The sequence below is a fragment of the Streptomyces sp. NPDC002520 genome (genome assembly GCF_053595235.1).
Window position 1 is genome coordinate 1 of sequence record NZ_JBSFXG010000018.1, and the last position, 111,960, is coordinate 111,960.

Below are 111,960 nucleotides of genomic sequence, written 5' to 3' on the forward strand. Positions count from 1 at the left end.
GGCCTGCGCCGCTCCTTCGGCGCCACGCCGGCGCTGGACGGCCTGGACCTGGTACTCGACGAGCCGCCCTTCGGCATGTCAGGCGCCGCGGCGCGGGGCCGGGGGCAGCGCCGCCGGGACGGGCTGCGCCCCGGTCTCGTGCTGCGGCCGCCCGATCGTGCCGATCCGCTGCCACTGCGACTGCTGCCGCGCGCTGTAGGCCCCCGCGCTGTAGGCGCTGTACGAGCTGCTGAACGACCCAGGACGGTAGCCCCCGTACGCGCCCGTGCTCTGCGGAAGGCTCCCGAACGCGACGAAGTCCAGCTCCTCCTCACCACTGCGGTCCCCCGGCAGCGTCCGGAAGGACCTCATCCACTCCGCGGAGAGCGAGTCGTAGATCGGCGTGGCCGAAGCCCTGCCGGAACTCTCCTGCCCCCTTCGCGCGGAGGGAATGGGGGAGAAGCCGGACCGGCGGGGAGGAGAGGTGTCGTATGCGTGCACGTATGTCCAAACGACGGCAGTCGTGAAGGGATGCGGCCGGTGCCGGGCTTTTGGGGCGCGAGTCTGTCTCCCTCGGGCTATCTCAGGTACCGGCGAGAGGCAGCGCCGCCGCCACCAACAGCCCGTTCGCCGCGGCCCTGTCGAGCGCGTTCCGCAGCAGGTCCTCGCGCGGCTGCCGCCCGATGGACCCCACCGGCGCCGCGAACATCAGCACCTGCTGGTGCTTGTTCGCGGCGGACCGCCACCCCTCCGTGACCTGCAGCGGCTGGTGCGCCTGCCACCAGGCCACCGGCTGCCCCCCGTTCACCCCTGGCTGGAGCACCGCGTGCAGCTGGCCCACGGCGAGCAGCACGGACCACCCGTGCAGCACCGGCGGCACGGTCGCCAGCTCGGTCACCGGCAGGTAGCCCTGCTCGATGAGCAGCGGCAGGAAGTCGTCGCCGGGCCCGGTGGAGCCCGGACGTGCGATGGGCCCGGTCGGCTCGACCACGAGCGCCGGGTGCAACTCGCCCTCGATCAGGACGAGTCCGCTGGTCACGCCCAGCACGGCCGGCTCGGGCACGGCCCTGCCGGGGCCGGCGTCCGTGGCGATGTCGCCGCCGATGGAGCGGACGGCGCCCTGCAGTTGCTCCTCGGTCACCTGGACGACCTGCGAGGGCAGGCAGCTGGCATGGGCGAAGGCGAGCACGGCGGTCTCGTCGCCGACGAACAGAACGGTGCTGGTGCGCTCCTGCTCGGAGTCGCCCGGGGTGCGGCAGGACGTGCAGTCGTAACTGCCCGGGGCGTTCTCTCCGGCGAGCAGCCGGTCGGCTTCTTCGTCGCCGATCTCGGCGCGTACGGCGTCACTGACGTCGAGCATGCGCGGCACGGTGGCTCCCTCGGAATGCGGTGCTGGGGGCGGCCGGGTGGCTCCCGTCCGCTGAGCCCCGGGGTTCCGGGCTCATGAAGAAGACAACGGACGTGCTGTGGTGGTGGTCACGCTCGGAGGGGAACCGAGTCGAACCGCCCACCGCGCAGCGTCACCGTCGGTTCGGAATCGACCACTCACCGTCAACTTTGTTTCCTGTCAAGGAACTTGATTGGGTGAAGTGAGTCACATGTCGTCTTGGCGACTGGTCGGAAAATCACGAAATCAGCGAACAAAGTGGTTGGCCGGAAAACGCCGATACTCGCGGTAACAGTGAACTGGCCTGGAATGACGGTGAGTTGGTTGATATCGACCGCCCTATCTCCCTACATTCCTCCGCCGTGTGCAACGAGCACCGCTCGGGTACGTTCGCCGGCCGGCACCAGGCAGAGCACGATCGACGCACGGTCACGGCGGACGGGGCAGGCGCGAGGAACCGCGGTCCTACGCGGGAAGTCGCGCCACGCCTTGGGGGATCCCGGGTTCGTGGAGAGGGAATTACATGTCCGAGTGTGCCGATACCACCCGCAACACCGAACGTCGCGACAGCGCCCGCAAGGGCCGTACGACGGCCGCCCTCGCCGGGGCGGCGCTGCTGGCCCCGCTGGGTCTGCTGGCCGCGACCGGCAACGCCGCCGCGGCGGACAACGGAGTGTGGGACCGCATCGCCCAGTGCGAGAGCGGTGGCAACTGGCACATCAACACCGGCAACGGCTACTACGGCGGGCTCCAGTTCTCCGCCGGCACCTGGCGCGCGTACGGCGGCACCGCCTACGCCCCGACGGCCGACCAGGCCTCCAGGAGCGCCCAGACAGCCGTCGCCACCAAGGTCCAGCACGCCCAGGGCTGGGGCGCCTGGCCGGTCTGCTCGGCCCGTGCCGGAGCCACCGGCGCGGCACCGGCGGCCGCCTCCTCGGGCACGACCGCCTCGAAGGGCAGCGTGACGACGAAGTCCGCCCCGGTGAAGTCCGCCCCCGTGAAGTCCGTCCCCGCGACGGCGCCGGAACGTCCGGCCGGCCACACCGGCCGCAGTGCCTCCCGCGGCGACTACACCGTCCGCGAGGGCGACACCCTCAGCCTCATCGCCGCCCGGCACGGCACCACCTGGCAGCGGATCTACGCCGACAACAAGTCGGTCATCGGCGGCGACCCCGACCTGATCGTGCCCGGCCAGCGCCTCGCGCTCTGAGCGGGCGACCGGTGCCGGTCACCTGACGCGCGAACGGCCGCCGTCCTCCTTCCTGCGAGGACGGCGGCTGTCCGCGTACTCCGCGAACTCCGGATGGTGCAGGTCGAACGCCGGCGACTCGGAGCGGATCCGGGGCAGGGCGACGAAGTTGTGCCGGGGCGGCGGGCAGGACGTCGCCCACTCCAGCGAGCGGCCGTAGCCCCAGGGGTCGTCCACCTCGACCTTCTCTCCGTACCGCGCGGTCTTCCAGACGTTGTGCAGGAACGGCAGCGTGGACAGGCCGAGCAGGAAGGAGCCGATGGTCGAGACTGTGTTGAGCGCGGTGAAGCCGTCGGTGGCGAGGTAGTCGGCGTACCGGCGGGGCATGCCCTGCGCGCCCAGCCAGTGCTGCACCAGGAACGTGGTGTGGAAGCCGGTGAACAGCGTCCAGAAATGGATCTTGCCGAGTCGCTCGTCCAGCATCTTCCCGGTGAACTTGGGCCACCAGAAGTAGAAGCCGGCGAAGATCGCGAAGACGACGGTGCCGAAGACGACGTAGTGGAAGTGGGCCACGACGAAGTACGAGTCCGTGACGTGGAAGTCCAGCGGCGGGGACGCCAGGATCACCCCGGTCAGACCGCCCAGCAGGAACGTCGCCAGGAAGCCCGTCGCCCACAGCATCGGTGTCTCGAAGGACAGCGAGCCCTGGAGCATCGTGCCGGTCCAGTTGAAGAACTTCACGCCCGTCGGGACCGCGATCAGGAACGACACGAAGGAGAAGAACGGCAGCAGCACCGCACCCGTGGCGAACATGTGGTGCGCCCACACCACCATCGACAGACCCGTGATCGCCATGGTCGCGCCGACGAGCGTCAGATAGCCGAAGACCGGCTTGCGGCTGAAGACCGGGATGATCTCCGTGATGATCCCGAAGAACGGCAGCGCGATGATGTAGACCTCGGGGTGCCCGAAGAACCAGAACAGGTGCTGCCACAGCAGCGCCCCGCCGTTGGCCGCGTCGAACACGTGCGCGCCGAACCGCCGGTCCGCCTCCAGGCACAGCAGCGTGGCCGCCAGCACCGGGAACGCCATCAGGATCATGATCGACGTGAACAGCGTGTTCCAGGTGAAGATCGGCAGACGGAACATCGTCATGCCCGGCGCGCGCATCACGACGATCGTGGTGATGAAGTTGACCGCGCCGAGGATCGTCCCGAAGCCGGCCAGCGCGAGCCCCGTGATCCACAGGTCCGGGCCGATGCCGCGGGAGTGCGTGGCGTCGTTGAGCGGGGCGTAGGCGAACCAGCCGAAGGCGGCCGGCCCCTCGTGCGTCAGCAGCGAACCCAGCACGATCAGACCGCCGAACAGGAAGAACCAGTACGACAGCATGTTCAGGCGCGGGAACGCCACGTCCGGCGAGCCGATCTGCAGCGGCATCAGCTCGTTGGCGAAGCCCGCGAAACTCGGGGTCGCGAACAGCAGCAGCATGATCGTGCCGTGCAGCGTGAACAGCTGGTTGTACCGCTCGTTGTCGACGAGCTGAAGCCCCGGCCGGGCCAGTTCGGCCCGCATCAGCAGTGCCATGACACCGCCGGCCAGGAAGAACAGGAAGGACGTGATCAGGTACAGATGGCCGACCTTCTTGTGGTCGGTGGTGGTGAGCCAGTCCACCACCAGCCGCCCTGCCCGCCCGCGCCGCTCCGGCTGCGCCGTCGCCCGTACGGTGTCGGTCCCCATCGCTCGCTCGCCCCTTCGCTCGTCGCGCCCGGGACCGCTGCGGCCCGGGGCACGCCCGCCCGCGAGCTGCCCTCGGATGCCCGCGCGGCCGTGCGCTCCGACCGGGGTGTACAGCGGGCATGTGCGGAATCCGTGAAATTCCTATGCGGCGTCAGCTCCCGCTTCGGCGCGCCGGATTCCGCCGGGAATCACTTTCCGGACCCCGCCCCGATCATCACGTGGGCACTTTCCGCCGGGTAATTCGGCGGGGCATCACGACACGCGGGAATTCTGTTCGATTGCACCGGGAAGCCGAACGGAAACCCCCGTACGTGTGACGGAGTTCGAAGGAATCGCGCGTCGGCAAGCTGTGACAGAAGTGTGACCGGGCGCGGGAACTCCTGATACCTGCCGGGCCCGGCTTCCGTCGTCGCCCGATGCGGCCTAGCGTGGCCGTATGGCACCGATTCCCACTCCGCCCGCGGAGCCCAAGGACAGTCCCGACGGGTACGTCGGCCTCGACGCCGAGCACGCCGAGCGGCTCGCCCGGGAGCGAGGGTGGTCGACGGTACGGTCGCTGCCGCCCGGCGCGATCATCACCATGGAGTACCGCGTGGGCCGGCTCAACTTCGAGGTGACCGACGGCCGGGTGACCCGTTCCTGGAAGGGCTGACCCAGGCTGCCGCCGGGCCCGACACCGCGGGCCCGGACGACGAAGGCCCCGCTTCCCGGTGAGGGGAGGCGGGGCCTTCTGTCCGTGCGGGGGCGGGTGTGCGTACCGGAACCCCGTCGTCCTGGTGGGGTGTCAGCCGCCGGTCACGGGACGGGCCTGCTGGGAGGTGCCGCGCGGGAGCCGGTCGGCGTGCGGCGGCCGGCGGCTGCCGGCCGGGGTGACCGGGCTGCGCTCCGAACGGGCCGCGTGGGGGCCGGGGGCCAGATGGATCGGGGCCCGGGAGCCGCGCCCCGACGACACCGGTTCGAGCGCCGGAGCGTGCCGGGTGGACGGCTCGACGGGCGTGGCCGTCGGTCGGAGCACCACCGGGGCGACGGGGGCGGCGGGTGCCGGCATGGGTGCCGGGCGCCCGCCACGGGCGCGCCAGCGGTCGCGCAGGTCGAACAGCGCGTCCTCGGTCCGGGCGATCAGCGGCTCGAACCAGGGCAGGGCGAGCAGGATCAGCAGACCGGCGGCCCAGCCCAGCAGCACGTCGCTCAGCCAGTGCGTACCGAGGTAGACGGTGGTGAGGCCGACGCCGAGCGAGGTGATGGCGGAGGCCGCCGACAGCCAGCGGCGCGCTCGTGGGGTAGAGGCCAGATACGCCAAAATGCCCCAGGTCACCACCGCGTTGGCGGTGTGGCCGCTGGGAAATATATCGCCGCCCAGACCCATCTCGTTCGAGCCGATCACGGTCGCGTAGTGCGGACCGAGGCGCCCCATCCCGAGCTTGGCGGCGCCGACCGTGATGTTCAGCAGCAGAAGCGAGGCGGCCAGGGTCAGCAGGGGGCGCAGCGTGTGCTGCCGCCAGGAGCGCCAGCCCAGCCAGGCCGCGACCATCACCGCGGTGGGGCCGCGCTGGCCGAGCACCACGTAGTAGTCGAGGAAGGCGTGGATCTGCGGCCACTGCTGGTACGGCCGGAAGAACATGACCTGCCAGTCGAGGCGGACCAGCCACGAGGTGGTGATCACGGCCCACACGATCGCCAGGTAGAAAGCCAGGGTCGCGGAGAACAGCACGACCCGGTGCCGGCTCATCCGCGGCATGTCGATGAAAGCCGGTCGTTCCGGCTCACGATCCAGCCTGGCGAAGAACCGGTCCAGACGCCGGGTCAGGTTTCGTTCGGTACGCACCCAATCGACGTTACAGCGAGTGAGCTGTGTTCCCTGTCGAAACGGCACCTTTGTGATGACGATGTGATGTGGGAAACCTCTCAGGAGTGCTCAGAATTCTTCGACGCGGCAATCCTGTGCGCGCCGCTTCCGGCAATTCCTTTGATCATGCCGGGGGTTGGATATATGGCTCACATAAATGCGTTCACCGCAGCATCGGATGGAATTCAGGGTGCGGTCATCGGGCCGCCGGCGTTGATCACGGAGGGCCGGAGCCGTTCAGCCAGAAGGCGCCATAGACCGCCGTCGCCGCCGCCACACCGCCCGTGACCAGGGCCGACCTGGACGTGCGCAGCCGGGCCAGGGCGCGCGCGAGCGGGAACAGCACCGGGAAGGCGGGCATCAGCAGCCGCGGCTTCGACCCGAAGTAGCTCGACGCGCACAGCGCGAGGGCCAGCACGACGCCCGTGTACACCAGCAGCGCGACGGGCTGACGCTGACGAACGCCGGTGACGTAGAGCCAGATCAGCAGGGCGACACCGATCATGAGGCCCGCACCGACGAGGGCCGACGGAAATGACGTGAACTTGTCGGCCACGAACCGGGCGAAGGCGTATCCGCCGTCGAACCCGTTGCGCCACCCGGCCTGCACGTCCAGATATCCGAGCGGCCCCTTTCCGGTGCGGTGCCCGACCCACAGGACGTAGCCGGCGGCACCCAGCGGAGCGAGGAGCATGCCGAGAACCCGGCGGGAGACGGGGGCGCTGGTGGTGAGAGACGGGGCGCGTGTCGTCTCGCGCGCGCCGTCTGTATTCAATACGCGCTCGGCGTGGGCGTCGCTCGCCGGGGTGGGGGCGTGTTCGCCGCTCCGAGCGCCGCTCGTGCCTCGCGCGCTTCGGTCTCGCACGAAGGAGGTCACACCGACCACCCAGACCGCCGCGACCACCGCGAGTCCCACCGGCCGGGTCAGCCCGGCCAGCGCCGCCAGCACGCCCGCGCTCACCCATCGGCCGCTCAGCACCGCGTACAGCGACCAGGCCGCCAGCGCCGTGAACAAGGACTCGCTGTACGCCATCGACTGCGCGATCCCGACCGGCAGCACCGCCCACAGCAGCACCGCGCAGACCCCCACCCGGCGGCCGTACACCCACTCCGCCACCGCGAAGATCCCGCAGGCCGCCGCGAGCGAGGCGAGCAGGCTGACCACGAACCCGGCGTCCGCGTACGACAGGGGAGTCACCGTGTGCAGCAGCCGCTCCAGCCAGGGCAGCAGCGGGAAGAAGGCGAGGTTGGAGTGGACGTCGCCGTTCGGCAGCCGCACCTGGTAGCCGTAGCCCAGCTCGGCGACCCGCGAGTACCACAGCGAGTCCCAGCGAGCGGTCAGCAAGGTGTACGCGCTCTTCCCGTGCGCGGCGCTCCACGCGGCCAGCACGACCAGGCCCAGGGCACGGACGGCCGCGTACCCGAGGAGGGCCGGCGCCGCCCGGCGCGGAAGAGGGGCCCGGAACGGGGTCGCACGCGTCGCAAGATCGGTCACGGGCTCGATTATCGACCGGCCATTGAACCGGACCGCTCGCCGGGGCGTGGTCAAGAGCGGAGGAAGTGGCGTACGCCACACGGGTTCGGTCGTGCGTGTGAGAGGTCCGCCACGTGTCCGCGCGGAGGACTCGCGTACGCTGACGAGTCACCCGCGTGGGTTGCGCGGGCCGGAGACCCCCGCTCCTCTCCGGCCGTACGACGGGAAGTCCCCACCCCGCCGATCCGCCGCACGCGAGGGACCATCTGGGAGGTACGTACATGTCCGGGACGACCACGGCCGCCCTGCGGCCGCGCCGTCGGCCGGCCGGGGCCGGTGCCAACCGCTGGGTCGTCCTCTTCGTCCTCTGCGCCAGCCTGCTGCTGGTCGCCCTGGACGCGACCGTGCTGCACGTGGCGGTGCCCGCCGTCACCGAGGACCTCAGGCCCGGCGCCGTCGAACTGCTCTGGATCGTCGACATCTACCCGCTGGTCTGCGCCTCGCTGCTGATCCTCTTCGGCACGCTGGGCGACCGGGTCGGCCGCAGACGCGTCCTGCTGCTCGGCTACGCCCTCTTCGGTGTCGCCTCCGCCGTCGCCGCCCTCGCACACAGCCCCGAGACCCTGATCCTCGCCCGTGCGCTGCTCGGCGTCGGCGGCGCGATGATCATGCCCGCGACCCTGTCGATCCTCCGCCAGGTCTTCCCCGAGCGGCGCGAGCGCGCGCTGGCCATCGGCGTCTGGAGCGCCGTCGCCGCCGTCGGCGCGGCGGTCGGACCGCTGCTCGGCGGGTTCCTGCTGGAGCACTTCTGGTGGGGCTCGGTCTTCCTGGTCAACATCCCGCTGATGCTGGTGAGCCTTCCGGTCGGCCGGATGCTGCTGCCCGAGTCGCGCGGTGAACGCGATGGCCCCTGGGACGTGACCGGCGCGCTGATGGCGGCGGCCGGCCTCTTCGGTGTCGTCCTCGGGGTGAAGCGGCTCGGCGGCGGCGAGCAGGTGGCCGGCCCCCTCACCCTGGTGCCGCTCGTGGCGGGCGCCGCACTCCTCTTCTCCTTCGTACGACGCCAGGGACGGCGCCCGCATCCGCTGGTGGACCTGCGCATGTTCCGGCGACCCGCGTTCAGCACCTCGGTGGGCTGCATCGTGCTGGCGATGCTCGCACTGGTGGGTCTGGAGCTGATCGCGGCCCAGTACCTCCAGCTGGTGCTCGGTCTGTCACCGCTGGAGACGGGCCTGCGGCTGCTGCCGCTGACCATCGCGGCGATGGCGGCAGGCCTCGCGGGCGCGCGCATGCTGCGCCGCTTCGGCCCCCGCCGGATGGTCTGCTTCGGCTTCTGCCTCACCGCCGCCGCCGTCCTCACCCTGACCGCGATGGGCGCCGCCGACAACGCGAGCCTGCTGCTCCTCGGCTTCGTGCTGCTCGGCTTCGGCCTGGAGACGACCCTGTTCGGGGCTTATGAGTCGATGCTGAGCGAGGCACCGGCCGAACGGGCGGGCGGGGCCGCGGCGATCGGCGAGACCTCCTACCAACTGGGCGCCGGCATCGGGATCGCCCTGCTCGGCAGCGTGATGAACGCGGCCTACGCGCCCGGCCTCAGGTCGGTGCCGGGCGTGCCCGCGCACGCGTCGCGCGCCGCCGGTCACTCGCTCGGCGAGGCCTACGACATCGCCGGACGCCTGGGCGGGGCCGGCGGGGACGCGCTGCGCCGGGCCGCTCGGGAGTCCTTCGTGCACGGGCTGCACGTGACCCTGCTGGTCAGTGCCGGCCTGCTGCTGCTCGGCGCGGTGATCGCGCTGCGGCTGCCCCGGATCATGCAGTGCGCGGACCCCCGCGAGGACGCCGTGGAGGTCGGCGCAGGCGCCGCCGACGTGGGGCTGCCCTCCCCGCGGGAGGCCGAGAAGCCGAGGGTGCCGGCGCTGACTCCCGCCCTGGACATACAGGACACCGCGCCGTAATCTCGACGTCAGCGTCTTAACTAGCATTGCTAGTTTCCGGGTGCGTCGCCGCGTTCCTCAGTGTTCCGGAGGGTGTCCCATGTCCGCGTCCGCGAAATTGCCCCCGTTCGACCCCGCCGACCCGCTCGGGATCGACGACCTGCTGGACCCGGAGGACCTCGCGGTCCGGGACACCGTACGCAGCTGGGCGGCCGACCGCGTCCTGCCCTCCGTCGCCGACTGGTACGAGAAGGGTGAGCTGCCCGGCATCAGGGAGCTCGCCCGCGAACTCGGTGGCATCGGCGCCCTCGGCATGTCCCTGACCGGGTACGGCTGCGCGGGCGCGTCGGCGGTGCAGTACGGCCTGGCCTGCCTGGAACTGGAGGCCGCCGACTCGGGCATCCGCTCCCTCGTCTCCGTGCAGGGCTCGCTCGCCATGTACGCCATCCACCGCTTCGGCAGCGAGGAGCAGAAGCAGGAGTGGCTGCCCCGCATGGCCGCCGGCGAGGTGATCGGCTGCTTCGGGCTCACCGAGCCCGACCACGGCTCCGACCCCTCCGCCATGCGCACGCACGCCAAGCGCGACGCTGGGGGTACCTCCCGCTCGAGCGGAGCCGAGAGTGGGGGAGACTGGGTCCTCAGCGGCCGCAAGATGTGGATCACCAACGGGTCGGTCGCCGGGGTGGCCGTCGTCTGGGCGCAGACCGAGGACGGCATCCGCGGCTTCGTCGTCCCCACCGACCGCCCCGGCTTCTCAGCGCCCGAGATCAAGCACAAGTGGTCCCTGCGCGCCTCCGTCACCAGCGAACTGGTCCTGGACGACGTACGGCTGCCCGCCGGTGCCGTCCTGCCCGAGGTCACCGGACTGCGCGGACCGCTCAGCTGTCTCTCGCACGCCCGCTACGGCATCGTCTGGGGCGCCATGGGCGCGGCGCGCAGCTGCTTCGAGGCGGCCCTCGGCTACGCGAAGACGCGGGAGCAGTTCGGGCGGCCCATCGGCGGCTTCCAGCTCACCCAGGCCAAGCTCGCCGACATGGCGGTCGAACTGCACAAGGGGATCCTGCTCGCCCACCATCTGGGGCGGCGGATGGACGCCGGCCGCCTGCGTCCCGAACAGGTCAGCTTCGGCAAGCTCAACAACGTCCGCGAGGCCATCGAGATCTGCCGTACCGCGCGGACGATCCTCGGTGCCAACGGGATCTCCCTCGAGTACCCCGTCATGCGGCACGCGACCAACCTCGAGTCGGTGCTCACCTACGAGGGCACCGTCGAGATGCACCAGCTCGTGCTGGGCAAGGCACTCACCGGGCTCGACGCCTTCCGGTGAGCCCCCGAGGAGGCAGGGCCGGTGGGCGGCCCTGCCTCAGCTCTGGTTGAAGAACCCGTCCCCGCGGCGCGAGGACGTCTCACCGCTGACGATCTCCGTGTTCGCCGGCGTCAGCAGGAACACGCGGGTCGCGACCCGCTCGATCGAGCCTCGCAGGCCGAAGATCAGCCCGGCGGCGAAGTCCACGACGCGCTTGGCGTCGGCCGGCTCCATCGCCGTGAGGTTGATGATGACCGGGACACCGTCCCGGAACAGCTCGCCGATGGCGCGGGCGTCCCGGAAGCTGTCCGGGGTGACCGTGCCGATCTGGCGGCCCTTCTCCTCGGCCGTGTCATCGGCCACCTTCACCCGAGGGTCAGTGACCCAGGCGTCTGCGGACTCCGAGCCCTCGGAGTAGTCGTCGTCGTAGTAACGCTCGTCATCGTTGTCGTCGACGAGGCCGAGCCACGCACTCGCCTTGCGTACCGATCCCATGGACGCCTCCTCTCACAGCGGTCTTCTTGCGTTTCTCGTCCCTATGGTCATCCATGATGCTGACAGTGCGCCAAGGAGATAGACGGCGCGCGGGGGGTTTGTGACGGTACTGGTGCACAGTCCATCCGTCGAGAGCCCTTGTCTCCCAAGGGTCGTGCCTCACAGGGCTGCTGACTGGGAGTGAAATATGATTGTTTTCGGCGGATGGGTGAGTCGCGGTGCGCACGAGTGAACGGATCGGCTGATACAAGCCGACAGTCGGTCGATACGATGCGGCGGCGTCATGCCACGTCGCACCACGGGGGATCGTCATGTTCGGGATCGTCAGGCCCTGCTCGCACCGGCTCGGTGAACGCCTCAGGACCGAGTGGATGGCGCATCTGTGCGGCCTCTGCCTCGCGTTGCGCAAGGACCACGGACAGTTCGCACGCATCGTGACGAACTACGACGGGCTGCTCATATCGGTTCTGACGGAGGCTCAGGCGGGTGCGGTGAGCGGGTCCCGCCGTACCGCGGGCCCCTGCGCGCTGCGCGGCATGCGGACGGCCTCCGTCGCCCAGGGGGAGGGGGCGCGGCTCGCCGCGGCCGTCTCGCTCGTGCTCGCCTCCGCCAAGGTCCGCGACCATGTCGCCGACCGCGACGGGCTGCTGGCCCGCAGGCCCGTGGCAGCCGCGGCGCGCCGGGTCGCGGCCGGCTGGGGGCGGGCCGGGGAACGCGGCGGGTCGGCGGTCGGGTTCGACACCGGCATCCTCGTCGAGGCCGTGGACCGGCAGATCGGCCTGGAGACCCTGGCGGGTCCGGGCACCCCGATCCTGACGGTGACCGAGCCGACCGAGACCGCGACCGCGGCCGCCTTCGCGCACACCGCGGTGCTGGCCGGGCGGCCGGACAACGCCGCACCGCTCGCCGAGGCCGGCCGGCTCTTCGGGCGGCTCGCGCATCTGCTGGACGCTGTGGAGGACCAGGACGCCGACGCGGCGTCGGGCGCGTGGAACCCGCTGACGGCCACGGGTACGTCCCGGGCCGAGGCCCGCCGGCTCGCCGACGACGCCGTGCACGGCATCCGGCTCGCCCTGCGGGAGGCCGAGTTGGCCGACGGAAAGCTGGTGCACCTGTTGCTGGTGCACGAGCTGCGGCGCTCGGTGGACCGGGCGTTCGGCACGTCGTCGTGCGGACACGCGCCCGAGGCGTCGTTCGGACCGCCGCCGGGGCAGCACGCGCCCGGCGCTCCGGGGTACCCGCACGGCGATCCCTCGCATGGCGGCCCCTCGCACGGCAATGTCTTCGGGGGGCTGCCGCAGCGTCCGGACAAGCGGGGTTTCTGGGCAGGTTGCGCGGCTGCCCTCGGTCTGTGCTGCACCTGCAAGGTGTGCTGCGCGGACGAGTTCGAGGGGCCCTGGTCGCGGAAGCGGCGCGAGGGGTGCTGTGCCAGCTGTGACTGCGACTGTGACTGGTCGTGCTGTCAGGCGTGCGAGGTCTGTGAGTGCTGTGAGTGCTGTTCCTGTTGTGACTGCGGGTTGTGAGTGCGGGTTGTGAGTGTTGTTTGGGGTGCGGGTCGGGGTGCGGGTCGGGGGTCGGGGTGCGGGCTCGGTTGTGGGTTGGGCGGGTGGCGCAACGGCGGGGTGGTTCAAAGGTTGACGGCCGAAAGGCGCTCTTGTGCCGACCGGTCGTCCGGTCGAATACTGCCTCCAGCGCTTGTCAGGGACATGTGGATTCAGCGGCATGTGGATTTAGCGACATGTGGGCTCCGGATCCGGTACGACTCCTCTGGCTGCGCCTCACGGGCCCCGACCCCACGCGGGCCCCCGAATTCCCCTGGGAGGGAACGAAACGTGAGGATCAAGCGCACCACTCCCCGCAGTGGCATCGCGAGACGGACCCGACTGACCGCCGTTGCCACCGGCTTCCTGGCCGCCGCCGCGCTCGCCGCCCCTACGGCGAATGCCAGCGACGCTCACACGTTCAGCGCCAACCAGCTCACCAAGGCGAGCGACTCCGTCCTCAAGGCCGACGTCCCCGGTACGGCCTGGGCGGTGGACAGCAAGACCCACCGTGTCGTCGTCACCGTCGACAGCACGGTCTCCCAGGCCGAGATCGCCAAGATCAAGCGGCAGGCCGGAGGCGACGCGGGCGCCCTCGTCGTCAAGCGCACGGCCGGCAAGTTCAACAAGCTGATCTCGGGCGGCGACGCCATCTACGCGAGCAGCTGGCGTTGCTCGCTGGGCTTCAACGTGCAGGACGCCAGCGGCAACTACTACTTTCTGACCGCCGGGCACTGCACCGACGGCGCGGGCACCTGGTGGTCGAACTCCTCGCACACCACGACGCTCGGCACCACGGCCGGCTCCAGCTTCCCCGGCAACGACTACGGCATCGTGCGCTACACGAACTCGTCGGTCACCAAGTCGGGCACCGTGGGCAGCCAGGACATCACGAGCGCGGCCACGCCGTCCGTCGGGACGACCGTGTTCCGCCGTGGTTCCACCACCGGTACCCACAGCGGCCGGGTCACCGCGCTCAACGCGACGGTCAACTACGGTGGCGGAGACGTCGTCTCCGGGCTGATCCAGACCACGGTCTGCGCCGAGCCCGGTGACTCCGGCGGTCCGCTGTACGGCGGCACCACCGCGTACGGTCTGACCTCCGGGGGCAGTGGTAACTGCACCTCCGGCGGTACGACGTTCTTCCAGCCGGTCACCGAGGCGTTGAGTGCCTATGGGGTTCACGTCTACTGACGGGATCCGCTGAAGAGGTGTGCTGTGCCCCCGTGCGCTGTCTTGCGTGCGGGGGCTTTTGGTTGTTCCGGGTGGGGACTCGGGTCTGGGGGTGAGGGGTGGGATGGGGTTGGGGGTCTGGGGGTGAGGGGTGGGATGGGGTTGGGGGTCCGGGGGTGAAGGTTTTGTTTCGGACACTCGTAACCGTCACTGTCCGCCTACGCGTTACTCGCGCGTAGTGTTTGCAGTGCGAATTCCCTGGGATGACTGACCACGGTCAAGTTGGGTGGAGTGTGCGGGCGTTTTCTGTGCGCGTCCTGAAGTCGACCTTGTGTGCCCCCTGTGCGGTTCGGAAGAGTAGGCGCCCGTCAACCAGCCTTCCGGTTCGTGAGGTCCCCACAATCTCTCGGGCCGACCCCCCACAGGAGGACATGAGTTGAAGCACCGACGCATATCCGGGCGGCGGGCCGCCGTGGCCGGTGCGGGAATCGCCGCACTGGTCGCCGCGGGAGTCACCTTCCAGACTGCGAACGCCAGCGAGCCGGCGAAGTCCGCTCCGAAGGCGCGGGTTCTGTCGGCACCCGCGGCCGGAGAACTCGCCCTGCGGCTGACGCCGGACCTCGGGTCCGACGCGGCCGGCAGCTACTACGACGCGCGGACGAAGAGCCTCGTCGTCAACGTGCTCGACGCGGCCACCGCGAAGACCGTCGAGGCGGCCGGCGCGAAGGCGAGGATCGTCACCAACTCCCTCGCCGAGCTGGCCGGGGCGCGGGCGACGCTGAAGAAGGACGCGACCATTCCCGGTACCTCGTGGGCGACCGACCCGGTCACCAACAAGGTCGTCGTCACCGCGGACAGGACGGTGTCCGGGGCTGAGCTTGCCAAGCTCGGGAAGGTGACCGACGGGCTCGGGTCCAAGGTCGAACTCAGGCGGTCGAAGGGGGAGTTCAAGCCCTTCGTCGCCGGTGGTGACGCCATCACCGGGTCCGGTGGGCGTTGCTCGCTCGGGTTCAACGTGGTCAAGGACGGGCAGCCGTACTTCCTGACCGCGGGACACTGCACCGCGGCGATCTCCAGCTGGTCGGACTCCAGCGGGAAGGAGATCGGGCAGAACGCGGAGTCGCACTTCCCGGGGACCGACTTCGGGCTGGTCAAGTACTCGGCGGATGTCGAGCACCCGAGCGCGGTCGATCTGTACAACGGGTCTTCGCAGCAGATCACGCAGGCCGCGGAGGCGACCGTCGGGGAGAAGGTGACCCGGAGCGGGTCGACGACGCAGGTGCACGACGGTACGGTCACGGGCCTCAACGCGACGGTGAACTACCAGGAGGGCACTGTCAGCGGGCTGATCCAGACCGATGTGTGTGCGGAGCCCGGGGACAGTGGTGGTTCGCTGTTCGACGGGAACAGCGCGATCGGGCTGACGTCGGGTGGCAGTGGTGACTGCACCGCCGGTGGGGAGACGTTCTTCCAGCCGGTGACCGCGGCGCTGTCGGCCACCGGTGCGCAGATCGGCTGACGTTCGGAAGACGCTTTGTGGAGTCCCGCCCCGGGTGTGAGGGGCGGGGCTTCGTCGTTTTTGTGCCTGCGGCGGCCTGTCGCGGTGGGGCGGGGGTCGGGGTCGCGCCTGCGGTTGTGGGGTGGGTCATGCAAAGAATCGCTGATGTGTTCGAATCTAGGTCCTTGACCGGGGATGATGGGGCTAGAGTAATCGAACGAGCGTACGATGAACGTATCGGGCATATGGCGGAAAAGGGGTGGAGTGGTGGAGGTGTGGCATGGCGGGCTTCGCTCATCTGCATGTCGCCTCCGGTTATTCCGCCCGGTACGGCGCCGCTCATCCGGAGCACCTTGTCCGAAGGGCGGCGGAGCGGGGTGTGGCGGCGCTCGCGTTGACCGATCGGGACACGGTCACCGGTGTTGTTCGATTCGCTCGGGCGTGTGAGAAGGAGGGGGTCCGGCCGGTCTTCGGTGTCGACCTGGCGGTGGAGGCTGTCGCGCCTCCACCGCCAAGGCAGCGGCGTCGCACTCCGGTGAGTGGGGGTGCGCATGTGGTCGAGCCGCCGCTGCGGTTCGTGCTGCTTGCGCGGGACCGGGAGGGGTGGGCGCGGCTGTGTCGTATCACCTCGGCCGCTCATGCCGTCGAGGGCGGGACGCCGGTGGTGTCCTGGGAGGCGTTGCGCGAGTACGGCGGTCCCGGGCTGGTCGTGCTGCTCGGGCCGCTCTCGGAGCCGGTGCGGGCGTTGTCGGTGGGGCGGGAGGACGTCGCGGTGAAGTTGCTGGCGCCCTGGAAGGCGGTGTTCGGGAGGGGGGTCCGGCTGGAGGTTGTTGCGCAGAAACGTTTCGGCGTGGGGGCGGGGTCCCTTCGGCTGGCTGCTCGGACGTTGGCGCTGGCCGATCGGACGGGTGTGACCGCTGTGCTCTCCAACGCCGTCCGCTATGCCGATCCCGAGCAGCATCGGCTCGCCGACGTCCTGGACGCCGCGCGGCTGCTGCGGCCGATCGACCGGCGTCGCCTGGACAGCGGGCAGCGCTGGCTCAAGGACGAGGGAAGCATGGCGGTCGTGGCGCGGATGGTCGCGGAGTGTGCCGGGGCGGACGAGCGACGGGCGCGTCGGCTGATGGCGGACACCGCCGCCACGGCGGCTGAGTGCGTCGTCGACCCGCGGGCGGACCTCGGGCTCGGTTCCCGGCACTTCCCAGAGCCGGCGCTCTTCGGTGCCGGGCCCGGAGGAGCCGCGGAGTTGTTGCGCCGGCGGTGTGAGGACGGTCTGGTCCGGCGTGGTCTGGATCGTGACCGTGCCGCGGTGGAGCGGCTGGAGGGGGAGCTCGAGGTGATCTCCGGGCTGGGGTACGACTCGTACTTCCTCGCCGTTGGGCAGGTCGTCGCCGATATCCGGGCGAAGGGGATCAGGGTCGCGGCCCGTGGCTCGGGTGCCGGGTCGATGGTCTGCCATGCGCTGGACATCGCCACCGCCAATCCGCTCGACCATCGCCTGTTGTTCGAACGCTTCCTGAGTGTGCGCCGGGGCTCGCTGCCCGACATCGACATCGACGTGGAGTCGGCCCGGCGGCTGGAGTGCTACGACGCGATCTTCGAGCGGTTCGGGAAGGAGCGGGTGGCGGTCACCGCCATGCCCGAGACCTATCGGGCACGCCGGGCCCTGCGCGACACCGGCCTGGCACTCGGCATCGCGCCCGCCGACATCGACCGGATCGCCAAGAGCTTCCCGCACCTGCGGGCCTCCGACATCACCGGTGCGCTCGCCGAGCTGCCCGAGCTGCGGCAACTGGCCGGCGAGGCGCACCGGTACGGGCCCCTGTGGGAGCTCGCCGAAGGCCTCGACTCCCTGGTCCACGGCATGGCCATGCACCCCTGCGGCGTGGTCATCAGCGACGCGACTCTTCTGGACCGGCTGCCGGTGCAGCCGACCCCGCAGGGCGACTATCCGATGGCCATGGCGGCGAAGGAGGAGATCGAGGCGCTGGGCAACATCAAGCTGGATGTCCTGGGTGTGCGGATGCAGTCCGCGATGGCTCATGCCGTCGCGGAGATCGAACGGACCACCGGCAACCGCATCGACCTGGACGATCCGAAGCAGGTGCCGCTCGACGACGTCTTCGCGTTCAAGCTCATCCAGGAGAGCCAGACCCTGGGCCTGTTCCAACTCGAGTCACCTGGCCAGCAGGACCTGTTGTCCCGGTTGCGGCCGCGCGACGTGCAGGATGTGATCGCCGACATCAGCCTCTTCCGCCCCGGCCCGGTCGCGGGTGGTATGCCCGAGCGGTACATCGCGGCCAGGCACGGGGGCAGACCGTCGTATGCCCATCCGGATCTGGAGCCGGTGCTCGCCGACACCTACGGCGTCACCATCTGGCACGAGCAGATCATCGAGACGCTGTCGGTGATGACCGGCTGCGACCGGGCCTTCGCGGAGATCACCCGGCGGGCGCTCGGCGACAAGAGCGCGCTGCCGAGGATCAAGGACTGGTTCCACCGGCTGGCACGCGCGCGTGGGTACGACGCGAAGGTGCGGGACGAGGTGTGGAGGACCGTCGAGGCCTTCGGGGCGTACGGCTTCTGCCGGGCCCACGCGGTCGCCTTCGCCGTACCTGCTTTGCAGAGTGCCTGGCTCAAGGCGCACTATCCGGCTTTCCTGCTGGCCGGTCTGCTCGAACACGATCCCGGTATGTGGCCCAAGCGGGTTCTCGTTTCCGACGCCCGTCGGCGGGGGGTGCCGGTGCTGCCCATGGACGTCAACCGGTCCCGGGTGAAGCACACCGTGGAGATGACCGAGGGGGAGCGATGGGGCGTACGGCTCGCGCTGTCCGCGGTGCACGGCATCAGCGAGGAGGAGTGTGCGCGGATCGAGGAGGGGCAGCCGTACGGATCGCTGTCGGACTTCTGGCAGCGGGCCCGCCCCAGCCGCCCGGTCGCCGAACGCCTCGCCGAGATCGGCGCGTTGGCCGCCCTCCACGACGGCCGACTCACCCGGCGTGATCTGCTGCTCCAGATCACCGAACTCCACCGGCAGTCCCGCAACCGGACCGCCGGTGCGGGCCAACTGCCCATCGTGGCAGGGGCCGTCGGCGGCGCGGAGCCCAGCGGGCTGCCGGAGATGACCGGCCGCGAGGCCCTGAGCGCCGAGTTGAGCACCCTCGGCATCGACGTCTCCAGGCATTTGATGGAGCACCACCACCGGCTGCTGCGCGAGATCGGCGCGACCGACGCGGCGCATCTGGCGGGGATGCGGGCCGGGCAGCAGGTGCTCGTCGCGGGCGTACGGGCCTCGACCCAGACCCCGCCGATCGCGAGCGGCAAGCGGATCATCTTCGTCACCCTGGAGGACGGCTCCGGGCTGGTCGACCTCGCCTTCTTCGAGGACTCCCACCCGGCCTGCGCGCACACCGTGTTCCACAGCGGGCTGCTGCTGGTGCGCGGCACGGTCCAGGTGCGCGGCACCCGTCGTACCGTCGTCGGCGCGATGGCCTGGGACCTGGACGAGATCGCCGCGGCCCGGCGTGACAGCGGCCCCGAGGCAGCTCTCGCCCTCCTCGGCAGGAGCCGCCCGCACCCGACTCCCGCCCAGCCGCGGCGCACCCTGGTCGACGGCACGGCGGGCGCCCGTCTGCATCCGTACGCCGACCTCCAGCCCGCCGGTACCCGCTCGGCCGACCTGAAGAAGTTCGGCCACCGCAGTCCGGGGAGCGCGGGATGAACCCACGTCAGCGGCACATCGCGCACCTTCATCTGCACGGTGTGCCGAACGAGGCCCAGTACGGCCACATAATCGAACTGATGTCCGGTATCACGCCTCACGTGCAGGCCGTTCCGCCCGACGCCGTGCAGCTCGATCTGACGTCGGCGCTCCGGTACTTCGACCTGTCTCCCTACGACCTGGTCCAGGCGGTGAAGATGAGGCTGATGCTCCACTACGACATCGACTGCAGCGCCGGGCTCGCGGGCAACCGCATGCTCGCGGCCATGGCGGCCGACGCGTCCGCGTTCGGCGAGACCACCTGGGTCCCTGCCGAGCAGGCCGCCGATTGGCTGTGTCCCCGCCCGGTCACCGCACTGCCCGGGATCGGCCGTAGCACCGCGGAGACACTTCACAAATACGGCCTGCACACCATCGGGCAGGTCGTCGACCTGCCCGCGGAGACCCTGCAGCGACTGCTCGGGGTGGGCCTGGCCCGTCTGTTGGCCGAGCGTGCCCGCGGCCACGATCCCCGCCCGGTCACCCCCTCGGAACCGGAAGCGCGTCTGGTGGCCGACCTGGCGCTGGAGCGGGACTGCCTCGACCCGGCACAGCATCATCGAGCGGTCCTGGGACTCTCCGACCAGATCGGCCAACGCCTGCGCGGTGAACGGCAGATCACCACTCGGCTCACCCTCACGGTGCGGTACGCCGACCGCAGGTCCACCACGCGTACGCGCACGCTGCCGGAACCCACCGACCACTCACCCGCGCTCGCGGCAACCGCTCTGGGACTGCTGACCGGCCTTGGGCTGCAACGAGCACGCGTACGCGCTTATGTACTGCGCGCCGACAACCTGGTGCCGGCCGACAGGTCCTACGGCCAACTCTCCATGGATCCCGCCGACGCCCTCGCCCGCGCGGCCGAAGCCGCAGCCGACCGGGCCCGCAGACGTTTCGGACCGGAGGCCGTACGGCCCGCCGTGCTCGCCGGCCCGGGCGGCGCGTCCGGGGGGCAGCGAGTGGCAGCCGTGCCGGGGTCGGCAGAGGATGAGACGGCTGCTCCTGTGCCGTGCCGCCGAGGAGGCCCCACATGCGCTGGTGGTCGTCGCTGATCACGATCGGCCGGGACGGGCTGCGCATCCAACGGGCGTTCGCCGCGCCGTCGACGATCGTACGGGCCGTCCTCGCCGTGGTGCTCGCCACGGTTCTCGGCCTGCTGCTGGACGACCCGGTGGCCGGGGCCATGGCCAGCGTCGGTGCGTTCATCTGCGGCATCGGCACACTGCTGAGCCCGCTGCGGCACCGCGTGGTCAACGCGCTCGGGATGGCCGTGGCCTTCAGCGCCATGGCGGTGCTGGGGGCCCTGGTGCACGGCATCACCTGGCTGTTCCTGCTGCTGCTCGCGCTCGCGGCGTTCGCCGCCGGGCTGTGGCGGACACTGGGCGTCGCGCCCGGCATCCGGGGGTGCCTCTCGGTCATCGGGCTGATGATCACGGCGGATCTCGCTCCCGGCGTACACGGCGGCCTGGTGATCGCCGGGTGGATCGCGGTCGGGTCCGGGCTCGTCGTGCTGGTGCAGCTGCTCCCGCCGTACGGCCCGCGGTTCGCCGCCCAGCGCCGCGCCCTGGCCACTGTGTACCAGTCGCTCGCCGCGGGATCCGTGGCGAGCGACTCCGCCGCCCTGAGCGGGGTCGCTCCGTTCACGGCGGCCCGGCAGGCCCTGGACCTGCTGCCGCAGTTCAGCCGGCCGGCGGCCGCGGCCATGTTCGGTCTGCTGGGTGAGGCCGAGCGCGTCCGCCGCGCACTGCACACCGTGCGGCTGACGGTTCCCGTGGCGGCAGGGGACGGGAACCAGGAGGCGCTGGCCGCCGTCGCGCAGGTGCTGGGCGACATCTCCCGCACGGTGGGCTCCGGCCGCGAGCACCGCACGTCCGAGGAGGCCGACGGGTTCCTGCAGTCGTGGGCGGCCGACTCGCCCGTGCGCGGCCCGCGTGACCTGACCGTGCGGCTGCGGTCGGCAGAGCAGATGGCCCGGCGCGCGACCGACGACCGCCTCGGCGACGCGCTGGAACCCCACACCGAGGTGCCGGGTCTGTACACGGGCACCCCGTCCGTGGCGCGCACCGCCCGGCGGATCCGGGCGCAGCTGCAACCCCGTTCGCCGATCTTCCGTCATGCGGTGCGGCTCGCCGTGGGCGTGGTGATCGCGGAGATCATCGGCCGGTCGATCGGCGGGTGGGGCGGGCTGGGCATCTCCGCGCACGGCTTCTGGGTGGCCCTGACCACCATGCTGGTCCTCTTCCCCGATTACGGACACACCCTCACCCGCGCCTGGGGACGGGCGGCCGGGGCCGTGCTCGGCGGTCTCCTCGCCTGGGTGCTGTCCCTGCCGAACTGGTCGCCCCTCGGCCTCGCCGTCCTGTCGGTGGTGCTGGCCACGGCGTCGTTCCTCACCCTGCGGACCGGGCAGCTGATGCTCAACCTGTGGCTGACCACCTGGATCGTCTTCCTGATCCACCACGTCGGCGGGCTGCCCGGCCCGACGGCGTGGGCGCGCGCGGCCGACACGGTGGTCGGCGCCGCACTCGCCGTGCTCATCTTCATGCTCTGGCCGACCTGGTCCAACCGGCGGGTGCCGGGCCTGCTGGCGGAGTGGCTGCGGGTGCAGGACCGGCTGCTGCCCGAGCTGCTGACCGGCTACGCCGACGTCGGGGCGACCGACAAGGCAGCCGTCGACGCGCTGCGGGCGCGGTCACGGCAGGCCAGGGAGGACCTGGAGGCCGCGATGGAGCAGGCGCACGCCGAGCCGGCCGGACACCGGGGCTCCTGGTCGATCGCACAGCTGGAGCGGATCAGCACCCAGGTGACCACACTCGCCGGATGCGCCACCCTGCTCATCGAACACCTGCCGCGCACCCCGCAGGACACCGTGCCGGAGCTGACCGAGCTGGCCGATCCGCTGCACGAACACCTCGCCGCCCTGGCCCGCGCCGCGGCCGGCGCCGAGACCGTGGCCCCGGGGGCGCTGCGGTCGGTGTTCGACACCTTCACCGTGCGCTCCGGCCTGCTGGCCGCGGCGTCCGACGACTCCGGCGGCGTCACGGTCAGCCGCGCCGTCGGCCTGAGCACGGCGACCGTCGACGCCGTCGAGGCCCTGACCGTCGTCATCGCCTCCCGCCACCGCCCCCGTCGGCACGCGGCAGCCTGAAACTCCGCACGGTCGCCGTCCGCCCCAGGTCGCTTCTCCGACCAGCGCGGACACGCCGAGCGCCGATCGCATGCCCGGACGCGCGGTCCCGGGCAACATGCTGACGGACCGTCAGAGTGGCGTCGCGCCCTTGTTGTTACCGGAAGTTTTTACTGACGCGTAACTTCACACCTCGGCTACTCGCTCGTAACTTGACGAGTGAACAGCATCCTCGTGATCCGGATCACAGGGTTAGGCCGTCGCACCTCCCTTGAGCCGCAAGGAGATCACACGATGCTGCCCTGGAAGCGAGTGCTCAGACCCCTCGCCGCGCTGCTCCTGGCCGCCGCCGTGGGCGCCGTTCCCGCCGCCACCGCACAGGCGTCGACCTCCGCGCCCGGCGTGCAGTCGGCCGCCGCGACCGCATCCGGAAGCGGCGGAGGGTGGAACGACTACACCTGCCGGCCGTCCGCCGCCCATCCCCGTCCCGTCGTCCTGGTCCACGGCACCTTCGGGAACTCCGTCGACAACTGGCTGGGCCTCGCGCCCTACCTGAAGGACCGCGGATACTGCGTCTTCTCCCTCGACTACGGCCAGTTGCCCGGTGTCCCGGTCTTCTACGGCCTCGGCCCCATCGACAAGTCCGCCGAACAGCTGTCGTCCTTCGTCGACAAGGTGCTCGCCGCGACCGACGCCGCCAAGGCCGACCTGGTCGGCCACTCCCAGGGCGGCATGATGCCCCGCTACTACCTGAAGTTCCTCGGCGGCGCCGCCAAGGTGAACGCCCTCGTCGGCATCGCCCCCGACAACCACGGCACCGACCTGGACGGCCTCACCAACCTGCTGCCGTACTTCCCCGGCGCCGAGGACCTGCTCAAGTCCGGCACCCCCGGCCTCGCCGACCAGATCGTCGGTTCCGCCTTCCTCACCAGGCTCAACGCGGGCGGCGACACCGTCCCCGGAGTGCACTACACGGTCATCTCCACCAAGTACGACGAGGTGGCGACCCCGTGGCACGACCAGTACCTGAGCGGTTCGGACGTCCACAACGTCCTGCTCCAGGACCTGTGCTCGCTCGACCTGTCCGAGCACGTGGCGATCGGCCTGTTCGACCGCATCGCCTTCCACGAGGTGGCCAACGCCCTCGACCCGGCCCACGCCACCGCCACCACCTGTGCGTCGGCCTTCAGCTGACCGGCACCGGCACCGGCACCGGCACCGGCACCTGTCCGGCCTGAGCCGCCGGACAGGCGCCGGGAGCGAGGGGAAGCGAGCCCGGGAGACATGACCAGGAAACCGCGAAAACGCCTGCTGGGGGCGGGCGGCGGAGATCCTTATGGCGGCGTTAAGGCCGGACTAACCGGGGGCTCAGGAAGAGGGGGAGGAACCCCGTAGCCCACCTGCGCTCGACCAGCGTGACTGTCCGCGTCGGTTCGGGTTCGTTCGCCGGCGGACGCCCCGGTTGGCTCCCCGATTGGCTCCCGGCAGCGCGTAGGCGCTGCCTCGCTGAACCTGCGCACATGGCTCCGGGAGGGCGCCTCCTCTAGTGAGTGACGTGCTGGTCAGTCAACTTGCCAGGGAACCGACCAGTCGATGTCTCAAGCGTGCTGTTGCCGATGACATGCGCCAGACGCGCCCACTATGCGCCCTTGCGCTGAGCCTCACTGCGGATCACCGTCAGTACTCGTAGTTGTCTCTGACGGTGCTACGAGTACGAGGGGGACGGGGATGGTGGAGCGCAGCGCGTCATGGTCGAAGAGCGTCTTCGGTGAGCTGGCTGAGCCGCTGTCAAAGCTGATCCCGGAATACATCGTCAGGGCCCATGAACGGGCACGCGACGGCCACCGGGAAGTAGGAACGCAGACCCTGGAAGCGTACGGACATGGTCTCCACGCTTCTCAGTATGAGGAGCTAGCAGCTGGGCTCGCCGACCTTCCGGGCGCTACGGCAGTGCGCCTGCAAGCGCGCATGGTAATGGTTGTTGCCGGCCAGGTGCTCTACCCGATCCGCTACGCCAAGCGAGACGTACCGGTCACAGTCGCTCGTCTTCGCCGCGCAGTCGGCTTGCGGGCAGATCTGATTCGTCGCCATGGCCCCGAGCCTCTGCAAGGGGAGTTGGACCTCGGGCTCGTGGAACTGCAAGAACAGGAATTCCACAAGGACCTGAGCCAGTTGGACCCTGACGTCGGCCTGGTGCTCGTGGCTTACGCCTGCGCCATGAGCACCGGAGTCATGCGCCTTGAGTGGGGAGACGCAGAGCTGCGCCGGGGTGATCGACACTTACTGTGGCATCACCACGAGCCGCTTGAGCTCCCCGACGCGCGGCGATCCGCCTAGCGCTCGAAGGAGGGGGCAGGCGCTTAGAAGAGAGTGCCATCTTCTTCTCCTGGCCCTGTCTGAACTGCGCTGGAGCAGGCGACGTGGGGTAGTGGTGTGGTCCTTCCTCGCGTATCCACGGGAGGAAGCGAATCCGCTTCCTCGTTAGCCCTTGGCCGGTACCGGGGTCTAGAGCCTCCTGCCGACGGTGGGCCCCGTCCAAGGCCCGCTGCGGTACACCGAGCCGGAGGCCAGCTACGGGCAGGACGAGGCGAAGGATGTGCCCGGTGCCCAGTGGGAGCCTCCCTTGCGCCTCGGTTGGTCCGGCCAAGATTGTCTTTTCTAGGTACAAACTGACGCCGCATCGGTATCCTCAGCCGTGCCCGTGTCCAGACATCTGACGGCTGAGGTTCATGATGCCCCCTGAGATTGTCACCGCTGCTGCAGGTCTCCTCAGTAAGATGGCTGCGGAGCCAGTAAAGGCAGCGGCCATGCATCGAGCGTCTGTTGTCAATGCGCTTAAGCGACTTCGCCTGGACCCAAGCCGACCGCCAAAGGACTTCGAGAGCCTCTACGCGTACGCTCTAGTTGAGGAACTCTATGGCCGTCCGCGCCCCGTCCTGTTGCTTTTTCAGGACCAGTACGTGCAACGAGCTTTTCAGAGATCTTTTGAAAGTGGAGACTGGTCGCAAATCAGCAGCGAGGTCAATCTCGCAATTGAGCGCAACCGTGAGAGTCATGAGTTTGGACATCTCGGTGTAGACGTGGATGAGACGCTTGCTTGCTTCGTTGCTAAGTTCCAAGACTTGGTGAGCCGCAGTCGTGACGCCCACGATGTCCGACTCGAACAAAAGGTAGATGCGTTGCTCGAGCAGGTAACGAGAACGCGGAACGCGGAGGAAGCTCATCGTCTTGTTGAAGAGCCAGGTCGTGCAGACGCTCGCCCTGATATGCGTCTTCGAGACGATGTACGGGGCTGGTTTACCGCAGTTGGCTATCAAGTAGAACATACGTGGGCAGCCAGCGAGAACACTTCGGCACTCTTGGTAAACGTACCGACTCGGCGACCTGGTCGCTTTGATCGAGTGATCGTTCTCTGCGTTGATGGCGAGTTGGGCCTGTACCACCTTGACGTATTGGAGAACTTGATTCAGGAGCAAGGAGCAGCTGAGGGGTGGGGGGTGGCTCAGCTACGAATCAGCGAAGCGGCGCGACGGAAGGCCGCGGATTCTCAGGATAAGTATTCCTGCTTCTCTTTCGACGAGCTAATCGATATGGAGGTTGACTTCGAACCGTATATTGACTGGCTGCAGCATGAAGTCAGTACCCGAAAGATCGACACTCGGTACATTCCGCTGTCTTGTAAGAAGGAAGAAGTCGACCCGGTTAGCGGGAAACCGCTTGATGTCAGCAACTATCACTGGAGTGAGGGCGGCCTCGACCGATACGTCGAAACATGGCTCACGGATCCCGCTAAGAAGCACCTGTCTTTGCTGGGCGAGTTCGGCATGGGGAAGTCGTGGTTCTCGCTGCACTTCGCTAGCGAGCTTGCGGAGGCGTGGAAGGACGCCAAGAAGCGGGGCGTTCCTCGCCCGCGGGTGCCATTGGTCATTCCGTTGCGCGACTATGCCAAACAAACGTCCGTGTCTGCCCTGCTGTCAGAGTTCTTCTTCAACAAGCACAAAATCGGTATGCGGAGTTACGACGTCTTCAGCGTGTTGAACCGCATGGGTCGTCTCTTGCTGATTTTTGATGGCTTTGACGAGATGGCTTCGCGTATTGACCGTAACACGATGGTGGCGAACTTTTGGGAACTGGCGAAGGCGGTCGAGCCGGGGGCCAAAGTTCTCTTGAGTAGCAGGACTGAGCATTTCCCAGAAGCCAAGCATGCTCGCGACCTCTTCGAGGCTCGTATTTCTACCTCCGCGTCAGCGATTCCGACGGATGGCCCCACATTTGAGATCGTTGAGCTGGTCCCCTTTGATGACGATCAGATCGAAAAGATGCTGGGCAATTTGCTCAGTTCAGACCAGGTCCAATCGGTAATGAGGAATGAGGACGTGCGGGATCTTATGCAGCGTCCCGTGATGTCTGAGTTGGTTATGGATGCCTTGCCGGCGATCGAGGGCGGAGCTCCCGTAAACCTGACTCGCATCTACCTTTATGCCGTTCAGCGGAAGATGGATAAGGACGTATCTTCGCAGAGGACCTTCACATCGCGTGCCGACAAGATACTGTTTCTCAGTGAAGTGTCTTGGGAGATGTTGCGCACTAATCAACTCACGCTCAACTACCGAGACTTCCCGGATAAGCTACGGGCATGCTTTGGATCCGTAGTAGAGAGCAGTAAAGACCTGGATTATTGGGAACAGGACATGCGCAATCAGGGCATGTTTGTGCGAAATGCGGAGGGGGATTACGGACCGTCTCATAAATCTCTTCTCGAGTTCCTAACGGCCTACAAATATGCTGCTGAACTTGGTCTACTCGCCGGCGACTTCTTGGCCTTGATGCCGAAATCTGGCCAAGCTGGCGAGGAAAGTTATTCCTGGTGGGAGTACTTTGATAGTCGGGGCAAGGATGGAGCGCTGCCCCCCTTTGCATCGATCCGCGCGGAGTCACCCGAGAAGCTCGTCGGGACGTTCGGGATGGATGAATTCAACCCAGTGGTTTACGACTTTCTCGCTACCATGGCTCGAGAGCATTCGGACTTTGAGAAAGTACTGATCGATCACATCCAGTCAACAAAAGAACTCGACGTCCCGGGTGCACTCGGAGGAAACTGTGCCAACCTGATTGGGTATGCACAAGGATCTCTGGAAGGCGCAAAACTTGATGGGGTCGACCTGACCGGTTTTCGTCGAGTCGAGAACCCACGTCGGCGCACACGATTTAGCCGACAGCGAGTCGCTCCGGGTCAGCCGAAAATGTCCCTCCGAGGGGCAAGTCTGCGTCACAGTGTGTTGAGTTCTGTAAACCTGGCTGGACTAGATATGAGGGACGCTGACTTCAGGGGTGCCAATCTGAAAAATAGCGCTTTCCTGGTTAGCTCTCGTCGTGTCTCTACTGGTGTCATCCACCCTCAGGGGATGATTGGTGCGATCGTGGGCGATCATTTTGGCTCGCCTGGGTCTCGATCCATTCTGCAGTGGCGGAATGGTGACCTTCGGGAGGATCCGGTAGAGATTCCGCTGCGAAACCCCACGGAGCGCGAAGCTCTGTTTTCGGGAGCCAGGTACTTCTTGGGCACGACGACCGATTGGTGGGGCTACAGCGACGGCGTGGCCACCTACATCGTTTCGAATGGCGGCCAGCTGCTCGACCGCCTTGAAGGATGCGGTTCGCGGGTCATTAGATGGGGGGATCGTGACGCCCTCATAGTTAGTTCTAACTCCGGGAGTTGGGGGTGGCGAGTACTGGACCTCCGGACGCATGCCCTGGTGGCGGATGTAGAAGACGTTGATGTCGAGGGTGCAACGCATTTCACTTACTTTGAGCACGATGAAGGGCTGCGCATCTGGGCAAGGAGCAATGAGGAGACCAAGATTTTCCACTTCGGCCCAGATTCGCCTCGCTGGCAAGAAATCGGCGAGTTCCCTGCTGGCGGCGACCACAGGTTGGGCAGGGAAATTACTCACGACCACCTCTTGATTAATGAGGGTAGGGCGTATTTCGCAACCAGCGGAGGCGAAGTTATTTCTTTCGCTGAACGCGACATAGAGCCAGCCTCCATGCAACTGTCCGAGTGTGAAGGCTATGAGTTCACTCGTGAAGCTGATCACATCTTGATGCATTCTGGGAAAGTTTTGTCATTCTGGGAAACGAAGCCAGGGGCGTGGGAGAAGGTTTGGGCCGCGAAATTTGGTGCCGATATCGGCCGGGTTTCGCTATCGACAGATGAATCTCGTGTTCTGGTGGCATGCCAGAGTGGTGAATTCTTCCTCTACTCACTCCCTCAAGGTGCACCACTTTCTTACATGTCGCTTAACCCGCACCTGGTGGGAGCCTTGTTCTCTGGCAGCTCCGAGCTGAGTGAGGAAGAGATCAGCTCGATACGTCGAGCTGGAGCAACAGTCGAAGAATAGAACCCCGTCGTGTGATGGTTGTCCCGTAACCGGTGGGACGGTTGGTGCGTTGGCTGGGCATGGGGTGGGGTTATCTCAGCGGATGATCCGAAGCGTGTCGAGCCGTTCTCCGGGCTGACCGAGGTGCAGTTCGCCAGGCTGGTGCCGTTGGTGCGGCGTCGCGGTGGTGACGTTCAGCGTGGCCGCCACAGGCGGCTGCCGGTGGAGGACCGACGGTTGCTGGTCACGACGTACTAGTGCACGAACCTGACATTGCGGCAGGTGGCGCCGTTGTTCGGGGTCTCGAAGTCTGCGGCCGACCGCATCCTCGATCACCTGGCGCCCTTGCTGGCCATCTCGCCGGCCCGCCGACCGCGCAAGGACACTGTCTACATCGTCGACGGCACTGGTGCCCACCCGTGATAGCAGTGTGGCTGCCTCCAGCAAGAACTCAGGAAGCGACCCGGACATTCCGTCCGGGTCGCTTCCTGTTCGCTCGCTCATGTTCATACGACCGCGCTACGGCCGTGAGGCCGACTACCCGCCCCGTGACCCTAAATGTGCGCCGCAACTTCCGCAGTCTTCTCAGCGAAGCCGGTTTCGAGAACCCGAAGGAGTGGACTCCGCGTGAGCTGCGGACGAGCTTTGTGTCCGTGCTGTCGGATCACGGGATCCCGATCGAAGTCATCTCGCGCCTCGTAGGACATAACGGCAGCGGAACGACCGAGAGGGTCTATCGGAAGCAACTGCGCCCGGTCATCTCCGAGGGCGCGGAAGCCATGGATGACATCTTCGGGGACGATGACGACCCGGTCGAGGATGATCCTCCAGACGGCCCCTGATTTTGCGGCCGTGGCTCCCCGTTTGGCTCCCCTTGCCTAGACGAGGGCCCAAAGGCCTGCCTCTGAACTGCAGGAATGCTGTTCTGAGGGGCCTTTGGGCTCTTACGGCGGCGTTAAGGCCGGACTGACCGAGGGCTCAGGAAGAGGGGAGGAACCCCGTAGCCCACCTGCGCCCGAGCGGCGCGAGTGTCCGCGTCGGTTCGGGTTCGTTCGCCGGCGGACGAAGGCCGGCCGCCTCCCCGGCCGAGCCGTGCCCGGCGGTGTGCGGGGGACAGAGCGGGCGGGACGCTGGGCCGTCCGATCCACCTGATCGGCCGGCCGGACCGGCTACCGCGCTTCGCGCAATCGCGGTTACTCAGCGCGGCCGTCCCTCGGGTGCCCAGGACGGGCGGGGGAGAGGATGCGACGCTGGAGTGAGGGGCCCGCGAGTGGAGGTCCGAGTGCGTCTCATCCGGTCCGGGGCCCTCTCCTTCGGCCTGGCGACCACGTCCCGGTGCGGCCCGATGGACGCGACGCGGAATCGTGCGGTCAGTCCGTGAGTCCGTCGGCCGGGGCACCACTCACCGAGCGCGGCCAGGCGGCCTTACCGCGTGGATCCGGCCCGCGGGACCAGGACCACGCGACCAACCCGGAAGGCAGGTGCGTCCCATGCGCACGTCGACCCGTATCGCCGGTGCCCTCACCGGCCTGACCCTCACCCTCGGCGGTGCGGTCCTCGCCGCTCCCGCGGCCCGGGCGGACATCCCCGCCTGCACACGGATGGCCGAACTCGCCGGTGCCACCGCTTCCGACTCCGTCACAGCGGCCTGCGGCCGTGGCGTGGTCGGAGACCTGCAGAGTTGTGTGACCGGGCTGACCGGGGCCGGAGTGGCGGGCGGCGCCGCGACCGGTGCCTGCCGGGCGGCGGCCCACGAACCGCGTTAGAGCACCGCGCGCGGCAGCCGCCCACCGGCACCGCTCGGAGGCAGGTACGGCCCGTCTCCTCCTCAACCCCCGGCCTGCCCGGACACGACGCGGCCCCGGTGGGCAGTCTCGACGCCAAGGACATCGACGTCGCCCCGCTCCTGCCGACGCGAACGCGGCGTACCGATGCGGCCGGTCGAGGTCGGTGACGTCATGTCTCTCCGGGGCCGGCCAGTCACCGCCCGGACGCGATGCCCAAGCCCGGCAACACACCACCCTGCCCACCGCCTACCAACTGGCCACGCTGCGGCACGGAAACCCGAAGCTCCGGACCGAACGACGGATCTCGCGGGTCTTCGACTGGCTGCAGGCGCCGTTCTCCGGGGGCTATTTCCTCGGCGACTACCAAGGCCTGGTGGCGGACGGCAAGGGAGTACGGGCGGTGAATCCCGGCCCGGTCGGCCGTGGGGTCAGCCGTCGGGCCACCAGGTGCGGGCGATGTCCTTGCGCACCTCGGGGCGTCCGGACGGGCGCTCGTCCGCCTCGTCGCGGATCCGGCGGCTCTCGGTCCTCTTCAGGGGCTTCTGCACGGTCGTTCGGCGCATGGCTGCCTCCTTCAGCGCCTACCGGAATCCGTGGTGTCACGGAGGTAGACCCTTTGCGCGAGCGTTCCTCATCGGGGCCGCTCTGTCAGTGGCGGGTGTCACTCTGGGGGGATGACCTACGAGAGTGAGCACACGGTCGCGGTGGGTGCCGGCGTGGACTGGGATGCGGAGGCCGAGGGCTTCGACGACGAGCCGGACCACGGTCTGCGCGCCCCCGAGGTGCGTGCCGCCTGGGCGCGGAGGCTGCGCTCCTGGCTGCCCGGACACCCCGCCGACGTCCTCGACCTCGGCTGCGGCACCGGCAGCCTGTCGCTCCTCGCCGCCGAACAGGGACACCGGGTGACGGGTGTCGACCGCTCCCCGGCCATGGTCGAGCGGGCCCGCGCCAAGCTCGCCGGGCGGGACGCCGTGATGCTGTACGGCGACGCCGCCGCACCGCCCGTGGAGGAGGGGCGCTACGACGTCGTCCTCGTGCGGCACGTGCTGTGGACGCTGCCCGATCCGGCGCGCGTGCTGCGGCACTGGCGGACCCTGTTGCGCCCCGAGGGCCGGTTCCTGCTGGTCGAGGGCGTCTGGGGGACCCTCGCCCCGGTCGGCATACCCGCCGACCGGCTCACCGCCCTGCTCCGGCCGCTGGCCCGGGACATCCGCGTGGAGCGGCTGTCCGACGACCCGCTGTTGTGGGGGAGGGACGTGGACGACGAGCGGTACGCGGTGCTGGCGACGGTGTGAGACGGCTCCGCGGCGCTCAGGACAGGAGGCGCGCGAAGCCTCCCTCGCGGGCCAGCTTCTCCAGTTCGTCCAGGGCGGCCACGGCGGCGGACGCGGCCTCGGGGTCCGTCTCCGCCAGGCCGCTCGCGGCGAACTCGTCCTCGTCCAGGCGGCGTACGTCCGTCCCGTCGGCGGAGCGCCACAGGTCCAGGTCGAGGTCCTCGACCAGCAGCTCGCTGCCCGAGACGACCGCGGGGCGGGTGACGTCGCAGTACCAGCCCTTGACCGTGCCGTTGCTGTCGCGGACCTCCTTCACCGCGTACCAGCAGTCCCGCCAGTAGTGCTCGGTGAAGACGTCGCCCGGCTCGAAGCGCACGAAGCCGAAGTCGCGGACGCCCTCGCCCGCCCACGCGGCCCGGACGGAGACGCGCGTGCCGTCGTCGCCGAGCAGCTCCGCCGGATAACGGATCTTCGTACGGCCCGCTTTGACGAGGACGACGTCCACCAGGGCGCCGGACTCAGCCGAGTTCGCGGACATAGCGCACCTCCGTCGCGCAGATCTCGTACCCGAGCCACTTGTTGATCGCGATCATGGGGTCGTTCCCGGCGTCGTTGCCCGTGAACGCCTCCGTGATGCCGGCGGCGCGGGCCCGGTACAGGGAGTGGATCTTGGCGAGCTTGGCCAGGCCTTGGCCCCGGTGGGCGCGGGCAGTGCCTGTCATCGCGGTGGAGTAGCGGGTGGCGCCGTCGGTGTAGGCCACGCTGAAGGCGACCGCGCGGCCGTCGACGACCGCGACCATGGTCAGCTCGCGGTCCAGCAGAGGATGCCGCCAGGACTGCTCGAGCCAGGCGTCGTAGTCCGTGAACTCGACGGTGATCTCACCGGGTTCGTCCGACACCGTCTCCGCGTCCAGCTCGAACAGCGGTCGCGGGTCGTCCGCGAAGTCGGCGGCCGGGCGCAGCTCGACGCCCTGCGGGACCTCCGGGAGCGGCGGGAGGGTGCCGTTCGCCAGATCGAGGCGGAGGAAGTGGGCGGGGCGGCCGCGGGTGTAGCCGTGCCGTTCGGCGAAGGCGCGGTTGCCGGGTTCGTCGAGCACCCAGGAGTACAGCCTGGTCGCGCCGACGGCGGCGAGGTGCTCCTCGGCGGCCCGCACGAGGAGCCGGCCGGCACCGCGGTGGGTCCGGTCCGGGCGTACGTAGATGTTCAGATACCCCTGGCCCGGCTCCGTGCTGTCGTGCGCGAGTGCGACACCGGCCGCGCCGATCACCTCGTCGTCCTCGACCGCGAGCAGCTGGCGGAAGTGGGCGTCGGGGTGGCTGTGCACGGCGAGGTGGCGCACCGCCTCGGGCGTGAACAGGATGAACGGCAGGGCGAGTTGGCGGACGCGGGTAAAGCCCTCGGCGTCGGCGGGTGAGTCGAGACGCAGGTCGCGGACGATCACTGTCATGGGCAGGCACCGTACGGGGAGAAGCGCCGGGGTGCCTCTCATTTTCCTGCCGGTACGGGACAATCGGCCTGTGAGCCTGAAGATCCACATCGATGACAGTGCGCCGCCGTACGAGCAGGTGCGGGCGCAGATCTCCGAGCAGGCGAGGTCGGGGGCGCTGCCGGTCGGGTACCGGCTGCCCACGGTGCGGGGCCTCGCAGAGTCGCTGGGGCTCGCGGTGAACACGGTGGCCAAGGCGTACCGGGCGCTGGAGACGGACGGGGTGATCGAGACGCGGGGGCGGAACGGGACGTTCGTGGCCGCTGCCGGCTCGGCCGCGGTACGGGAAGCGGCGTCGGCTGCTCAGGCGTATGCCGAGCGGGTGCGGAGGCTGGGGCTGGCCGAGGACGAGGCACTGTCCGCCGTGCGGGATGCCCTGCGGGCGGCTTACGAGAAGTAGCTATCGGTGTGCCGTCGGCTCCGGTGTCCGGGTCACCGCCAGGCCCGCCCGGTGCGCCGCCCTGCCGAACGTCACCGCGTCCGCCACGGCCGCGCCGCCCGGGTCGTTGTTGAAGTACGCGTAGGCGTCCTGCGTGTCGGACCAGGTCGTGGCGATGCGGTCGACCCAGGTTTCCAGGGAGCGGTGGCCGTAGCGCGGCCAGGGGTGGGCCCGGCCCTCGTGGAAGCGGACGTAGCCCCAGCCGGTGGTGCGCCACAGCGGGGTCACGGGGTGGGCCTGCACGTCCGCCCAGCACAGGGCGGCGCCGCGGGATTCGAGGACCTGGCGGACCTCGGGTGTCCACCAGGAGTCGTGGCGTGGTTCGACGGCGATCCGCGTGCCCGCGGGGAAGCAGGCCAGGCAGGCGTCGAGGAGGGGCGGGTCCGCGCGCAGGGTCGGCGGGAGCTGGAGGAGGACGGGTCCGAGGCGGTCGCCGAGGCCCGCCGCGTGGGTCATCAGGCGGTGGACCGGTTCCTCCGGGTCCTTCAGGCGCTTGATGTGGGTGAGGTAGCGGCTGGCCTTGACCGCGATCACGAAGTCCGGCGGTACGCGCTCCCGCCAGGCCGCGAAGTTCTCCCTCGTCGGCAGCCGGTAGAACGCGTTGTTGAGCTCCACCGTCGCGAACAGCCGCGTGTACTCCTCCAGCCACAGCCGTGCCGGAACCCCCGCCGGGTACACCACGTCCCGCCAGTCCTTGTACTGCCACCCCGACGTGCCGACGAACAGGGTCATACGTCCATCAAAGCACCGGACGGTGACCTCTACAGGTACAGCCCCGCGTCCGCCCCGTCCCGCGCCCCCGGCACCGAGGTCGGTGTCGTGCCCCGGCGCAGGGCGTACAGCTCGGCCAGGGTGGCGCCGTCCCGGCCGAGGCCCTCCTCGGAGCCGAGCCAGCTCACGGCCTCGCGGCGGGTCAGCGGGCCCACCTCGATACGGGCCAGACAACGGCCGGGGCGGACCACGGCGGGGTGCAGGCGTTCCAGGTCCTCATTGGTGGTGACACCCACCAGGACGTTCCTGCCCTGTCCGAGCAGGCCGTCCGTCAGGTTCAGCAGGCGCGACAGCGCCTGGCCCGCCGTGTGCTTGGCCTCGCCCCTGATCAGCTCGTCGCAGTCCTCCAGCAGGAGAAGCCGCCAGCGGCCCTTGCCCGTGCCGTCCTCCTCGCCGATCGCGATGTCCATCAGGTAGCCGACGTCGGAGAAGAGGCGCTCGGGGTCCAGCACGCAGTCCACCTGGCACCAGTCGCGCCAGGAGCGGGCCAGGGTGCGCAGCGCGGACGTCTTGCCGGTGCCGGGCGGGCCGTGCAGCAGGAGCAGACGGCCGGCGATGTCCTCCGGGGTCGTCTTCATGAGGCGGTCCATCGCGTCCGCCACCGGAGCCGTGTAGTTGGGCCGCACCTCGTCCCAGGTGCCGGCCGAGATCTGGCGGGTGGTGCGGTGCGGGCCTCGCCGCGGGGAGACGTACCAGAAACCCATGGTCACGTTCTCGGGCTGCGGCTCCGGCTCGTCGGCCGCGCCGTCCGTGGCCCGGTCGAGGACCTGCTTGGCCAGCTCGGCGCTGGTGGCGGTCACGGTGACGTCCGCGCCCCGGTTCCAGCGGGAGACCAGCAGGGTCCAGCCGTCGCCCTCGGCGAGCGTCGCGCTGCGGTCGTCGTCGCGGGCGACCCGCAGCACGCGGGCGCCGTCCGGCAGCAGGGTCGCGCCGGAGCGCACCCGGTCGATGTTGGCGGCGTGGGAGTACGGCTGCTCGCCCGTCGCGAAGCGGCCGAGGAACAGCGCGTCGACGACATCGGAGGGCGAGTCGGAGTCGTCGACGTTGAGCCGGATCGGCAGAGTCTCGTGCGGGTTCGCAGACATGTCGCCATGATCTGCCACGGATGTGCTCCGCGCACGGTATTTCCGCTGCCCGTCGAGGGTGTTGTCGCTCGCCTCCCCGCGCGTTCCCGAGACCTCTGCCCCGGCCCGGGCTCCACCGTTCCCGTCGCGTTGTTCGTCCGCTGGTGTGCCGGATGCCGGGCTTCGATATGGCGTAACCGTGGAGGGGCCGTCAAGAAGGGGTGTTGACGGCCTGTCAACGACGCTGCCGTGTACGTCTCATGGATGAGGGGTGCAGGCCATAGTTGATCACAAAAATTTTTTGGCATGGACACTTCCCGTCAACGCGCGTAGTTGCTACCAAAGTTGTGGCAGAGATCCTGCTATAGGGAGGCTCCATGAGACGTTCCCGATTTGCGGCATACGTGACCTCGCTCCTCCTCGCCACCGGTATCTCCCTCACCGGGGCCGCCGCGGCACAGGCGTCCTCGACAGCCGTGACCGGCGGCTACGTGGCCCTCGGTGACTCCTACTCCTCCGGAGTCGGATCGGGCAGCTACATCAGTTCCAGCGGCAGTTGTGACCGCAGCACCAAGGCGTATCCGTACCTGTGGAACGCGGCGCACGGCCCGTCCTCGTTCGCCTTCAACGCCTGCTCGGGCGCCACGACGGACGATGTGCGCGCCAATCAGCTCGGCTCGCTCAGCTCCTCGACCGGACTGGTGTCCATCACCATCGGCGGCAACGACGCCGGATTCGCCGACGTCATGACGACCTGTGTCATCCAGTCCGACAGCTCCTGCCTGTCCCGGATCAACACGGCCAGGGCGTACGTCGACTCGACGCTCCCCGGCAAACTCGACGCCGTCTACAACGCGATCAGCGCCAAAGCCCCGTCCGCCCGGGTGGTCGTGATCGGCTACCCCCGCTTCTACCTGCTCGGACAGACCTGCCTCGGCCTCTCCGAGACCAAGCGGTCCGCCATCAACGGCGCCGCCGACTACATGGACGCCGCCATACAGAGGCGTGCCCAGGCACACGGATTCGTCTTCGGCGACGTCCGTACCACGTTCACCGGGCACGAGATCTGTTCCGGCAACTCCTGGCTCCACAGCGTCAACTGGCTCGACATCGGCGAGTCGTACCACCCGACCGCGTCCGGACAGTCCGGCGGATACCTGCCGGTGCTCACCAACGCGGCCTGACCGGGCGGACGGCCCGCCAGGGTGAGCCTCTCAGGGTGAAGTTCAGGGCGAACCCGAAGGAGAAGCGGAGGCCCCGTCCGTCGGGGTCTCCGTCGCCGTCGCCGTCGTGCACGTCACCGAGAACGACACCGGGTTCGACGTGACCCGCACCGGAGTGCGCACCTCCACGCTGATCTCGTTCTCCGGCCACCCGCCGTCGGGGTAGCCGGTCACCGACACCGTCACCTGACCGGTCCGTCCACCGCCCGCCGGGAACGACAGCGTCCGCCATCCCGGATCCGACACCGACCCGTGCGCGAGGACCCACCGGTACTCCACCCGCGCCGGCACCCGGCCGACCGTGAACGTCGCCGTGAACGCGGGCGCCTGCGCGGCCGGCGGCGGGCACGTGCCGTCGTACTCGGTGTGCGAGCCCACCAGGGTAGCCCTGGCCGGCTGCGGCCACGGAAGTCAGGCGAAGGGGGCCCGGGTGGAGGCGGACGAGCTGCTGGTGCTCGTGGCGGCCGGTGACCAGAAGGCGTTCGAGGACCTGTACGCACTGGTGTCCGGACCGGTCTACGGGCTGGTGCGGCGGATCGTGCGCGATCCCGCCCAGTCCGAGGAGGTGGCCCAGGAGGCACTGCTGGAACTGTGGCGCTCCGCCGCCCGGTTCGACCCGCGCCGGGGCAGCGCCCTGTCGTGGATCCTCACCCTCGCCCACCGCCGGGCCGTGGACCGGGTGCGCAGCGCCCGTGCGGCCGGCGAACGCGAGCAGCGCGAGGCCCTGCGCGCCGAAGAACCCGCCTTCGACCAGGTCGCCGAGGAGGTCGAGGCCGGTCTCGAACGCGAGTGGCTGCGCCGCTGTCTGGAGCGGCTCACCGCACTGCAGCGCCAGTCCGTCACCCTCGCCTACTACGACGGCTACACGTACCGTGAGGTGGCCGAGCGGCTGAGACTGCCGCTGGGCACGGTCAAGACGCGGATGCGTGACGGGCTCGCCCGGCTGCGCGAGTGCCTGGGAGGTGCCGCATGAGCATCCTCGGCCGCCTGCTGCGCCGCGGGGACCCGCACTCGCTCGCCGCGCCCTACGCGCTCGACGCCCTCGACCCCGGCGAACGGCGCCGCTTCGAGAAGCACCTCGGGGACTGCGAGCGCTGCGCCGCGGAGGTCCGGGAGCTGTCCGAGGACGCGGTCCGGCTCGCCTGGTCCACCGCGGCCCCCGCCCCGGCCGCCCTGCGCGAGTGGGTCCTGGCCGCCGTCCGCGCCACACCGCAGGAGCAGGCGCCCGCGCCCGGCCGGGAGCGCACCCGCCGGCTGCCCCCGCACGTCTGGGGCACGCAGCCCCCGCCGGCCCGCACCCGTACGCCCCGGGCGCGCCCCCTGCTCGCCCCGCTGGCCACGGTGACCGCCGCCGCGGCCCTCGTCGTCGCCGGACTCTTCGCCGTCCAGGCCGACCGGACACAGGACCGGCTCGACGCCGAACAGGCCCGGACACGTGAGATCGCCCACGTTCTGACCGCGCCCGACGCCCGGTCCGCCGCCGGCCGGGACGCACAGGGGCGCGGTATCGGAGTGATCGCCTCCGTATCGGAGCGGCGGGCCGTCGTCACCCTCAGCGGGTACGGCACCCCGCCCGGCGGCCGTGTGCACCAGTTCTGGCTCATGCGCCCCCCTGAGCAACCGCGCTCCCTCGGGCTCCTCGCGGGCGACACGCCCTTGGTCGTCAGGGGGCTCGAGGAGTCCGCGACGTCACTCACCGTGACCGTCGAGCCTGATGGCGGCTCAGCGCAGCCCACCAGCCAGCCGGTTGTCCAACTCGCCTTGAAATCGGTCGGATTCGGAGAGTAGTCACATGGGGGTGATCAACGCCCTTACGGGGAAGGTGAATCCTGCGGGCGAGATACACGGGTGCCCCACTGGGGCGATAGGGTTACCCTGCCCGGGCCGGGTGGACTCGTACGGGTGGGGAGTGACATGGAGCAGATAACAGTGCGCAGCAGGGCGAGGGTCCCTGCGATCACCTGCGGGAGCAGCGCGACCAGTTCGCGCCTCGACCGCCATCTGTCGGTGCTGGCGGGTCCCGCCATACCGCAGCGGGAGACGGTCGAGGCGACCTCGCTGATGCGTGAGCTGACCGCGCGGGACACCACGCGCCAGCGCAGCGACCGAGGCACTCGGGTCCGCCGGGTGTCCCTCTTCGCTCCCCTGCGCCGGCTGCGCCGTTCGCTGTTCGGCGGGCACTGAGCCCACCGCGTTCGGGCACCGGCCCGAACCCCGAGAGAACCGGCGCCCCTCACACCGCATCCTTTCGGGGCCCGCGCTCAGGCCGCCGCACCGTCCCGGCGCATCGCTGCGATCTGGTCGTCCGTCATCCCCACGGCACGCAGCAGCGCCTCGGTGTGCTGTCCGAGCGCGGGCACATCACCCATCCGTGCCTCGTCCCCGCCCGGCAGCGTGATGGGAGGCAGCAGAGCCTTCAGCGGCCCGACCGGCGACCCCACCTCACGCCACCGCTCCCGGGCGGCCAGCTGCGGATGCTCCGCCAGCTCGTGCAGATCCCTGAGCCGGGCGCAGGCGATGCCCGCCTTCTCCAGCCGGGCCAGCGCCTCGTCGGTGTCCAGCGCGCCCAGCGCCCGCGCGACCAGCTCGTCGGTCGCCGCCCGGTTCGCCACCCGCGCCGCGTTCGTCGCGTACACCGGATCCGTGCCCAGTTCCGGGCGGCCCATGACCTGCTCGGCCAGCCGCCGCCACTCCCGGTCGTTCTGCACCGACAACAGCACGCGCCCGCCGTCACCCGTCGGATACGCGTCGTAGGGCGCGATGACCGCGTGCGCGAGGCCGGTGCGCGCCGGCGGCTCGCCTCCGTGCATCGCGTGGTGCAGCGGATGCCCCAGCCACTCCGCGAGCGCCTCCAGCATCGACACCTCCACCGGCCCGCCCCTGCCGGTCGTGCCGCGCCGCACCAGCGCGGCCAGCACGCCCGAGAACGCGTACATGGCCGCCGCGATGTCCGCCGCCGGGACACCCGCCTTCACCGGCTGCTCGGGCGTCCCGGTCACCGACACAAGACCGGACTCGCACTGCACGAGCATGTCGTACGCCCGCTTGTCCGCGTACGGCCCGCCGGCGCCGTATCCCGAGATGTCCACGGCGATCAGCCGCGGATGTTCCGCGCACAGCGTGGCCGCGTCGAGCCCGAGCCGGGCGGCGGCCCCGTGGGCGAGGTTCTGCACGAACACGTCCGCGTCCGCGACCAGCCGCCGTACGACGTCCAGGCCGCGTGGGTCCTTGAGGTCCACGGCGAGGGACTCCTTGCCGCGGTTGCACCACACGAAGTGCGAGGCGAGACCACGGGCGGCGGTGTCGTAGCCACGCGCGAAGTCGCCGCCGTCGACCCGCTCCACCTTGATGACCCGGGCACCCAGGTCGGCGAGCTGCCGGGTCGCGAACGGCGCGGACACGGCCTGTTCGACGGCGACGACGGTGATGCCCTCCAGGGGCAGCGGGAGATGGTCCATGCGGTGGATGATCTCCTCTGACCGGCGGTTCTGTCAGCAGCGGGTCATCGCTCGCCGCGCGCGTACCGGCGTACCGCGAGGGGCAGGAACACGGCGGTCAGAGCGAGGCTCCAGAGGAGCGAGCCCGCGACCGGGTGCGCCACCGGCCAGGCGGAGTCCGGCGGGACGGGAGCGTTGCCGAACAGGTCCCGCAGGGCCGTGGTGACCGCGCTGATGGGGTTCCACTCGGCGAGCGTGCGCAGCCAGCCGGGGAGGTTGCCGGTGGGGATGTAGGCGTCGGACAGCAGGGGCAGCACGAAGGAGGCGGCGCCGAGCTGGCCGGCGGCCTCCTCGCTGCGGGTGAGCAGGCCCAGGAAGATCCCGGCGCAGGTGCAGGCGAACCGGAAGAGCAGCAGCAGCCCCACCGCACCGGCGGCGGCCGGTGCGGACCCCTCGATCCGCCAGCCCACCGCCAGCCCCACCAGCAGCAGCGGCACGGTGCCGACGCTCGTCACCAGCAGGTCCGCCAGCGCCTGCCCGAGCGGTACGGCCGCCCGGCTCACCGGCATGGTGCGGAAGCGGTCCGTCACGCCCCGGTGGGTGTCCTGGGCGGACTGGAACATGCCGGTCATCAGGCCGCCGGCCGCGGTGGCGACCAGCAGGCCGGGCACCAGGAAGGAGCGGTACTCACGGCCGGGCATCGCCAGGGCGCTGCCGAACACATAGCCGAAGAACAGCAGCATGTTGATCGGCATCACCTGGGTCAGGATCGTGAGTCCCGGACTGTTGCGGACCCGGCGCAGCTGCCGGCCCGTCATCGCCAGGCCGTCGTGGGCCAACGCGCTCATGCCACCAGCTCCTTGGTGTCGGCGGGCTCCCCGGTGAGCCGCAGGAAGACGTCGTCGAGTGTCGGCGGCCGCAGGCTCACGTCGAGCAACGGCACTCCCGCCGCGTCGAGTTCGCGCACCAGGCGGGGCAGGGTGAGGGTCCGGTCGGTGGTGACCGCGCCGACGGTCCCGCGGTCGTGGTCGAACACCGGTTCCGAACCGGTGAGTCGGTCCAGTACGCCGGCCGCCTTCGTCATCCCGTCGGGGTCCGCGACGACGACCTCGGCGTACGAGCCGATGAGCGCCTTGAGTTCGGCGGGCGACCCGGTGTGCGCGACCCGGCCCCGGTCCACCAGGGCGATGTCGTCGGCGAGTTGGTCGGCCTCCTCCAGGTACTGCGTGGTCAGCAGGACGGTCGTGCCGTGCGTCCTCAGCTCGCGCACCGCCTCCCGGATGCTGTTGCGGCTGGCCGGGTCGAGTCCGGTGGTCGGCTCGTCGAGGAAGAGCACGTCGGGGCGTCGGATCAGACTCGCGGCCAGGTCGAGCCGCCGGCGCATGCCGCCCGAGTAGCCGGCCGCCCTCCGGTCGGCGGCCTCGGTCAGCCCGAAGCGCTCCAGCAGCTCGTCGGCCCGCTCGGCCGGCCCGCGCACCCGGTGCAGCCGCGTGAACAGCCGCAGGTTCTGCCGGCCGGTGAGGTCGCCGTCGACCGAGGCGTACTGCCCGGTGACCGCGATCCGGCGGCGTACGGCCGCCGCCTCCCGCACCAGGTCGTGCCCCGCGATCCGCGCCGAACCGGCGTCGGGTCGCAACAGCGTGGTCAGCAGCCGTACGGCGGTCGTCTTGCCCGCCCCGTTCGGGCCGAGCAGCCCGCACACCGTGCCCTCGGCCACGGCCAGATCGAGCCCGCGCAGGGCGTGGACGGCGCCGAAGCGCTTTTCCAGTCCCTCACTAAGTACAGCGTACGTAGTAGTCATGTCGCGACCATAGCGCACTACGTACGCTGTACGTAACTAGGATGGTGGCCGAGGTGATGAGTGATGGCAGCTCGCGGGTCCGTCCCCGAGGTGATCTGGGCGCGCCCGGAGCGCACCGGCCGGGGCCCGAAGCCGGCGTACACGCGCGACGACATCGCGGCCGCGGCCGTACGGATCGCCGACGCCGAGGGGCTCGACGCGGTGTCGATGCGCCGCGTCGCGGCCGAGCTGGGCTGCGGCACGATGTCGTTGTACAACTACGTCCCCCGCAAGGAGGACCTGTACGAGCTGATGGTGGACGCCGTCAGCGGCGAGCACGAGCCGTGGGAGCCGAGCGGGAACTGGCGGGCCGACCTGCTCCGGGTGGCGCACGACACGCGTGCGCTGATGCACCGGCATCCATGGATGCCGCGCCTGATGTCCCCGGTCTACGGCTTCAGCCCGCACGCCCTGCGGTATCTGGAGCACTGTCTGGCCTGCCTGGATCCCCTGGAGGCGTCGTACGGCACCAAGCTCGAGCTGATCGCGATGCTGAACGGCGTGGTGACGACCTACGTCCGCAATGAACTCGACACCGCGGAGCGGGCCCGTGCCCTGCCCTGGTCCGAGGAGGAGGAGCACGCGGTGCGCATCACCTACCTCGGCGCGCGGCTCGGCTCCGGTGAGTATCCGAGGATGGCGGCGGCGCTCGCGGAGGACGCGGGGCCGATCGACCTGGAGGCCGTGCTCCAACGGGCGCTGGAGAGAGTGCTCGACGGCTTCGAGCCGCGCTAGCCCCGCCGCTGCGGGCTGCGGTGCTGTGCGGCGTGCGGCCTCGTCGTGCCCGGCCGCGCGGTTCCCCGCGCCCCCGGGCCGGCTGCCCTGACGGCGCTTCGACCGGAGCGGGGGAGCGATGCGATGGGCGGCGAGCGGGGCGAGCGCCAACTCGGGCGGCCGTGCCGGGTCAAGGACGCCGAGGACGTCGCGCGGTTGGCGGCCGCCCTGCGGAGCTGAGCCGCTAGAGCAGGGCGAACTGGCCTTCCGGGCCCTCCTCCTGGTGGTCCAGGACCGAGGCGGGGCGGCGGGCGGAGTCGGGGGGAGGGAGGACGCCCGCCGCGCGGAGGTCCGCCGTCGTGATCGGGGACGTGACCTTCAAGTCGGCGCGCGGCAGGCGGAGTTCGGCCAGCAGGGTCAGCACCGTGATCAGCTCCAGCAGTTCCGACGTCCAGGGCTGTGGCCAGGTCGTGGGGCGGATCGCGGCGAGGGTGCCGGGGGCGGCCGGGGTCGTACGGGTCTCGAACCAGGCCTCCAGGACGCGGACACCGGCCACCTCGTAGTCCCAGGCCTGCGGCGGGACGGGGGAGATGCGGCCCTCGTCCAGGTGGAGGGTCTCCTCGTCACGGTCGTAGTGGAGGGTGGGCGCGGGTGTCCCCGTGCTCCAGCGTGTGGGCAGGGGTGCGCGGACGTAGGGGCGGCGGCCGCCCGGCAGCTTGGGGCGCTCGCCGTCGCGGCGCATCAGCCACAGCGTGCGGCGGCCCAACTCCACGCCCCGCTCCCAGACGTCGGTGTCCCCGGTGAGCGGGACGGTGAGGTCCGGGCGGACCGCCGCCAGGATCCAGGCCAGCACGTCCGACGCCGCCGGGCGGGAGCCGAGGCGGTCCGTCAGGTGGTCCAGCAGGCCCGGGGCCAGGTTGGGTTCCGTGCCCCCGGGGCGGCGGTAGAGGGGGCGGATGCGGCCGGTGCGCACAGTGGGCAGCAGCGAGGTCGCCAGCAGGGGAGTGTCCGCGTCCGCCGTCTCCGCCGTGAACACCTGGTGCGCGTCCGCCACCCGCCACAGTTCCGGGCGTGCGGAGTCGATCAGCCGGTGGTCCGGGATCAGCCACTGCTCGTCGAAGGGCGCCGTCAGCACCCGCACCGGCTCCGCGCCCGGACCCCCGGCGCGCGCCAGCCGCTCGGTGCCGGTCGGCTGGCCGGGCAGCTGGCCCACCGCCGAGAACAGCGTGCGGGACCGGGACGGCTCGAACAGGGCCTCCCGGCCCGGCCCCTCGGCCTTCAGCAGAGCCTCCCAGCGGGCCTTCAGGGAAGCCGGATCGGGTGCCGTCGGCCAGGCGCGGCCGGGCCGCAGCGGTGCGACGGACCACGGCATGAGGTCCGCCAGCGGCGGAGCGTCGTCGTGCGTCACGCAGGGCATCGTACGGCCTGACCCTGCCCCGGGATCAGGTCGCGTCCAGGGTCACGGTGAAGGAGAAGCGGTCGCCCCGGTAGTGGATGACCGCCACGTCCAGCACCCGCCCGGCGGTGTCGAAGGTGATGCCCGTGTAGTGCAGGATCGGGCTGAGCAGCGGCACCTGGAGGAGACGTGCGGTCTCCGGGTCGGCGAGGCGGGCCTCCACGGTGTCCGTGATGCGGCTGATGTCCGCGCCCACCGCGTCCCGCAGCACCTTGGTCATCGGCCAGCGCACCAGGTCCGCCGGGTCGATGCGCGCGGCCAGTTCGGGACGGACGTGGTTGACGGCGTGGTTGGTCGGCTCGCCGGTCTTCTCGTCGCCGCGCAGCCGGTGGTAGGCCGCCACCTCCGTGAGGCCCGGGAAGTACTCGGCGAGTCCGGCCGGTACCGGCACCGTGCCGTGGTCCAGCAGCTCGGTCGTCATGCCGGACTGCTGGGCCACGATCGCGTCCACCGAACCCAGCAGCCGCACCGGGGCCCCGCGCCGGACACCGGGTTCGATGAACGTGCCGCGCCGCCGGTGCCGGCTGATCAGCCCCTCGTCCTCCAGCTCCTTCAGCGCCTGCCGCATGGTGAGCACGCTGACCCCGTAGTGCTCCGCCAGCCGCTCCTCGGTGGGCAGGCGCAACGGATCCTGCGGCGAGCGGCCGAGGATCGAGGCGCGCAGCGACTGCGACACCTGATACCAGAGCGGCAGCTTGCGGTTCAGGACGATCGAATCCGGAGCGAAAGAGGTCACGAGCTATCCGTACCTGGCAACGAACGTTCGGCGCAACGGAGCGGTCAGGGTGCGGTCAGGGTGCGCGGAAGTGACGTTCCAGGCCCTGCCACACGTCGTCGTAGCGCTGCTGGAGATGGTCCGCGCCGGCCGCCTGCGGGGTGAGCGTCACCGGCCACCGGGTCTCGAACATGAACGCCAGACCGTCGTCGATCTTCTGCGGCCGCAGCTCGGCGGCGCTCGCCCGGTCGAAGGTCTCCCGGTCCGGGCCGTGCGCCGACATCATGTTGTGCAGCGAGCCGCCGCCCGGCACGAAGCCCTCCGCCTTGGCGTCGTAGGCCCCCTCGACCAGGCCCATGTACTCGCTCATCACGTTCCGGTGGAAGTACGGCGGGCGGAACGTGTCCTCACCCACCAGCCAGCGCGGGGCGAACACCACGAAGTCGACACCGGCCAGGCCCGGGGTGTCCGACGGGGACGTGAGGACCGTGAAGATGGACGGATCCGGGTGGTCGTACGAGATGGTGCCGAGCACATTGAACCGGCGCAGGTCATAGACGTACGGCACATGGTTGCCGTGCCAGGCGACCACGTCGAGCGGCGAGTGGTCGTACGTCGCCGTCCACAGGTTGCCGCAGAACTTGTTCACCACCTCCACCGGGCCCGCAGCGGTGTCGTCGTCCTCGTACGCGGCGACCGGTGCCCGGAAGTCCCGGGCGTTCGCGAGCCCGTTGGCGCCGATGGGCCCGAGGTCGGGAAGCTGGAAGGGCGCACCGTAGTTCTCGCACACATAGCCGCGAGCGGTCGGGCCCTGCCCGCCGTCGGATGCGGTGTCCAGCAGCTCCACACGGAAGCGCACCCCGCGCGGGATCAGGGCCACATGTGCCGGCTCCACAAGGAGGCGGCCGAACTCGGTGTGCAGCAGCAGCCCGCCGCGCTCCGGCACGATCAGCAGCTCGCCGTCGGCGTCGGAGAAGACGCGCTCCATCGAGGAGTTGGCGTGGTACAGGTGCACGGCCATGCCGGTGCGCTGGGTCGCGTCGCCGTTGCCGCCCAGGGTCCACAGGCCGGCCAGGAAGTCCGTGCCCGCCGGCGGCTCGGGCAGCGGGTTCCAGCGCAGCCGGTTCGGGTCGGGTACCGCCTCGGTGAAGGGGGCGGTGCGCAGGGCGCCGTTGCCGGTGCGGGTGAAGGCCGGGTGAGCGGCCGACGGGTGGATCCGGTAGAGCCAGGAGCGCCGGTTGTGCGCGCGCGGCTCGGTGAACGCCGTGCCGCTCAGCTGCTCCGCGTAGAGGCCCAGCGGTGCGCGCTGCGGCGAGTTGCGGCCCTCGGGCAGGGCGCCCGGCACCGCCTCCGAGGCGTGTTCGTTGCCGAACCCGGAGAGGTACGACAGTGCCTCGGCGGTCTTCCGTGCTCCCTCACGCTCGAACCCGCTCGCGCGGGAGGTGCCCCCATCGCTCATGATCGCTCCCTTGCGCTCCTTATTCCTATGTATCACCGTAGGAATGAGCCGGGGTGGACGCAAGAGGGCGGCGGGTCCTCCGTCCGGGGGACGGTGAGAACCAGACTTCAGGGGGATTCGGGTGGCCGGGCGTTGTTCTACTGTCGCGGACATGCCTTTGACGTCGTTGTCACGCGGCACTCTCACCGCGCTCGCGGTCTGCGCCCTGCTGCCCTTCGGCGTGGCGGGATGCGGTTCCGGAGGAGACCGAGGGGGCGGGGACACCGTCTCCTCCTCGCCGGTCGGCAAGGTCCTCGACGACACGGACGAGGCCGGCAGGCACCTGCGCGAGGTCGACAAGGAGCGCGCGCCGGAGGTCCGCGTCGAGGTGACCCCCGACGCGGCCGGCGGCTGGGACGTCCTGCTGACCCTGCACCGCTTCCGCCTCTCCCCGGCGGGCGCGCGCCCGAAGGCGGTCGCCGGACAGGGCCTCGCCCGCCTCTTCGTGGACGGCAGACCGGTGACCCGGCTGCGCACCCCGGGGTACCACCTGCCCGAACACCTCGTCCCCCACGGCACCCACCATGTGACCGCCCGTCTCTACGCCGACGACGGCACGGTCTGGGCCGTGCGCGGCAAACCGGTCGAGAGCACCGCCGACATCACCGCCTCCGCCGCCCAGGGATCGCCCTCCACGTCCCCGTCGACGGGCACCGCGACCCTCACCGTGGCCCCGTGAGCGCGGGGGCCCACTTCCTCCGTACCAGGGGGCGAGGTTCACCTGATCCCGGCGGAGAGGCATGATGAAGCGCGTGCCCCACGCGACAACGCTCCGCCGCGCGCCGGTCCAGAAGCGCAGCGCCGAACGGCTGACCAGGATTCTCGACGCCTGCGCCGACCTGCTCGACGAGGTCGGCTACGACGCCCTGAGCACCCGGGCCGTCGCCCTGCGCGCGGGTGTGCCCATCGGCTCGGTCTACCGCTTCTTCGGCAACAAGCGGCAGATGGCCGACGCCCTCGCCCAGCGCAACCTGGAGCGCTACACCGAGCGTGTCTCCGAGCGGCTGAAGGGGGCGCGGACGGGGGACTGGCGGGCCGCCATGGACGCGGTGCTCGACGAGTACCTGAGCATGAAGCGGACCGCGCCCGGCTTCTCCCTCGTGGACTTCGGCAACCAGATCCCGATCGGCGCGCGGCACGCCGACCCCAACACGCGGGTCGCCGACCGGCTGACGAACCTGATCTCCGGATACTTCGGCCGCGCCGTCGACGAGGAGGTGCGCCGCGCCTTCCTGGTCGCCGTCGAGAGCGCGGACACGTTGGTCCAACTGGCCTTCCGGATGGACCCGCAGGGCGACCCGGCGATCATCGAGGAGACACGGCAACTGCTGCGGGCGTATCTGGGGCGCCTGCTCGACTGAGCGGCTCACCTCCGCCGTTCGTTCCGGCGGCTCACCTCTGCCCTTCATCCCAGCCGCTCACCTCACCGTTCCCGCGGCTCACCTCCACCGGCTCACTTCTGCCGGCTCCCGCCGGGAATCAGGGCACCCGCACAGGGCTCCCCTCCATGCGTACTGGTCGGTATGCTCGCGGCCGAGCCCTCTTCACGCTCGCCCGGCACCGCCACCGACCCCTCGGGAGGACCCGTGTCCCGCACCGCCCTGCGAATCTGCCCCCTGTGCGAGGCCACGTGCGGGCTGACCCTCACCATCGAGGACACCCGGGTGACCGGCGCCCGCGGTGACCGCGAGGACGTCTTCAGCCACGGGTTCATCTGCCCCAAGGGCGCCGCCTTCGGAGCCCTCGACGGCGACCCGGACCGGCTGCGCACCCCCCTCGTCCGTGAGGACGGCGCGTTGCGCGAGGCCACCTGGGAGGAGGCCTTCGACGCGGTCGCCGCAGGGCTGCGCCCGGTCGTGGAGCGGTACGGCCGCGACGCCCTCGGTGTCGTCCTCGGCAACCCCAATGTGCACACCGTGGCCGGAGGCCTCTACCCGACCGTCCTGCTCGGCGCCCTGCGCACCCGCAGCGTCTTCACCGCCTCCACGGTCGACCAGATGCCCAAGCACGTCTCCAGCGGGCTCCTGTTCGGTGACGCCAACGCCATCCCCGTACCGGACCTCGACCACACCGACCACCTCCTGCTGATCGGGGCCAACCCCCTGGACTCGAACGGGAGTCTGTGCACCGCCCCCGACTTCCCGGGCAGGCTCAAGGCACTGAAGGCGCGTGGCGGCAGGCTCACCGTCGTGGACCCGCGCCGCACCCGCACCGCCCGGCTCGCCGACCGGCACCTCGCCGTCCGGCCCGGCACCGACGCGCTGCTGCTCGCCGCGATGGTCACCGTGCTGTTCGAGGAGAGCCTCGTAGACCTCGGGGCCCTCGGGGACCTCGCCCCGCACGTCGACGGGCTCCCCGAACTCCGGGACGCGCTACGGGACTTCATCCCCGAAGCCGTCGCCGGGGCCTGCGACGTCGACGCGGTCCTCATCCGCACCCTGGCCCGCGAACTCGCCGCCGCCCCCGCCGCCGCCGTCTACGCCCGCATCGGCAGCTGCACCGTCCCGCACGGCACCCTGGCCAGCTGGCTGGTCGACGTCCTCAACATCCTCACCGGCAACCTCGACCGGCCCGGCGGCGCCCTGTTCCCGCAGGCCGCCACGGACCGGACACCCCGCCCGGCCGGCCCCGACCGCGGCTTCGCCCTCGGCCGCTGGCACTCGCGGGTACGGCATCTCCCCGAGGCCAAGGGGGAGTTGCCGCTCGCCGCCCTCGCCGAGGAGATCGACACCGCGACCGAGGAGGGCGAGCCCCTGCGCGCGCTCGTCGTGATCGCCGCCAACCCGGTGCTGTCCGCCCCCGACGGCGACCGGCTCGACAAGGCGCTGGAGTCCCTGGACTTCATGGTGAGCGTCGACCCGTACCTCAACGAGACCTCCCGCCACGCCGACGTCGTCCTGCCCCCGCCCCCGCCCTCCCAGAGCCCGCACCACGACTTCGCGTTCAACACCCTCGCCGTGCGCAACCAGGTCCGCTACAGCCGTCCCGCCGTGCCCCTCGAACCCGGCCGCATGGCCGAGACCGAGATCCTCGCCCGGCTGATCCTGGCCGCCGGCGGCATGCACGGCGCCGACCCGGCCACCGTCGACGCGATGGTGATCGACCAGACCCTCGGCAAGGCCGTCCGGGAATCCAGCTCCCCGGTCCACGGACGCGACCCCCGCGAACTGACCGCCCTGCTCACCGGTGACACCGGGCCCGAGCGGCGCCTCGACATGATGCTGCGCCTCGGCCCCTACGGCGACGGCTTCGGCGCCCGACCCGACGGGCTGACCCTGGCCCGGCTGCTCGCCCACCCGCACGGCATCGACCTCGGCCCGCTGCGCCCGCGCCTGCCGCAGCCGCTGAAGACCGCGAGCGGCAAGGTCGAGCTGCTGCCCGGTCCCATCGCCGGCGATCTGCCGAGGCTCCGGGAGGCGCTCGCCGAGCGGCCCGCCGGGCTCGTCCTCGTCGGCCGCCGCCATCTGCGGTCCAACAACAGCTGGATGCACAACGTGCCCGCCCTCACCGGCGGCAGCAACCGCTGCACCCTCCAGCTGCACCCCGAGGACGCCGCACGCCTCGGCGTCCGGGACGGGCAGCCGGTGCGCGTGAAGGGCGCCGGGGGAGCGGTGACCGCGCCCGCCGAGGTCACCGACGCGGTCCGGACCGGGGTGGTGAGCCTCCCGCACGGCTGGGGCCACGACCGGCCCGGCGTCCGGCTCGGCCACGCCACCACCGAACCCGGCGTCAACGTCAACCAGCTCCTGGACGGCAGCCTCCTCGACCCGCTCTCCGGCAACGCGGTCCTCAACGGCGTCCCCGTCGAGGTCACACCGGTGTCCGCGGTGGCCGAAAAGCTCGCGTCCACGACCTCGGCAAAGCCCTGACCTGGACTTTCGCGCTTATTGCTCACACGTCAACGTCTTGTTAACGCCGTTTGAACGGACCTAACGTCGTCGCACCGCCTGCCCGGCGGGATGTTCAAGGGCGAACGTTAGGTATCCATTCATGCTGACCATCCTCGGCTTCGCCATGATCGCGACCTTCCTGGTCCTGATCATGCTGAAGAAGATGTCGCCGATCGCGGCGCTCGTGCTGATTCCCGCGCTGTTCTGCGTGTTCGTCGGCAAGGGGGCGAAGCTCGGCGACTACGTCATCGACGGCGTCACCAGCCTCGCCCCCACCGCGGCGATGCTCATGTTCGCGATCGTCTACTTCGGCGTGATGATCGACGTCGGCCTCTTCGACCCGATCGTCCGGGGCATCCTGAGGTTCTGCAGGGCCGACCCGCTGCGCATCGTCGTCGGCACGGCCCTGCTCGCCGCGATCGTCTCCCTCGACGGCGACGGCTCCACCACCTTCATGATCACCGTCTCGGCGATGTACCCGCTGTACAAGCGCCTGAAGATGAGCCTGGTCGTGATGACCGGTGTGGCCGCGATGGCCAACGGCGTGATGAACACGCTCCCCTGGGGCGGACCGACCGCCCGCGCCGCCACCGCGCTGAAGGTCGACGCCGGCGACATCTTCGTGCCGATGATCCCGGCCCTGGCCGTCGGCCTGCTGGGCGTCCTGGCCCTCGCCTACGTCCTCGGCCGCCGCGAGCGGGGGCGGCTCGGCGTGCTGACGCTGGACGAGGTCCTGGTGACGGAGACCGGGACGGCGGCCGGGACGGAGACGGTCCTCGTGGGCGCCGGTTCGGGCGCGCGGAAGACCGGCGGCGAGGACACGGGGGCGGGCGCCGGCAAGGGCGAGCGGACGGCCGCCGGTTCCGGCTCCGGCACGGACGCACCCCTCGACGCCGACCCGGCCGAGGGCGACGACTTCCGGGGCCTCGACCCGAACCGCCCCACCCTGCGCCCCAGTCTGTACTGGTTCAACGCGCTGCTCACGGTCGCCCTGCTCACTGCGATGATCATGGAATGGCTGCCGATCCCGGTGCTGTTCCTGCTCGGTGCCGCGCTCGCGCTCACGGTCAACTTCCCGCACATGCCCGACCAGAAGGCCCGCATCGGCGCCCATGCCGAGAACGTGCTCAACGTCTCCGGCATGGTCTTCGCCGCCGCCGTCTTCACCGGCGTCCTCCAGGGCACCGGCATGGTCGACCACATGGCCGAGTGGCTGGTCGGCAACATCCCCGACGGCATGGGCCCGCACATGGCCCTCGTCACCGGCGTACTGAGCATCCCGCTCACGTACTTCATGTCCAACGACGGCTTCTACTTCGGCATCCTGCCGGTGCTCGCCGAGGCGGGCCACGCGCACGGCGTCTCCTCGCTGGAGATCGCCCGCGCCTCCCTCGTCGGCCAGCCCCTGCACATGTCCAGCCCGCTCGTCCCGGCCGTCTACGTCCTGGTCGGCATGGCCAAGGTCGAGTTCGGCGACCACACCAGGTTCGTCGTCAAGTGGGCCGTGCTGATCTCCCTGATCGTGCTCGGCGCGGGACTCCTGTTCGGCATCGTCTGACCCGGGCAACGTCCGACTTTCCCGGGAGGGAAACCATGGCGCCCGGTGGGAACCGCGGCTGGCTGCTCCGCCTCGTCCTCGCCTTCGGCTTCGCGCAGGGGGCGGTGTCGATGGCCCGGCCCGCCGTGTCCTACCGGGCCCTCGCGCTGGGCGCCGACGAGCGGGCGGTCGGCGTCATCGCGGGCGTGTACGCCCTGCTCCCGCTCTTCGCGGCCGTACCGCTCGGCCGCCGCACCGACCACGGCCGCTGCGCACCCCTGCTGCCACTGGGCGTGGTCCTCGTCTCCGGCGGCTGCCTCCTCGGCGGACTGGCCGACTCCCTCTGGGTGATGGCCCTGTGGAGCGGGGTCATGGGACTCGGCCACCTCTGCTTCGTGATCGGCGCCCAGTCCCTGGTCGCCCGCCAGTCCGCGCCGCACGAACAGGACCGCAACTTCGGGTACTTCACCATCGGTGCCTCCCTCGGCCAGCTCGTCGGCCCCATCGCGGCGGGCGCCCTGATCGGCGGTTCCGACATGGCGGGCAGCAGCGCCCTCGCCCTCGTCGTGGCGGGCGCGGGGTGCGCGCTCGCGTTCACGTCGCTGTGGCGCATCGAGGACCGTACGACGGTCGACTCCCGCCCACCGCACGGCGCGCGTGTGCCGGTCGCGGGCATCCTGCGCGCCCGGGGCGTGCCCGCCGGCATGCTCATCAGCCTGTCCGTGCTGTCCGCCACCGACATCCTCACCGCGTATCTGCCCGTGGTCGGCGAGCACCGGGACATCGCGCCGGCGGTGATCGGCGTGCTGCTCAGCCTGCGCGCCGGTGCCACCATCGCCTGCCGGCTCGTCCTCACCCCGCTGCTCCGCCTGCTCGGCAGGCCCGCCTTGCTCACCGTGACCTGCCTCCTGGCGGCCGTGCTGTGCGCGGGAGTCGCCCTGCCGGTGCCGGTGTGGGCGCTCGGGTCGATGCTCGTCGTCCTCGGGTTCTGCCTGGGCGTCGGACAGCCGTTGTCGATGACGACGGTCGTCCAGGCCGCTCCCGAGGACGCGCGTTCCACCGCCCTCGCCCTGCGCCTGACCGGCAACCGGCTCGGCCAGGTCGCCGCCCCGGCCGCCGCGGGCCTGGTCGCCGGGGTGGCGGGGGCGGCCGCACCGTTCGTGATGCTCGGGGTGTTGCTGCTGCTGTCGTCGGGTGTGGCGTCGCGGTCGCCGGGGAGGCCGGTGCCGGGAGGGGAGACGCGGGCCGGGGCCGACCGGCGAGCATGGTCGGCGTTGAGCCGGAAGGACGATGTCTGAGGGGTGCGCGGCGCCGCTTCCGTGTCGTGCGCGGTGAGGTGAAGTGAGGTGAACCAGAGTCAGGTGACACGGATTTATATGAATATCGCCTGATTCGGAGTGTGTTCATGGCGACGCCGTCCCTGCCCCGCCGCGCCGCCGCGCTGTCGGCCCTCACCCTCGCGGGCACCGTCCTTCTCGGCGGACCGGCCTTCGCCGCGCCCGGTGGCGACGGAGACGTCAGGATCCACGTGGCGGGCACCGCCTCCGCCCCTCGCCCCGACCGGCCGAAGATGCGCCGTGTCTCCCCCGGCGCGGTCGACTCCTGCGCGCACGCGCGCGGAGAGCCGTACGTCGAGACCCGGCTCCTCTTCGGCACCGCGCGCCCGGACGGCGGCCCGGCCGTCACCGACCGGCAGTTCATGGCCTTCGTCGACAAGGAGGTCACGCGCGCCTTCCCGGACGGGCTCACCGTGCAGAGCGCGCGCGGGCAGTGGCGGGACGCGAACGGCACCATCGAGAAGGAGCGGTCGTACGAGCTGATCCTGCTGTATCCCGAGTCGCTGGCCGACGCGAGCGACCGGAGCATCGAGGACATCCGGCGGGCGTACGAGAAGGCTTTCGGCCAGGAGTCCGTGGGCAGGGTGGACGAGAGGGCGCAGGTCGACTTCTGATGTTCCCGGGGCGCCGGGTCTTCTGATGTGCTGGGGGCGTCCGGTTACGTATGGCGCACGAAAACTATCGTCGCTAGTTTATTGGCCGGACGACATGGAAACCGGAGGCAGCAACATGAAGGCACACGACGGCCTCTACATCGACGGCGCATGGCGCCCGGCCGAGAGCCAGGACGTGATCGAGGTCGTGAACCCGGCCGACGAGCAGGTCGTCGGCCGGGTCCCGGCGGGCGGCGCCCTGGACGTCGACACCGCCGTACGCGCCGCGCGCGCCGCACTCCCGGCCTGGGCCGCCACGCCCCCGGCCGAGCGGGCCGCGCGCCTGGCCGCGCTGCGGGACGTCCTGGCGGCCCGCAAGGACGAGATCGCCGAGACGGTGACCGCGGAACTGGGCGCCCCCGCCCAGTTCGCGCAGGCCGTGCACGTCGGCCTGCCGATCGCGGTCGCCGGCTCCTTCGCCGAGCTGGCCGCGACCCACTCCTTCGAGGAGAAGGTCGGCAACTCCACCGTGCTGCACGAGCCCGTCGGCGTCATCGGTGCGATCACCCCCTGGAACTACCCGCTCCACCAGATCGTCGCCAAGGTCGCCCCCGCGCTCGCCGCGGGCTGCACGGTCGTGCTCAAGCCCGCAGAGGACACCCCTCTCACCGCCCAGATCTTCGCCGAGGCGGTCCACGAGGCGGGCGTGCCGGCCGGTGTGTTCAACCTGGTCACCGGCCTGGGCCCGGTCGCGGGACAGGCCCTCGCCGAGCACCCGGACGTCGACCTGGTCTCCTTCACCGGCTCCACGGCGGTCGGCCGGCAGATCGGCGCGGTGGCCGGCGCGGCCGTGAAGCGCGTCGCCCTGGAACTCGGCGGCAAGTCCGCCAACGTCATCCTGCCGAGTGCCGATCTCGCGAAGGCCGTGGGCGTCGGCGTGGCCAACGTGATGTCCAACTCCGGCCAGACGTGCAGCGCCTGGACCCGCATGCTGGTCCACCGCGACCGGTACGAGGAGGCCGTCGAGCTGGCCGCCGCCGCGGCCGCAAAGTACGGCGACCGCATCGGCCCGGTCGTGAACGCCACGCAGCAGGCCAGGGTGCGCGGTTACATCGAGAAGGGCATCGCCGAGGGCGCCCGCCTGGTCACCGGCGGGCCCGAATCCCCCCAGGAGCTGGGCTACTTCGTCAGTCCGACCGTCTTCGCCGACGTCACCCCCGAGATGACCGTAGCCCAGGAGGAGATCTTCGGCCCGGTCCTCACCATCCTCCCCTACGACGACGAGGACGACGCCCTGCGCATCGCCAACGGCACGGTCTACGGCCTCGCCGGCGCCGTCTGGGCCGCCGACGAGGCCGAGGCGGTCGCCTTCGCCCGCCGCATGGACACCGGTCAGGTCGACATCAACGGCGGCCGGTTCAACCCCCTCGCCCCCTTCGGCGGCTACAAGCAGTCAGGGGTCGGCCGGGAACTCGGCACACACGGACTCGCCGAGTACCTCCAGACCAAGTCCCTCCAGTTCTAAGGAAGTCCGCGAGCCATGGCCGTACGAGCCGCCGTCCTGCCAGCCGTCGGCGCGCAGTTGGAGATCACCGGCATCGAGCTGCCCGATCCCGGCCCCGGACAGGTCCGGGTCCGCCTCGCCGCCGCCGGGGTCTGCCATTCCGACCTGTCCCTGTCCAACGGCACCATGCGGGTGCCGGTCCCCGCGGTCCTCGGTCACGAGGGCGCGGGCACGGTCCTCGCCGTGGGCGAGGGCGTCACGCATGTCGCGCCCGGCGCCCCAGTGGTCCTCAACTGGGCGCCGTCCTGCGGTACCTGCCACGCCTGCACGCTCGGCGAGGTCTGGCTGTGCGCCAACGCCCTGGGCGGCGCCGCCGCCGTCCATGCCCGCACCGTCGACGGCACCGACCTGCACCCCGGCCTGAACGTCGCCGCGTTCGCCGAGGAGACCGTGGTCTCCGCCTCCTGCGTCCTGCCGCTGCCCGACGGGGTGCCGCTGGTGGACGCCGCCGTCCTCGGCTGCGCCGTCCTCACCGGTTACGGCGCGGTCCACCACTCGGCGCGGGTCCAGCCCGGTGAGACGGTCGCCGTGTTCGGCGCGGGCGGGGTGGGCCTGGCCACGCTCCAGTCGGCCCGTATCGCGGGCGCGTCCCGCATCATCGCCGTCGACGTCTCCCCGGAGAAGGAGGAGCTGGCCCGCGCCGCCGGCGCCACCGACTACGTCGTCGCGTCCGAGAACACCGCCCGCGAGATCCGCGCCCTCACCGGCATGCAGGGCGTCGACGTCTCCGTGGAGTGCGTCGGGCGCGCGGTCGCCATCCGGGCCGCCTGGGACTCCACCCGCCGGGGCGGCCGCACGACGGTCGTCGGCATCGGCGGCAAGGACCAGGAGGTCACCTTCAACGCCCTGGAGATCTTCCACTGGGGCCGCACCCTCTCCGGCTGCGTCTACGGCAACTCCGACCCGGCCCGCGACGTGCCGGTCCTCGCCGAACACGTACGCCGGGGCCGCCTGGACCTCGCCTCGCTCGTCACCGACCGCATCGGCCTGAAGGACATCCCGGCCGCCTTCGACAACATGCTCGCCGGCAAGGGAGGCCGCGCACTGGTGGTCTTCTGACGGAGGGCAGGCCGGGTGCGGGCGCTGAACGGGGGTGGGCTTCCAGCACGGGGAGGCACGACTGCCCCCATCGGCGGACGGTGCCTCATGGGCGACGGCACCGCAGTTCCCCAGGGGCGCGGGGAACTGCGCGACAAGCCCCACCGACCCGCATCCGGCAGCCGATCCGCACCCTCACCACCCCCACCCCCCAAGCCGCACCTCACCGCAACGCACCTGGTGAAATCCCCAGCAACTCCCCCAACTCCCGCTCCCCCGACGGAGTCACCCTGACCGCCCGCTCCGACCCGATCCGCACACACCACCCCGCATCCAGCGCATGCCGGCACAGCGCCGCCCCCGCCGCACCCGCGAGATGAGGCCTGCGCTCGGTCCAGTCGAGGCACGCGCGGGCCAGTGGGCGCCGGGTCGAACGGTCGAGGGTGATACCGACCCCGCCGAACCAGTCGAGCCCCTCGTCCGTCAGCGCGAACCCGGTGTCCTGCACCAACAGTCCCCGGAGGGTCAGCGCATCCGTGAGAGCGATCCCGAGGCGGCCGGCCAGGTGGTCGTAGCAGGTGCGGCCCCGGGCCATCGCCGAGCGCACGCTCGACTCCCGCAGGCTGCGTCCCGGTTGCTGTACGGCCCCCGCGGGGACCTGCGCGGCCAGGTCCTCGACCAGCTGCGCCACCCGCGCGTCGGCCAGCCGCACGTACCGGTGCCGGCCCTGCCGCTCCTGCGCGAGCAGCCCGCCCGCCACCAGCTTGCCCAGGTGCTCGCTCAGCGTGGACGGCGCGACCCCGGCGTGCCGGGCCAGCTCACCGGCGGTCCACGCGCGCCCGTCCAGGAGGGCCAGCAGACACGCGGCCCGGGTCTCGTCGGCGACGAGCGAGGCGAGCGAGGCGAGGCCGGCGGCCCGGGAGTCCTTGGCGGTCATGGCCCCAGCATGCGCCGCCGACCCTTCGGCGCGCGCCGAACTATTGCTGCACGCCCTCGCGGACCTGCGCGTACTGCTGCTCCAGCCCGTCCAGCAGAGCGGTCAGCCCGGCCTCGAAGGCCCGCTCGTCGATCTTCTCCTGCTGCTCGGCGAGAAGATGGGCCTGGCCGAGGTGAGGGTAGTCGGAGGGGTCGTAGGCGCTCGCGTCGTCCACGAAGCCACCGGCGAAGGAGCCGAGCGCGGAGCCCATGATGAAGTACCGCATCAGCGCACCGATGGAGGTCGCCTGCGCGGGCGGCCAGCCCGCGTCGACCATCGCGCCGTACACCGCGTCGGCCAGCCGCAGGGCGGCGGGACGGCGGCCGGGTCCGCGCGCCAGGACCGGGACGATGTTCGGGTGGTCGCGCAGGGCGGCACGGTAGGAGACCGCCCAGTCGTGCAGCGCCGTCCGCCAGTCCCGGCCGTCCTCGAACATCGACAGATCGACCAGCGCGCTCACCGAGTCCGCGACCACCTCGAGGATCTCGTCCTTGGTGCGGAAGTGGTTGTAGAGCGAGGGTCCGCTGACCCCCAGTTCGGCGGCGAGCCGCCGGGTGGAGACGGCGGCCAGGCCCTCGGCGTCCACGAGTTCCCGGGCCGTCTCGACGATCCGGTCGGTGCTGAGGAGGGGCTTGCGCGGTCGGGCCATGGCGCTCATAGTAGAGCCGTACCTGAAAACTAGCAGTGCTAATTTAAATGTACGGCTTTCAAGGTCTGTCTGTATGGGGTGATCGCATGGTGAACCTGGAGCTGAGTGAGGAGCAGGCCGCCGTACGGCAGCTCGCCCGCGACTTCGTGGAGCGTGAGATCGCGCCGCACGTGATCGCCTGGGACCGCGCCGAGGAGGTCGACCGGGGCATCGTGAAGAAGCTCGGCGAGGTCGGCTTCCTCGGCCTGACCGTCGACGAGGAGTACGGCGGCTCGGGCGGCGACCACCTGGCGTACTGCCTGGTCACCGAGGAGCTGGGGCGCGGCGACTCCTCGGTCCGCGGCATCGTCTCGGTGTCCCTCGGACTGGTCGCCAAGTCGATCGCCGCGTGGGGCGACGAGGAGCAGAAGCGGCGCTGGCTGCCGGGCCTGACCGCCGGCGACCACGTCGGCTGCTTCGGCCTCACCGAGCCCGGCACCGGCTCCGACGCGGGCAACCTCTCGACCCGGGCCGTGCGCGACGGTGGGGTTACCTCCCGCTCGAGCGGAGCCGGGAGTGGGGGAGACTTCGTCATCAACGGCACCAAGACGTTCATCACGAACGGCACCTGGGCCGACGTCGTCCTGCTCTTCGCCCGCTCCACGGACGCCCCCGGCCACAAGGGCGTCTCCGCCTTCCTCGTCCCCACCGACACCCCCGGCCTGACCCGCCGCACCATCCACGGCAAGCTCGGCCTGCGCGGCCAGGCCACCGCCGAGCTGGTGCTGGAGGACGTCCGGGTGCCCGCCTCGGCGCTGCTCGGCGAGGAGGGCAAGGGCTTCTCCGTCGCCATGTCCGCCCTGGCCAAGGGCCGTATGTCGGTCGCCGCGGGCTGTGTCGGCATAGCCCAGGCCGCCCTGGACGTGGCCGTGCGGTACGCCGGTGAGCGCGAGCAGTTCGGCAAGTCGATCGCCCACCACCAGCTGGTGCAGGAGCTGATCAGCGACATCGCCCTCGACGTGGACGCGGCCCGGCTGCTGACCTGGCGGGTCGCCGACCTGATCGACCGGGGGAAGCCGTTCGCCGTGGAGTCCTCCAAGGCCAAGCTGTTCGCCTCCGAGGCCGCCGTGCGCGCCGCCAACAACGCCCTCCAGGTCTTCGGCGGCTACGGCTACATCGACGAGTACCCGGCCGGCAAGCTCCTGCGCGACGCCCGCGTGATGACCCTCTACGAAGGCACCAGCCAGATCCAGAAGCTGGTCATCGGGCGGGCGCTGACCGGGGTTTCGGCGTTCTGACGGCGCGGGCGGTCGTTCCGGCGGCTCGACCGGTACCGACGTTCTGAGTACGCCGCTGAGTATCTCGGCGGATGTGGCGAACGCCTCGTCCGCCGATGCTCTTTCCCATGAGTGAGACACCGGTCAAGCAGCAGAGTACGGGCGCGTTCTACGGGCAGGCCGTCGCGTCCTTCGCCGTCGCCATGTCGGCCACCGCCATCGGCATCTACCAGCTGGACACCAACGCCTGGGTCCGGGCCTTCCTCGCCATCGCGGTCCTCTACCTCGTCACCTCCGCCTTCACCCTGGCCAAGGTCATCAGGGACCGGCAGGAGGCGGGGGAGATCGTGAGCAGGGTCGACCAGGCGCGGCTGGACAAGCTCCTCGCCGAGCACAACCCGTTCGAGGCGCCAAGATCCGAGCAGGCGCGCTAAGCGAGCGCTCACCTTCAGCGGTATGGTGGTGTCCCTGTCACCGAGAGGGGCGAGCGAACGATGAGTACGGCGCAGGAGACGGCCGGCGGCGAGGCCGGGCCGTGGGACGAGGTCACGCCCGAGGCGGCCCGGCGACTGCTCGTCGCCGCCGTGGAGGCCTTCGCCGAGCGCGGCTATCACGCGACGACCACCCGTGACATCGCAGGCCGCGCCGGCATGAGCCCGGCCGCGCTCTACATCCACTACAAGACCAAGGAAGAGCTGCTTCACCGGATCAGCCGGATCGGCCACGACAAGGCGCTGGACATCCTGCGTACGGCGGCCGAGGGCGAGGGCACCGCCGCGGAGCGGCTCGCCGACGGGGTCAGCTCCTTCGTCGGCTGGCACGCCGGGCGGCGCACCACCGCGCGGGTCGTCCAGTACGAACTGGACGCGCTCGGCCCCGACGCCCGCGCCGAGATCGTCGAGCTGCGCCGCCAGGTGGACGCCCAGGTGCGCGGCATCATCGAGGACGGCGTGGCCTCGGGCGAGTTCGACGTGCCGGACGTGCAGGGCACCACGCTGGCCGTGCTGTCGCTGTGCATCGACGTGGCCCGCTGGTTCAACGTGGACGGGCCCCGCACCCCCGAGCAGGTCGGCGAGCTCTACGCCGACCTCGTGCTGCGGATGGTGGGCGCGAAGCGGACGCCCGCGGGCTCGTAGCGCGGACGCCCGCGCGGCGCTCGGAGGTGCTGCTCAGAGGTAGTACCGGGACACTGACTCCGCGACGCACACCGGCTTGTCGCCGCCCTCGCGCTCGACCGTGAAGGCGACGGTCACCTGGACGCCGCCGGGGACGTCCTCGACGCCGGTGATCTTCGCGGTGGCACGCAGGCGGGAGCCGACCGGGACGGGGGAGGGGAAACGGACCTTGTTCGTGCCGTAGTTGACGCCCATCTTCACGCCCTCGACGCTGATGAGCTGCGGGCCGAAGAGCGGCAGCAGCGAGAGCGTCAGGTAACCGTGGGCGATGGTGGTCCCGAACGGCCCCGCCGCGGCCTTCTCCGGGTCCACGTGGATCCACTGGTGGTCCCCGGTGGCCTCGGCGAACAGGTCGATCCGCTTCTGGTCGATCTCCACCCAGTCGGTGTGGCCCAGCTGCTCGCCCACGGCGGCCTTCAGCTCGTCGGGGGAGGTGAAGGTCCTCGGTTCTGCCATGATCCCGGCCTCTCGCTCGCATGTCTAAGCAACTGCTTAGCATGGTTCGCCGCGGGCCAGATGTCAACGGATGGCGGCCCGGCCGGGTCGGTAGGCTTTGAGGGGTGCCCCAGATTCCCGAGAAGATCCACGAGCTGACCGTCGGGCAGTTGTCCGCGCGTAGCGGTGCCGCGGTGTCGGCGTTGCACTTCTACGAGGCGAAGGGCCTGATCAGCAGCCGCCGCACCTCCGGCAACCAGCGCCGCTACAGCCGTGACACGCTGCGCCGCGTCGCCTTCGTCCGTGCGGCGCAACGGGTCGGCATCCCGCTCGCCACCATCCGGACGGCCCTCGCGGAACTCCCCGAGGAGCGCACGCCGACCCGCGAGGACTGGGCGCGGCTGTCGGAGGCATGGCGCTCCGAACTGGAGGAACGGATCACTCAGCTGAACCGGCTCCGGGATCACCTCACGGACTGCATCGGCTGCGGGTGTCTGTCGCTGGACACGTGCGTGCTGTCCAATCCCGACGATGTGATCGGGGAGAGGCGGGTGGGGTCGCGTCTCATGCCCGAGAGGCGCTGACCGCTGAGCGCGGGCCCGCGCCGGGGGCGGTGCCGTCCTCCCCCAGTGCCTTAAGGGCCTGGGAGGTACCCCCAGCCGGGTGCGGGTGGGTTGTGGCTGGTCGCTTCGTCGGCCTGTGTGCCGGGTCGGTTTCATCGCCTCCCACTGTCCGGACACGAAAGGGGTGGAGCGAGCGGATCAGCGCCTGCTGGCGTCGGTGTCTTCGGGCGATGGCTTCGCTGGGCACGAGCGGTACCGGGCCAGCCCCGCGGACACCAACTGAGCGTTCGAAGCGGCCCGTTCCCCGTTCGGCAGGAACAGCGTGTCCTCCAGCCCGATCCGGGTCGCCAGCCCCAGCCGGCCGGCCAGGCCCAGCACCGGCCAGGTGCCGCCCTCCTCGCCGTGCAGCAGCACGGGCCGGCCGTGGGCGTCTCCCAGCTCGGTCAGGAGGGCCCGCGCGGTCGCCTCGGCGGTCGCCGGGTCCGGGTCGGTCACCTCCGCGAGCACACGCAGCACCCTCGGCCCCAGCGGTGAGGACGCGAAGCGGGCCGCTCCGTCGGTGCCGGACCGGATGCCCGCCTCCACGCCGACGCCCAGGGCCAGCAGTTGCCCGGCGACCTCCTCGGCGCCCGGCTCGTGCCAGTTGACCGAGGCGAAGTCGGGCAGCACCGACCAACTGCGCACGCGGTCGAACCGGGCCACCGGATCAGGCTCCGCCCAGGCGCCGGTGGTCACTCCTACCGGTACCGAAACACGTGCCCGTATCGCTTCGAGGGCCGGGGCGAGCACCCGGGGGGACAGGCTGTCCCGTCCGCACGGTGTCTTCGGGTGGACGTGCACTTCCGTGGCCCCGGCCGCGACCGCCTCCGCCGCCGACCGTGCCAACTCCTCGGGCGACAACGGCATACACGCACCGTCCGCGGCCGAGCGGCGCCCGTTGAGACAGACCTGCGTCATGCCTCGATGGTGCCAGTCGCCTCCGACAACGGCGTCGGGGCCAGGCCCGGCAGGGGGTGTGGCATCCCCGGCACACCCCCCGGTTCCATCCCCGTCGGTCGCACGATCGGGCCTCGTCGGTCAGGCGGGCTCTTTCGATCAGGTGGTCAGGCACCCGTCGGTCGGGCGGGCAGCCTCCGTGGGTCGCTCAGGCCCACTGTCGGTCGGTCACGCTGTCGGGTCGGGTGGTCAGGCCGACATCAGCAGTTGTTCACGGCGGGCGCACTCCAGCGCCCGGGGGGTGAGTACGGGCAGGGGCACGAGGATGCCGCAGTCCGTGCAGACCGGACCGGACGACGGCTCGTGGTCCAGGCCGTACCTCCACTTCAGGCGCTCTGATGCGCACACCGGGCAGGCCGATCCCGGAGCGCGCTCCAGCGCGGCGATCAGCCGGCGCAGCACCTCGGCGAGGGGCTCGTCGGGATGGACCCGCGGGTCGTCGCACCAGGCGACACCGAACCCGCCCCACGTCATCCGGTGCCAGTCGTCCACACTGCCGGGCCGGCGCAGCCCGTCGTGCTTCTCTTTCCTGCGGCGCTCGGCGAAGTCGGCCTCATAGGCCAGCCACACCGTCCTCGCCTCCTCCAGCTCCTCCAGCGCGGCCACGAGCCGCGCGGGCTCGGGGGAGCGGTCCTCGGGACCGAAACCGGCCCGGGAGCACAGATGGTCCCAGGTCGCCCGGTGTCCATAAGGAGCGAACCGCTCCAGGCACTTGCGCAGTGAGTAGCGCCGCAGCGCCAGATCACACCGCGGATCGCGTACCTGTCTCGCGAGACTTCGGAATCCGGCCATCGCTCTGCACCTCCGTCACACCTGCGTTCGCACTTCGGTCACTTCGGTGTCGCCATGCGCGTGGCGCGACATCGCCGAGTAGACGTATCGACCCGCGATCCGGCTCCATCCGATTTCCGATGCCCTGTCACAAGGAGCCCCGGGGCGGCCGGGGCACCGGCCCTGCTGACACCAAAACTTGACTCATGTTCATCTTCAATCCCGGGGATACCGGCGGTAACGTCCGGCCCACCCCGTCGGGAGGAGCTGCCCCATGACACGGCGCACCCCACGCAACGTGTTGTTCGACAAAGTGAGAACTCCCCGCAAGCTCTCCGGGTTCCTGAAGACAGCATCTGTCTGTGTTCTGATCGCCGGACTTCTCGCCCCGCTCACCCAGGCCGTCGCCGCGCCCCGCCTCGCGGCCTCGAACGACTACTGCGGCGGCCGGTGTTCCGACATCCTGCCGCCCGGCCAGAACGGCAACGCGACCCTGGCCCAGATCCTGCTCAACCAGGCGTTCGGCACACAGCCCTCCCACGCCGAGGACCAGCTCGGCCCGTACGCCGACCTCGCGACCGGTTACTCGGGCCTTACCGATACGAAGATCAACACCTTCTTCAACGACGCCTCGTTCGGCGTTCCTTCCGACCAGGTCGCCTCCACGGAGAAGCCGGCCGGCCGCGGTGATGTGACGATCGTCCGGGACAAGCGGACCGGTGTGCCGCACATCACAGGCACCACCCGGTACGGCACCGAGTTCGGCGCCGGATACGCGGCGGCCGAGGACCGGCTGTGGCTCATGGACGTCTTCCGGCACGTGGGCCGCGGCCAGCTGACCTCCTTCGCGGGCGGCGCGCCGGCCAACCAGGGCCTGGAGCAGCAGTTCTACCGCAACGCGCCCTACACCGAGGCCGACCTCCAGGCGCAGATCGACCGCGCCGTGGCGAACAACGGCGCCCGCGGCCAGCAGGCCCTCGCGGACGTCGGCGCCTACCTCGACGGCATCAACTCCTATATCGACGCCTCCGACAGCGGCCGCTACTTCCCCGGTGAGTACGACCTCACCGGCCACAAGGATCCGGTCACCAACGCGGGCACCATCGCCCACTTCAAGGTCACCGACCTGGTGGCGCTGGCCTCGGTCATCGGTTCGCTGTTCGGTTCCGGAGGCGGCGGCGAGGTCGACAACGCGCTCTCCCTGATCGCCGCCCAGTCCAAGTACGGCGTCGAGGAAGGCACCAGGGTCTGGGAGTCCTTCCGCGAGCGCAACGACCCCGAGGCCGCCCTCACCGTCCACGACGGCGAGAGCTTCCCGTACGCCTCCAAGCCCGCGACCGCACAGGGCGAGGCACTGCCCGACGCCGGTTCGGTGACCGAGGAGCCGCTCGTCTACGACCGCACCGGCAGCGCGGCCACCGCGAGCGCGAAGAAGTCCTCCGCCTCGGCGTCGAGGACCGCCCTCACCTCCGCCAGGCGCGGCATGTCCAACGCCCTCGTGGTCAGCGGCGAGCACACCGCAAGCGGCCACCCCGTCGCCGTCTTCGGACCACAGACCGGCTACTTCGCCCCGCAGCTGCTCCTGCTCCAGGAGATCCAGGGCCCCGGCATCAGCGCCCGCGGCGCCTCCTTCGCGGGCCTGAGCATGTACGTCGAACTCGGCCGCGGCCAGGACTACTCGTGGAGCGCGACCACGTCCGGCCAGGACATCATCGACACCTACGCCGTCGAACTGTGCCAGGACGACTACCACTACCTGTACCACGGCACCTGCACGGCCATGGACAAGGTCGAGCAGAAGAACTCCTGGACGCCGACCACGGCCGACGGCACGGCCGCGGGCTCGTACACCATGCGGGCCTGGCGCACCGCGTACGGGCCGGTGGAGTACCGCGCGACCGTCGGCGGCAAGAAGGTCGCCTACACCACCCTGCGCTCCTCCTATCTGCACGAGGTCGACTCGGTCATCGGCTTCCAGATGCTGAACGACCCGGACTACGTCAAGGGTCCGAAGGACTTCCAGAGCGCGGCCCAGCACATCAACTACACCTTCAACTGGTTCTACGCCGACTCCCAGCACACCGCGTACTACAACAGCGGTGACAACCCGGTCCGGGCCGCCGGGGTCGACGCCGAGTTCCCGGTGTGGGCGCAGCCGGTGTACGAGTGGAAGAACTGGGACCCGGCCACCAACACGGCCGCCTACACCCCGGCCTCCGCCCACCCCAACTCCGTCGACCAGGACTACTACGTCTCCTGGAACAACAAGCAGGCCAAGGACTACACGACCGCGTCCTGGGGCGACGGTTCCGTGCACCGCGGCGACCTGCTGGACGACCGGGTGAACAAGCTCGTCGCGGCCGGCGGGGTGACCCGCACCCAGCTGGTGCAGGCCATGGCGCAGGCGGGCCTGACCGACCTGCGCGCCGAGGACGTGCTGCCCAAGCTGCTCAAGGTGATCAACTCCTCGCCCGTGACGGACGCCACGGCCGCCGCCGCGGTGAACAAGCTCCAGGCGTGGGTGACCGCGGGCGCCAGGCGCACGGAGACGTCGGCCGGCTCGAAGACGTACGCCGACGCGGACGCGATCCGCATCCTCGACGCCTGGTGGCCGCAGTTGGTCAAGGCGGAGTTCGAGCCGGGCCTCGGCAGCGACCTGTACACCGCGTTCAGCGACAACCTGCCCGTGGACGAGGCTCCGTCCGCCGGTCACGGCCCGACCGGGTCGCACGCCGGAAGCTCGTTCCAGTACGGCTGGTGGAGCTATGTCGACAAGGACATCCGGGCGGTGCTCGGTGAGCCCGTACAGGGTGGCCTGGCGCAGAAGTACTGCGGCGGCGGCAGCCTGGGCTCCTGCCGGGACACCCTGATCGGCACGCTGAAGCAGGCCGCGGGCCTGACCGCCGCCCAGGTCTACCCGGGCGACGACCAGTGCTCGGCCGGCGACCAGTGGTGCGCCGACTCCATCGTCCAGCGCACCCTGGGCGGCATCAAGCACGGCAGGATCAGCTGGCAGAACCGGCCGACCTACCAGCAGGTCGTGGAGTACACCGCGCATCGGTGACGACCAAGGGCGGCGGGTCAGGTGATGCGGCCCGCCGCCAGGACCACGCGTGCCAGTTCGGGGTGCACGATGTCGCTGTGCGCCCCGGCCGGCGGGCCTCCGTGCCGGACGACGGACGCCACGTCCACGTTCACGCACCCCGAGGCGGGCAGCGGTCCCCGCAGTGCCGTCGCGAGATCCAGCGCGGCGGTGCCGGGGACCGCCTGCACCCCGTCGTGGCCCATCGCGCCCCACCGCACGCCCAGCAGGTCGCCGAGGTCGTCCCCGGTGAGCGACCGGTCGTCGTCCGCCATCCGCGAGGCGAGGGGGTAGAAGGTGCCGAGTGCCGCGTCGAAGCGCGAGTGGCAGCACACCAGCGGTCCGTCGATCCGGTTCTGCCGGCCGTGCAGAGCGCCCGTCTCGTCCCCGTCGTGCGGGAGCCGCTCGGCGAACGCGTAGTGCGAGAAGGCCCCTTGGAGCAGGGTCACGGACTTCACCGTGCGTACCCCGGCCGGCAGTCCGCGCAGCGCGAACGCCACCAGCCGTCCGCCGAAGCTGTGCCCGACCAGATGCACCCGCACCTCCGGGGCCGCATGGGCCAACTCTCCGAGCGCCGGCCCGAGTCCGCGCTCGCCGACTGTCCCGGCCCGCTGTTTCATCGTGTAGTACGTCGCCTGCCGCAGCAGTTCCTTCGCGCCCTCCCACGGGTTCGGCAGCCCGAACTGAGCAGGAGCCGCAGGTGAGTTGAGCCCGATCAGGGCCTCGGTGAGCTCCTCGCAGACAGCCGTCGGGTCCCCGCGGAACACGACGGGCTCGCCGTCCCGCGACGTGTCCTTCGCGGCGAGCGTCCGCGGCGTCTCGGTCAGCAGCCGCACCAGCCGCCCGAACTCCGCCAGCCCCTCGTCCCCGCGCGGCTGTTCGTCCAGCAGCCGGGCCAGCCGGTCGAGCACGGCGGCCCGGCCCGGGAACGCCTCCAGCAGAGCGCGTCGCGTGTCCTTGTCCAGGGCGGGGCGCGGTGCCTCCTCCGCCTCCGTCGCCGCCACGGACCGCGGGAAGTTCGGGATCGGCTCGTCGCAGAAGCGCATCGACGGCCAGATCACCCCCACGTACCCGATGCGTGCCGTCGGTGCGAGCCCAGGGACCGGTGCGAAGAAGCCGCGGTACAGCGCGGTGGCGCCCGAACGGTCGTTGTTCCAGCCGTGCGCGAAGACGATCAGGTCACGGACACCCCGGTCCGTGACCTGCGCCAGCAACTGGTCGCGTTCGGGGCGCTCCACGTCCCCGTCCGCGTCGAAGGTCAGCTCCCAGTAGGGAGAGACGCTCATCCCGGCATCCGCCATGACAGGCTCCCTCGTTCCCCCGAAACGGTGCGATACGGACGCATCGTCCCGCCGCAGGGCGAGGTTGGCCATACGGCGCGGCTAGTTGTAGAGGAGATATTCCTTTCGAACACGCTGGAAAGCCGCCAGTTCGTCCCGCCAGGCCCCGGTCACCTCGTCGGTGCCGGCGCCCGCGTCGATCATCGTCCGCACCCGGGTGGAGCCGGTCAGCTTGTCGATCCAGTCGTCCGAGCGCCAGGCGAAGCCGTCCCACACCTTCTTGGCGGTCACGAGCAGGGCGATCCCGGTGCGTACGGGGTCGAAGGCGGCCCGGTCGAGCACGTGGACCTGGACGCCGCCGACGGTCCTGCCCTGGAACTTGGAGAAGGTGGGCGCGAAGTACGCCTCTCTGAACCGCACGCCCGGCAGCCCGAGTTCGTTCGCCGCGGCGGCCCAGCGACCGTCGACGCCGTCGGCGCCGAGGAGTTCGAAGGGGCGGGTGGTGCCCCGGCCCTCGGACAGGTTGGTGCCCTCGAACATGCAGGTGCCGGAGTACGCCAACGCGGTGTCGGGGGTGGGCATGTTGGGGCTCGGCGGCACCCACGGCAGGCCGGAGTCGTCGTAGAACCGGTTGCGCTTCCAGTCCGTCATCAGGACGGTCTGCAGCGGTACGGGGGCGGCGAGGAACTCGCCGTTGAACAGCCGGGCCAGCTCGGCGACCGTCATCCCGTGCGCCTGCGCGATCGGCTGCCGGCCGACGAACGTGGCGAACTCCTTGTGCAGCACCGGCCCCTGGGCGGACCGGCCGGTGACCGGGTTCGGGCGGTCGAGGACGACGAACTTCCTGCCCGCGAGCTGCGCCGCCTCCATGCAGTCGTACAGCGTCCAGATGTACGTGTAGAAGCGGGCGCCGACGTCCTGGATGTCGAAGACGATCGTGTCCACACCGGAGGCGGTGAAGACGTCGGCCAGCTGCCGGCCGCTCTTGAGATAGGTGTCGTAGACCGGCAGGCCGGTCGCCGGGTCGTCGTAGCGTCCCTCGGAGCCGCCGGCCTGTGCGGTGCCCCGGAAGCCGTGCTCGGGCCCGAAGACGGCGGTGAGTCTCACCCGGGAGTCGGCGTGCATGACGTCGACGATGTGCCGGGCGTCCCGTGTGATGCCGGTGGGGTTGGTGACGATGCCGACCTTCTGTCCGGAGAGAAGGGAGTAGCCGTCGGCGGAGAGGCGCTCGAAACCGGTCCGCAGATTCTCGCGGGGCCGGGCGGTGGGGCTCGGCGGTGACGCCGGGACGGCCGCCATCGTGGCCGACGCGATGAGGCTCCGCCTGGACAGACGCATGTGTGACCTCCGTGGATGTGGCAGGTACAGGCCGAGTACGGGTGGTCGTGCCCGCGCGACGGCGCCGCCGATCGACACCGCCCCGCGTCCCTTAGGTTTGGTGCGGTCGTCCTTCCCTCACACATACCGACCGGTTAGTGTGGCGTCCGCCGAGCCCAGTCGCGCCATGGCGAAGGAGACCGATGGTGGAAGCCGTGCAGGATGCGGGAGTGATCGTCACCGGAGCGGGTGGCGGGATCGGGGCCGCGCTGGCCCGCGGGTTCGCCACCGCGGGCGCCCGGGTGGTCGTGAACGACCTGGACGGCGAGAAGGCGAGGGCGGTGGCGGCCGAGATCGGCGGGATCGCCGTGCCGGGTGACGCCTCCGCGATCGTCGACGAGGCACGCGACGTGCTCGGCGGCACCGTCGACGTCTTCTGCGCCAACGCCGGTGTCGGCTTCGAGGACGGGATACCCGGCGACCCGCTCGACGAGAAGTCCTGGGCGCTGTCCTGGGACGTCAACGTGATGGCCCACGTCCGCGCGGCCTACGCGCTGCTGCCGCAGTGGCTGGAGCGCGGCTCAGGCCGGTTCGTGTCCACCGTCTCCGCCGCCGGACTCCTCACCATGATCGGCGCCCCCTCCTACAGCGTCACCAAGCACGGCGCGCTGGCCTTCGCCGAATGGCTGTCCCTCACCTACCGCCACCGGGGGGTCAAGGTCCACGCCATCTGTCCCCAGGGCGTGCGCACCGACATGCTCGACGCCACCGGAAGCGCCGGCGACCTGGTGCTCCGGCCCACCGCCATCGAGCCGGAGGCTGTCGCCGACGCCCTTTTCCGGGGCATCGAGGAGGACCGCTTCCTGATCCTTCCGCACCCCGAGGTCGCCGAGTACTACCAGGCGCGCGCCGCCACCCCCGACCGCTGGCTGGCCGGCATGAGCCACATCCAGCAGAAATGGGAGTCCGGCCGATGACCGTCTCCCCGTACGCGGACCGCCCCTGGCCGGCGCTGCTCGGCGAGGCGATGCGCGGGCCCATCGACCCCGCCGACTCCCTCGTGCACGCCCTGCGACGCGCCGTCGCCCAGGCCCCCGACCGCACCGGACGCTCTCGGTCGGCCTGCCCGGCGCCGACACGGTCGTGCGCATCCTCGAGGACCTGGGCGCGGAAGTGCCCCTCGGGGAGCAGGGTGAGATCGTCGTACGCGGCCCGCAGGTCGTGCCCGGCTACTGGCGGCGCCCACAGGCCACCGCCGAGACCTTCCCGGAGGGCGAGCCGCGCACCGGGGACATCGGCTTCATGGACGAGCAGGGCTGGCTCTACGTCGTCGACCGCAAGAAGGACATGATCAACGCGTCCGGTCTCAAGGTCTGGCCGCGCGAGGTCGAGGACGTCCTCCACACCCATCCGGCGGTACGCGAGGCCGCCGTCGTCGGGGTCCCGGACGGCTACCGCGGGGAGACCGTCAAGGCCTACATCAGCCTGCGGCCGGGCGCCGAGACGGACCCGGACGAACTCGCCGGATACTGCAAGGAGAGACTTGCGGCCTACGAGTACCCCCGCCAGGTGGAGATCCTGCCCGACCTCCCCACGACGGCGAGTGGGAAGATCCTCCGGCGGGAACTGCGTTCCCGCGCGCAGGATCGCAGGGACGACAGTCGATAGACACGACGGAAAGGCAGGTGGCGGCAGTGCCCAGGACGACGGACGGAGACGGGACTCCCGTTCCGCAGCGGCTGCTGAACGCCGCCACCCGCCTCTTCGCCGAGCAGGGCTACGACCGCACCTCGGTCCAGGAGATCGTGGAGGCGGCAGGCGTCACCAAGGGGGCGCTGTACCACTACTTCGGCTCCAAGGACGACCTGCTGCACGAGGTCTACGCGCGCGTGCTGCGGCTCCAGCAGGAGCGGCTGGACATGTTCGCGGACGCGGACGCGCCGGTCGAGAAGCGGCTGCGGGAAGCGGCCGCGGACGTCGTGGTCACGACGATCGAGAACCTCGACGACACGCTGATCTTCTTCCGCTCCATGCACCACCTGAGCCCGGAGAAGAACAAGCAGGTCCGCGCCGAGCGCCGGCGCTACCACGAACGGTTCCGCGCGCTCATCGAGGAGGGGCAGCGCGAGGGCGTCTTCTCCACCGCGACCCCGGCCGATCTGGTCGTGGACTACCACTTCGGCTCGGTCCACCACCTGTCGACCTGGTACCGCCCAGGCGGTCGCCTCACCCCTCAGCAGGTCGCCGACCACCTCGCCGACCTGCTGCTGAGGGCCCTGCGTCCCTGAGACCCGCGCGGCGCGGGCCCCGGCCCGGGGTCACCGGGATCAATGGTCGTCCCAGTGGTCCCCGTGCTCGGCGTGCCGGTGTCCGTCGTGCAGGTAGTCGACGTGGTCGCCGTGCCGCACGCGCGCGTGCCCGCACTCCTCGTGGTGCACGTGCTCGTGGTCCGTGTGCGCGGTGTGGCCGACCGGTTCGCACTCGTCCCAGTGGCCGCCGTGCTCGCGGTGCAGATGGCCGTCGTGCGCGTAGTCGAGGTGGTCGCCGTGCTGCACGGCCGGGTGTCCGCAACCCGGACCGTGGCTGTGCGTGCCGTGCTGGGTGTGTTCCTGATGCATCGTCGTCATGGTGTTCACCTTCGGGAGGTGCGGGGGGCGTGACGACGGATACGCTACGCCCGAGCCGGTCATATCCGGGCATATCGGATGCGTGGCGTCCAGGCGAGCCGGACCCGCTCAGAAGACGAGCACGGTCGCGCACACCACCATCGCCACCGTGCACAGCACCGCCGCCGTCGCGTGCCGGGGCGCCAGCGCCGCGGGGCGAGGGCTCGTCGCGAGGGTGCGGATCCGCTGGTGGGCCACCCACTGGAAGCCCAGCCAGAGCGCACAGCACAGCGCGCACACCACGATCCCGGTGACGGAGATCCCGCCGCGCAGCGCCGTTTTCACGGCGAGCACGGCGACCACGGTGCTCGACAGCGTCGTCCGCCGCCAGGCGAGCCGGGTCCGCTCGGGCTGGAGCCCCGGATCCCGGCCCTCCGTGCTCACCCCGCCCACCGGAACAGCACCACCAGGACCATCGCGACGGCCACCACGGCGATGACCAGGCTCAGCACCGCCGGGAACCGTGTGGCAGGCAGGTCCTCCCCTCGCCGCATGGCCCGCTCGCAGCGCACCCAGTGGTTCACCGCGCGCAGCGAGCACAGCACGCCGGCGGCGAGCAGTGCGATCGAGAGACCGGCCCGCCACGCCCACCGCAGTTCCGGCAGGAACTGGTCCACCGCGAATCCGCCGCCGATGAGCGCGAGGGCCGTCCGCAGCCAGGCCAGGAACGTGCGCTCGTTGGCCAGCGAGAACCGGTAGTCGGGGGTGCTGCCCTCTGCCCGCACCTGCTCCGGCGCGAACCAGAGCCGGACGTTCCGCACGAATTCGATCACGTCCAGGACCCTACCGGGGCGTCATCCGGCCGCCCGGAACGCCCTCAGCCTCTCGTACGCCGCCAGCCCGTCCGGGGTCCACTCCCACTGCGTGAGCCGCCGCTCCACCTCGTCCTCGGGCAGGAACGCGTGCCACTGCACCTCCTCCACCTGAGGACGCACGGGAAGGTCGCAGCGCACCTCGTAGACCGCCGACCACCAGCCGTGCCCGGCGCCGTCGTCGTACAGGAACTTGAAGCGGTACTCGGGCCGGGGCAGCCCGCTCACCCCCAGTTCCTCCTCCGCCTCCCGCAGCGCCGCCTCGTCGTAGGACTCGCCCGCGCCCACGACCCCGCCGACGAACATGTCGTACAGGGAGGGGTAGACCAGCTTGGTGGCGGTGCGCCGGTGGACGAAGATCCGGCCGGCCGCGTCCCGGGCCAGGATGAACGCGCAGCGGTGGCGCAGCCCGCGGGCGTAGGCCTCGCCGCGCGGGGCCTGGGCGACGACCTGGTCGCTCTCGTCGACGATGTCGAGGATCTCCTCAGCAGGGTTCATGCCCGTCATCCAAGCAGCCCTCCCCCAAAGGGCGTCCGGCTGCCTTCCGAGCCTGCGGCTCAGTACGGCTGGAGGTCGGCCACCGGCTCCTCCGTCGCCGGGCCGCGCGGCATCGCCGGGTGCAGTCCGAGCAGCACGATGCCGACGACGATCGCCGCGAGCCCGGACGCCTCCCAGGCCAGCGCGCCGGTGTCGGTGTGCAGCCGGTCGCCGAGGAACCCCACGCCGCACAGGATGCCGGCGAGCGGCTGGGCGGCCGTGAGCGCGGGCAGCGACATACGCAGCGGAGCCGTCTCGAAGGCGCTCTGCACCAGGATCAGCCCGGTGACACCGAGCGCCAGGACGCCGTACGGCTGCCAGCCGGTGAACAGCTCCGGGAAGCCGCCGGCGGCGAAGCGGGTGCTGCTCGCCCGGGTCAGCGCGTCCTGCACGCCGTACAGCAGCCCGGCGGCGGTGGCCAGCAGCACCGGGCCCCAGTTCAGCCGGGACCGCTTGGCGTACGTGGTGAGCAGCAGGGCCGTGCCCAGCATCGCGCCGATGATCAACCAGTGCCGCAGCGGGTCGGTGACGGCGCTGCCGGCCCGCGGCTGGCCCGCCAGGATGAACGCGCTCACACCGCCCGCGAGCAGCGCGAGCCCCGCCCAGCCCTGCCGGCCCAGGGGCTGCTTCGTCTGGTGACGGGACAGCGCGAGGGCGAACAGCAGGTTCGTGGCGAGCAACGGCTCGACCAGGGAGATCTCGCCCTTGCCGAGGGCGACGGCGCCCAGCGCCATCCCGGTCACCATGAGCGCGATGCCGCCCAGCCAGCGCGGCACCCGCATCAGGTCGAGCAGCAGCCGGAAGGAGAGGAAGTCGCTGAGCGGTGCCTTCTGGGCGACGTTCTGCTGGAGTACGAAGCCGAAGCCGACGCAAGCGGCCGCGCTCACGGCGAGCAGGAGAACCAGGAAGGACACGCTGCGTACCTCGATCGTCCGGCCGGGTCACGGGTGCGTAGTGGCCGACTTTAGCGTTCCCGGGACGGTATGGCCCGGGGAGTGCCCGGAACCGGGCAGTTGACTCGGTCACGTCGCCCGGTCGATCGAAAGGCGGATCGAAGTCGATCGCCGGTCGGACGATCGCTGGTCGGACGGGGGCGGCGCCGGGACCGTCCGCACATGGTGCCCGCGCCCCGAGCCCCGCGCCATGGCGCACGCCACACCCGCCCGCCCGAACTCCGTGCCCGCCGTGCGGCGCCAGGTCGTCGGCCGGGGCCGCCCGTGGCCCAAGTCACCGTTTCCGCATGGTTGTTGAACGCAGCAACAGCCCGGTTCCGCTTGACGCGAACCGTGGCGGGGGGTTTGCTGTGCGTGATCGGTCGATGGCAGCCCGAGAAACAGGAAGTCGCGCGGTGCCCCCATTCCCGCCTCTGCTCGGCGTGCGCCGGGCCCTCACGGAGCCGTCCGGCGACACCGGCCGGAGCGACTCCGGCACGTCGACGAAGGACTTCGACGCGGCCCAAGCCCCTGCCGAGGCCTTCGACGCCACCCTCGGCGACGTGGAACTCCTCGCCGCCCGGACCGCGTTGACCCAGGGCCGCCGGCAGGCCGCCCGTTCCCTGTTGCTGCACACGGGTGACGACTGGGACCGCCGGGGTCACCGCGTCACCGTGCTCGCCCGCGAGCCGTACGCCGCCGCGTGGGCCCGGGACTGGCAGCTCGCCGAGCCGGAGTCCGCCGACGCGGCCACGCTCGTCGCCCTGGCCCTGGTCCACCGCGCGCTGCGCGGCAAGGAGGATCCCGACCGCGCCCGCGAGGCCTGCCGCGCCGCCGCCTCGCTCGCCCCCGCCGACCCGACCCCCTGGCTCGGCCTGCTGTTACTGGCCCGTGCCGGGGGCGGGGAGAGCGAACTGCTGCGGAGCTTCGCCGAGCTGCGCGCACGCCACCCCGAGCACCACCACGGCCACCATCTGCTGGTCGCCCGCCTCGCCGAGCGGCCCCGCGGGCGCCGGGCCGAGTCCCACGAGGTGTACGACCTCGCCGAGCACGCCGCCGCCGAGGCCCCCGCAGACTCCCCGCTGGCCGTCCTCCCGGTGGTCGCCTACGCCGAGCGCTACCGCGTCCTGGCCGCCGCCGGTCTGGCCCCCGCGGACCCGGCCGCCACCGGGCACTGGTCCGGTCCCCGGGCCCGCCGGATCCTGAGCGCCTCCTTCGACTGGTGGCTGGAGTGGGAGCACGACGAGCACCCGCGCCGCCACATCGACCTGAACCATCTGGCCTTCGCCATGTCCTGCGCCGGCCGCCCCGCCGAGGCCGCGGCCCTCTTTCAGCGGATTGGCCCCGACGTCACCCCGGCCCCCTGGTCGTACCCGCACCGCGACCCCCGTACGGCCTTCACCACGGCCCGCGCCCGCGCACTGGGCGCCCTCTGAACCGCGTCCGCGGGGTTTGATCGCCCGTAAGAATTGATTACGGAACTCTGACCGACGGCCTGACGCTCTGGCCCCACTCGGGGGGTGGTGCTCGAATGACTGTGTGAACCCCGAACGATCCGAGGCCCCCGACGCGCAGGGCAGGCCCATCGGCCGCCGCGTCTTCCTCGGCACCCTAGGTCTCGGCGCCCTCGGCGTGGCCGCCGCGCCCGTGCTCCAGCGCGGTCTGGAGGGCTTCCTCGGCAGCGTGTCCGGCAAGGACCCCACGGGCCTGACCGGCCTCCTCCCCAACGGGGGCGGATTCCGTTACTACTCGGTCGCCGCGTCCGTCCCGGACAAGGGCCCCGCCGACTACCGCCTCACCGTTGACGGTCTGGTCGACCACCCGCACACCTACACCCTGGCCGACCTGCGCGCCCTGCCGCAGACCCGGCTCGTCCGGGACGTCCAGTGCGTGACCGGCTGGCGGGTCCCGGGCACCCTGTTCCAGGGCGTACGGCTCTCCGAGCTGCTGGACGCGGCCGGGGTGCGGCCGACCGCCCGGGCCATCCGTTTCACCTGTTTCGACGGCACCTACACCGAGAGCCTCACCCTCGACCAGGCCCGCCGCCCCGACGTCCTGGTCGCGCTGCGCATGCAGGACAAGGACATCGGCCACGACCACGGCGGCCCCGTCCGCCTCTACGTCGCTCCCATGTACTTCTACAAGTCCGCCAAATGGCTCTCCGGCATCACCGTCACGGACAAGGTCCGGCCCGGCTACTGGGAGGAGCTCGGCTACGACGTCGACGCCTGGGTGGGCCGCTCGAACGGACGGACCGATGAGCCTACGAGCTGAGACCCCGGCGCCGCCGGGCGCCCGCCTGCACCGCTTCACCCGCGCGGAGCGGTGGGTGCACCGCACGACCGCCGCGCTGATGGGCGTGTGCGTGGTGACCGCGGCCTTCCTCTACATCCCTCAGCTGGCCGTACTCGTGGGCCGCCGGGAACTGGTGGTCCGCATCCACGAGTGCGCCGGTCTCGCGCTGCCCGTGCCGGTCCTGCTCGGCCTGGCCTCCCGCGCCTTCCGCGCCGACCTGCGCTTCCTCAACCGCTTCGGCCCGCACGACCGTGTGTGGCTGCGCGCCGCGCTGGTCCGTGACAAGCGTCACTCCTCGCGCCCCGCGGGCAAGTTCAACGCCGGTCAGAAGGTCTACGCGGCCTGGATCGCCGGCGCGACCCTGGTCATGCTCGGCACCGGCCTGGTGATGTGGTTCACCCACCTCACCCCGCTGATGTGGCGCACCTCGGCCACCTTCGTCCACGACTGGCTGGCCCTGACCATCGGCGTGGTGCTGGCCGGGCACATCGGCATGGCGCTGGGGGATCCGGAGGCGCGACGGGGCCTGCGGACGGGGACGGTGAGCAGGGAGTGGGCGAAGCGGGAACACCCTCTGTGGCGCCCCTGAACGCACTCCCGTGACCTGTGCGGTTGGCCCCCGCGTGGCCCGCCGTCCCGGGACCGGCGGGCCCGGCGTCTCGCTGGGCGCCGACGCGGGGTATGCGGAACCTACGCTTCCGAAAGCTGAAATGGAAGCCCCTGTTCCTGTTGACCCTCGGACGTGCACCGACGCACCCTGAACCCCACGCACCACCAGGGAGCACAGCATGAGCCGAGCCACCACCACCCACCGCGTCGTCGAGTACTGGACGGACCAGGGCGCCCACGTGATCTTCCCCGTGCAGCGGAGCGAGGAGGTCGACCGCATGAGCGACGCGCAGCTGATCTCGCACTACGGGGACCCCGAGGACGGGGCGGTCGCGCGGATCGTGCACTAGGTGTTCTGTCCGGGGAGTTCGCGGAGGGGTGAGCCAGGTCAGGCAACTGCCGACACCCGTCCAGGCGACGGCACTTGAGGCGAACCTCCGTGCCCGCAATGGGGCCACCTGGGCCGGCCGAGTGGCGTTTCAGGATCTGGCCGCTGACGAAGTCCGCCGCGGGGGAGCCGAGGAAAGGCAGGCCGCCGACCAGGTCCTCGGTGCGGCCCCAGCGGCCGGCCGGGGTACGGCGGCGCGCCCCGGCGCCGAACGCGCCGTCCTCGACCGGTAGCCGGATGAGTCCGGTCGCATGCCCGCGTTGTTGACCAGGATGTCCAGCGGGCCCACCCGCTCCTCGACGTCCGCGATCCCGTCGGCCACGCGGGGGCCGTCGGTCACGTCGAACACCGCCGTGTGCACGCGGTCGCCGGGTATCTCCGCCGCCGCCTTCGCGAGGCGGTCCGGGTCGCGGCCGTTGAGGACCACGGTGCAGCCCGCCTCGGCGGGGCCACGGGCCGGGCGAGTCCGATGCCCAGGCTGGAGCCGGTGACCAGGGCCGTACGGCCGCTGTTGTCGAGGAGAGGGTGAGCCGTCATCGCCCTAGCGCTCCTAGATCACCAGGGACAGCAGCAGGACCAGACCGCCGGCGACCACCGAGATGATGGTCTCCATCACCGACCAGGTCTTGACCGTCTGACCGACGCTCAGCCCGAAGTACTCCTTCACCAGCCAGAAACCGGCGTCGTTGACATGGCTGAAGAAGAGCGAGCCGGCGCCGATGGCCAGGACCAGCAGGGCGGTGTGGGTGGTCGACATGTCGGCCGCCAGCGGAGCCACGAGCCCCGCCGCCGACACGGTCGCGACCGTCGCCGAACCCGTCGCCAGCCGGATCGCCACCGCGATCAGCCAGGCCAGCAGCAGCGCCGGGATCGACCAGTCCTTGGAGATGTCCAGGATCATCTGGCCCACACCGGAGTCGATCAGCGTCTGCTTGAAGCCACCGCCCGCGCCGACGATCAGCAGGATGCCGGCGATGGGCATCAGGCCCTTGTCGACCGTCCGCTGGAGCCGCTCCTTGCTGAAGCCGGCGGGCCGGCCCAGCGTGAAGAAGCCGACGAGGACGGCGGCGAGCAGCGCGATCAGCGGGGAGCCGATGATGTCGAAGACCCGCTGGGTGAGCTTCGTGGGGTCGTCGACGACGATGTCCACCAGCGCCTTGGCCAGCATCAGCACGACCGGCAGCAGCACCGTGGCGAGCGTCGCGCCGAAGCCCGGACGGCGCTCCACCTGCTCGGAGGCGCGCTCCGGCAGCATCCGGTCGGGAGCCTGGACGTCCACCCAGCGGGCGGCCACCTTGGAGAACAGCGGACCGGCGATGATCACCGTGGGGATGGCGACCAGGATGCCGAGCGCCAGGGTCACGCCCAGGTTGGCCTTGACCGCGTCGATCGCGACCAGCGGGCCGGGGTGCGGCGGGATCAGGCCGTGCATCACGGACAGACCGGCCAGCGCCGGGATGCCGATGCGCATCAGGGAGTAGTTGCCTCGCTTGGCGACCATCAGCACGACCGGGATCAGCAGCACGATGCCGACCTCGAAGAACAACGGCAGACCGATCACGGAGGCGATCAGCACCATCGCCCACGGCATGGCCCGCCCGCCGGCCTTGGCGAGGATCGTGTCGACTATCTGGTCGGCGCCGCCGGAGTCGGCGAGCAGCTTGCCGAGGATCGCGCCGAGGGCGATCAGCACGCCGACGCCGGCGACGGTGCTGCCGAGGCCGGTGGTGAAGCTTGTGATCACCTTGTCCAGCGGCGCGCCGGCGACCGCGCCGAGCACCAGTGAGCCGATGGTCAGGGACAGGAAGGCATGAAGCTTGAACTTGGTGATGAGAACGACGATGACGGCGATGCCCGCCAGGACGGCGATGCCCAGCTGGGCATGACCGGCCGAGGTGATCGGCGGGACGGTGTCCGCTGCCAGCAGCTCGACACTGAGTCTGGTCACGGGAGGGTTCCCTTTACAGGTGCGGGGACGAGGGGCGGGGTGTTACTCGGATGTCTCGGAGAGGGCGTCCAGGGCCTTCACCGCGCGTTCGGTGATCTCCTCGGGCTCACCGGTGACGTCGACGGCGACTCCCGCCTCGTCGGCCTCCAGCGGCTGGAGCGTGGCGAACTGGGAGTCCAGCAGCGCGGTCGGCATGAAGTGACCCTGCCGGTGGGACATCCGGTCCTCGATCAGCTTCCGGTCGCCCGTGAGGTGCACGAACACGATCCCGGGGGCCACGGCCCGAAGCCGGTCGCGGTACGACCGCTTCAGTGCCGAGCTGCTGACCACCCCACCGAGCCCCGCCCGCCCGTGCGCCCAGTGCCCGATGGCGTCGAGCCACGGCCACCGGTCGGAGTCGTCGAGCGGGATCCCGGCCGACATCTTGTCGATGTTGGCCTTCGGGTGGAAGTCGTCGCCCTCGGCGTACGGAACGCCCAGCCGGGCGGCGAGCAACGGACCGATCGTGGTCTTGCCCGTCCCGGCGACGCCCATCACGACGACGACCTGGGGGGTGCGCATGACTGCCTCGCTGTCTTCTTCGACATCCGACGCCGACATCCGGCGTCGCCACACTGAAACCTATTAGGTACGACAAATTCAAGTGTCTGTGACGTATAAGTCTGACCTTTTGTCTCCGTGATCCACGCCGTACGCTGAGTGCATGAGCACACCGGGCCGGGGGCTGCACGGCCGCGTACTGGACACCCTCGGCCCCGCGATCACTGCGGGCGAGTACCCGCCGGGCAGCGTCCTGCGTACCGACGAACTGGCACAGCACTTCGAGGTGTCACGCTCCGTGATGCGCGAGGCGGTGCGGGTGCTGGAGTCCATGCACCTGGTCGAGTCCCGCCGCCGCGTGGGTGTGACGGTCCGCCCCAAGTACGAGTGGAACGTCTACGACCCCCAGGTCATCCGCTGGCGCCTGGCCGGCGCCGACCGCCCCCACCAGCTGCGCTCCCTGACCGTGCTGCGCTCCGCCGTCGAACCCGTCGCGGCGGGCCTCGCCGCCAGGAACGCCACGCCCGAGCAGTGCGCCGAACTCACCGAATGCGCCCTCGGGATGGTCGCCAACTCACGCGGCCGCAAACTGGAGGCGTACCTGATCCACGACATGGCCTTCCACCGGGTCGTCCTCACTGCCTCGGGCAACGAGATGTTCGCCCGCCTCGGTGACGTCGTCGCCGAGGTGCTGACCGGCCGCACCCATCACGAGGTCATGTTCGAGGACCCCGACCCGGCGGCCGTCACCCTGCACGTCCAGGTCGCGGAGGCGGTCCGCGCGGGCGACGCGACCCGCGCCGAGGAACTGACCAGGCAGATCACCGTGGGCGCCCTCCAGGAACTGGACATCCTGGCGCCCTGACCGCGCTGCCGCGCGCTACCGCGGAAAGTCGCCGTCCTGCTCCGGGAAGTCCCCGTCGACGTACACCCACGCCCCGTCCACCCGCTCGAACCGGCTGCGCTCGTGCAGCGAGCCGCCGCGGTAGGACGCGCGGAAGGTCACGGTGCCCGTGCTGTGGAAGGCGGACCCGTCCGTGCTGTCCAGGATCTCCAGCCCCGTCCACTTCATCCGCGGATCCAGCTCCAGGCGCTCCGGCCGGGTCCGCGGATGCCACGTCCGCAGCAGATACCCCGCGTCCCCCTTCACGAACGCGCTGTACCGCGACCGCATGAGTGCCTCGGCGGTCGGCGCTGTGCCGGGACCCGAGAGGAAACGGCCGCAGCAGGCGTCGTAGGACTCGGGACGGCCGCAGGGGCAGGTACGCGTGGTCATGCCCCACATTCTGCCTTTACCACGACGGGCGCCCACGTGCGGTGCGGTGCACAGTGGAAGGGGAGACGCGCAGGTGCGTCCCGTTGCCTCGCAGCGCAGTGAGGAGGGGCGGACGATGACCCGACCCGTGAGCAGCAGTCCCGCGTCCGTCAAGGAGTGGCGGCTGAACCTGTACCTGTCCGAACACGACCCGGACACCACCGCCCGGATCGTCCTGGACACCGGGGACAACATCCTGGAGAGCCGCGCCGAGGCACGCCGCAGCCCCCTGGACCAGGCGGTCCCGGAGATAGGCGACGAACTCGCCGCCGGCCGCGCCCTGATCGCCATGGGCCATGTGCTGCTGAACGCCGCCCAGGGCGACATCCAGGACATGGGCGCACCCGAGACGGCGGCTCCCGCCGGCCTCTGGCAGACCCGGGAGTGAAGCCGCCGTGCCCTTCGCCGACCGACTCGAAGCAGGCAGGCGGCTCGGCGCCCGGCTGGAGTACCTCCGGGGCCAGGACGTCGTCGTCCTCGGGCTGCCCCGGGGCGGGGTGCCGGTAGCCGCGCAGGTCGCCGACGCCCTGGACGCTCCGCTGGACGTCTGCCTGGTACGCAAGCTGGGGGTGCCCGAGCAGCCGGAACTGGGCATGGGGGCGATCGGCGAGGACGGCGTCCGCGTGATCAACCAGCAGGTGCTGGCCGGGACGCACGTCAGCCGGGCGGAACTCGGGCGGGTCGAGGAGCGCGAGCGCGCGGAGCTGCACCGGCGGTCCGAGCGCTATCGGGGCGAGCGCCCCGCCCTCACCATCGCCGGCCGGACCGTGGTCATCGTCGACGACGGCGTGGCCACCGGGTCCACCGCACGCGCGGCCTGCCGGATCGCCCGCGCCCGGGGCGCGGCCCGGATCGTGCTGGCCATCCCCGTGGCCCCGCGGGACTTCGCCCGGCGACTGGGCGACGAGGCCGACGAACTCGTCTGCCTGGAGACCCCGGTCGACTTCTTCGCGATCGGCCAGTTCTACTTCGACTTCACCCAGACCGAGGACGAGGAGGTCACCGCCTGGCTCCGGCAGGTGGCCCAGCACCACGAACGCTTCGCCGGCACCGGGTCCGTCGACCGCGAGGTGCGGGTGACGGCCGGCGCCGTACGGCTGCGCGGCCGGCTCACCGTATCCGCCGGCGCCACCGGGGTCGTCGCCTTCGCCCACGGCAGCGGCAGCAGCAGGCACAGCCCCCGCAACCGGTTCGTCGCCCAGGGCCTGAACCGGTCCGGTCTCGGCACCCTGCTCTTCGACCTGCTCACCGAGGACGAGGAAGCCGACCGGGCCAACGTGTTCGACATCGGGCTGCTGGCCGGCCGCCTGGTGGGCGCCACCGCCTGGCTGCGCGAGGAACCCGACGTCGAAGGGCTCGCCATCGGCTACTTCGGCGCCAGCACCGGCGCGGCCGCCGCCCTGCGGGCCGCCGCCGCCCCCTCCGCACGACCCGCCGCGGTCGTCTCCCGCGGCGGCCGGCCCGACCTCGCCGGACCCCTGCTGCCCGAGGTGACGGCACCCACCCTGCTCATCGTCGGCGGCGCCGACCTGCGCGTGCGCGACCTCAACCGCGAGGCCCAGACCCGCCTGACGTGCGAGAACCGGCTGGCGATCGTCCCCGGCGCCACCCACCTGTTCGAGGAGCCCGGCGCACTGGAAGCGGTGACCGACCTGGCCTGCGACTGGTTCATCGACCACATGGCACCCGCGCACGTCTAGCGCGCGGACAACTCGGCAATCGGCGCGAGGAGTTCGGGCCATGCACGAGGGCGCCGTCACCCTGTTCGTCGCCGGTGACGTCATGCTCGGCCGGGGCGTCGACCAGATCCTCGCGCACCCCGGTGACCCCGTCCTGCACGAGGGCTACCTGCACGACGCCCGCGACTACGTGGCCCTGGCGGAGGCCGCGAACGGCCCCATACCCGTCCCGGTGGACCACGCCTGGCCCTGGGGCGAGGCGCTGCCCGTCCTGGACCGCGCGGCCCCCGACGTCCGCGTGATCAACCTGGAGACCGCCGTCACCCGGGACGGCGACTTCGCCCCGGGCAAGCCCGTCCACTACCGCATGCACCCCGCCAACCTGCCCTGCCTCGCCGCCGCCCGCCCCGACGTCTGCACCCTCGCCAACAACCACGTCCTCGACTTCGGTCCGTCCGGCCTCGCCGAGACACTGGACTGCCTCGCGGGCGCCGGGCTCACGACGGCCGGGGCGGGCCGCGACGCGACCGCGGCCTGGCGCCCGGCGACCGTCCCACTGCGCACCGGCGGACGCGTCCTGGTCCTCTCCTTCGGCCTGCCCTCCAGCGGAATCCCGCACAGCTGGGCCGCCACCCCCGAGCGGTCCGGCGTGGCCCTCGTCGACGAGCCGACCCCGACCTGCGCCGCCGGCCTCGCCGACCGCATCCGGCGCACCGCACGCCCCGACGACATCGTCGTCGTCTCCGTCCACTGGGGCCCCAACTGGGGATACGGCGTCACCCGCGACGAGGTCCGCTTCGCCCACGCGCTCGTCGACGCCGGCGCGGACATCGTCCACGGCCACTCCTCGCACCACCCGCGCCCCCTGGAGATCTACCGCGGCCGGCTGATTCTGTACGGCTGCGGAGACCTCGTCGACGACTACGAGGGCATCGGCGGCTACGCCCGCTACCGCGACGACCTGCGGCTGCTGCACCTGGTGTCGGTCGAACCCGGCACCGGCCGGCTGACCGGCCTGCGGATGGTGCCCCTCCAGGCACGCCGCATGCGCCTGGAACACGCGTCCGGTAAGGACACCGACTGGCTCCGCACCGTCCTGGACCGCTGCAGCCGTGACTTCGGCACCCGGGTCGAGCACGCCGACGACGGCACCCTCACGGCACGCCCCCTGCGCCCCGGTCCGGGGCGGTGACGCGGCTCGGCCCCGCCCGTGCGCGCCGCGGCGACCGTGTGCCGGCCACCGGCCCCTCGGCAGGGCGGCCGGTGGCCGGCGTCCCCGGGATCCGGGGACCGTTCAGGTCTTCGCGTAGACCTTCTCGACGAAGCCGGCCAGTTCCCGGTCCGTCACATGGGTGGCCAGGTCGGCCTCACTGATCATGCCGACGAGTTTCTTGTTCCTGATGACGGGCAGCCGGCGTATCTGGTGGCTCCCCATCTCCTCCAGCACGTCGGCCACGGTCGCGTTCGCGTCGATCCAGCGCGGCGTCCCCTCGGTCAGGTCGCCACACGTCACCTTCGACGGATCGTGGCCCTTGGCCACGCACTTCACGATGATGTCGCGGTCCGTGATGATGCCTGCCAGCCGGTCGCCGGCGCCGCTCACGGGCAGCGCGCCCACGTTCAGGCGCGCCATCAGCTGTGCGGCCCGGTCGAGCGTCTCGGTCGCGGGGATCCAGTCGGCGCCGGGATGCATGATGTCTGCGGCGGTGGTCATGGGTTCAACCTCCTGGAGCACACGCCCCTACGGGCACGGAGGGCGTCCTCCTTCCACCGTACGAGCGTGTCGGCATCCCCGCGCGATGTCAGGGGAGCCCTCAGAGCGCCGCAGGCGTACCGAGCGTCGGCAGCGGCGGCAGCTCCCCCCTGAACAGCCACGCGTCGAACAGCCCGTCCAGCGACTCGTCCGCGAAGCGGGCCACGTGCGCGGTGAACGCCGCTGTCGTCACCGTGCCGTTGCGGTGCAGCCGCACCCAACTGCGCACCATGAGGAAGAACGCCTCGTCGCCCAGCGCGCAGCGCACCGCGTGCAGGGTCAGACCGCCGCGCTCGTAGAGCCGGTCGTCGAACATCGACTTGCGGCCCGGGTCGGCCAGTTTCAGGTCCTGCGGCATCGTGGCCAGCAACCGGTGCGCGGCGGCGGCCAGCTGCTGGGCGCTGCGGCCGCCCGAGCGCTCGGACCACAGCCACTCCGCGTACTTGGCGAAGCCCTCGTTCAGCCAGATGTTCCGCCAGTCGGCGATGGACACGCAGTTGCCGAACCACTGGTGCGCCAGCTCGTGCGCCACCAGCCGCTCCGAACCCCGGGCGCCGTCCACATGGTTGGAGCCGAACAGCGACAACCCCTGCGCCTCGACGGGCACATCGAGCTCCTCCTCCGTCACCGCGACCGCGTACTCGTCGAACGGATACGGCCCGAACAGCTCCTGGAACAGTTCCATCATGGCGGGCTGGCGCGCGAAGTCCCGGGAGAACTCGGGCAGCAGATGCGCCGGGATGTGCCCGTGCTGCGGGATGCCGCCCGGCCCCGGGTCGCCCAGCAGCACGGTCTCGTACTTGCCGATCGCCAGCCCGACGAGATAGCTGGACGTGGGCACGGACTGCTCGTACACCCACGTGGTCGTCGAGGCCTTCGTCGTCCGGGTCAGCAGCCGCCCGCCCGCCACCACGGAGTAGGCCGACGGCGTGGTGACCGAGATCAGGTAGGACGCCTTGTCGGCGGGCCGGTCGTTGCACGGGTACCAGGACGGCGCCCCGATCGGCTGGCTCACCACCAGCGCCCCGTCCTCCAGCTCCTCCCAGCCGACCCCGCCCCAGGGGGTGGCCACCGGCTTCGGGTTCCCGGACCAGTGCACCTCGACCGTGAACGCGGCCCCGGCGCGGATCGGCTTGGCCGGGCGGACGCGCAGCCTGCCGCCGCGGTGCGTGTAGTGCGGCTGGCGGCCGTCCACCCGGACCCGGCCGATCTTGAAGTCGGCCAGGTTGAGCTGGAACTCGGTGAGCGCCGCCCGCCCCGCGATGGCGTTGATCCGGGCCGTGCCCGCCAGCCGGTTCGGACCCGGGCGGTAGTCCAGCGTGAGTTCGTAGCGGTGCACCCGGAAGCGGGAGTCACCGTTGTCCGGGAAGTACGGGTCCCGGCCGACCGACTGCTGAACTGCCACTGCTGTGTCCGCTCCCTGCGCTGTGCCACCACCGAGTGCCGGTGCACCACCCGTCGGACCCGAACAGGCCGCGCTCACGAACGCCATGCCTCGATCGGGTTGCCGAGCCAGCGAGTGTCGTCCGGGACGGACTCCGCGGCCATGACGAGCGACGCGGGACCCAGGGTCGTACGGGCCCCGATCGTGCTGCCGGGCAGCACGATCCCGCCAGGACCCAGCGTGGCGCCCTCACGGAGGACCACAGTATCCGTCCGCAAGATCCGGTCGTGGAAGAGGTGAGTCTGCAGCACACACCCGCGGTTCACCGTGGCCGCGTCCTGAAGGGTCACCAGGTCCGTCTCCGGCAGCCAGTAACTCTCCACCCAGACACCCCTGCCGATGCGCGCGCCCAGCCCGCGCAGCCACGCCGTCATCACCGGCGTCCCCGGCACCGCCCCGGCCAGCCACGGCACCGCCAGCACCTCGACGAACGTGTCCGCCAGCTCGTTGCGCCAGACGAAAGAGCTCCACAGCGGATGCTCCCCGGCCCGGTGCCGCCCCACCAGCAGCCACTTCGCCACGACCGAGACGAGCCCCGCCACGACACCCGCCACCGCCAGCACCAGCCCCGACAGCGCCCAGACCCACACCCCCAGCGCGCACAGCGCCACCACCGTCGCCGCGGCCAGCGCCGCCGAGCACAGGACCGGCACGATCCGGCACAGCTCCACCAGACCCCGCGCCCACAGCAGCCGAGCCGGCGGGTCGTACGTACGGCTCTGGTCCCCGCCCGCCGCACTGCGCGGCAGCTTCACCGGCGGCAGCCCCAGGTACGAGGTGCCCTTCTTCGCCTTCTTCGGCGTCGCCGACAGCACGCCGACCAGACCGCCGTCCGGCACACTCCGCCCCGGCGCGGTCATCCCCGAGTTCCCGAGGAAGGCCCGCCGCCCGATCTCCGCACGCCCGATCCGCACCCAGCCGCCGCCCAGCTCGTACGGCGCCGTCAGCGTGTCGTCCGCCAGGAAGGCACCGTCACCGACCGTGGTCAGACTCGGCAGCGCCAGCACCGTCGACACCTCGGCGCCCCGCCCGACGCGCATGCCCAGCAGCCGCAGCCACACCGGCGTGACAAGACCCGCGTACAGCGGGAACAGCGTCTCCCGGGCCCGGTCCATCAGCTGCGTCACGGTCCACGCCTGCCAGCCGACCCGGCCGTGCGTGGGATGCGTGCCCTCGCGCAGCCCCAGACTGAGCACGCGGACCCCGACCAGGATCAGCAGCGCGTACGCCAGCCCGTAGGCCAGCGTGGCCGGGACGAGCCCGAGCGCGAGCCCGCGCAGGGCCCCCGCGAGCGAGGTCCCGGGCGCCACGAAGACCCGGGCGACCAGCAGCGCGGCCACCGAGGCGAGCAGCGGCAGCGCGCTGAGGGCGAGCCCCGTCACGCCGTACATCACCCGCCAGTACGTGCCCCGCTGCGGCCGCTCCCCCGGCCAGTTGCGCTTGGCCTTGCCGAGCTTGACCGCGGGCGCGCCCGCCCACCGCTGACCGGTCGGGACCTGCCCGCCGACCGCCGAGCCGGGAGCCACCTCGGCCCGCTTGCCGACGCGGGCGCCCGGGAACAGCATGCTGCGCGTCCCGACGACGGCGTGCGCGCCCACCCGTACCGCACCGACCTCCAGCCGGTCACCGTCCAGCCAGTATCCGCTCAGGTCCACCTCGGACTCCACGGCCGCCCCGCGCCCCAGCCGGAGCATGCCGGTGACCGGCGGCAGCGAGTGCAGGTCCACGTCCTGACCCACCTTGGCGCCCAGCGCCCGCGCGTACCGCTCCAGCCACGACCCGGTGAGCGTGGTGGCCCCGCTGAACTCGGCCAGCCGCTCGGCGGTCCACAGCCGCAGATGCACACTGCCGCCACGCGGGTACCGGCCCGGCTTCAGACCCCGCAGCAGCAGCCGCGCCCCGCCCGCCGCGAGCGCGATCCGTCCGGGCGGGCTGAAGAACAGCAGCGCGCCGGCGGCGAGCAGCCACCAGGACGCCGTCGGCAGCCAGGCGTACCCGGGCAGCAGGTTCCCGGCGGCGGCCAGGACCACCGTCCAGCGCAGCCCGAGCAGCGTGACCAGCGGAAGCATCAGCAGGAGCTGGACGGCCTGGGCCCGCACCGGGACCGGCTCGACCGTGCGTCGTGCCCCGTCGTCCTGCGCCGAGGCCTCCAGACGCCGGGCCAGCTTGCGCAGGGTCGGCTGCTGGTAGATGTCGAGGACGGCGGCGCTCGGGTAGCGGGTGCGCAGCCGGGTGGTGAGCTGGGCGGCGGCCAGACTGCTGCCGCCGATCGCGAAGAAGTCGTCGGAGGCGCTGGTCACCGAGGCGCCGAGGACCTCCGCCCACTGCTCGGCGAGCCAGGCCTCGGTGCCGTACAGCTCCGCCTTCGGGGCCTGCACGCCCTCCAGGGGCCACGGCAGGGCGTTCCGGTCCACCTTCCCGGACGTCCGGGTCGGCAGCTCGGCGACGGGCGCGAGCAGCGGCACCAGCGCGGCGGGCAGCTCCGCCCGCAGCTTCTCGACGGCGGCCGCGTGATCCCAGCCGTCCTGGGTGACGACGTACCCGACCAGCAGCTGGTTGCCGCTGCGGGCGGTGCGCACGGCGGCGGCGGCCCCGGCGACCCCGGGCAGCGCCTGGAGCGCGGCATCCACCTCGCCGAGCTCGATCCGCCGCCCGCCGAGCTTGATCTGCTCGTCCGCCCGCCCGAGGAAGATCAGCCCCTCGGGCTCGGCCCTGACCAGGTCACCACTGCGGTACGCCCGCTCCCAGCCCAGCGACTGAAGCGGCGCGTACTTCTCCGCGTCCTTCTCCGGATCGAGATACCGCGCGAGTCCGACCCCGCCGATCACCAACTGCCCGCTGTCGCCCATGGCCACGGGCTCACCGGCCTCGTCGACGACGGCCAGCTCCCACCCGCCCAGCGGCAGCCCGATCCTGATGGGTTCCTCGCCGGTCATCAGCGCCGCACAGGCCACGACGGTCGCCTCGGTCGGCCCGTAGGTGTTCCACACCTCGCGCCCCTCGGTGACCAGGCGCTGCGCCAGCTCGGGTGGGCAGGCCTCGCCGCCGAAGATCAGCAGCCGTACGTCGTTGAGGGTCTCGCTCTCCCAGAGGGCGGCCAGCGTGGGCACGGTCGAGACGACGGTGATCTCCTGCTCGACCAGCCAGGGCCCGAGATCGGCACCGCTCCTGACCTGCGAGCGGGGCACGGGCACCAGACAGGCGCCGTACCGCCAGGCCAGCCACATCTCCTCGCAGGACGCGTCGAACGCGACGGACAGCCCCGCCATGACCCGGTCACCGGGCCCGATGGGCTCCTCGGTCAGGAACAGCGCGGCCTCGGCGTCCACGAACGCGGCGGCACTGCGGTGCGTGACGGCGACGCCCTTGGGCTTCCCGGTGGACCCGGACGTGAAGATGATCCAGGCGTCGTGCCCGGTGCCGGGCCGGGCGGCCGGGACCTCGGAGGCCCCTTCGACGCTGATCCGGTGCCCGGCCCCGACGACGGCCCGCACCTGCGCCTCCCCGAACACCAACTCGGCCCGCTCGTCCGGGTCCTCGGCGTCCACGGGGACGTAGGCGGCACCGGCGGCGAGCACGGCGAGGATCGTGACGTACAGCTCGTTGGTCCCCGAGGGCACACGCACCCCGACCCGGTCCCCGAGCCCGACCCCCGCCTCGGCGAGCCGCCGCCGCAACCGCTCCACCTCGACGGCCAGCGCACGGTAGGTGAGGCGCTGGGTGCCGTCGTCCAGAGCGAGCTCGTCCGGGTACGACCGCACGGACGCGTCGAACACGTCGACCAGCGTGCGCGGCGAGGCGGCCGGCCCCGCGGAGAAACGTGCCCTGTCGCCGAACTGCGTGCGGATCTCTTCGTCGAGCAGGCCGAGAGCGCTGCTCTCGTCTATGGCTGCCATGGGGTCCTCACGTCGGTCCGGCTGAGTAACAAACCGGAAATCTTAGTACGACGCTAGGCTTGGCCCCTTCGTCCGACCACTCGGGAGAGGCTGTTGGGGTGGGCGCGGTGATCAATCGAAGGCCGCTGACCTGCCGGTCTTCACGCCGGACGAGAGATCGCCCACACGAGGCGCCAAGGGGCGGACACGCAGGGGCAGTTGGTGTGCCCGTGGACTTTTGTGACGCCACGGGCCGACGCGGGAAAAGCGGAGGGCCCCTGGTGAACAGGGACCCTCACTGGTGTCCGAGGGGGGACTTGAACCCCCACGCCCGATAAAGGGCACTAGCACCTCAAGCTAGCGCGTCTGCCATTCCGCCACCCGGACAAGGTGTCTGTCGCGCGGGGATTCCCCCGTGGCGACGAAGGAAACATTACCAGGCTTTCGGGGGGTGTCCGATCACCCCCCGGCCCGGCCCCGGTCCCGCGTGAAGGGCGCGTGACGGTCCGGGTCCGGTCTTGGGTCCCGGCGGGCGCGGGGGCAGGATGAGGGGGACCACCAGCAGACAGCGGGAGGAAGCAGCGTGACCGACACGGACACGGCCAGGACCGTCACCGGCGAGGACGAGGTCGTGGACCTCTGCCGCGAGCTGATCCGGTTCGACACCAGCAACTACGGCGACCACTCGGGTCCGGGCGAGCGCAAGGCCGCCGAGTACGTCGCCGGGAAACTCGCCGAGGTCGGGCTGGAGCCCCGGATCTTCGAGTCGCACCCGGGCCGCGCCTCCACGGTGGCCCGCATCGAGGGCGAGGACCCGTCCCGGCCCGCACTGCTCATCCACGGCCACCTGGACGTCGTACCCGCCAACGCCGACGACTGGACGCACCACCCGTTCTCCGGCGAGGTCGCCGACGGGTGCGTGTGGGGGCGCGGAGCGGTCGACATGAAGGACATGGACGCGATGACCCTCGCGGTCGTGCGGGACCGGCTCCGGAGCGGGCGCCGGCCCCCGCGGGACATCGTCGTCGCCTTCCTCGCGGACGAGGAGGCGGGCGGCACGTACGGGGCCCGCCACCTCGTCGACAACCACCCGGAGCTGTTCGAGGGCGTCACCGAGGCGATCAGCGAGGTCGGCGGATTCTCGTTCACCGTGAACGAGCAGCGGCGCCTCTACCTGATCCAGACGGCCGAGAAGGGCATGCACTGGATGAAGCTGACCGTGGCCGGCACCGCCGGACACGGGTCGATGATCCACCGGGACAACGCCATCACCGAGCTGTCCGAGGCCGTCGCCCGCGTCGGCCGGCACACGTTCCCGGTGCGGGTCACCAAGACCACCCGGGCCTTCCTCGACGAGCTCGGGGACGCGCTCGGCACCGAGCTGGACCCGGAGGACATGGAGTCCACCCTCGCCCGGCTCGGCGGCATCGCCAAGCTCATCGGCGCGACCCTGTCCAACACGGCCAACCCCACGCAGCTGAACGCCGGTTACAAGGTCAACGTCATCCCCGGTGAGGCCACCGCGAACATCGACGGACGGTTCCTGCCGGGGCACGAGGAGGAGTTCCTCGGCGACATCGACCGGCTGCTCGGACCGAACGTCCGCCGCGAGGACGTGCACTCCGACAAGGCGCTGGAGACCAGCTTCGACGGCGCCCTGGTCGAGGCCATGCAGTCCGCGCTGCTGGCCGAGGACCCGACCGCCAAGGCGATCCCCTACATGCTCTCCGGCGGCACCGACGCCAAGTCCTTCGACGACCTCGGCATCCGCGGCTTCGGCTTCGCGCCGCTCAAGCTGCCGCCGGAGCTGGACTTCGCGGGCATGTTCCACGGCGTGGACGAGCGGGTCCCGGTGGACGGACTCCGGTTCGGGGTGCGGGTGCTCGACCGGTTCATCGACGCGTCGTGAATCGGGCGAGCGTACGAGGCCGACTGGGAAGAGTGAATCCGACCATAAGCTCGTAGCTCCATTACTCCCTTCTCGTTACAGGTGATGCGATCCGCAATTGGGGTCGCTTTGCCAACAAGGAGGAAGAATGATCAAGAAGGTCGTCGCTGCTGCGGCTGCCACCGGTGGCCTGGTTCTCGCCGGCGCGGGCCTGGCCGTCGCCGACTCGGGCGCCCAGGGTGCCGCCGTGCACTCCCCGGGCGTCGTCTCCGGCAACGTGATTCAGGTGCCCGTGCACGTCCCGGTGAACGTGTGCGGCAACACGATCAACGTGATCGGGCTCCTGAACCCCGCCTTCGGCAACACCTGCGTCAACGACTGACGCCGACTCCCCGAGGGGCGTCCTTGACGAGCCGTCGGCCTCGGGGTGCGCACCATGCGCTCCGGGGCCGAACGGCCTTTTCCACAGTCGAAGATCAGGGGGGAATGCAGAATGCGACAGGGCACTCGTAAGGGCCTGATGACCATGGCGGCCGTGACCGGTGTGATCGCCGCCGCGAGCGGATACGCCCACGCGGACGCGACCGCGGCCGGTTCCGCCGACGGCTCGCCGGGCGTACTGTCCGGCAACACCGTGCAGGTGCCGGTGCACGTGCCGGTGAACCTCTGCGGCAACACCGTCAACGTCGTCGGGCTTCTCAACCCGTCGGTGGGCAACGCGTGCGCCGATTCGGGAGGACAGGCCGGCACGGGCGGGCACGGTGGCTCCGGCGGCTCGCACGCGGGCGGTCACACCGGCGGCTCGCCCGGTGCGGGCTCCGGCAACACCATCCAGGTGCCGATCGACGTTCCGGTGAACGTGTGCGGCAACAGCGTGGACGTCGTGGGCGTCGGCAACGGCACCAAGGGCAACGACTGCGTCAACGGGGGCGGGCACGAGAAGCCGCCTGGCACGCCGGGCCAGCCCGGTCACCCGGGGCAGCCCGGTCAGCCTGGCCACCCCGGTCAGCCTGGCCACCCGGGCACTCCGGGCACTCCCGGCCACCCGGGCACTCCGGGGCACCCGGGGACGCCCGGAACGCCTGGCACCGGGTCGGGCAACGGCGGGCACGGCTCGCACGTCTCGCCCCACATCGGGTCGCAGGGCGGCCGCTCCGACGCGTCGCTGAGCACCGGCCAACTCGCTCACACCGGCGCCGGCCTGCCGCTGGGCGTGACCCTGCCCTTGAGCGCGGGCGCGGTGCTCGCGGGCGCTGTGCTGTACCGCAAGGCCCGGGCCGCGGCGTAGCGGCACGGCCGGCCGGAACGGCCACAGCGGCCGTAACCGGAAGTACCGGATCGGTCACAGCCGTTGTGACCGGACGTGCCGGCTCGGTCACGGTGGTCGTGACGCGAAGAACCGGAACGATCACAGAGGTTGTGACCGAACGCACCGGCCCGGTCACGGCAGGAGAAACGGCGCGGGCCCCACCATGTCGGCGGGGCCCGCTCCGATCATGCGTCCTGACTCACCACGTGGCGCGCACCTGGCGGATGATCCGCCGGCGCAGCCGCACCCTGCGGCTGCCGTCGCGCATCAGGCTCAGTCGGTCCAACTCCCAGTGTCCGTACTCGGCATGGTCCGTCAGTAGACGCGTGGCCTCCTTGCGGGACACCCCGCGAGGCACATACACGTCGACAAATTCGTATTCCGGCATCGCATCTATTGTGCGGGCTGGTGCCCGGTACGGATAGCGTCTGCACTATGTCTGATGCTGCGCAGCCCACCGCTGCCGAGGTACGCGCCGCCGCCGAGGCGATCAAGAGCGCGCTCGACCGCCACCTGGCGGCTGTCGAACGCAGGTCGGGGGAGGACGACCCGGCCGTCTACGAGGCCTTCAACCAGCTGGCCGCGGCCGCCGAGGTGTACGACGAGCTGCTCTACGACCGCTACGACGAGGTCACCCCCTTCGAGATCCCCGGTGCGGACGACACCCTGCCGCCGTACGCCGGTCCCGAGGAGCCCAACGCGATCAGCGTGCTGATCCGCCGCGACTACGCGGTGGCGGAACCCCAGCGGCTGCTGGCGCAGGCCCAGCGGGTCGAGGCGGCGGAGTACGAGCTCGCCGGCGGAGCGGACGACGAGGGTGCCGGCACGGTCCCCGGGGCGCTGGGCATCCTGTTCGGCGAGTTCGAACCGGACGAGATCGCTTCCCGGCACAAGGAGTTCGGCCTGGAGGAGGGCGACTCCACGCTCTGGGTCACCGCCACCGACGAGCCGGCCGAACCCGGCGAGTGGCTGGAGGCACCGTTCGAGCAGGTCGATCCGCAGCGGGTGGTGTGCAGGTTCGACGTGAGCGCGGTGTTCGACGAGGAGGACGACGAGGACGGCGCGGACGACGCGGACGACGGCCTCGATGAGCTGGACGCGGGCGAGGACGAGGACGATCTGCAGGCGCTGGACGCCGAGCGGTGAGGTGAGTGAGGCGGGCGGCGGTGGCGTACGGGCCGAGGCAAGTACGCCACCGCCGCTCCCCGCCGCCGTGACCGAGTTCGGTCGCGGCGAAGACGCGTGCGTCAGCCGGCCGGGGGGACCTGGGTGCGCAGGAGGGTCCCCAGACGGGTCGTGCGGGGTGTGGCGAGTGCTTCCGCCACCGCCTTCGGAAGTGCTTGTTCCACCCCGTGGACCACGGAGAGATGGCGATCGGCGCGGCCGAACGCGGTGTACACCCACGGTCTGCTGAGCGTCTGCGCCGCGTCGCCGGGGAGGACCGCCACGACGGCGGGCCAGCGGCTTCCCACCGCCTGATGCGCGGTCAGTGCCCAGCCGTGCCGCACGGCACCCTCCACCCGCTCGCGCGGTACGACGACGGGGGCGCCCGCGCACTCCAGGTGCAGCCCCTCGGCGTCGGCCTTCACCACCCGGCCCGGCACCGTACGGCCGGGGGCGGGGGTGTAGGCGATCCGGTCGCCGGGGTCGAAGCCGCCGAAGCGGCCGGGGCCGGGGTTGAGGCGCTCCTTGAGAGCGGTGTTGAGGGCCCGGGTGCCGGCGGCGCCGCCGTGGCCCGGGGTGATCACGACCGTCTGCTCGGGCGGCACGCCGATCGCGCGCGGTACCGAGTCCGCGACCAGCTGCACGGTCCGGTGCACGGCCTCTTTCGCGTCCCGCACCGGCACGATGACGATCTCCTTGCCGGGCGCCTCGACCTGGTTCAGCTCGCCGACGCCGATCCCGGAGACCAGTTCGCCGATCGGGCCCGGGTCGGGCGTGCGGGAGGCGATCTGCGGGCAGGCGCGGGCCGCGAGGAGGTCGGCGAAGACCCGGCCGGGCCCGGCCGACCACAGCACCGCGGGGTCGCCGCTGAGCAGCAGCCGCGCCCCGTCGGGCAGCGACTCCACCAGCATCGCGGCGCTCTCGACGTCGAGTTGGGGCGCGTCGAGCACGATCAGCAGATCGAGGTCCAGGGCGCCTTCCGCATCCCGGCCGGGGCCCTCGGCGCCGGAGAGGACACCGGCGACGGTGCCGACGGACGGCGCGGTGGCGCCTTCGGGGTCGCCGGCCGAGGATTCACCGGCGGCGCCCGGCAGCGCGGTGAAGCGGTGGCGGCCGTCCGGGGTGTGGCAGGCGGCGAAGGCACGCAGGCCGGCGGCGCGGGCGGCGGACAGCACCGCGGCCGGTTCGGCGCGGGCCGCCTCGCCGCCGGTGTGCAGCACCAGGCCGTTGCCTGCGAGGGCCCGGACCAGTTCGGCCGCTCCGCCGGAGACCCGGTCGACGGCCTTCGCCCAGGTCTCCGCGGTCTCCTTCGACAGGGAGTTGACCAGGCGGGCCAGGCCGTCGGCGAGGCTCTCCTCGGCGAGCGCGTAGCGCTCCAGGCCCACCAGGACCCGGACCGGCCGCTCCGCCTCGCCGTCCTCCTCGTCGCCCTCCTGACCGGCCGGGGCGCCGGGCTCGTCCAGGGCGTCCTGGAAGACCAGCGCCTCGCCCTCCGTGAGCGCGCTCTGGACGGCAGCGTCCGCGTCCGGCACGGACCGCTGGGCGAGGGCCGCGGTGAGCGCCGGCAGGTCCAGCGCGGTGTGGCCGGCCAGCGCGGCCTGCTCCAGCAGCCACACCGTCAGGGCGCGGCCCCGGCGCTCGTCGTCCGGACCGCAGGCCGCGCCCAGCAGCGCCCGCGCGAACCCGTCGGCCTGGTCCGGCCGTACACCGGTGACCCGCAGCAGCTGCCAGGGGTCCTCCCGGAGCGTGGTGTCGGCGCCCTCGCCGAGAGCCGCGGCCACTTGCGGCGCCAGGGTGTCGGGCGCGCCGCCCTCGGACAGCACGCGTCGCACGGCGTCGACCGCCTCCGGGGCGGGGGCGCTCGGCGCGGCGGCGGCCGGGGCGGGCTCGGGCCTGGGCGTCGGCTCCGGGGCGGCGCGGCGCGGGGCCGGCTCGGGCGTGGCGACCGAGGTCGGCGACTTCTTGCCGCCCTCCACCGCCCGCACGGCCGCGAGCAGGTCGGCCGCCGTGCCGCTCAGCTTCGTACCGCTGTCGATGGGGGACTTCTTCTCCGCCTTGCGGCGCTCGATCCGCTCCCGCTCGACCCGCTGCGCGGCCAGCTCGGCCTGCGCCTCGGACACCTGCGCGGAGCCGTCACCGTCGGTGCCCTCGGCTCCCTCCGCCGACCCGTTCCCCTCCGTGTCCGCGTCCGTGTCCGTGTCCGCGTCCGTGTCCGCACGGCTCTCCTCGGACGCCGTCTCCTCTCCGGCGGCCTGAGGGGTGTCCGAGGACTCCGGCGTACCCGGCACGGCTTCCTCCGTGGTCTCCGGCTCCGTGCTCACAGCGTGCTCCAGTCGTGATCGGGATAGCGGTGCACGGGCGCCGACACGTCGTCGAGGGCCCGGCAGATCTCGTCAGGAAGACTAAGGGCCTCCACTGACAATGCCGCCGTGAGCTGCTGTGCGTTGCGTGCGCCCACGATCGGCGCGGCCACGCCGGGCCGGTCCCGGACCCAGGCGAGGGCCACCTGGAGCGGTGTGACCGCGAGCCCGTCGGCGGCCGTGGTCACCGCGTCCACGATGCCGGTCGCGGTGTCGTCCAGGTACGGCTCGACGAACAGTGACATGTGTTCCGAGGCCCCGCGCGAGTCCGGGGGAGTGCCGTGCCGGTACTTGCCCGTGAGCACGCCCCGGCCCAGCGGGGAGGAGGGCAGCAGGCCGACGCCCAGGTCGAGCGCGGCGGGCAGCACCTCGCGTTCGACGCCGCGCTGGAGCAGCGAGTACTCCATCTGCGTACTGGCCAGCCGGGTGCGGGAGCCCGGCGCGGCCAGCTGCCAGGTGGCCGCCTTGGCGAACTGCCAGCCGCAGAAGTTGGAGACCCCGGCGTAGCGGGCGCGGCCACTGCTCACGGCCAGGTCCAGGGCCTGGAGCGTCTCCTCCAGCGGCGTCTCGGGGTCGAACGCGTGGACGTGCCACAGGTCGACGTGATCCGTGCCGAGGCGGGCCAGCGAGGCGTCCAGGGCGTCGAGCAGATGACCCCGGGAGCCGTCGAAGCGCCGGTCGGGGTCGGGCACACTGCCCGCCTTGGTGGAGACCACCAGGTCCCGGCGTGGCACGAGCCCGTCCATCAGCTGTCCGAGCAGATACTCGGCCTCGCCGTCGCCGTACACGTCGGCGGTGTCGACGAGGGTACCGCCGGCCTCCCAGAACGCCTTCAGCATGTCCGCGGCGTCGTGCTCGTCGGTGTCCCGGCCCCAGGTGAGGGTGCCGAGTCCGATCCGGGACACGCGCAGGCCGGTACGGCCGAGATGCCTCTGCTCCATGTGCGCGAGATTACTGGCCACGGCTGCTGCCGTGGGTTGCCTGTGGACAACCGATGTCCGGGCGTGGGCGGGGGAATTCCCGGTGGCGCGGCCAAGGCGCCGCGAGTCGGGGCTGGGCGGGACGCGTCCCGGTCGCTAAGGTCTCGCCCAACGAACATTACTCACGGGTAAGGGGAATCGGCCATGAAGCTCGGGATCAACCTCGGCTACTGGGGCGCGGGGATGGACGGGGACAATCTGGCCGTGGCTCAGGAGGCCGAGCGGCTGGGCTACTCCGTGTGCTGGGCCGCCGAGGCGTACGGCTCCGACGCTGCCACGGTGCTCACCTGGGTCGCCGCGAAGACGGAGCGCATCGACGTCGGTTCGGCCATCTTCCAGATCCCGGCCCGCCAGCCGGCGATGACCGCGATGACCGCGTCGACGCTCGACGCGCTGTCCGGAGGCCGCTTCCGGCTCGGACTCGGCGTCTCCGGCCCGCAGGTCTCCGAGGGCTGGTACGGCGTCAAGTTCGACAAGCCGCTGTCGCGCACCCGCGAGTACGTGGAGATCGTGCGCAAGGCGATGGCCCGTGAGCGGCTGACGTACGCGGGTGAGCACTGGACGCTGCCGCTGCCCGGCGGCCCGGGCAAGCCGATCAAGCTGACCGTACAGCCGCAGCGCGAGCACATCCCGCTCTACATCGCCGCCATCGGCCCCAAGAACCTCGAGCAGACCGGCGAGATCGCCGACGGCGCGCTGCTCATCTTCCCCTCCGCGGAACACCTGGAGGAGACCACGGTCACGTACCTGCGCGCGGGCCGCGAGAAGGCCGGCAAGACCCTCGACGGGTTCGACATCTGCCCGACCCTGCCCCTGGCCGTCGGCGAGGACAAGGACCTGTCCCGGCTCGCCGACGTCTTCCGCCCCTACACCGCGCTGTACGTGGGCGGTATGGGCAGCCTCAAGCAGAACTTCTACAACCGGCTCGCCCGGCGCATGGGTTACGAGCAGGAGGCCGCCGAGATCCAGGAGAAGTACCTGGCCGGCGACAAGGAGGGCGCTGCCGCCGCGGTCCCGCAGGACCTCATCGACAAGACCACACTGCTCGGCTCGGTCGACCGCATCGCCGACCGGATGAAGGCCTACGCCGCCGCCGGCGTCACCACCCTCAGCCTCGCCCCGGCCGGCTTCGCCCTGGACGAACGGATGGCGTCCCTGCGGGCCGGCGCCGAGGCCCTGGAGCGGGCCGGACTCGCATAAGGGAAACGGAGAGAGACCCGGACAGGTCGAAGGGGTCGATCCGGAGGGGCCGTAGAGGTTTCAGCGGCCGTGGTGGGGGCTCGGGGGTCTTCCCCGCCACGGCCGTCACGCAGAACAACGCGCCAGGACCCGCGCGGTTACGACCCCCGCATTGCTCCTTTCGGCCGAGCGGCTCCGCACTGCTGTTGCGTAACCCCTCTGTCCGCATTTGGACTGTTCTTTGCGGAATGCCGCAGGCGGGACGTCGCAGGGAGGAGCTCACGATGCTTTCGGTCAGCAGTCTGTTCCAGGAGATCCTCGACAACGACGCCTCCTTCCGGCTCTTCTGCTCCATCGCGGCCAGCGGTGAGTCCCAGGGCGGCTGGGAGAACGGGCGGATCGCCGCACGGGTCCCGCAGAGCGAACGCGCGCTCGCACCCAAGATCGCCCGGCACGGGGCGGACGAGGACAAGCACGGCCGGATCTTCGACGCCCTGCTGCGCAAGCGCGGCCTCAGACCCGTCGACGTGCCGCCGGACACCGACTACACGATGCTCCTGGAGCGGCACGGCATCGGCCTCGCGCACGAGAAACTGAAGGCTGACCGGCCGCTGACCGTGCAGGACATCGTCACCTACCTCGCCCACAGCCGGGTCACCGAACAGCGCGCCTCCGAGCAGATGGAGCTGCTGCGCAAGCACTTCGGCGACCACCCCGACATCGGCCGCGCCGTGCGGATGATCTCCCACGACGAGGACAACCACCTCGCCTACTGCCACGAGGAACTCCTCCGCTTCGCCCGCGCCGGCCACGGCCGCGCCATCCAGCGCACCCTGCGCGCGTGCGCGCTGGCCGAGATCCGGATCCACCGTGACGTCAGCCTCGCCGTCATGGCCCACATGGGGCGCACCCTCGGCTGGTCGAGGACCCGCTCGGCCGTCCTCGCGACCGGGATCAACGCCGTGTACGCCTACGAGCGCCTGGGCGGCTGGCGCCGCATGGTGAGCCTGCGCATGCCCGAGCGCCGCGACGCCCTCGGCGGACCCGCCACCCCCGCACCCGAGTTCGTCTGAACCCCGCTCACAGCCAGCCGCGCCGCTTGAACGTCTGGTACAGCAGCACCTCGAGACCGGCCATCAGCAGGATCACCGCCGGGTAGGACCACAGCCAGTGCAGCTCGGGCATGTGGTCGAAGTTCATGCCGTAGATGCCCGCGATCATCGTGGGTACGGCGGCCATCGCCGCCCACGCGGAGATCTTCCGCATGTCGTCGTTCTGCCGCACGCTCATCTGCGCCAGATGCGCCGCCAGGATGTCCGACACCAGCCGGTCGAGCCCCTCCACGGACTCGTTCACGCGCGCGAGGTGGTCGTTCACGTCCCGGAAGAAGGGCCGCGCCTTGTCGTGCACGAACGGCACCCCGATGCCGAGCGGGCCGGTCGCGCCCAGCCGGGTCAGCGGCACCACGAGGGGCACGGTCGCCCTGCGGAACTCCAGGATCTGCCGCTTGAAGTTGTAGATACGGGACGCGGTGTAGCGGGTGCCGCCGCGTTCCGGCTGGAACACCTCGGCCTCCAGCTCCTCCAGGTCCGTCTGCAGCTCCGTCGCCACGTCCAGGTAGTGGTCGACGGTGGTGTCGGAGATCGCGTACAGCACGGCGGTGGGACCCCTGGCCAGCATCTCCGGGTCGTCCTCCAGCCGGTGCCGCACGGCGGCCAGCGGCGAACCCTCGCCGTGCCGCACGGTCACCACGAAACAGTCGCCGACGAAGACCATGACCTCGCCGGCCGAGACCATGTCGCTCTCGGGCTCGTACCACACCGGCTTGAGGACCATGAACAGCGAGTCGTCGTACACCTCCAACTTGGGCCGCTGGTGCGCCTTCAGGGCGTCCTCGACCGCCAGCGGATGCAACGCGAACTCCTGCGTGACCAGGTCGAACTCCCGCGCCGACGGCTCGTACAGCCCGATCCACACGAACCCGCCCGCCGCCCGCGCCTCATCCAGTGCGTCGGACAGGTCCTCCGGGCCCTCGGTGCGGCGCCCGTCCCGGTACACCGCGCAGTCCACGATCACGGAGCGTATTCTCCTCTCGACCGACCCCGGACGCATGTCCTGAAGCGCTTACGCTGGGCCGCATGCCCACGCTGATCCTCGTCCGGCACGGACGCTCCACCGCCAACACCTCGGGGGTGCTCGCCGGCTGGACGCCGGGCGTCGCCCTGGACGAACGCGGCGTCGCGCAGGCCGCCGCGCTGCCCGGACGGCTCGCCGGGCTGCCGCTCACCGAGGTGGTCGCCAGCCCGCTGCAGCGCTGCCAGGAGACCCTGCGTCCCCTGCTCGACGCCCGGCCCGGACTACGCGTCCACACCGAGGAGCGGATCGGGGAGTGCGACTACGGCGACTGGTCCGGCCGCAAGCTCGCCGAGCTGAAGGACGAGCCGCTGATGGAGGTCGTCCAGACCCACCCGTCGGCCGCCGCCTTCCCCGGCGGCGAGTCCATGCGGGCCATGCAGACCCGCGCCGCCGAGGCGGTACGCGAGTGGAACGCGCGCGTGGAGCGCGACCACGGCGCCGACGCGGTCTACCTCATGTGCTCGCACGGTGACATCATCAAGTCCCTCGTCGCGGACGCACTCGGACTTCATCTCGACCTCTTCCAGCGGATCTCCGTGGAGCCCTGTTCCGTCACCGTGATCCGCTACACCCGCCTGAGGCCGTACCTCGTCCGCCTCGGCGACACCGGCGACTTCGCCTCCCTCGCCCCGCGCGAGACACCCCCGGAGGACGACGCACCGGTCGGTGGCGGTGCGGGAGCACCGTGATCGTCGGCCGCAGTAGGGTGAATCGACCCACCCCGTCGCACCCCCACATGGCCAGCACTGCCGAAACCTCGAATCCAATGGAGACAGGACGTGTCCCGTCAGGTGTTCCTCTACGATCCGCCGGACCGTTTCATCGCCGGCACGGTCGGGCTGCCCGGGCGCCGTACGTTCTTCCTCCAGGCCACCGCAGGCCCCCGGGTGACCAGCGTGGCTCTGGAGAAGACCCAGGTCGCCGCACTCGCCGAGCGCATGGACGAGCTGCTCGACGAGGTCGTGCGACGTAGTGGTGGCAACGCCGCCGTCCCGGCCGTGGCGCCCACCGAGATCTCCGACACGGCCCCGCTGGACACCCCCATCGAGGAGGAGTTCCGCGTCGGCACCATGGCCCTCGCCTGGGACGGCGAGGAACAACGCATGATCGTCGAGGCCCAGGCCCTCGTGGAGCTGGACGCCGAGACGGACGAGGACCTCGCCGAGGCCGAGGAGCGGCTGCTCCAGGACGAGGAGAACGGACCCCCCATGCTGCGGGTCCGGCTGACCGGTGCGCAGGCCAGGGCCTTCGCCAAGCGCGCCCTCGACGTCGTCAACGCCGGGCGGCCGCCGTGCCCGCTGTGCAGCCTCCCGCTCGATCCGGAAGGACACGTATGTCCGCGCCAGAACGGATACCGCCGCGGAGCGTGACGGCCGCCGACCCGGAGGCCGACGCCGCCTTCGCAGAACTGCTCGCCCGCGGTGAGCTGACCGTACGCGGCCGGATCCGCGAGGCGTCCAACGCGGCGCTGTTCTGCACGATCACGTACGACGGTACGGAAGCCACCTGCGTGTACAAGCCGGTGGCCGGGGAGCGCCCGCTGTGGGACTTCCCCGACGGCACCCTGGCCGGCCGCGAGGTCGCCGCCTACGAGGTCTCCGAGGCCACCGGCTGGGGGCTCGTGCCCCCCACCGTGCTGCGCGAGGGGCCGTACGGCGAGGGCATGTGCCAGCTGTGGATCGACGTCGCCGCGGAGGCGGAGCTGCTCGCCCTGGTGGACGGCGAGGAGCCGGAGCCGGGCTGGAAGGCGATCGGGTTCGCCGAGGTCGGCGAGGGCCGCACCGCGCTGCTCGTGCACGCCGACGACGAGCGGCTGCGCCGGCTCGCCGTTCTCGACGCCGTGATCAACAACGCCGACCGCAAGGGCGGCCACCTGCTGCCCACCGCTGAGGGCCGGCTGTACGGCATCGACCACGGGGTCAGCTTCAACGTCGAGAACAAGCTGCGCACGCTCTTGTGGGGGTGGGCCGGCGAGCCCCTGCCCGAGGAGGCCGTCGAGGTGCTGGGGGGCCTCAGGAAGGGCCTCTCGGACGGCGGTGAGCTGTCCGCCCGGCTGGCCCCCCTGATCACCCGGGCCGAGATCGACGCCACGCGCGCGCGTGTCGACGCCCTCCTCACCGCCGGCCGGCACCCCGAGCCGAGCGGGGAGTGGCCGGCGATCCCCTGGCCACCGGTGTGAGACCGGCGCGGCCGGCGTGAGCCCACAGCGGGGGGTGTGAGCCCACAGCAGTGGGTGTCCCACAGCAGTGAGTGTGATCCCGGCGCCGTCGGCGTGGGCTCACCGTCCGCGTGGGCTCACCGCCGGTGTGGGCCCGGAGCCGGCGGTGCGGACCCGCCGTCGCCGGTTCGGGTCTGCGGCCGCCGGTGGATCCGCGCCCCGGCAAGCACACAACGCGCCCGGGTACAAGAACGCCTCACCGGCCATCCGGCCCGATCCCGTTCGTATAAGCGACTCGCGACCGGGTTAGGCTCATGTACATGCATGCCTGGCCCGCTTCCGAGGTCCCCGCCCTGCCTGGTCAGGGCCGCGACCTGAGGATCCACGACACCGCGACCGGCGGCCTCGTCACCCTCGACCCCGGTCCTGTCGCCCGTATCTACGTCTGCGGCATCACGCCGTACGACGCGACCCACATGGGTCACGCGGCGACCTACAACGCGTTCGACCTCGTTCAGCGCGTGTGGCTCGACACCAAGCGGCAGGTTCACTACGTCCAGAACGTCACCGACGTCGACGATCCGCTGCTGGAGCGCGCGGAGCGGGACGGCGTCGACTGGGTCGCCCTCGCCGAGAAGGAGACGGTTCTCTTCCGCGAGGACATGACCGCCCTCAGGATGCTCCCGCCGCGGCACTACATAGGCGCCGTCGAGGCGATACCCGGCATCGTCCCGCTCGTGGAACGGCTGCGCGACCTCGGCGCGGCCTACGAGCTGGAGGGTGACATCTACTTCTCCGTCGAGTCCGACCCGCACTTCGGCTCGGTCTCGAACCTCGACGCGGCCGCCATGCGGCTGCTGTCCGCCGAGCGCGGCGGCGACCCGGACCGCCCGGGCAAGAAGAACCCGCTCGACCCGATGCTGTGGATGGCGGCCCGTGAGGGCGAGCCCAGCTGGGACGGCGGCTCCCTCGGCCGGGGCCGGCCCGGCTGGCACATCGAGTGCGTGGCCATCGCCCTCGACCACCTCGGCATGGGCTTCGACGTCCAGGGCGGCGGCTCCGACCTCGCCTTCCCGCACCACGAGATGGGCGCCTCGCACGCCCAGGTGCTGACCGGCGAGTTCCCGATGGCCAAGGCCTACGTCCACGCCGGCATGGTCGCCCTGCACGGCGAGAAGATGTCCAAGTCCAAGGGCAACCTCGTCTTCGTCTCGCAGCTGCGCCGCGACGGCGTCGACCCGGCCGCCATCCGCCTCGCCCTGCTCGCCCACCACTACCGCGCCGACTGGGAGTGGACCGACCAGGTCCTGCAGGATGCCGTGGACCGGCTCGGGCGCTGGCGCGCGGCCGTCTCCCGGCCCGACGGCCCGTCCGCCGACGCGCTGGTTGAGGAGATCCGCGAGGGCCTCGCGAACGACCTCGACGCGCCCGCCGCGCTCGCGGCCGTGGACCGCTGGGCGGCCCGCCAGGAGGCTGAGGGCGGCACCGACACGGGCGCCCCCGGCGTGGTCACCCGAGCCGTGGACGCATTGCTGGGAGTGGCTCTCTAGGCGCCGCGAAGGACCGCGCCCCGAAAGGGGCGCGGGGCTGCGTCGACATGCGGCTCCGCCGCACGGTCGCGACCGGCCACGATCATGCGGCGGACGCCCGACGGCCGATCGCGGCACCCCGGTGGGGCGCCCGGCATTACGGCAGCGACACGGAGAGGGGGACGGTCCCACCCGGGACCGTCCCCCTCTCCGCGCGTCCGCGAGCGCTCAGTCCTCCGAGCTGTCCTCGTCGTCGCCCTTCGCGCCGTTGCCCGGGGAACCGCCGGAGGTGTCCGGCTTCGGCGGGCGGTTGCGGCCGCCGCCGGGCGCGTCACGGCGGAAGGAGCCGCCCTCCCCGCCGTCCGCCGTGGCGTGCCCGCCGGGCGGGTTGACGTCCCGGCGCCGCAGGTACCGCTCGAACTCGCGGGCGATCGCCTCTCCGGACGCCTCCGGCAGCTCGGCGGTGTCCCGGGCCTCCTCCAGCGTCTGGACGTACTCGGCGACCTCGCTGTCCTCGGCGGCCAGCTGGTCCACGCCCACCTGCCAGGCGCGCGCGTCCTCGGGTAGCTCGCCCTGTGGGATGCGCAGGTCGAGCAGGTCCTCCAGGCGGTTGAGCAGCGCCAGCGTGGCCTTGGGGTTGGGCGGCTGGGAGACGTAGTGCGGGACGGCCGCCCACAGCGACACCGCCGGGACCCCGGCGTGCGTGCAGGCCTCCTGGAGGACGCCGACGATGCCCGTGGGGCCCTCGTACTTGGTCTCCTCCAGGTCCATCCGCTGGGCCAGGTCCGGGTCGGACGTGACCCCGCTGACCGGGACCGGACGCGTGTGCGGGGTGTCGCCGAGCAGGGCGCCCAGGATGACCACCAGCTCCACGCCCAGCTCGTGCGCGAAGCCCAGCAGCTCGTTGCAGAACGACCGCCAGCGCATGGACGGTTCGATGCCGCGCACCAGCACCAGGTCGCGCGGCTTCTCGCCGCCGACCCGGACCACCGACAGCCGTGTCGTCGGCCAGGTGATCTTGCGCACGCCGCCGTCCATGAACACCGTGGGGCGGTTCACCTGGAAGTCGTAGTAGTCCTCGGCGTCCAGCGCCGCGAACACCTCGCCCTTCCACTCGCGTTCCAGATGCGCGACCGCCGTGGAGGCGGCGTCGCCGGCATCGTTCCAGCCCTCGAACGCGGCCACCATGACTGGGTCGATCAGCTCGGGAACCCCCTCCAGCTCGATCACCCAGTGCCTCCTTCCGACGTGCCCTCGCTTGACGTTCCAACCTACCGCGTCCGGCGCGGGCGCCCGCAGCCCCCTCGGCCGGGGGATGCACGGATCACTGCCCCGTTCACCGGGTCGGAACACCCCTTGCCATCGGGGAGCCCGCCCTGTTCCGTGGGGTGTCTCACAGGGTGCTGCGCAGCCACTGCTCGACGCTCGCGATGTGCACGGTCGCCCAGGAGCGGGCCGCCTCCGCGTCCCGGTCGCGCAGCGCGGCGAGGATCGCGCGGTGCTCGCGCAGGGTGCGGCCCACCGCGTCCTCCTGGGTGAGCCCCCGCCAGATCCGGGCCCGGGTCGTGGGCCCCGACAGACCGTCCAGCAGCGAGCACAGCACCGAGTTGCCCGCGCTCTTGACGATGCCCCGGTGGAACTCCAGATCGCTCGCGACCAGTTCCTCCACCGACGGCTCGGCCCCGAGCGCGTCCAACTGGGCCGACAGCACGTCCAGTTGGCTCTCGCCGATCCGTGAGGCCGCGAGCGCGGTCGCGGCCGGTTCGAGGATGCGGCGCACCGCGAGGAACTCCAGCACCGTGTCGTCGCGGTGGAAGTCCACGACGAAGCTCATGGCCTCCAGCAGCAGTTGCGGGTCCAGGCTCGTCACATAGGTGCCGTCACCCTGCCGCACGTCCAGGATCCGGATCAGCGACAGCGCCCGCACCGCCTCCCGCAGCGAGTTGCGGGACAGCCCCAGCCCGGCGGCGAGTTCGCTCTCCTTGGGCAGTCGGTCCCCGGGCCGCAGCGCACCGGAGACGATCATCCCCTTGATCTTCTCGATCGCCTCGTCGGTGACTGCCATGACCGGCCTCCTGTCGCCCAGACATCGGATGTCTCAGCACATTATGTGGCCGCCCCGTCGAACCACTCCTTGCCTTCCACCCAGTGCCGCACCCAGCCGGCGAACCCCGGCTCCGCGCTGGTGTGACCGAACTCCGCGCCGAACGGGGCCGCGCCTCCACCGGTGATCAGCCATATGTCCGGTACGGCTCGGGCAGCACCAGCCCGTGCTCCGCCTCGAAGGCCCGCACCGCCTCCCAGCCCAGTGCCGACTCGCCGTCGCCGTCGTCAGCGCCGAACGCCTCGCGCAGGGCCGTCAGTTCGGCCGGGTCAGCCTGATCGTCGTTCATGCCCCCAGGGAAGCACCCGGCACTGACACCGCCCCTCGCCCATGCGAAAGGGGCGGTTCCCTCGCAGTGGAGCCGCCCCTTTGCCGTGCCCGGCTACTTCTCGTCGAGCAGGTCCTGGACCTTGCCCCGGACCTCCTCCGTGGCAAGACCCCGGATCGTCAGCGTCGTACGGCGACGCAGCACGTCGTCCGCCGTCTCGGCCCACTCGTGGTCGCGAGCCCAGACGACCTGCGCCCAGATCTCCGGGGCGTCCGGGTGGACGCGTTCGGCCAGCTCGGGGTGTTCGTTGGCGATGCGGGCGATGTCGAAGGCCAGGGAGCCGTAGTGGGTGGCCAGGTGCCTGGCGGTGTCGGCGGCCATGCGCGGGCCGGGCGCCGGGTGGTCCACCAGGAGGCGGTGGGCTACCGCGCGCGGGTTGGCGACGCCGGGCAGCGGCAGCTTCTTCGGCAGCGAGGAGATCGGCTCGAAGCCGTCGCCGAGCGGGTGCCCCGGCAGCTCCTCCAGCTTCTTCATCACCGTGCGGCCGATGTGCCGGAAGGTGGTCCACTTGCCGCCCGCGACGGACAGCATGCCGCCCTTGCCCTCGGTCACCACCGTCTCGCGCTTGGCCTTGGCGGTGCTGCCGGGGCCGCCCGGCAGCACGCGCAGGCCGGCGAAGGCGTAGGTGATCAGTTCGCGCCGGAGCTGCTGGTCCCGGACGGAGAACGCGGCCTCGTCCAGGATCTGGGCGATGTCCTTCTCGTCGACCGCGACGGCCGCCGGGTCGCCCTCGTACTCCTCGTCGGTGGTGCCGAGCAGCAGCATGTCCTCCCAGGGGAGGGCGAAGGTGATGCGGTACTTGTCGATCGGCGTGGCCAGCGCGGCCTTCCACGGGGAGGTGCGCTTCAGGACCAGGTGCGCGCCCTTGGACAGCCGGATGGAGGGGGCGGCGCCCGGGTCCTCCATCTTCCGCAGGTGGTCGACCCAGGGGCCGGTCGCGTTCAGCACGAGACGGGCGTCGACGCCGAACTCGTCCCCGGATATCCGGTCCCGCAGCTCGGCGCCGGTGACCCGGCCGCGGGTGAAGCGCAGACCGGTGACCTCGGCGTGGTTCAGCACGACCGCGCCCGCCTCGACGGCCGCGCGGACCGTCATCAGCGCCATGCGCGCGTCGTTCATCTGGTCGTCGCCGTACACGGCCACGGCCTTGAGGTTCTCGGTGCGCAGCTCGGGCACGTCCTGCGCCGCCTTGGCGGGGGAGAGCAGGTGGCCGACGCCGTCACCGAACGCGGAGAGCGCGGAGTAGGCGAAGACGCCCGCGCCGAGCTTCGCCGCGCCGTGCGGCCCGCCCTTGTACACGGGGAGGTAGAACGTGAGCGGGTTCGCCAGGTGGGGAGCCACCTGACGGGAGACCGCACGGCGCTCGAAGTGGTTCTCCGCCACCAGCTTCACGGCACCGGTCTGCAGGTAGCGCAGGCCCCCGTGGAGCAGCTTGGAGGAGGCGGAGGAGGTGGCCCCGGCGAAGTCGCCGGAGTCGACCAGTGCCACCCGCAGGCCGGACTGCGCGGCGTGCCAGGCGGTGGAGATGCCCAGGATGCCGCCGCCGATCACAAGAAGGTCGTACGACGCCTTGGCGAGCTGCTCCCTGGTCTCGGCGCGGCTCGGGTTGGAGCCGGAGGCCGGGTGCGTCCCCAGGGCGGGCACGGACTGCAGGGTGGACTGACTGGTCATGTCGGGTACTTACTCCTCGTCAGAGATGTCTGAGCCGTCTTGGGGCGCTCAGCTCTCGTCCTCGATCCAGCCCATGGTCCGGTCGACGGCCTTGAGCCAGTTCTTGTACTCACGGTCGCGGGTCTCCGCGTCCATGCGGGGGGTCCACTCGGCGGCCCGGCGCCAGTTGGCGCGCAGTTCGTCGGTGCTGGACCAGAAGCCGACGGCGAGGCCGGCGGCGTAGGCGGCGCCGAGGCAGGTGGTCTCGGCGACCATCGGGCGCACCACGGGGGCGTCCAGGACGTCGGCGAGGGTCTGCATCAGCAGGTTGTTGGCGGTCATGCCACCGTCGACCTTGAGGGCCACCAGCTCGTCGCCGGAGTCCTTGACCATGGCGTCGGCGATCTCCCGGGTCTGCCAGGCGGTGGCCTCCAGGACGGCGCGCGCGAGGTGCGCCTTGGTGACGTACCGGGTCAGGCCGGCGATCACACCGCGGGCGTCGGAGCGCCAGTGCGGGGCGAACAGGCCGGAGAAGGCCGGGACGAAGTAGGCGCCGCCGTTGTCCTCGACGGAGAGCGCGAGCGTCTCGATCTCGGCGGCGGTGGAGATCAGGCCCATCTGGTCGCGCATCCACTGCACCAGGGAGCCGGTGACGGCGATCGAGCCCTCCAGGGCGTACACCGTCTGCTGGTCGCCGATCTTGTAGCCGACGGTGGTCAGCAGACCGGCGTACGAGTTGATGATCTTGTCGCCGGTGTTCATCACCATGAAGGTGCCGGTGCCGTAGGTCGACTTGGTCTCGCCCTCGGCGAAGCAGCACTGGCCGAACAGGGCGGCCTGCTGGTCGCCGAGCGCGGAGGCGACCGGGATGCCGCCGAGCAGGTCGCCGAGACTGCCGCCGGTGACCTCGCCGTAGACCTCGGCGGAGGAGCGGATCTCGGGCAGGATCTGCAGCGGCACGCCGATCGACTCGGCGATCTTCTCGTCCCACTGCATCGTGTGCAGGTTCATCAGGAGGGTGCGGGAGGCGTTGGTGACGTCGGTGACGTGCTTGCCGCCGTCGACACCGCCGGTCAGGTTCCAGATGACCCAGGTGTCCATGGTGCCGAAGAGGATGTCGCCCGCCTCGGCGCGCTCCTTGAGGCCGTCGACGTTGTCGAGCAGCCAGCGGGCCTTGGGACCGGCGAAGTAGGAGGCCAGCGGCAGGCCGGTCTCGCGGCGGAAGCGGTCCTGGCCGACGTTGCGGCCGAGCTCCTTGCACAGGGCGTCGGTGCGGGTGTCCTGCCAGACGATGGCGTTGTGGACGGGCTCACCGGTGTTCTTGTCCCACAGCACGGTGGTCTCGCGCTGGTTGGTGATGCCGATGGCCTTGATGTCGTCGCGGGTGATGCCGGCCTTCCGGACGGCTCCGGCGACGACCTCCTGGACGTTGGTCCAGATCTCGTCGGCGTCGTGCTCGACCCAGCCCGGCTTCGGGAAGATCTGCTCGTGCTCCTTCTGGTCGACGGAGACGATGCGGCCGTCCTTGTCGAAGACGATGCAGCGCGAGGAGGTCGTGCCCTGGTCGATGGCCGCGATGAACGGGCCTGCGGTGTGGGCGTCGGTCACTGTGTGCTCCTGAGAGGTCCGTGGTGAAGGGCTGTACGTACGGCGCGTACCGGAAGACTCGGCTTGTTCGAGCGGCTTCTCAAGCGAAGGCGACGTTGTAGATGCCTACCGCGATGGCGCCGCCGATCAGCGGACCGGCCACCGGGACCCAGGCGTAGCTCCAGTCGGAGCCGCCCTTGTTCGGCAGCGGCAGCAGGGCGTGCACGATGCGCGGACCCAGGTCACGGGCCGGGTTGATCGCGTAGCCCGTGGGGCCGCCGAGCGAGAGACCGATGGAGACGACGACCAGCGCGGTGATCAGGGCGCCCAGGGGGCCGAGACCGTTGCCCTTGTCGTTCAGGCCCTGGGTGAGGACCGCGAGCACGAGCACCACGGTGCCGATGATCTCCGTGGCGAGGTTCTGCACCGCGTTGCGGATCTCCGGACCGGTGGAGAAGACGCCCAGGACCGGGCCGGCGGCCTGCTCCTCGGCCTCGACGGCCTTGGTCGCCGTGGCCTGTGCTCCCGGACCGCCGACGATCTCCTTGTCGGTGAGGTGCGCGTGGAACTGGCCGTAGTACGCGAGCCAGACCAGGGTGGCGCCGATCATGGCGCCGAGCAGTTGACCGCCCCAGTAGACGGGCAGGTCGCTGAAGTCCTTGTCCTTGATCGCGAGCGCGAGCGTCACGGCCGGGTTCAGGTGGGCGCCGGACAGCGGCGCAGAGGTGTAGACGGCCGTCAGAACGGCGAAGCCCCACCCGAAGGCGATGGCGAGCCAACCGGCGTTACGGGCCTTGGAGGCCTTCAGCGTCACGGCGGCGCAGACGCCGCCGCCGAGCAGGATGAGTATGGCGGTACCGATGGTCTCGCCGATGAAGATGTCGGAGCTGGACACCCGCGACTCCTTTGTCCTTCGTCCAGGGAAACCGAACCCCGGGTCCCTCCGGGGGTTCTGGCGCCCTCGGGGGTGAGAGCGATACCGGTCCTTGGCGTTGTCACACTCTAGCGCGTATTACCGGAAGGTGTTCGGCAATGCCGACCGATGGACGGGAGTCTTGCTTTGGGGTTACGCATGCGTCAAGAGTTCTGTTATCGAAAGCAGGATCGTTATTGATCGCTGTTGCCTATCACTTTCGCTTCCTGGACGTGCGATCTCGCCTCATATGTCCGTTTCAGGGTATGGCGAGTGCCGGGACGCCGCCTCGCGTCCCGGTCGTCGGCCGGAGCATCAGTTGTCGATCGCGGATGAATCGGTCATGCCGCAGGCGAATCGGAGTCGGTCATGCCGCGAAGGGGTCGGAATCGAGCCACGCCGGGTGAAGGAACCGGCCGCGCCGCGGGTGAACCGGAATCGGTCACGCCGCGGCTGAGCCGACGACGGGGTGCGGGCGGCGGGTGCGGGCGGGCCGGACCGGGGTACGGGCGACGGGTGCGGGCGGGCGGGGCCGCCCGCGGCTCAGAACCGTCCCGCGCCCAGGTCCCGGGAGACCGCGCGGGCGCAGTCCCGCACCGCCGCGATCAGTTCCGGACGCACTTCGTGACCGGCCTCGCCGTCCCGGCACAGCCGCTCCACGGCGCCCGTGATCCCCACGGCGCCCACCGGCATGCGGCGCCGGTCGTGGATCGGCGCGGCGATCGACGCCACGCCCTCCCAGGTCTCCTCCACGTCGGCCGCGTACCCACGCGCGCGTGTGACGTCCAGAAGGTGCTCGAAGTCCTCCGCCGCGTACACCGTGCGGTCCGTGAAGGGCTTGCGGTCGGCCTCCAGCGCCTCGCTGTGCGCCACCGGGTCGTACGCGGAG

General features: G+C 71.2%; 102 protein-coding genes, 1 tRNA gene and 3 pseudogenes (1 of these 106 only partly in view). 57 read left to right on the forward strand and 49 right to left on the reverse strand.

The features are described from left to right. Positions 1–78: 78 nt before the first annotated feature. The gene (locus ACWD5D_RS24215) at positions 79–480 is read right to left on the reverse strand and encodes a hypothetical protein (protein ID WP_451374828.1); all 402 of its coding nucleotides are present in this window, start codon (positions 478–480) and stop codon (positions 79–81) included. A gap of 82 nt (positions 481–562) precedes the next feature. Further along, positions 563–1,348: a hypothetical protein gene (locus ACWD5D_RS24220; protein WP_451374829.1), complete on the reverse strand. Its 786-nt coding sequence runs from the start codon at positions 1,346–1,348 to the stop codon at positions 563–565. A gap of 541 nt (positions 1,349–1,889) precedes the next feature. On the opposite strand from ACWD5D_RS24220, the gene ACWD5D_RS24225 reads away from it, so the two are divergent. Next, on the forward strand, positions 1,890–2,576 hold the full coding sequence (locus tag ACWD5D_RS24225; protein ID WP_451374830.1) for a LysM peptidoglycan-binding domain-containing protein: 687 nt from the start codon (positions 1,890–1,892) through the stop codon (positions 2,574–2,576). Between the two features lie 18 nt (positions 2,577–2,594). On the opposite strand, the gene ctaD is transcribed toward ACWD5D_RS24225, so the two are convergent. Continuing rightward, positions 2,595–4,292 (reverse strand): aa3-type cytochrome oxidase subunit I, encoded by a 1,698-nt coding sequence (gene ctaD, locus ACWD5D_RS24230; protein ID WP_451374831.1) that lies wholly within the window; start codon positions 4,290–4,292, stop codon positions 2,595–2,597. A gap of 436 nt (positions 4,293–4,728) precedes the next feature. On the opposite strand from ctaD, the gene ACWD5D_RS24235 reads away from it, so the two are divergent. Continuing rightward, positions 4,729–4,944, forward strand: a complete 216-nt coding sequence (locus tag ACWD5D_RS24235; protein ID WP_451374832.1) for an I78 family peptidase inhibitor — start codon at positions 4,729–4,731, stop codon at positions 4,942–4,944. 132 nt (positions 4,945–5,076) lie between these two features. On the opposite strand, the gene ACWD5D_RS24240 is transcribed toward ACWD5D_RS24235, so the two are convergent. Together ACWD5D_RS24240 and ACWD5D_RS24245 are read right to left on the reverse strand one after the other, a co-directional pair. Beyond that, positions 5,077–6,117 (reverse strand): phosphatase PAP2 family protein, encoded by a 1,041-nt coding sequence (locus tag ACWD5D_RS24240; protein ID WP_451374833.1) that lies wholly within the window; start codon positions 6,115–6,117, stop codon positions 5,077–5,079. 238 nt (positions 6,118–6,355) lie between these two features. Then, on the reverse strand, positions 6,356–7,633 hold the full coding sequence (locus tag ACWD5D_RS24245; RefSeq protein ID WP_451374834.1) for a mannosyltransferase family protein: 1,278 nt from the start codon (positions 7,631–7,633) through the stop codon (positions 6,356–6,358). A gap of 260 nt (positions 7,634–7,893) precedes the next feature. Here ACWD5D_RS24245 and ACWD5D_RS24250 point away from each other — a divergent pair, with 260 nt between their 5' ends. Both ACWD5D_RS24250 and ACWD5D_RS24255 read left to right on the forward strand, forming a co-directional pair. Further along, the gene (locus tag ACWD5D_RS24250) at positions 7,894–9,567 is read left to right on the forward strand and encodes an MFS transporter (RefSeq protein ID WP_451374835.1); all 1,674 of its coding nucleotides are present in this window, start codon (positions 7,894–7,896) and stop codon (positions 9,565–9,567) included. Positions 9,568–9,646: 79 nt separating this feature from the next. After that, a complete protein-coding gene (locus ACWD5D_RS24255; protein WP_451374836.1) occupies positions 9,647–10,873 on the forward strand; it encodes an acyl-CoA dehydrogenase family protein in 1,227 nt (408 codons plus the stop codon). Between the two features lie 36 nt (positions 10,874–10,909). Here ACWD5D_RS24255 and ACWD5D_RS24260 read toward each other — a convergent pair whose 3' ends face one another. Further along, a complete protein-coding gene (locus ACWD5D_RS24260) occupies positions 10,910–11,347 on the reverse strand; it encodes a cell division protein SepF (protein ID WP_451374837.1) in 438 nt (145 codons plus the stop codon). A 311-nt stretch (positions 11,348–11,658) separates the two neighbouring features. Here ACWD5D_RS24260 and ACWD5D_RS24265 point away from each other — a divergent pair, with 311 nt between their 5' ends. The 12 genes and pseudogenes from ACWD5D_RS24265 (at position 11,659) to ACWD5D_RS24320 (ending at position 30,595) form a co-directional block, all read left to right on the forward strand. Continuing rightward, positions 11,659–12,870: a DUF5685 family protein gene (locus tag ACWD5D_RS24265; RefSeq protein WP_451374838.1), complete on the forward strand. Its 1,212-nt coding sequence runs from the start codon at positions 11,659–11,661 to the stop codon at positions 12,868–12,870. 309 nt (positions 12,871–13,179) lie between these two features. Beyond that, positions 13,180–14,082 carry a S1 family peptidase gene (locus ACWD5D_RS24270; RefSeq protein WP_451374839.1) on the forward strand — a complete coding sequence of 301 codons (903 nt, stop codon included), beginning with the start codon at positions 13,180–13,182 and terminating at the stop codon, positions 14,080–14,082. A 415-nt stretch (positions 14,083–14,497) separates the two neighbouring features. Further along, positions 14,498–15,580: a S1 family peptidase gene (locus tag ACWD5D_RS24275; RefSeq protein ID WP_451374840.1), complete on the forward strand. Its 1,083-nt coding sequence runs from the start codon at positions 14,498–14,500 to the stop codon at positions 15,578–15,580. Positions 15,581–15,839: 259 nt separating this feature from the next. Continuing rightward, positions 15,840–19,280, forward strand: coding sequence for a DNA polymerase III subunit alpha (locus tag ACWD5D_RS24280; RefSeq protein ID WP_451374841.1), 3,441 nt, complete (start codon positions 15,840–15,842; stop codon positions 19,278–19,280). Further along, on the forward strand, positions 19,277–20,374 hold the full coding sequence (locus tag ACWD5D_RS24285) for a DNA polymerase Y family protein (protein ID WP_451374842.1): 1,098 nt from the start codon (positions 19,277–19,279) through the stop codon (positions 20,372–20,374). Before ACWD5D_RS24280 ends, ACWD5D_RS24285 begins: the two co-directional genes overlap by 4 nt. Next, entirely contained in the window at positions 20,353–22,470 is a 2,118-nt protein-coding gene (locus ACWD5D_RS24290) for an FUSC family protein (RefSeq protein WP_451374843.1), read from the forward strand. Before ACWD5D_RS24285 ends, ACWD5D_RS24290 begins: the two co-directional genes overlap by 22 nt. A gap of 273 nt (positions 22,471–22,743) precedes the next feature. Further along, positions 22,744–23,643, forward strand: coding sequence for an esterase/lipase family protein (locus ACWD5D_RS24295; protein ID WP_451374844.1), 900 nt, complete (start codon positions 22,744–22,746; stop codon positions 23,641–23,643). Positions 23,644–24,177: 534 nt separating this feature from the next. Then, a complete protein-coding gene (locus tag ACWD5D_RS24300; protein WP_451374845.1) occupies positions 24,178–24,786 on the forward strand; it encodes a hypothetical protein in 609 nt (202 codons plus the stop codon). A 440-nt stretch (positions 24,787–25,226) separates the two neighbouring features. Beyond that, positions 25,227–28,850 (forward strand): NACHT domain-containing protein, encoded by a 3,624-nt coding sequence (locus ACWD5D_RS24305; protein ID WP_451374846.1) that lies wholly within the window; start codon positions 25,227–25,229, stop codon positions 28,848–28,850. A gap of 18 nt (positions 28,851–28,868) precedes the next feature. Beyond that, positions 28,869–29,280: pseudogene (locus ACWD5D_RS24310) on the forward strand (helix-turn-helix domain-containing protein); the annotation flags it as partial. Continuing rightward, complete coding sequence (locus ACWD5D_RS24315; RefSeq protein ID WP_451374847.1) at positions 29,258–29,671, forward strand: tyrosine-type recombinase/integrase; 414 nt, start codon at positions 29,258–29,260, stop codon at positions 29,669–29,671. The pseudogene ACWD5D_RS24310 and the gene ACWD5D_RS24315, both read left to right, overlap by 23 nt. 648 nt (positions 29,672–30,319) lie before the next feature. Beyond that, positions 30,320–30,595 carry a hypothetical protein gene (locus ACWD5D_RS24320; RefSeq protein WP_376356053.1) on the forward strand — a complete coding sequence of 92 codons (276 nt, stop codon included), beginning with the start codon at positions 30,320–30,322 and terminating at the stop codon, positions 30,593–30,595. 449 nt (positions 30,596–31,044) lie between these two features. Here the strand turns inward: ACWD5D_RS24320 and ACWD5D_RS24325 are convergent, their stop codons facing one another. After that, on the reverse strand, positions 31,045–31,179 hold the full coding sequence (locus ACWD5D_RS24325) for a hypothetical protein (protein ID WP_451374848.1): 135 nt from the start codon (positions 31,177–31,179) through the stop codon (positions 31,045–31,047). Between the two features lie 111 nt (positions 31,180–31,290). Here ACWD5D_RS24325 and ACWD5D_RS24330 point away from each other — a divergent pair, with 111 nt between their 5' ends. Then, the gene (locus tag ACWD5D_RS24330; protein WP_451374849.1) at positions 31,291–31,911 is read left to right on the forward strand and encodes a class I SAM-dependent methyltransferase; all 621 of its coding nucleotides are present in this window, start codon (positions 31,291–31,293) and stop codon (positions 31,909–31,911) included. A 16-nt stretch (positions 31,912–31,927) separates the two neighbouring features. Here ACWD5D_RS24330 and ACWD5D_RS24335 read toward each other — a convergent pair whose 3' ends face one another. Continuing rightward, positions 31,928–32,428 (reverse strand): DUF402 domain-containing protein, encoded by a 501-nt coding sequence (locus ACWD5D_RS24335; RefSeq protein WP_451374850.1) that lies wholly within the window; start codon positions 32,426–32,428, stop codon positions 31,928–31,930. Beyond that, positions 32,409–33,338: an N-acetyltransferase family protein gene (locus tag ACWD5D_RS24340; protein ID WP_451374851.1), complete on the reverse strand. Its 930-nt coding sequence runs from the start codon at positions 33,336–33,338 to the stop codon at positions 32,409–32,411. Before ACWD5D_RS24340 ends, ACWD5D_RS24335 begins: the two co-directional genes overlap by 20 nt. 70 nt (positions 33,339–33,408) lie before the next feature. Here ACWD5D_RS24340 and ACWD5D_RS24345 point away from each other — a divergent pair, with 70 nt between their 5' ends. Then, on the forward strand, positions 33,409–33,777 hold the full coding sequence (locus ACWD5D_RS24345) for a GntR family transcriptional regulator (RefSeq protein ID WP_451374852.1): 369 nt from the start codon (positions 33,409–33,411) through the stop codon (positions 33,775–33,777). Here the strand turns inward: ACWD5D_RS24345 and ACWD5D_RS24350 are convergent, their stop codons facing one another. Then, positions 33,778–34,548 (reverse strand): DUF72 domain-containing protein, encoded by a 771-nt coding sequence (locus tag ACWD5D_RS24350; protein ID WP_451374853.1) that lies wholly within the window; start codon positions 34,546–34,548, stop codon positions 33,778–33,780. A 29-nt stretch (positions 34,549–34,577) separates the two neighbouring features. After that, complete coding sequence (locus tag ACWD5D_RS24355) at positions 34,578–35,672, reverse strand: DUF5925 domain-containing protein (protein WP_451374854.1); 1,095 nt, start codon at positions 35,670–35,672, stop codon at positions 34,578–34,580. Positions 35,673–36,028: 356 nt separating this feature from the next. On the opposite strand from ACWD5D_RS24355, the gene ACWD5D_RS24360 reads away from it, so the two are divergent. After that, positions 36,029–36,835 (forward strand): SGNH/GDSL hydrolase family protein, encoded by an 807-nt coding sequence (locus ACWD5D_RS24360; RefSeq protein WP_451374855.1) that lies wholly within the window; start codon positions 36,029–36,031, stop codon positions 36,833–36,835. A 42-nt stretch (positions 36,836–36,877) separates the two neighbouring features. On the opposite strand, the pseudogene ACWD5D_RS24365 reads toward ACWD5D_RS24360, so the two are convergent. Beyond that, a pseudogene (locus ACWD5D_RS24365) lies at positions 36,878–37,282 on the reverse strand (serine/threonine protein kinase); the annotation flags it as partial. On the opposite strand from ACWD5D_RS24365, the gene ACWD5D_RS24370 reads away from it, so the two are divergent. From ACWD5D_RS24370 to ACWD5D_RS24380, 3 genes are all read left to right on the forward strand, one after another. Further along, on the forward strand, positions 37,263–37,847 hold the full coding sequence (locus tag ACWD5D_RS24370) for a sigma-70 family RNA polymerase sigma factor (RefSeq protein WP_451374973.1): 585 nt from the start codon (positions 37,263–37,265) through the stop codon (positions 37,845–37,847). The pseudogene ACWD5D_RS24365 and the gene ACWD5D_RS24370 overlap by 20 nt on opposite strands. Further along, positions 37,844–38,662, forward strand: a complete 819-nt coding sequence (locus tag ACWD5D_RS24375) for an anti-sigma factor (protein WP_451374856.1) — start codon at positions 37,844–37,846, stop codon at positions 38,660–38,662. The genes ACWD5D_RS24370 and ACWD5D_RS24375 overlap by 4 nt, the downstream gene beginning before the upstream one ends. A 126-nt stretch (positions 38,663–38,788) precedes the next feature. Continuing rightward, the gene (locus ACWD5D_RS24380) at positions 38,789–39,058 is read left to right on the forward strand and encodes a hypothetical protein (protein ID WP_393876047.1); all 270 of its coding nucleotides are present in this window, start codon (positions 38,789–38,791) and stop codon (positions 39,056–39,058) included. 77 nt (positions 39,059–39,135) lie between these two features. Here ACWD5D_RS24380 and ACWD5D_RS24385 read toward each other — a convergent pair whose 3' ends face one another. From ACWD5D_RS24385 to ACWD5D_RS24395, 3 genes are read right to left on the reverse strand one after another with little or no spacing between them, the layout of a single operon-like run. Next, complete coding sequence (locus ACWD5D_RS24385) at positions 39,136–40,332, reverse strand: CaiB/BaiF CoA transferase family protein (RefSeq protein WP_451374857.1); 1,197 nt, start codon at positions 40,330–40,332, stop codon at positions 39,136–39,138. A 44-nt stretch (positions 40,333–40,376) separates the two neighbouring features. Beyond that, positions 40,377–41,159: an ABC transporter permease gene (locus tag ACWD5D_RS24390; protein ID WP_451374858.1), complete on the reverse strand. Its 783-nt coding sequence runs from the start codon at positions 41,157–41,159 to the stop codon at positions 40,377–40,379. Then, positions 41,156–42,112: an ATP-binding cassette domain-containing protein gene (locus ACWD5D_RS24395; RefSeq protein ID WP_451374859.1), complete on the reverse strand. Its 957-nt coding sequence runs from the start codon at positions 42,110–42,112 to the stop codon at positions 41,156–41,158. The genes ACWD5D_RS24390 and ACWD5D_RS24395 overlap by 4 nt, the downstream gene beginning before the upstream one ends. 63 nt (positions 42,113–42,175) lie before the next feature. On the opposite strand from ACWD5D_RS24395, the gene ACWD5D_RS24400 reads away from it, so the two are divergent. Beyond that, on the forward strand, positions 42,176–42,886 hold the full coding sequence (locus ACWD5D_RS24400; RefSeq protein ID WP_451374860.1) for a TetR/AcrR family transcriptional regulator: 711 nt from the start codon (positions 42,176–42,178) through the stop codon (positions 42,884–42,886). Positions 42,887–43,109: 223 nt separating this feature from the next. Here ACWD5D_RS24400 and ACWD5D_RS24405 read toward each other — a convergent pair whose 3' ends face one another. The 3 genes from ACWD5D_RS24405 to hmgA are packed head-to-tail and all read right to left on the reverse strand — an operon-like array spanning position 43,110 to position 46,495. After that, a complete protein-coding gene (locus ACWD5D_RS24405; protein WP_451374861.1) occupies positions 43,110–44,282 on the reverse strand; it encodes a type ISP restriction/modification enzyme in 1,173 nt (390 codons plus the stop codon). A 25-nt stretch (positions 44,283–44,307) separates the two neighbouring features. Continuing rightward, the gene (locus ACWD5D_RS24410; RefSeq protein WP_451374862.1) at positions 44,308–45,057 is read right to left on the reverse strand and encodes a GntR family transcriptional regulator; all 750 of its coding nucleotides are present in this window, start codon (positions 45,055–45,057) and stop codon (positions 44,308–44,310) included. Positions 45,058–45,112: 55 nt separating this feature from the next. Beyond that, positions 45,113–46,495: a homogentisate 1,2-dioxygenase gene (hmgA, locus tag ACWD5D_RS24415; protein WP_451374863.1), complete on the reverse strand. Its 1,383-nt coding sequence runs from the start codon at positions 46,493–46,495 to the stop codon at positions 45,113–45,115. 151 nt (positions 46,496–46,646) lie between these two features. Here hmgA and ACWD5D_RS24420 point away from each other — a divergent pair, with 151 nt between their 5' ends. From ACWD5D_RS24420 to ACWD5D_RS24455, 8 genes are all read left to right on the forward strand, one after another. After that, complete coding sequence (locus tag ACWD5D_RS24420; RefSeq protein ID WP_451374864.1) at positions 46,647–47,213, forward strand: hypothetical protein; 567 nt, start codon at positions 46,647–46,649, stop codon at positions 47,211–47,213. A 64-nt stretch (positions 47,214–47,277) separates the two neighbouring features. After that, positions 47,278–47,895, forward strand: coding sequence for a TetR family transcriptional regulator (locus ACWD5D_RS24425; protein WP_451374974.1), 618 nt, complete (start codon positions 47,278–47,280; stop codon positions 47,893–47,895). Positions 47,896–48,120: 225 nt separating this feature from the next. Continuing rightward, complete coding sequence (locus ACWD5D_RS24430; protein ID WP_451374865.1) at positions 48,121–50,403, forward strand: molybdopterin oxidoreductase family protein; 2,283 nt, start codon at positions 48,121–48,123, stop codon at positions 50,401–50,403. Between the two features lie 121 nt (positions 50,404–50,524). Then, a complete protein-coding gene (locus ACWD5D_RS24435; RefSeq protein WP_451374866.1) occupies positions 50,525–51,982 on the forward strand; it encodes a CitMHS family transporter in 1,458 nt (485 codons plus the stop codon). A gap of 35 nt (positions 51,983–52,017) precedes the next feature. Further along, positions 52,018–53,259 carry an MFS transporter gene (locus ACWD5D_RS24440; protein WP_451374867.1) on the forward strand — a complete coding sequence of 414 codons (1,242 nt, stop codon included), beginning with the start codon at positions 52,018–52,020 and terminating at the stop codon, positions 53,257–53,259. 107 nt (positions 53,260–53,366) lie between these two features. Continuing rightward, positions 53,367–53,912 carry a DUF3574 domain-containing protein gene (locus tag ACWD5D_RS24445; RefSeq protein WP_451374868.1) on the forward strand — a complete coding sequence of 182 codons (546 nt, stop codon included), beginning with the start codon at positions 53,367–53,369 and terminating at the stop codon, positions 53,910–53,912. Positions 53,913–54,027: 115 nt separating this feature from the next. Continuing rightward, the gene (locus tag ACWD5D_RS24450; protein WP_451374869.1) at positions 54,028–55,416 is read left to right on the forward strand and encodes an aldehyde dehydrogenase family protein; all 1,389 of its coding nucleotides are present in this window, start codon (positions 54,028–54,030) and stop codon (positions 55,414–55,416) included. Between the two features lie 15 nt (positions 55,417–55,431). Then, a complete protein-coding gene (locus ACWD5D_RS24455) occupies positions 55,432–56,514 on the forward strand; it encodes a Zn-dependent alcohol dehydrogenase (RefSeq protein ID WP_451374870.1) in 1,083 nt (360 codons plus the stop codon). 202 nt (positions 56,515–56,716) lie between these two features. On the opposite strand, the gene ACWD5D_RS24460 is transcribed toward ACWD5D_RS24455, so the two are convergent. Together ACWD5D_RS24460 and ACWD5D_RS24465 are read right to left on the reverse strand one after the other, a co-directional pair. Continuing rightward, complete coding sequence (locus tag ACWD5D_RS24460) at positions 56,717–57,430, reverse strand: ArsR/SmtB family transcription factor (RefSeq protein WP_451374871.1); 714 nt, start codon at positions 57,428–57,430, stop codon at positions 56,717–56,719. A 40-nt stretch (positions 57,431–57,470) separates the two neighbouring features. Further along, positions 57,471–58,118, reverse strand: coding sequence for a TetR/AcrR family transcriptional regulator (locus ACWD5D_RS24465; RefSeq protein ID WP_451374872.1), 648 nt, complete (start codon positions 58,116–58,118; stop codon positions 57,471–57,473). An 89-nt stretch (positions 58,119–58,207) separates the two neighbouring features. Between ACWD5D_RS24465 and ACWD5D_RS24470 the strand changes: the two genes are divergently transcribed. The 3 genes from ACWD5D_RS24470 to ACWD5D_RS24480 all read left to right on the forward strand — a co-directional run bounded on the left by ACWD5D_RS24470 (position 58,208) and on the right by ACWD5D_RS24480 (position 60,510). Then, a complete protein-coding gene (locus ACWD5D_RS24470) occupies positions 58,208–59,395 on the forward strand; it encodes an acyl-CoA dehydrogenase family protein (protein WP_451374975.1) in 1,188 nt (395 codons plus the stop codon). A gap of 107 nt (positions 59,396–59,502) precedes the next feature. Then, a complete protein-coding gene (locus ACWD5D_RS24475) occupies positions 59,503–59,808 on the forward strand; it encodes a YiaA/YiaB family inner membrane protein (RefSeq protein ID WP_451374873.1) in 306 nt (101 codons plus the stop codon). A gap of 60 nt (positions 59,809–59,868) precedes the next feature. After that, on the forward strand, positions 59,869–60,510 hold the full coding sequence (locus tag ACWD5D_RS24480) for a TetR/AcrR family transcriptional regulator (RefSeq protein WP_451374874.1): 642 nt from the start codon (positions 59,869–59,871) through the stop codon (positions 60,508–60,510). 33 nt (positions 60,511–60,543) lie between these two features. Here ACWD5D_RS24480 and ACWD5D_RS24485 read toward each other — a convergent pair whose 3' ends face one another. After that, complete coding sequence (locus tag ACWD5D_RS24485) at positions 60,544–61,005, reverse strand: MaoC family dehydratase (RefSeq protein ID WP_451374875.1); 462 nt, start codon at positions 61,003–61,005, stop codon at positions 60,544–60,546. 104 nt (positions 61,006–61,109) lie between these two features. Between ACWD5D_RS24485 and soxR the strand changes: the two genes are divergently transcribed. Further along, positions 61,110–61,568: a redox-sensitive transcriptional activator SoxR gene (gene soxR / locus ACWD5D_RS24490; protein WP_451374876.1), complete on the forward strand. Its 459-nt coding sequence runs from the start codon at positions 61,110–61,112 to the stop codon at positions 61,566–61,568. Between the two features lie 177 nt (positions 61,569–61,745). Here the strand turns inward: soxR and ACWD5D_RS24495 are convergent, their stop codons facing one another. Together ACWD5D_RS24495 and ACWD5D_RS24500 are read right to left on the reverse strand one after the other, a co-directional pair. Continuing rightward, positions 61,746–62,504: a 3-keto-5-aminohexanoate cleavage protein gene (locus ACWD5D_RS24495; RefSeq protein ID WP_451374877.1), complete on the reverse strand. Its 759-nt coding sequence runs from the start codon at positions 62,502–62,504 to the stop codon at positions 61,746–61,748. 228 nt (positions 62,505–62,732) lie between these two features. Beyond that, positions 62,733–63,335 carry a hypothetical protein gene (locus ACWD5D_RS24500; protein WP_451374878.1) on the reverse strand — a complete coding sequence of 201 codons (603 nt, stop codon included), beginning with the start codon at positions 63,333–63,335 and terminating at the stop codon, positions 62,733–62,735. Positions 63,336–63,588: 253 nt separating this feature from the next. Here ACWD5D_RS24500 and ACWD5D_RS24505 point away from each other — a divergent pair, with 253 nt between their 5' ends. Further along, complete coding sequence (locus ACWD5D_RS24505) at positions 63,589–66,378, forward strand: penicillin acylase family protein (RefSeq protein WP_451374879.1); 2,790 nt, start codon at positions 63,589–63,591, stop codon at positions 66,376–66,378. Between the two features lie 17 nt (positions 66,379–66,395). On the opposite strand, the gene ACWD5D_RS24510 is transcribed toward ACWD5D_RS24505, so the two are convergent. Further along, on the reverse strand, positions 66,396–67,697 hold the full coding sequence (locus ACWD5D_RS24510) for a serine-threonine protein kinase (RefSeq protein ID WP_451374880.1): 1,302 nt from the start codon (positions 67,695–67,697) through the stop codon (positions 66,396–66,398). 81 nt (positions 67,698–67,778) lie between these two features. After that, positions 67,779–69,014: an exo-beta-N-acetylmuramidase NamZ family protein gene (locus ACWD5D_RS24515; RefSeq protein ID WP_451374881.1), complete on the reverse strand. Its 1,236-nt coding sequence runs from the start codon at positions 69,012–69,014 to the stop codon at positions 67,779–67,781. Between the two features lie 182 nt (positions 69,015–69,196). On the opposite strand from ACWD5D_RS24515, the gene ACWD5D_RS24520 reads away from it, so the two are divergent. Genes ACWD5D_RS24520 through ACWD5D_RS24530 form a run of 3 tightly spaced genes read left to right on the forward strand, consistent with a single transcriptional unit; the run spans position 69,197 to position 71,281 of the window. Then, complete coding sequence (locus ACWD5D_RS24520; protein WP_451374882.1) at positions 69,197–69,970, forward strand: SDR family oxidoreductase; 774 nt, start codon at positions 69,197–69,199, stop codon at positions 69,968–69,970. A 25-nt stretch (positions 69,971–69,995) separates the two neighbouring features. Continuing rightward, positions 69,996–70,661, forward strand: coding sequence for an AMP-binding enzyme (locus ACWD5D_RS24525; protein WP_451374976.1), 666 nt, complete (start codon positions 69,996–69,998; stop codon positions 70,659–70,661). Positions 70,662–70,687: 26 nt separating this feature from the next. Further along, positions 70,688–71,281, forward strand: coding sequence for a TetR/AcrR family transcriptional regulator (locus tag ACWD5D_RS24530; RefSeq protein ID WP_451374883.1), 594 nt, complete (start codon positions 70,688–70,690; stop codon positions 71,279–71,281). 39 nt (positions 71,282–71,320) lie between these two features. Here the strand turns inward: ACWD5D_RS24530 and ACWD5D_RS24535 are convergent, their stop codons facing one another. The 5 genes from ACWD5D_RS24535 to ACWD5D_RS24555 form a co-directional block, all read right to left on the reverse strand. After that, complete coding sequence (locus ACWD5D_RS24535) at positions 71,321–71,620, reverse strand: hypothetical protein (protein WP_451374884.1); 300 nt, start codon at positions 71,618–71,620, stop codon at positions 71,321–71,323. Between the two features lie 108 nt (positions 71,621–71,728). Then, positions 71,729–72,043 (reverse strand): DUF202 domain-containing protein, encoded by a 315-nt coding sequence (locus ACWD5D_RS24540; protein ID WP_451374885.1) that lies wholly within the window; start codon positions 72,041–72,043, stop codon positions 71,729–71,731. Then, positions 72,040–72,432: a YidH family protein gene (locus tag ACWD5D_RS24545; protein WP_451374886.1), complete on the reverse strand. Its 393-nt coding sequence runs from the start codon at positions 72,430–72,432 to the stop codon at positions 72,040–72,042. The genes ACWD5D_RS24540 and ACWD5D_RS24545 overlap by 4 nt, the downstream gene beginning before the upstream one ends. 21 nt (positions 72,433–72,453) lie before the next feature. Then, entirely contained in the window at positions 72,454–72,969 is a 516-nt protein-coding gene (locus ACWD5D_RS24550) for an NUDIX hydrolase (protein WP_451374887.1), read from the reverse strand. Between the two features lie 59 nt (positions 72,970–73,028). Further along, complete coding sequence (locus ACWD5D_RS24555) at positions 73,029–73,922, reverse strand: DMT family transporter (RefSeq protein ID WP_451374888.1); 894 nt, start codon at positions 73,920–73,922, stop codon at positions 73,029–73,031. A 404-nt stretch (positions 73,923–74,326) separates the two neighbouring features. On the opposite strand from ACWD5D_RS24555, the gene ACWD5D_RS24560 reads away from it, so the two are divergent. The 4 genes from ACWD5D_RS24560 to ACWD5D_RS24575 all read left to right on the forward strand — a co-directional run bounded on the left by ACWD5D_RS24560 (position 74,327) and on the right by ACWD5D_RS24575 (position 77,194). Further along, positions 74,327–75,376, forward strand: a complete 1,050-nt coding sequence (locus ACWD5D_RS24560; protein WP_451374889.1) for a hypothetical protein — start codon at positions 74,327–74,329, stop codon at positions 75,374–75,376. A gap of 103 nt (positions 75,377–75,479) precedes the next feature. Further along, positions 75,480–76,214, forward strand: coding sequence for a molybdopterin-dependent oxidoreductase (locus ACWD5D_RS24565; RefSeq protein ID WP_451374890.1), 735 nt, complete (start codon positions 75,480–75,482; stop codon positions 76,212–76,214). Beyond that, the gene (locus tag ACWD5D_RS24570; protein WP_451374891.1) at positions 76,198–76,824 is read left to right on the forward strand and encodes a cytochrome b/b6 domain-containing protein; all 627 of its coding nucleotides are present in this window, start codon (positions 76,198–76,200) and stop codon (positions 76,822–76,824) included. The genes ACWD5D_RS24565 and ACWD5D_RS24570 overlap by 17 nt, the downstream gene beginning before the upstream one ends. 199 nt (positions 76,825–77,023) lie before the next feature. Further along, positions 77,024–77,194, forward strand: a complete 171-nt coding sequence (locus ACWD5D_RS24575) for a hypothetical protein (RefSeq protein WP_451374981.1) — start codon at positions 77,024–77,026, stop codon at positions 77,192–77,194. Positions 77,195–77,324: 130 nt separating this feature from the next. Here ACWD5D_RS24575 and ACWD5D_RS24580 read toward each other — a convergent pair. The 3 genes and pseudogenes from ACWD5D_RS24580 to ACWD5D_RS24590 all read right to left on the reverse strand — a co-directional run. Next, positions 77,325–77,769, reverse strand: a pseudogene (locus ACWD5D_RS24580) (SDR family NAD(P)-dependent oxidoreductase); the annotation flags it as partial. A 13-nt stretch (positions 77,770–77,782) separates the two neighbouring features. Further along, on the reverse strand, positions 77,783–79,180 hold the full coding sequence (locus ACWD5D_RS24585) for a GntP family permease (protein WP_451374892.1): 1,398 nt from the start codon (positions 79,178–79,180) through the stop codon (positions 77,783–77,785). Between the two features lie 42 nt (positions 79,181–79,222). Next, on the reverse strand, positions 79,223–79,741 hold the full coding sequence (locus ACWD5D_RS24590) for a gluconokinase (protein WP_451374893.1): 519 nt from the start codon (positions 79,739–79,741) through the stop codon (positions 79,223–79,225). Between the two features lie 142 nt (positions 79,742–79,883). On the opposite strand from ACWD5D_RS24590, the gene ACWD5D_RS24595 reads away from it, so the two are divergent. Further along, positions 79,884–80,585 carry a FadR/GntR family transcriptional regulator gene (locus ACWD5D_RS24595; protein ID WP_451374894.1) on the forward strand — a complete coding sequence of 234 codons (702 nt, stop codon included), beginning with the start codon at positions 79,884–79,886 and terminating at the stop codon, positions 80,583–80,585. 15 nt (positions 80,586–80,600) lie between these two features. On the opposite strand, the gene ACWD5D_RS24600 is transcribed toward ACWD5D_RS24595, so the two are convergent. Then, positions 80,601–80,996: a YchJ family protein gene (locus ACWD5D_RS24600; RefSeq protein WP_451374895.1), complete on the reverse strand. Its 396-nt coding sequence runs from the start codon at positions 80,994–80,996 to the stop codon at positions 80,601–80,603. Positions 80,997–81,111: 115 nt separating this feature from the next. Between ACWD5D_RS24600 and ACWD5D_RS24605 the strand changes: the two genes are divergently transcribed. Genes ACWD5D_RS24605 through ACWD5D_RS24615 form a run of 3 tightly spaced genes read left to right on the forward strand, consistent with a single transcriptional unit; the run spans position 81,112 to position 83,906 of the window. Continuing rightward, positions 81,112–81,423 carry a dsRBD fold-containing protein gene (locus ACWD5D_RS24605; RefSeq protein WP_451374896.1) on the forward strand — a complete coding sequence of 104 codons (312 nt, stop codon included), beginning with the start codon at positions 81,112–81,114 and terminating at the stop codon, positions 81,421–81,423. A 7-nt stretch (positions 81,424–81,430) separates the two neighbouring features. After that, a complete protein-coding gene (locus ACWD5D_RS24610; protein WP_451374897.1) occupies positions 81,431–82,735 on the forward strand; it encodes a phosphoribosyltransferase family protein in 1,305 nt (434 codons plus the stop codon). Positions 82,736–82,775: 40 nt separating this feature from the next. Further along, positions 82,776–83,906 (forward strand): CapA family protein, encoded by a 1,131-nt coding sequence (locus ACWD5D_RS24615; protein ID WP_451374898.1) that lies wholly within the window; start codon positions 82,776–82,778, stop codon positions 83,904–83,906. A gap of 102 nt (positions 83,907–84,008) precedes the next feature. Here the strand turns inward: ACWD5D_RS24615 and ACWD5D_RS24620 are convergent, their stop codons facing one another. The 4 genes from ACWD5D_RS24620 to ACWD5D_RS24635 form a co-directional block, all read right to left on the reverse strand. Next, on the reverse strand, positions 84,009–84,428 hold the full coding sequence (locus ACWD5D_RS24620; protein ID WP_451374899.1) for a CBS domain-containing protein: 420 nt from the start codon (positions 84,426–84,428) through the stop codon (positions 84,009–84,011). A gap of 100 nt (positions 84,429–84,528) precedes the next feature. After that, the gene (locus ACWD5D_RS24625) at positions 84,529–85,872 is read right to left on the reverse strand and encodes a M1 family metallopeptidase (RefSeq protein WP_451374900.1); all 1,344 of its coding nucleotides are present in this window, start codon (positions 85,870–85,872) and stop codon (positions 84,529–84,531) included. A gap of 74 nt (positions 85,873–85,946) precedes the next feature. Further along, entirely contained in the window at positions 85,947–89,807 is a 3,861-nt protein-coding gene (locus ACWD5D_RS24630) for a Pls/PosA family non-ribosomal peptide synthetase (protein ID WP_451374901.1), read from the reverse strand. A gap of 278 nt (positions 89,808–90,085) precedes the next feature. Next, positions 90,086–90,173: transfer RNA gene (locus ACWD5D_RS24635), tRNA-Leu, on the reverse strand. 196 nt (positions 90,174–90,369) lie between these two features. On the opposite strand from ACWD5D_RS24635, the gene ACWD5D_RS24640 reads away from it, so the two are divergent. From ACWD5D_RS24640 to ACWD5D_RS24650, 3 genes are all read left to right on the forward strand, one after another. Then, positions 90,370–91,695, forward strand: a complete 1,326-nt coding sequence (locus tag ACWD5D_RS24640) for a M20/M25/M40 family metallo-hydrolase (RefSeq protein ID WP_451374902.1) — start codon at positions 90,370–90,372, stop codon at positions 91,693–91,695. A 127-nt stretch (positions 91,696–91,822) separates the two neighbouring features. Then, positions 91,823–92,056, forward strand: a complete 234-nt coding sequence (chpH, locus tag ACWD5D_RS24645; protein WP_451374903.1) for a chaplin ChpH — start codon at positions 91,823–91,825, stop codon at positions 92,054–92,056. A 111-nt stretch (positions 92,057–92,167) separates the two neighbouring features. Beyond that, entirely contained in the window at positions 92,168–92,962 is a 795-nt protein-coding gene (locus ACWD5D_RS24650) for a chaplin (protein ID WP_451374904.1), read from the forward strand. Between the two features lie 220 nt (positions 92,963–93,182). On the opposite strand, the gene ACWD5D_RS24655 is transcribed toward ACWD5D_RS24650, so the two are convergent. After that, positions 93,183–93,371 (reverse strand): DUF5703 family protein, encoded by a 189-nt coding sequence (locus ACWD5D_RS24655; RefSeq protein ID WP_046732800.1) that lies wholly within the window; start codon positions 93,369–93,371, stop codon positions 93,183–93,185. A 47-nt stretch (positions 93,372–93,418) separates the two neighbouring features. Here ACWD5D_RS24655 and ACWD5D_RS24660 point away from each other — a divergent pair, with 47 nt between their 5' ends. After that, a complete protein-coding gene (locus ACWD5D_RS24660) occupies positions 93,419–94,129 on the forward strand; it encodes a hypothetical protein (RefSeq protein ID WP_451374905.1) in 711 nt (236 codons plus the stop codon). A gap of 101 nt (positions 94,130–94,230) precedes the next feature. On the opposite strand, the gene ACWD5D_RS24665 is transcribed toward ACWD5D_RS24660, so the two are convergent. Continuing rightward, the gene (locus ACWD5D_RS24665) at positions 94,231–96,468 is read right to left on the reverse strand and encodes a helix-hairpin-helix domain-containing protein (RefSeq protein ID WP_451374906.1); all 2,238 of its coding nucleotides are present in this window, start codon (positions 96,466–96,468) and stop codon (positions 94,231–94,233) included. Further along, positions 96,465–97,448, reverse strand: coding sequence for an aldo/keto reductase (locus ACWD5D_RS24670; protein ID WP_451374907.1), 984 nt, complete (start codon positions 97,446–97,448; stop codon positions 96,465–96,467). The genes ACWD5D_RS24665 and ACWD5D_RS24670 overlap by 4 nt, the downstream gene beginning before the upstream one ends. Positions 97,449–97,631: 183 nt before the next feature. Here ACWD5D_RS24670 and ACWD5D_RS24675 point away from each other — a divergent pair, with 183 nt between their 5' ends. Continuing rightward, complete coding sequence (locus ACWD5D_RS24675; RefSeq protein WP_451374908.1) at positions 97,632–98,687, forward strand: LLM class F420-dependent oxidoreductase; 1,056 nt, start codon at positions 97,632–97,634, stop codon at positions 98,685–98,687. Positions 98,688–98,950: 263 nt separating this feature from the next. Further along, on the forward strand, positions 98,951–99,739 hold the full coding sequence (locus ACWD5D_RS24680) for a ferritin-like domain-containing protein (RefSeq protein ID WP_451374909.1): 789 nt from the start codon (positions 98,951–98,953) through the stop codon (positions 99,737–99,739). 7 nt (positions 99,740–99,746) lie between these two features. On the opposite strand, the gene corA is transcribed toward ACWD5D_RS24680, so the two are convergent. Then, positions 99,747–100,742, reverse strand: a complete 996-nt coding sequence (gene corA / locus ACWD5D_RS24685; protein ID WP_451374910.1) for a magnesium/cobalt transporter CorA — start codon at positions 100,740–100,742, stop codon at positions 99,747–99,749. Between the two features lie 62 nt (positions 100,743–100,804). Here corA and ACWD5D_RS24690 point away from each other — a divergent pair, with 62 nt between their 5' ends. The 4 genes from ACWD5D_RS24690 (at position 100,805) to mshC (ending at position 104,510) form a co-directional block, all read left to right on the forward strand. Next, positions 100,805–101,491, forward strand: a complete 687-nt coding sequence (locus ACWD5D_RS24690) for a histidine phosphatase family protein (protein ID WP_451374911.1) — start codon at positions 100,805–100,807, stop codon at positions 101,489–101,491. 90 nt (positions 101,492–101,581) lie between these two features. Next, a complete protein-coding gene (locus ACWD5D_RS24695; protein ID WP_451374912.1) occupies positions 101,582–102,172 on the forward strand; it encodes a DUF3090 domain-containing protein in 591 nt (196 codons plus the stop codon). Next, a complete protein-coding gene (locus tag ACWD5D_RS24700; protein ID WP_451374913.1) occupies positions 102,136–102,981 on the forward strand; it encodes an SCO1664 family protein in 846 nt (281 codons plus the stop codon). The genes ACWD5D_RS24695 and ACWD5D_RS24700 overlap by 37 nt, the downstream gene beginning before the upstream one ends. A 299-nt stretch (positions 102,982–103,280) precedes the next feature. Continuing rightward, on the forward strand, positions 103,281–104,510 hold the full coding sequence (mshC, locus tag ACWD5D_RS24705; protein ID WP_451374914.1) for a cysteine--1-D-myo-inosityl 2-amino-2-deoxy-alpha-D-glucopyranoside ligase: 1,230 nt from the start codon (positions 103,281–103,283) through the stop codon (positions 104,508–104,510). Between the two features lie 207 nt (positions 104,511–104,717). Here the strand turns inward: mshC and ACWD5D_RS24710 are convergent, their stop codons facing one another. The 7 genes from ACWD5D_RS24710 to ACWD5D_RS24740 all read right to left on the reverse strand — a co-directional run. Further along, positions 104,718–105,719 carry a PAC2 family protein gene (locus ACWD5D_RS24710; RefSeq protein ID WP_451374915.1) on the reverse strand — a complete coding sequence of 334 codons (1,002 nt, stop codon included), beginning with the start codon at positions 105,717–105,719 and terminating at the stop codon, positions 104,718–104,720. 163 nt (positions 105,720–105,882) lie between these two features. Next, complete coding sequence (locus ACWD5D_RS24715) at positions 105,883–106,554, reverse strand: FadR/GntR family transcriptional regulator (protein WP_451374916.1); 672 nt, start codon at positions 106,552–106,554, stop codon at positions 105,883–105,885. A gap of 166 nt (positions 106,555–106,720) precedes the next feature. Beyond that, a complete protein-coding gene (locus ACWD5D_RS24720) occupies positions 106,721–106,882 on the reverse strand; it encodes a hypothetical protein (protein ID WP_451374917.1) in 162 nt (53 codons plus the stop codon). Positions 106,883–106,975: 93 nt separating this feature from the next. Further along, positions 106,976–108,592: an FAD-dependent oxidoreductase gene (locus ACWD5D_RS24725; protein ID WP_451374918.1), complete on the reverse strand. Its 1,617-nt coding sequence runs from the start codon at positions 108,590–108,592 to the stop codon at positions 106,976–106,978. A 48-nt stretch (positions 108,593–108,640) separates the two neighbouring features. Next, a complete protein-coding gene (gene glpK / locus ACWD5D_RS24730; RefSeq protein ID WP_451374919.1) occupies positions 108,641–110,179 on the reverse strand; it encodes a glycerol kinase GlpK in 1,539 nt (512 codons plus the stop codon). A gap of 79 nt (positions 110,180–110,258) precedes the next feature. Further along, positions 110,259–111,053: an MIP/aquaporin family protein gene (locus ACWD5D_RS24735; protein ID WP_451374920.1), complete on the reverse strand. Its 795-nt coding sequence runs from the start codon at positions 111,051–111,053 to the stop codon at positions 110,259–110,261. Between the two features lie 561 nt (positions 111,054–111,614). Then, positions 111,615–111,960, reverse strand: partial view of an IclR family transcriptional regulator gene (locus ACWD5D_RS24740; RefSeq protein WP_451374921.1) — the final stretch only. The gene runs 431 nt beyond the window's last position; 346 of the gene's 777 nt are visible here — the last part of the coding sequence; the start codon falls outside the window, past its right edge; the stop codon is at positions 111,615–111,617.

What these genes read in the sequence shown, in the direction of transcription:
- ACWD5D_RS24600 (WP_451374895.1), bottom strand. Translation starts at nt 80,996, where the DNA reads ATGACCACGCGTACCTGCCCCTGCGGCCGTCCCGAGTCCTACGACGCC.
- ACWD5D_RS24700 (WP_451374913.1), top strand. Translation starts at nt 102,136, where the DNA reads ATGTCCGCGCCAGAACGGATACCGCCGCGGAGCGTGACGGCCGCCGAC.
- ACWD5D_RS24400 (WP_451374860.1), top strand. Translation starts at nt 42,176, where the DNA reads ATGGCAGCTCGCGGGTCCGTCCCCGAGGTGATCTGGGCGCGCCCGGAG.
- ACWD5D_RS24435 (WP_451374866.1), top strand. Translation starts at nt 50,525, where the DNA reads ATGCTGACCATCCTCGGCTTCGCCATGATCGCGACCTTCCTGGTCCTG.
- ACWD5D_RS24335 (WP_451374850.1), bottom strand. Translation starts at nt 32,428, where the DNA reads ATGTCCGCGAACTCGGCTGAGTCCGGCGCCCTGGTGGACGTCGTCCTC.
- ACWD5D_RS24575 (WP_451374981.1), top strand. Translation starts at nt 77,024, where the DNA reads ATGAGCCGAGCCACCACCACCCACCGCGTCGTCGAGTACTGGACGGAC.
- ACWD5D_RS24280 (WP_451374841.1), top strand. Translation starts at nt 15,840, where the DNA reads ATGGCGGGCTTCGCTCATCTGCATGTCGCCTCCGGTTATTCCGCCCGG.
- ACWD5D_RS24300 (WP_451374845.1), top strand. Translation starts at nt 24,178, where the DNA reads ATGGTGGAGCGCAGCGCGTCATGGTCGAAGAGCGTCTTCGGTGAGCTG.
- ACWD5D_RS24260 (WP_451374837.1), bottom strand. Translation starts at nt 11,347, where the DNA reads ATGGGATCGGTACGCAAGGCGAGTGCGTGGCTCGGCCTCGTCGACGAC.
- ACWD5D_RS24480 (WP_451374874.1), top strand. Translation starts at nt 59,869, where the DNA reads ATGAGTACGGCGCAGGAGACGGCCGGCGGCGAGGCCGGGCCGTGGGAC.
- ACWD5D_RS24675 (WP_451374908.1), top strand. Translation starts at nt 97,632, where the DNA reads ATGAAGCTCGGGATCAACCTCGGCTACTGGGGCGCGGGGATGGACGGG.
- ACWD5D_RS24670 (WP_451374907.1), bottom strand. Translation starts at nt 97,448, where the DNA reads ATGGAGCAGAGGCATCTCGGCCGTACCGGCCTGCGCGTGTCCCGGATC.
- ACWD5D_RS24350 (WP_451374853.1), bottom strand. Translation starts at nt 34,548, where the DNA reads ATGACCCTGTTCGTCGGCACGTCGGGGTGGCAGTACAAGGACTGGCGG.
- ACWD5D_RS24720 (WP_451374917.1), bottom strand. Translation starts at nt 106,882, where the DNA reads ATGAACGACGATCAGGCTGACCCGGCCGAACTGACGGCCCTGCGCGAG.
- ACWD5D_RS24425 (WP_451374974.1), top strand. Translation starts at nt 47,278, where the DNA reads ATGAAGCGCGTGCCCCACGCGACAACGCTCCGCCGCGCGCCGGTCCAG.
- ACWD5D_RS24570 (WP_451374891.1), top strand. Translation starts at nt 76,198, where the DNA reads ATGAGCCTACGAGCTGAGACCCCGGCGCCGCCGGGCGCCCGCCTGCAC.
- ACWD5D_RS24655 (WP_046732800.1), bottom strand. Translation starts at nt 93,371, where the DNA reads ATGCCGGAATACGAATTTGTCGACGTGTATGTGCCTCGCGGGGTGTCC.
- ACWD5D_RS24465 (WP_451374872.1), bottom strand. Translation starts at nt 58,118, where the DNA reads ATGGCCCGACCGCGCAAGCCCCTCCTCAGCACCGACCGGATCGTCGAG.
- ACWD5D_RS24285 (WP_451374842.1), top strand. Translation starts at nt 19,277, where the DNA reads ATGAACCCACGTCAGCGGCACATCGCGCACCTTCATCTGCACGGTGTG.
- ACWD5D_RS24395 (WP_451374859.1), bottom strand. Translation starts at nt 42,112, where the DNA reads ATGACTACTACGTACGCTGTACTTAGTGAGGGACTGGAAAAGCGCTTC.
- ACWD5D_RS24330 (WP_451374849.1), top strand. Translation starts at nt 31,291, where the DNA reads ATGACCTACGAGAGTGAGCACACGGTCGCGGTGGGTGCCGGCGTGGAC.
- ACWD5D_RS24380 (WP_393876047.1), top strand. Translation starts at nt 38,789, where the DNA reads ATGGAGCAGATAACAGTGCGCAGCAGGGCGAGGGTCCCTGCGATCACC.
- ACWD5D_RS24595 (WP_451374894.1), top strand. Translation starts at nt 79,884, where the DNA reads ATGAGCACACCGGGCCGGGGGCTGCACGGCCGCGTACTGGACACCCTC.
- ACWD5D_RS24355 (WP_451374854.1), bottom strand. Translation starts at nt 35,672, where the DNA reads ATGTCTGCGAACCCGCACGAGACTCTGCCGATCCGGCTCAACGTCGAC.
- ACWD5D_RS24560 (WP_451374889.1), top strand. Translation starts at nt 74,327, where the DNA reads ATGGCAGCCCGAGAAACAGGAAGTCGCGCGGTGCCCCCATTCCCGCCT.
- ACWD5D_RS24460 (WP_451374871.1), bottom strand. Translation starts at nt 57,430, where the DNA reads ATGACCGCCAAGGACTCCCGGGCCGCCGGCCTCGCCTCGCTCGCCTCG.
- ACWD5D_RS24615 (WP_451374898.1), top strand. Translation starts at nt 82,776, where the DNA reads ATGCACGAGGGCGCCGTCACCCTGTTCGTCGCCGGTGACGTCATGCTC.
- ACWD5D_RS24660 (WP_451374905.1), top strand. Translation starts at nt 93,419, where the DNA reads ATGTCTGATGCTGCGCAGCCCACCGCTGCCGAGGTACGCGCCGCCGCC.
- ACWD5D_RS24475 (WP_451374873.1), top strand. Translation starts at nt 59,503, where the DNA reads ATGAGTGAGACACCGGTCAAGCAGCAGAGTACGGGCGCGTTCTACGGG.
- ACWD5D_RS24250 (WP_451374835.1), top strand. Translation starts at nt 7,894, where the DNA reads ATGTCCGGGACGACCACGGCCGCCCTGCGGCCGCGCCGTCGGCCGGCC.
- ACWD5D_RS24255 (WP_451374836.1), top strand. Translation starts at nt 9,647, where the DNA reads ATGTCCGCGTCCGCGAAATTGCCCCCGTTCGACCCCGCCGACCCGCTC.
- ACWD5D_RS24235 (WP_451374832.1), top strand. Translation starts at nt 4,729, where the DNA reads ATGGCACCGATTCCCACTCCGCCCGCGGAGCCCAAGGACAGTCCCGAC.
- ACWD5D_RS24650 (WP_451374904.1), top strand. Translation starts at nt 92,168, where the DNA reads ATGCGACAGGGCACTCGTAAGGGCCTGATGACCATGGCGGCCGTGACC.
- ACWD5D_RS24290 (WP_451374843.1), top strand. Translation starts at nt 20,353, where the DNA reads ATGCGCTGGTGGTCGTCGCTGATCACGATCGGCCGGGACGGGCTGCGC.
- ACWD5D_RS24340 (WP_451374851.1), bottom strand. Translation starts at nt 33,338, where the DNA reads ATGACAGTGATCGTCCGCGACCTGCGTCTCGACTCACCCGCCGACGCC.
- ACWD5D_RS24725 (WP_451374918.1), bottom strand. Translation starts at nt 108,592, where the DNA reads ATGACCAGTCAGTCCACCCTGCAGTCCGTGCCCGCCCTGGGGACGCAC.
- ACWD5D_RS24605 (WP_451374896.1), top strand. Translation starts at nt 81,112, where the DNA reads ATGACCCGACCCGTGAGCAGCAGTCCCGCGTCCGTCAAGGAGTGGCGG.
- ACWD5D_RS24680 (WP_451374909.1), top strand. Translation starts at nt 98,951, where the DNA reads ATGCTTTCGGTCAGCAGTCTGTTCCAGGAGATCCTCGACAACGACGCC.
- ACWD5D_RS24450 (WP_451374869.1), top strand. Translation starts at nt 54,028, where the DNA reads ATGAAGGCACACGACGGCCTCTACATCGACGGCGCATGGCGCCCGGCC.
- ACWD5D_RS24440 (WP_451374867.1), top strand. Translation starts at nt 52,018, where the DNA reads ATGGCGCCCGGTGGGAACCGCGGCTGGCTGCTCCGCCTCGTCCTCGCC.
- ACWD5D_RS24405 (WP_451374861.1), bottom strand. Translation starts at nt 44,282, where the DNA reads ATGCCCTGCGTGACGCACGACGACGCTCCGCCGCTGGCGGACCTCATG.
- ACWD5D_RS24320 (WP_376356053.1), top strand. Translation starts at nt 30,320, where the DNA reads ATGCGCACGTCGACCCGTATCGCCGGTGCCCTCACCGGCCTGACCCTC.
- ACWD5D_RS24505 (WP_451374879.1), top strand. Translation starts at nt 63,589, where the DNA reads ATGACACGGCGCACCCCACGCAACGTGTTGTTCGACAAAGTGAGAACT.
- ACWD5D_RS24690 (WP_451374911.1), top strand. Translation starts at nt 100,805, where the DNA reads ATGCCCACGCTGATCCTCGTCCGGCACGGACGCTCCACCGCCAACACC.
- ACWD5D_RS24445 (WP_451374868.1), top strand. Translation starts at nt 53,367, where the DNA reads ATGGCGACGCCGTCCCTGCCCCGCCGCGCCGCCGCGCTGTCGGCCCTC.
- hmgA (WP_451374863.1), bottom strand. Translation starts at nt 46,495, where the DNA reads ATGAGCGATGGGGGCACCTCCCGCGCGAGCGGGTTCGAGCGTGAGGGA.
- ACWD5D_RS24500 (WP_451374878.1), bottom strand. Translation starts at nt 63,335, where the DNA reads ATGGCCGGATTCCGAAGTCTCGCGAGACAGGTACGCGATCCGCGGTGT.
- ACWD5D_RS24305 (WP_451374846.1), top strand. Translation starts at nt 25,227, where the DNA reads ATGGCTGCGGAGCCAGTAAAGGCAGCGGCCATGCATCGAGCGTCTGTT.
- ACWD5D_RS24265 (WP_451374838.1), top strand. Translation starts at nt 11,659, where the DNA reads ATGTTCGGGATCGTCAGGCCCTGCTCGCACCGGCTCGGTGAACGCCTC.
- ACWD5D_RS24630 (WP_451374901.1), bottom strand. Translation starts at nt 89,807, where the DNA reads ATGGCAGCCATAGACGAGAGCAGCGCTCTCGGCCTGCTCGACGAAGAG.
- ACWD5D_RS24485 (WP_451374875.1), bottom strand. Translation starts at nt 61,005, where the DNA reads ATGGCAGAACCGAGGACCTTCACCTCCCCCGACGAGCTGAAGGCCGCC.
- ACWD5D_RS24515 (WP_451374881.1), bottom strand. Translation starts at nt 69,014, where the DNA reads ATGCGTCTGTCCAGGCGGAGCCTCATCGCGTCGGCCACGATGGCGGCC.
- ACWD5D_RS24550 (WP_451374887.1), bottom strand. Translation starts at nt 72,969, where the DNA reads ATGAACCCTGCTGAGGAGATCCTCGACATCGTCGACGAGAGCGACCAG.
- ACWD5D_RS24590 (WP_451374893.1), bottom strand. Translation starts at nt 79,741, where the DNA reads ATGCGCACCCCCCAGGTCGTCGTCGTGATGGGCGTCGCCGGGACGGGC.
- ACWD5D_RS24375 (WP_451374856.1), top strand. Translation starts at nt 37,844, where the DNA reads ATGAGCATCCTCGGCCGCCTGCTGCGCCGCGGGGACCCGCACTCGCTC.
- ACWD5D_RS24535 (WP_451374884.1), bottom strand. Translation starts at nt 71,620, where the DNA reads ATGACGACGATGCATCAGGAACACACCCAGCACGGCACGCACAGCCAC.
- ACWD5D_RS24360 (WP_451374855.1), top strand. Translation starts at nt 36,029, where the DNA reads ATGAGACGTTCCCGATTTGCGGCATACGTGACCTCGCTCCTCCTCGCC.
- mshC (WP_451374914.1), top strand. Translation starts at nt 103,281, where the DNA reads ATGCATGCCTGGCCCGCTTCCGAGGTCCCCGCCCTGCCTGGTCAGGGC.
- ACWD5D_RS24225 (WP_451374830.1), top strand. Translation starts at nt 1,890, where the DNA reads ATGTCCGAGTGTGCCGATACCACCCGCAACACCGAACGTCGCGACAGC.
- ACWD5D_RS24715 (WP_451374916.1), bottom strand. Translation starts at nt 106,554, where the DNA reads ATGGCAGTCACCGACGAGGCGATCGAGAAGATCAAGGGGATGATCGTC.
- chpH (WP_451374903.1), top strand. Translation starts at nt 91,823, where the DNA reads ATGATCAAGAAGGTCGTCGCTGCTGCGGCTGCCACCGGTGGCCTGGTT.
- ACWD5D_RS24495 (WP_451374877.1), bottom strand. Translation starts at nt 62,504, where the DNA reads ATGACGCAGGTCTGTCTCAACGGGCGCCGCTCGGCCGCGGACGGTGCG.
- ACWD5D_RS24420 (WP_451374864.1), top strand. Translation starts at nt 46,647, where the DNA reads ATGCCTTTGACGTCGTTGTCACGCGGCACTCTCACCGCGCTCGCGGTC.
- ACWD5D_RS24455 (WP_451374870.1), top strand. Translation starts at nt 55,432, where the DNA reads ATGGCCGTACGAGCCGCCGTCCTGCCAGCCGTCGGCGCGCAGTTGGAG.
- ACWD5D_RS24510 (WP_451374880.1), bottom strand. Translation starts at nt 67,697, where the DNA reads ATGGCGGATGCCGGGATGAGCGTCTCTCCCTACTGGGAGCTGACCTTC.
- ACWD5D_RS24520 (WP_451374882.1), top strand. Translation starts at nt 69,197, where the DNA reads ATGGTGGAAGCCGTGCAGGATGCGGGAGTGATCGTCACCGGAGCGGGT.
- ACWD5D_RS24325 (WP_451374848.1), bottom strand. Translation starts at nt 31,179, where the DNA reads ATGCGCCGAACGACCGTGCAGAAGCCCCTGAAGAGGACCGAGAGCCGC.
- ACWD5D_RS24385 (WP_451374857.1), bottom strand. Translation starts at nt 40,332, where the DNA reads ATGGACCATCTCCCGCTGCCCCTGGAGGGCATCACCGTCGTCGCCGTC.
- ACWD5D_RS24620 (WP_451374899.1), bottom strand. Translation starts at nt 84,428, where the DNA reads ATGACCACCGCCGCAGACATCATGCATCCCGGCGCCGACTGGATCCCC.
- ctaD (WP_451374831.1), bottom strand. Translation starts at nt 4,292, where the DNA reads ATGGGGACCGACACCGTACGGGCGACGGCGCAGCCGGAGCGGCGCGGG.
- ACWD5D_RS24295 (WP_451374844.1), top strand. Translation starts at nt 22,744, where the DNA reads ATGCTGCCCTGGAAGCGAGTGCTCAGACCCCTCGCCGCGCTGCTCCTG.
- ACWD5D_RS24390 (WP_451374858.1), bottom strand. Translation starts at nt 41,159, where the DNA reads ATGAGCGCGTTGGCCCACGACGGCCTGGCGATGACGGGCCGGCAGCTG.